Source organism: Aeromonas sp. 600282, assembly GCF_049175755.1.
GTDB classification, from domain to species: domain Bacteria; phylum Pseudomonadota; class Gammaproteobacteria; order Enterobacterales; family Aeromonadaceae; genus Aeromonas; species Aeromonas veronii_A.
In genome coordinates this window covers 345,896-461,238 of sequence record NZ_JAAKVR010000001.1, presented here as the reverse complement: position 1 = coordinate 461,238, position 115,343 = coordinate 345,896, and the positions used below count along the sequence as shown (strand labels likewise).

At 57.7% G+C, this 115,343-nt stretch carries 98 protein-coding genes and 1 other RNA gene (2 of these 99 running past the window's edge); 55 read left to right on the top strand and 44 right to left on the bottom strand.

Translation table 11 applies throughout. The annotated features are described in order from the left end of the window. The 11 genes from G5137_RS01965 to G5137_RS01915 form a co-directional block, all read left to right on the top strand. Positions 1–1,181, top strand: partial view of an HAD family hydrolase gene (locus G5137_RS01965; protein ID WP_421204702.1) — the 3' portion only. It extends 1,180 nt beyond the left edge of the window; 1,181 of the gene's 2,361 nt are visible here — the last part of the coding sequence; the start codon falls outside the window, past its left edge; it ends in the stop codon at positions 1,179–1,181. A 19-nt stretch (positions 1,182–1,200) separates the two neighbouring features. Continuing rightward, a complete protein-coding gene (locus G5137_RS01960; protein ID WP_421254830.1) occupies positions 1,201–2,823 on the top strand; it encodes a glycosyltransferase in 1,623 nt (540 codons plus the stop codon). Between the two features lie 14 nt (positions 2,824–2,837). Then, on the top strand, positions 2,838–4,001 hold the full coding sequence (locus G5137_RS01955) for a methyltransferase domain-containing protein (RefSeq protein WP_227340779.1): 1,164 nt from the start codon (positions 2,838–2,840) through the stop codon (positions 3,999–4,001). Between the two features lie 60 nt (positions 4,002–4,061). Next, positions 4,062–5,870 (top strand): asparagine synthase (glutamine-hydrolyzing), encoded by a 1,809-nt coding sequence (asnB, locus tag G5137_RS01950; RefSeq protein WP_323912150.1) that lies wholly within the window; start codon positions 4,062–4,064, stop codon positions 5,868–5,870. Between the two features lie 223 nt (positions 5,871–6,093). Further along, the gene (locus G5137_RS01945; RefSeq protein WP_216953979.1) at positions 6,094–7,089 is read left to right on the top strand and encodes a hypothetical protein; all 996 of its coding nucleotides are present in this window, start codon (positions 6,094–6,096) and stop codon (positions 7,087–7,089) included. A gap of 257 nt (positions 7,090–7,346) precedes the next feature. Beyond that, positions 7,347–8,936 carry a glycosyltransferase gene (locus G5137_RS01940; RefSeq protein WP_129503724.1) on the top strand — a complete coding sequence of 530 codons (1,590 nt, stop codon included), beginning with the start codon at positions 7,347–7,349 and terminating at the stop codon, positions 8,934–8,936. A 1-nt stretch (position 8,937) separates the two neighbouring features. Next, the gene (locus G5137_RS01935; protein WP_421204706.1) at positions 8,938–9,639 is read left to right on the top strand and encodes a WbqC family protein; all 702 of its coding nucleotides are present in this window, start codon (positions 8,938–8,940) and stop codon (positions 9,637–9,639) included. 11 nt (positions 9,640–9,650) lie between these two features. Further along, positions 9,651–10,604: a radical SAM/SPASM domain-containing protein gene (locus G5137_RS01930; RefSeq protein WP_421204707.1), complete on the top strand. Its 954-nt coding sequence runs from the start codon at positions 9,651–9,653 to the stop codon at positions 10,602–10,604. After that, on the top strand, positions 10,601–11,740 hold the full coding sequence (gene rffA, locus G5137_RS01925; RefSeq protein WP_421204708.1) for a dTDP-4-amino-4,6-dideoxygalactose transaminase: 1,140 nt from the start codon (positions 10,601–10,603) through the stop codon (positions 11,738–11,740). Before G5137_RS01930 ends, rffA begins: the two co-directional genes overlap by 4 nt. A 161-nt stretch (positions 11,741–11,901) precedes the next feature. Then, the gene (locus G5137_RS01920; RefSeq protein ID WP_216953972.1) at positions 11,902–12,927 is read left to right on the top strand and encodes an NAD-dependent epimerase; all 1,026 of its coding nucleotides are present in this window, start codon (positions 11,902–11,904) and stop codon (positions 12,925–12,927) included. Beyond that, positions 12,927–14,093 (top strand): nucleotide sugar dehydrogenase, encoded by a 1,167-nt coding sequence (locus G5137_RS01915; RefSeq protein ID WP_216953971.1) that lies wholly within the window; start codon positions 12,927–12,929, stop codon positions 14,091–14,093. The genes G5137_RS01920 and G5137_RS01915 overlap by 1 nt, the downstream gene beginning before the upstream one ends. Here G5137_RS01915 and pseC read toward each other — a convergent pair. The 7 genes from pseC to suhB form a co-directional block, all read right to left on the bottom strand. Then, positions 14,090–15,211, bottom strand: coding sequence for a UDP-4-amino-4,6-dideoxy-N-acetyl-beta-L-altrosamine transaminase (pseC, locus tag G5137_RS01910; protein ID WP_421254829.1), 1,122 nt, complete (start codon positions 15,209–15,211; stop codon positions 14,090–14,092). The two genes, G5137_RS01915 and pseC, sit on opposite strands and share 4 nt — an antisense overlap. Then, complete coding sequence (gene pseB, locus G5137_RS01905) at positions 15,208–16,212, bottom strand: UDP-N-acetylglucosamine 4,6-dehydratase (inverting) (protein WP_227340774.1); 1,005 nt, start codon at positions 16,210–16,212, stop codon at positions 15,208–15,210. Before pseB ends, pseC begins: the two co-directional genes overlap by 4 nt. Positions 16,213–16,368: 156 nt before the next feature. Continuing rightward, positions 16,369–17,214, bottom strand: a complete 846-nt coding sequence (locus tag G5137_RS01900; protein WP_421204711.1) for a cobalamin-binding protein — start codon at positions 17,212–17,214, stop codon at positions 16,369–16,371. Further along, positions 17,207–18,169, bottom strand: coding sequence for a cobalamin biosynthesis protein CobD/CbiB (locus tag G5137_RS01895; RefSeq protein WP_421204712.1), 963 nt, complete (start codon positions 18,167–18,169; stop codon positions 17,207–17,209). Before G5137_RS01895 ends, G5137_RS01900 begins: the two co-directional genes overlap by 8 nt. Next, positions 18,166–18,858 carry a 5'-methylthioadenosine/S-adenosylhomocysteine nucleosidase gene (gene mtnN, locus G5137_RS01890; RefSeq protein WP_021230869.1) on the bottom strand — a complete coding sequence of 231 codons (693 nt, stop codon included), beginning with the start codon at positions 18,856–18,858 and terminating at the stop codon, positions 18,166–18,168. Before mtnN ends, G5137_RS01895 begins: the two co-directional genes overlap by 4 nt. A 168-nt stretch (positions 18,859–19,026) precedes the next feature. Continuing rightward, entirely contained in the window at positions 19,027–19,959 is a 933-nt protein-coding gene (locus G5137_RS01885; protein WP_005361496.1) for a ZIP family metal transporter, read from the bottom strand. Between the two features lie 322 nt (positions 19,960–20,281). Continuing rightward, entirely contained in the window at positions 20,282–21,085 is an 804-nt protein-coding gene (gene suhB, locus G5137_RS01880; RefSeq protein ID WP_005352992.1) for an inositol-1-monophosphatase, read from the bottom strand. Positions 21,086–21,284: 199 nt separating this feature from the next. On the opposite strand from suhB, the gene G5137_RS01875 reads away from it, so the two are divergent. The 3 genes from G5137_RS01875 to emrD all read left to right on the top strand — a co-directional run bounded on the left by G5137_RS01875 (position 21,285) and on the right by emrD (position 24,031). After that, the gene (locus G5137_RS01875) at positions 21,285–21,740 is read left to right on the top strand and encodes a hypothetical protein (RefSeq protein WP_005352991.1); all 456 of its coding nucleotides are present in this window, start codon (positions 21,285–21,287) and stop codon (positions 21,738–21,740) included. Between the two features lie 168 nt (positions 21,741–21,908). Continuing rightward, positions 21,909–22,571: a glutathione S-transferase family protein gene (locus tag G5137_RS01870; protein WP_124929151.1), complete on the top strand. Its 663-nt coding sequence runs from the start codon at positions 21,909–21,911 to the stop codon at positions 22,569–22,571. A gap of 263 nt (positions 22,572–22,834) precedes the next feature. After that, positions 22,835–24,031 (top strand): multidrug efflux MFS transporter EmrD, encoded by a 1,197-nt coding sequence (gene emrD / locus G5137_RS01865; protein ID WP_076492248.1) that lies wholly within the window; start codon positions 22,835–22,837, stop codon positions 24,029–24,031. 165 nt (positions 24,032–24,196) lie between these two features. Here the strand turns inward: emrD and ssrS are convergent. Both ssrS and zapA read right to left on the bottom strand, forming a co-directional pair. Next, a non-coding RNA gene (gene ssrS / locus G5137_RS01860) (6S RNA) lies at positions 24,197–24,378 on the bottom strand. Positions 24,379–24,394: 16 nt separating this feature from the next. Next, entirely contained in the window at positions 24,395–24,727 is a 333-nt protein-coding gene (gene zapA / locus G5137_RS01855) for a cell division protein ZapA (protein WP_005333910.1), read from the bottom strand. A gap of 173 nt (positions 24,728–24,900) precedes the next feature. On the opposite strand from zapA, the gene G5137_RS01850 reads away from it, so the two are divergent. The 6 genes from G5137_RS01850 to gcvP all read left to right on the top strand — a co-directional run bounded on the left by G5137_RS01850 (position 24,901) and on the right by gcvP (position 33,439). Then, positions 24,901–25,470: a UPF0149 family protein gene (locus G5137_RS01850; protein WP_005346580.1), complete on the top strand. Its 570-nt coding sequence runs from the start codon at positions 24,901–24,903 to the stop codon at positions 25,468–25,470. Positions 25,471–25,647: 177 nt separating this feature from the next. After that, positions 25,648–26,871 (top strand): 2-octaprenyl-6-methoxyphenyl hydroxylase, encoded by a 1,224-nt coding sequence (gene ubiH / locus G5137_RS01845; RefSeq protein WP_216977464.1) that lies wholly within the window; start codon positions 25,648–25,650, stop codon positions 26,869–26,871. A gap of 136 nt (positions 26,872–27,007) precedes the next feature. Beyond that, on the top strand, positions 27,008–28,276 hold the full coding sequence (locus G5137_RS01840) for an FAD-dependent 2-octaprenylphenol hydroxylase (RefSeq protein WP_139405357.1): 1,269 nt from the start codon (positions 27,008–27,010) through the stop codon (positions 28,274–28,276). A gap of 416 nt (positions 28,277–28,692) precedes the next feature. Continuing rightward, the gene (gene gcvT / locus G5137_RS01835) at positions 28,693–29,790 is read left to right on the top strand and encodes a glycine cleavage system aminomethyltransferase GcvT (RefSeq protein WP_005352980.1); all 1,098 of its coding nucleotides are present in this window, start codon (positions 28,693–28,695) and stop codon (positions 29,788–29,790) included. 84 nt (positions 29,791–29,874) lie between these two features. Continuing rightward, complete coding sequence (gcvH, locus tag G5137_RS01830) at positions 29,875–30,264, top strand: glycine cleavage system protein GcvH (protein WP_005333898.1); 390 nt, start codon at positions 29,875–29,877, stop codon at positions 30,262–30,264. Positions 30,265–30,562: 298 nt separating this feature from the next. Next, the gene (gene gcvP / locus G5137_RS01825) at positions 30,563–33,439 is read left to right on the top strand and encodes an aminomethyl-transferring glycine dehydrogenase (protein ID WP_421254828.1); all 2,877 of its coding nucleotides are present in this window, start codon (positions 30,563–30,565) and stop codon (positions 33,437–33,439) included. Positions 33,440–33,530: 91 nt separating this feature from the next. Here the strand turns inward: gcvP and G5137_RS01820 are convergent, their stop codons facing one another. Beyond that, the gene (locus tag G5137_RS01820) at positions 33,531–35,084 is read right to left on the bottom strand and encodes a methyl-accepting chemotaxis protein (protein WP_421204715.1); all 1,554 of its coding nucleotides are present in this window, start codon (positions 35,082–35,084) and stop codon (positions 33,531–33,533) included. 204 nt (positions 35,085–35,288) lie between these two features. On the opposite strand from G5137_RS01820, the gene G5137_RS01815 reads away from it, so the two are divergent. Both G5137_RS01815 and G5137_RS01810 read left to right on the top strand, forming a co-directional pair. Next, positions 35,289–35,531, top strand: a complete 243-nt coding sequence (locus G5137_RS01815; RefSeq protein ID WP_421254827.1) for a hypothetical protein — start codon at positions 35,289–35,291, stop codon at positions 35,529–35,531. A gap of 291 nt (positions 35,532–35,822) precedes the next feature. Continuing rightward, positions 35,823–36,014 (top strand): hypothetical protein, encoded by a 192-nt coding sequence (locus G5137_RS01810; RefSeq protein WP_421204716.1) that lies wholly within the window; start codon positions 35,823–35,825, stop codon positions 36,012–36,014. A gap of 98 nt (positions 36,015–36,112) precedes the next feature. On the opposite strand, the gene G5137_RS01805 is transcribed toward G5137_RS01810, so the two are convergent. Then, entirely contained in the window at positions 36,113–37,183 is a 1,071-nt protein-coding gene (locus G5137_RS01805) for a permease (RefSeq protein WP_323905664.1), read from the bottom strand. Positions 37,184–37,289: 106 nt separating this feature from the next. Between G5137_RS01805 and G5137_RS01800 the strand changes: the two genes are divergently transcribed. Further along, positions 37,290–37,616, top strand: a complete 327-nt coding sequence (locus tag G5137_RS01800) for an ArsR/SmtB family transcription factor (RefSeq protein WP_128815807.1) — start codon at positions 37,290–37,292, stop codon at positions 37,614–37,616. 101 nt (positions 37,617–37,717) lie between these two features. Here the strand turns inward: G5137_RS01800 and G5137_RS01795 are convergent, their stop codons facing one another. Next, complete coding sequence (locus G5137_RS01795; RefSeq protein WP_005352966.1) at positions 37,718–39,100, bottom strand: amino acid permease; 1,383 nt, start codon at positions 39,098–39,100, stop codon at positions 37,718–37,720. Positions 39,101–39,510: 410 nt separating this feature from the next. On the opposite strand from G5137_RS01795, the gene G5137_RS01790 reads away from it, so the two are divergent. Then, positions 39,511–39,807, top strand: a complete 297-nt coding sequence (locus G5137_RS01790) for a hypothetical protein (protein ID WP_421254826.1) — start codon at positions 39,511–39,513, stop codon at positions 39,805–39,807. A gap of 239 nt (positions 39,808–40,046) precedes the next feature. On the opposite strand, the gene ppsR is transcribed toward G5137_RS01790, so the two are convergent. Then, positions 40,047–40,859, bottom strand: coding sequence for a posphoenolpyruvate synthetase regulatory kinase/phosphorylase PpsR (ppsR, locus tag G5137_RS01785; protein ID WP_005333888.1), 813 nt, complete (start codon positions 40,857–40,859; stop codon positions 40,047–40,049). Positions 40,860–41,206: 347 nt separating this feature from the next. On the opposite strand from ppsR, the gene ppsA reads away from it, so the two are divergent. Then, the gene (ppsA, locus tag G5137_RS01780) at positions 41,207–43,579 is read left to right on the top strand and encodes a phosphoenolpyruvate synthase (RefSeq protein WP_421254825.1); all 2,373 of its coding nucleotides are present in this window, start codon (positions 41,207–41,209) and stop codon (positions 43,577–43,579) included. A gap of 81 nt (positions 43,580–43,660) precedes the next feature. On the opposite strand, the gene G5137_RS01775 is transcribed toward ppsA, so the two are convergent. Together G5137_RS01775 and ubiU are read right to left on the bottom strand one after the other, a co-directional pair. Beyond that, positions 43,661–44,533, bottom strand: a complete 873-nt coding sequence (locus G5137_RS01775) for a U32 family peptidase (RefSeq protein WP_421254824.1) — start codon at positions 44,531–44,533, stop codon at positions 43,661–43,663. Between the two features lie 11 nt (positions 44,534–44,544). Further along, complete coding sequence (ubiU, locus tag G5137_RS01770; RefSeq protein ID WP_421254823.1) at positions 44,545–45,540, bottom strand: ubiquinone anaerobic biosynthesis protein UbiU; 996 nt, start codon at positions 45,538–45,540, stop codon at positions 44,545–44,547. 189 nt (positions 45,541–45,729) lie between these two features. On the opposite strand from ubiU, the gene ubiT reads away from it, so the two are divergent. Further along, positions 45,730–46,263: a ubiquinone anaerobic biosynthesis accessory factor UbiT gene (gene ubiT, locus G5137_RS01765; protein ID WP_101530750.1), complete on the top strand. Its 534-nt coding sequence runs from the start codon at positions 45,730–45,732 to the stop codon at positions 46,261–46,263. On the opposite strand, the gene G5137_RS01760 is transcribed toward ubiT, so the two are convergent. Further along, a complete protein-coding gene (locus G5137_RS01760) occupies positions 46,216–46,632 on the bottom strand; it encodes a hypothetical protein (RefSeq protein WP_139474391.1) in 417 nt (138 codons plus the stop codon). The genes ubiT and G5137_RS01760 overlap by 48 nt on opposite strands. 187 nt (positions 46,633–46,819) lie before the next feature. On the opposite strand from G5137_RS01760, the gene trmJ reads away from it, so the two are divergent. From trmJ to G5137_RS01660, 20 genes are all read left to right on the top strand, one after another. Continuing rightward, the gene (gene trmJ / locus G5137_RS01755) at positions 46,820–47,542 is read left to right on the top strand and encodes a tRNA (cytosine(32)/uridine(32)-2'-O)-methyltransferase TrmJ (protein ID WP_100645606.1); all 723 of its coding nucleotides are present in this window, start codon (positions 46,820–46,822) and stop codon (positions 47,540–47,542) included. A 92-nt stretch (positions 47,543–47,634) separates the two neighbouring features. Further along, positions 47,635–48,138, top strand: coding sequence for a Fe-S cluster assembly transcriptional regulator IscR (gene iscR / locus G5137_RS01750; protein WP_026035025.1), 504 nt, complete (start codon positions 47,635–47,637; stop codon positions 48,136–48,138). Between the two features lie 53 nt (positions 48,139–48,191). Continuing rightward, a complete protein-coding gene (locus G5137_RS01745) occupies positions 48,192–49,406 on the top strand; it encodes an IscS subfamily cysteine desulfurase (protein ID WP_013723838.1) in 1,215 nt (404 codons plus the stop codon). 41 nt (positions 49,407–49,447) lie between these two features. Beyond that, positions 49,448–49,831, top strand: a complete 384-nt coding sequence (iscU, locus tag G5137_RS01740) for a Fe-S cluster assembly scaffold IscU (protein ID WP_005333813.1) — start codon at positions 49,448–49,450, stop codon at positions 49,829–49,831. 15 nt (positions 49,832–49,846) lie between these two features. After that, a complete protein-coding gene (gene iscA / locus G5137_RS01735) occupies positions 49,847–50,170 on the top strand; it encodes an iron-sulfur cluster assembly protein IscA (protein WP_005333812.1) in 324 nt (107 codons plus the stop codon). A 236-nt stretch (positions 50,171–50,406) separates the two neighbouring features. Beyond that, complete coding sequence (gene hscB / locus G5137_RS01730) at positions 50,407–50,925, top strand: co-chaperone HscB (RefSeq protein WP_421254822.1); 519 nt, start codon at positions 50,407–50,409, stop codon at positions 50,923–50,925. 28 nt (positions 50,926–50,953) lie between these two features. Beyond that, entirely contained in the window at positions 50,954–52,801 is a 1,848-nt protein-coding gene (hscA, locus tag G5137_RS01725; RefSeq protein ID WP_005351033.1) for a Fe-S protein assembly chaperone HscA, read from the top strand. Between the two features lies 1 nt (position 52,802). Next, positions 52,803–53,141 carry an ISC system 2Fe-2S type ferredoxin gene (gene fdx / locus G5137_RS01720; protein WP_005333808.1) on the top strand — a complete coding sequence of 113 codons (339 nt, stop codon included), beginning with the start codon at positions 52,803–52,805 and terminating at the stop codon, positions 53,139–53,141. A gap of 173 nt (positions 53,142–53,314) precedes the next feature. Continuing rightward, positions 53,315–54,619 carry an aminopeptidase PepB gene (gene pepB / locus G5137_RS01715; RefSeq protein WP_216977894.1) on the top strand — a complete coding sequence of 435 codons (1,305 nt, stop codon included), beginning with the start codon at positions 53,315–53,317 and terminating at the stop codon, positions 54,617–54,619. After that, on the top strand, positions 54,616–55,899 hold the full coding sequence (gene pepB / locus G5137_RS01710) for an aminopeptidase PepB (RefSeq protein ID WP_005359802.1): 1,284 nt from the start codon (positions 54,616–54,618) through the stop codon (positions 55,897–55,899). The genes pepB (G5137_RS01715) and pepB (G5137_RS01710) overlap by 4 nt, the downstream gene beginning before the upstream one ends. A gap of 267 nt (positions 55,900–56,166) precedes the next feature. Continuing rightward, complete coding sequence (gene ndk, locus G5137_RS01705) at positions 56,167–56,595, top strand: nucleoside-diphosphate kinase (protein ID WP_005333805.1); 429 nt, start codon at positions 56,167–56,169, stop codon at positions 56,593–56,595. Between the two features lie 167 nt (positions 56,596–56,762). Continuing rightward, positions 56,763–57,866, top strand: a complete 1,104-nt coding sequence (locus tag G5137_RS01700) for a bifunctional tRNA (adenosine(37)-C2)-methyltransferase TrmG/ribosomal RNA large subunit methyltransferase RlmN (protein WP_005344856.1) — start codon at positions 56,763–56,765, stop codon at positions 57,864–57,866. Between the two features lie 11 nt (positions 57,867–57,877). Beyond that, entirely contained in the window at positions 57,878–58,669 is a 792-nt protein-coding gene (tapF, locus tag G5137_RS01695) for a type IV pilus biogenesis/stability protein PilW (protein ID WP_216953941.1), read from the top strand. Continuing rightward, entirely contained in the window at positions 58,659–59,630 is a 972-nt protein-coding gene (gene rodZ / locus G5137_RS01690) for a cytoskeleton protein RodZ (RefSeq protein WP_216978561.1), read from the top strand. Before tapF ends, rodZ begins: the two co-directional genes overlap by 11 nt. Positions 59,631–59,640: 10 nt before the next feature. Beyond that, positions 59,641–60,756 (top strand): flavodoxin-dependent (E)-4-hydroxy-3-methylbut-2-enyl-diphosphate synthase, encoded by a 1,116-nt coding sequence (gene ispG, locus G5137_RS01685; protein ID WP_005333801.1) that lies wholly within the window; start codon positions 59,641–59,643, stop codon positions 60,754–60,756. 138 nt (positions 60,757–60,894) lie between these two features. Further along, complete coding sequence (hisS, locus tag G5137_RS01680; protein ID WP_033136069.1) at positions 60,895–62,172, top strand: histidine--tRNA ligase; 1,278 nt, start codon at positions 60,895–60,897, stop codon at positions 62,170–62,172. 3 nt (positions 62,173–62,175) lie between these two features. Further along, positions 62,176–62,826 carry a YfgM family protein gene (locus G5137_RS01675; protein ID WP_421254821.1) on the top strand — a complete coding sequence of 217 codons (651 nt, stop codon included), beginning with the start codon at positions 62,176–62,178 and terminating at the stop codon, positions 62,824–62,826. Continuing rightward, on the top strand, positions 62,819–64,003 hold the full coding sequence (gene bamB / locus G5137_RS01670; protein WP_421254820.1) for an outer membrane protein assembly factor BamB: 1,185 nt from the start codon (positions 62,819–62,821) through the stop codon (positions 64,001–64,003). The genes G5137_RS01675 and bamB overlap by 8 nt, the downstream gene beginning before the upstream one ends. A gap of 74 nt (positions 64,004–64,077) precedes the next feature. Further along, a complete protein-coding gene (gene der, locus G5137_RS01665) occupies positions 64,078–65,574 on the top strand; it encodes a ribosome biogenesis GTPase Der (protein ID WP_043823902.1) in 1,497 nt (498 codons plus the stop codon). 124 nt (positions 65,575–65,698) lie between these two features. Next, positions 65,699–65,923 (top strand): zinc ribbon domain-containing protein, encoded by a 225-nt coding sequence (locus G5137_RS01660; protein ID WP_058057395.1) that lies wholly within the window; start codon positions 65,699–65,701, stop codon positions 65,921–65,923. 373 nt (positions 65,924–66,296) lie between these two features. On the opposite strand, the gene mltF is transcribed toward G5137_RS01660, so the two are convergent. Beyond that, a complete protein-coding gene (gene mltF, locus G5137_RS01655) occupies positions 66,297–67,781 on the bottom strand; it encodes a membrane-bound lytic murein transglycosylase MltF (protein WP_421208290.1) in 1,485 nt (494 codons plus the stop codon). Positions 67,782–67,930: 149 nt separating this feature from the next. On the opposite strand from mltF, the gene purL reads away from it, so the two are divergent. Beyond that, positions 67,931–71,854, top strand: a complete 3,924-nt coding sequence (purL, locus tag G5137_RS01650) for a phosphoribosylformylglycinamidine synthase (protein WP_421254819.1) — start codon at positions 67,931–67,933, stop codon at positions 71,852–71,854. A gap of 72 nt (positions 71,855–71,926) precedes the next feature. On the opposite strand, the gene G5137_RS01645 is transcribed toward purL, so the two are convergent. The 26 genes from G5137_RS01645 to G5137_RS01520 form a co-directional block, all read right to left on the bottom strand. Next, positions 71,927–73,468, bottom strand: a complete 1,542-nt coding sequence (locus G5137_RS01645) for an HD domain-containing phosphohydrolase (protein ID WP_254203392.1) — start codon at positions 73,466–73,468, stop codon at positions 71,927–71,929. Between the two features lie 16 nt (positions 73,469–73,484). Further along, positions 73,485–74,915, bottom strand: a complete 1,431-nt coding sequence (locus G5137_RS01640) for an HD domain-containing phosphohydrolase (protein ID WP_421254818.1) — start codon at positions 74,913–74,915, stop codon at positions 73,485–73,487. Positions 74,916–74,917: 2 nt separating this feature from the next. Next, positions 74,918–76,042, bottom strand: coding sequence for an FIST signal transduction protein (locus G5137_RS01635; protein WP_216962189.1), 1,125 nt, complete (start codon positions 76,040–76,042; stop codon positions 74,918–74,920). A gap of 181 nt (positions 76,043–76,223) precedes the next feature. Next, a complete protein-coding gene (nuoN, locus tag G5137_RS01630; RefSeq protein ID WP_227340747.1) occupies positions 76,224–77,687 on the bottom strand; it encodes an NADH-quinone oxidoreductase subunit NuoN in 1,464 nt (487 codons plus the stop codon). Beyond that, positions 77,684–79,228, bottom strand: a complete 1,545-nt coding sequence (gene nuoM / locus G5137_RS01625) for an NADH-quinone oxidoreductase subunit M (protein WP_139747386.1) — start codon at positions 79,226–79,228, stop codon at positions 77,684–77,686. Before nuoM ends, nuoN begins: the two co-directional genes overlap by 4 nt. Before the next feature lie 98 nt (positions 79,229–79,326). Further along, positions 79,327–81,174 (bottom strand): NADH-quinone oxidoreductase subunit L, encoded by a 1,848-nt coding sequence (gene nuoL, locus G5137_RS01620; RefSeq protein ID WP_421254817.1) that lies wholly within the window; start codon positions 81,172–81,174, stop codon positions 79,327–79,329. Next, entirely contained in the window at positions 81,171–81,479 is a 309-nt protein-coding gene (gene nuoK / locus G5137_RS01615) for an NADH-quinone oxidoreductase subunit NuoK (RefSeq protein WP_005337247.1), read from the bottom strand. The genes nuoL and nuoK overlap by 4 nt, the downstream gene beginning before the upstream one ends. Continuing rightward, the gene (gene nuoJ / locus G5137_RS01610) at positions 81,476–82,027 is read right to left on the bottom strand and encodes an NADH-quinone oxidoreductase subunit J (protein ID WP_005359828.1); all 552 of its coding nucleotides are present in this window, start codon (positions 82,025–82,027) and stop codon (positions 81,476–81,478) included. Before nuoJ ends, nuoK begins: the two co-directional genes overlap by 4 nt. 10 nt (positions 82,028–82,037) lie before the next feature. Continuing rightward, positions 82,038–82,580, bottom strand: coding sequence for an NADH-quinone oxidoreductase subunit NuoI (gene nuoI, locus G5137_RS01605; RefSeq protein WP_005337245.1), 543 nt, complete (start codon positions 82,578–82,580; stop codon positions 82,038–82,040). A 10-nt stretch (positions 82,581–82,590) separates the two neighbouring features. Next, entirely contained in the window at positions 82,591–83,559 is a 969-nt protein-coding gene (nuoH, locus tag G5137_RS01600; RefSeq protein ID WP_005337244.1) for an NADH-quinone oxidoreductase subunit NuoH, read from the bottom strand. Further along, complete coding sequence (gene nuoG / locus G5137_RS01595; protein WP_421254816.1) at positions 83,556–86,312, bottom strand: NADH-quinone oxidoreductase subunit NuoG; 2,757 nt, start codon at positions 86,310–86,312, stop codon at positions 83,556–83,558. Before nuoG ends, nuoH begins: the two co-directional genes overlap by 4 nt. 41 nt (positions 86,313–86,353) lie before the next feature. Then, the gene (gene nuoF / locus G5137_RS01590; RefSeq protein WP_421254815.1) at positions 86,354–87,739 is read right to left on the bottom strand and encodes an NADH-quinone oxidoreductase subunit NuoF; all 1,386 of its coding nucleotides are present in this window, start codon (positions 87,737–87,739) and stop codon (positions 86,354–86,356) included. After that, complete coding sequence (nuoE, locus tag G5137_RS01585; RefSeq protein ID WP_042658436.1) at positions 87,736–88,278, bottom strand: NADH-quinone oxidoreductase subunit NuoE; 543 nt, start codon at positions 88,276–88,278, stop codon at positions 87,736–87,738. The genes nuoF and nuoE overlap by 4 nt, the downstream gene beginning before the upstream one ends. Before the next feature lie 80 nt (positions 88,279–88,358). Then, a complete protein-coding gene (gene nuoC / locus G5137_RS01580) occupies positions 88,359–90,164 on the bottom strand; it encodes an NADH-quinone oxidoreductase subunit C/D (RefSeq protein ID WP_005337234.1) in 1,806 nt (601 codons plus the stop codon). A gap of 2 nt (positions 90,165–90,166) precedes the next feature. Next, a complete protein-coding gene (locus tag G5137_RS01575) occupies positions 90,167–90,841 on the bottom strand; it encodes a NuoB/complex I 20 kDa subunit family protein (RefSeq protein ID WP_005344917.1) in 675 nt (224 codons plus the stop codon). Positions 90,842–90,870: 29 nt separating this feature from the next. Further along, positions 90,871–91,275 (bottom strand): NADH-quinone oxidoreductase subunit A, encoded by a 405-nt coding sequence (locus tag G5137_RS01570; RefSeq protein ID WP_005344919.1) that lies wholly within the window; start codon positions 91,273–91,275, stop codon positions 90,871–90,873. 377 nt (positions 91,276–91,652) lie between these two features. Then, positions 91,653–92,222, bottom strand: coding sequence for a DUF1566 domain-containing protein (locus G5137_RS01565; RefSeq protein ID WP_005351118.1), 570 nt, complete (start codon positions 92,220–92,222; stop codon positions 91,653–91,655). A 13-nt stretch (positions 92,223–92,235) separates the two neighbouring features. Further along, entirely contained in the window at positions 92,236–93,675 is a 1,440-nt protein-coding gene (locus tag G5137_RS01560) for a DUF1566 domain-containing protein (RefSeq protein WP_421254814.1), read from the bottom strand. A gap of 59 nt (positions 93,676–93,734) precedes the next feature. Next, positions 93,735–96,182, bottom strand: a complete 2,448-nt coding sequence (locus G5137_RS01555; protein WP_421254813.1) for a proprotein convertase P-domain-containing protein — start codon at positions 96,180–96,182, stop codon at positions 93,735–93,737. Next, entirely contained in the window at positions 96,179–98,185 is a 2,007-nt protein-coding gene (locus G5137_RS01550; RefSeq protein ID WP_421254812.1) for a prolyl oligopeptidase family serine peptidase, read from the bottom strand. The genes G5137_RS01555 and G5137_RS01550 overlap by 4 nt, the downstream gene beginning before the upstream one ends. Beyond that, positions 98,185–100,323 (bottom strand): TonB-dependent hemoglobin/transferrin/lactoferrin family receptor, encoded by a 2,139-nt coding sequence (locus G5137_RS01545; RefSeq protein ID WP_421254811.1) that lies wholly within the window; start codon positions 100,321–100,323, stop codon positions 98,185–98,187. Before G5137_RS01545 ends, G5137_RS01550 begins: the two co-directional genes overlap by 1 nt. 162 nt (positions 100,324–100,485) lie before the next feature. Then, complete coding sequence (locus G5137_RS01540; protein WP_181363243.1) at positions 100,486–101,364, bottom strand: flagellar motor protein MotB; 879 nt, start codon at positions 101,362–101,364, stop codon at positions 100,486–100,488. After that, the gene (locus G5137_RS01535; RefSeq protein WP_040067282.1) at positions 101,339–102,097 is read right to left on the bottom strand and encodes a flagellar motor protein; all 759 of its coding nucleotides are present in this window, start codon (positions 102,095–102,097) and stop codon (positions 101,339–101,341) included. Before G5137_RS01535 ends, G5137_RS01540 begins: the two co-directional genes overlap by 26 nt. A 364-nt stretch (positions 102,098–102,461) precedes the next feature. Next, positions 102,462–103,784 carry a Na+/H+ antiporter family protein gene (locus tag G5137_RS01530; protein WP_005344933.1) on the bottom strand — a complete coding sequence of 441 codons (1,323 nt, stop codon included), beginning with the start codon at positions 103,782–103,784 and terminating at the stop codon, positions 102,462–102,464. A 273-nt stretch (positions 103,785–104,057) separates the two neighbouring features. Beyond that, positions 104,058–104,735 (bottom strand): ribonuclease T, encoded by a 678-nt coding sequence (gene rnt, locus G5137_RS01525; RefSeq protein WP_216953912.1) that lies wholly within the window; start codon positions 104,733–104,735, stop codon positions 104,058–104,060. 100 nt (positions 104,736–104,835) lie between these two features. Then, on the bottom strand, positions 104,836–105,579 hold the full coding sequence (locus tag G5137_RS01520; protein WP_421231462.1) for a phosphatase PAP2 family protein: 744 nt from the start codon (positions 105,577–105,579) through the stop codon (positions 104,836–104,838). Positions 105,580–105,827: 248 nt separating this feature from the next. Between G5137_RS01520 and G5137_RS01515 the strand changes: the two genes are divergently transcribed. The 8 genes from G5137_RS01515 (at position 105,828) to G5137_RS01480 (ending at position 115,218) form a co-directional block, all read left to right on the top strand. Beyond that, positions 105,828–106,949 carry a 4-phosphoerythronate dehydrogenase gene (locus tag G5137_RS01515; RefSeq protein ID WP_421254810.1) on the top strand — a complete coding sequence of 374 codons (1,122 nt, stop codon included), beginning with the start codon at positions 105,828–105,830 and terminating at the stop codon, positions 106,947–106,949. A 193-nt stretch (positions 106,950–107,142) separates the two neighbouring features. Then, the gene (locus tag G5137_RS01510) at positions 107,143–108,159 is read left to right on the top strand and encodes an aspartate-semialdehyde dehydrogenase (RefSeq protein WP_040066449.1); all 1,017 of its coding nucleotides are present in this window, start codon (positions 107,143–107,145) and stop codon (positions 108,157–108,159) included. Positions 108,160–108,430: 271 nt separating this feature from the next. Then, on the top strand, positions 108,431–110,623 hold the full coding sequence (locus G5137_RS01505; protein ID WP_421254809.1) for a FimV/HubP family polar landmark protein: 2,193 nt from the start codon (positions 108,431–108,433) through the stop codon (positions 110,621–110,623). Positions 110,624–110,811: 188 nt separating this feature from the next. Continuing rightward, positions 110,812–111,621 carry a tRNA pseudouridine(38-40) synthase TruA gene (gene truA, locus G5137_RS01500; RefSeq protein ID WP_421204755.1) on the top strand — a complete coding sequence of 270 codons (810 nt, stop codon included), beginning with the start codon at positions 110,812–110,814 and terminating at the stop codon, positions 111,619–111,621. A 119-nt stretch (positions 111,622–111,740) separates the two neighbouring features. Then, the gene (gene accD, locus G5137_RS01495; RefSeq protein ID WP_005344944.1) at positions 111,741–112,604 is read left to right on the top strand and encodes an acetyl-CoA carboxylase, carboxyltransferase subunit beta; all 864 of its coding nucleotides are present in this window, start codon (positions 111,741–111,743) and stop codon (positions 112,602–112,604) included. Positions 112,605–112,606: 2 nt separating this feature from the next. Next, positions 112,607–113,866, top strand: coding sequence for a bifunctional tetrahydrofolate synthase/dihydrofolate synthase (gene folC, locus G5137_RS01490; protein ID WP_421254808.1), 1,260 nt, complete (start codon positions 112,607–112,609; stop codon positions 113,864–113,866). A gap of 74 nt (positions 113,867–113,940) precedes the next feature. Beyond that, positions 113,941–114,729 carry a cell division protein DedD gene (gene dedD, locus G5137_RS01485; protein ID WP_421254807.1) on the top strand — a complete coding sequence of 263 codons (789 nt, stop codon included), beginning with the start codon at positions 113,941–113,943 and terminating at the stop codon, positions 114,727–114,729. Between the two features lie 171 nt (positions 114,730–114,900). Further along, positions 114,901–115,218, top strand: a complete 318-nt coding sequence (locus tag G5137_RS01480; protein ID WP_216953896.1) for a heavy metal-binding domain-containing protein — start codon at positions 114,901–114,903, stop codon at positions 115,216–115,218. Between the two features lie 116 nt (positions 115,219–115,334). Here the strand turns inward: G5137_RS01480 and cysG are convergent, their stop codons facing one another. Then, positions 115,335–115,343 carry the 3' portion of a siroheme synthase CysG gene (gene cysG / locus G5137_RS01475; protein ID WP_421254806.1) on the bottom strand. It continues 1,371 nt past the right edge of the window, so 9 of the gene's 1,380 nt are visible here — the last part of the coding sequence; its start codon lies off the right edge, out of view — the gene reads right to left on this strand; its stop codon occupies positions 115,335–115,337.

Here is a 115,343-nt window from a genome sequence, read left to right as displayed (position 1 = left end):
CACTGGCGCTTTTGGATCAAATTGCCATCGATGGGCAAGATGGTCTGCAACTGATGGCTGAAGTGTTTGAGCAAAATATCGAGCAGATCAAGAGCAGTATTCAGCAAAGCAGGCTGGACATGCGAGATTATTTTGTTGGCTTGACGGGAGATGCTCCCTATCTGCTAGTCGACTTGGGTGGCGGTGGGACGATTCCCTCTCAAATTAGCAAGGCCATGTTGCAACAGCCAATGAGCAGTCTGTTGCTCTACTGTAACCATAGAGGCAGCAAAAACTCCGTTATCACGCCGATCAGTGCCTTTATTCCGGTGCGTAACGATACCATAAAGGGGATCAAGAAGATTGCCCGTTCACCAGAGATTTTTGAAATTGTTCTCGTTGGTTTGGAAGGGAGCACACTGGGGTATCGGCGCACAGCGGAAGGGAAAGTTGTGCCGCGACAGGCAGAGGTTCGCTACAGTGTCCAGCATCAGCAAAATATCCGGAGTTTTGAGGCTGGAGTTAATGCCTATCAGTTATGGGACCAGTCGCTGGGCATCGCCGAATCCGATTTGAGTGAGCGCATCTCTTTTTTACGCATGATGGAGCGTCTGGTCGAGTGTCCGGTATCGAGCGAGGTGCACTATCTTGGTAATCTGGTTCATGAAGACAACTTTGGCTCGGAGCGTAGTTACAAGGTTATTAATTCCTCCGGGTTGGCGCGGATCCACTCAGAAGGAATAGAAACCTTCTATCGCAAGTTCAGTAAAAACATGTCTTATGGTGAGCGTTGGTTGGCTTGGCCACAAGGTTCCCTGAGTCGGCTGGATCCTGATTTGATGATGGATTTTGTCGGCTTACGCGATGCACGTTATAAGCATGCCCAAGCGATCGATAGACTTCTGGAATTGATGCAAAGTCAACATGCCACCGAAGTCATAGTGTATGGGGCGGGAGAATTCTTTGAGTGTCTGGCACCTGAACTGATTAAAAAAAGCATCCGTATCCGTACCGTGATCGATAAAAAAGCCAACTTTGGACACTACCAAGTGATGGGATATGACGTTATATCATTATCCGAGTGCTCAATTCCATCTGGTTCTGTACTGATTGTCGCGTCCGCCTCCTTTGTGGACGAAATAAAACGAGACATCTTTGCGACTATATCCAGCCAAGATGTGACCATATTGTCATTGAATTGAATTCCAAGGAAACCGACACATGCTGGATCTGTCGATGAAACATGCCCTGCCTTTTGATGCGTTATTGCATCAGGAACTGCTGTCCGGGAAACGCAAGGCGATTGCCTGGGGGGTGGCGGGAAATCTTTATTATCATGTGCTCCAATCCCCTTATCCATTCGTCGCCATCATCGATGGTCTTAACGGTCCTCAAGTCGGTCAGTTCGCCTGTGGCATTCCGATTGTAGGGCCAGAACTGCTTAATAATTACCCAGCAGAGGAGGTGGTCATTGTCATCTTTTCAGATTTACAGCAATTCGGTGGGCAGATTATCGAGCAACTAGGTCATTATGGCGACTATCCCTATATCACTCCCTATGTTGAGGCAACCTGCCAGCCATCGGCGATGTTGCAGCAAAAGCTTGAGCGGTTGATCCGCGAGCGTCGAGCACATCGGCTGCCCCAAGTAGTGCAGCGTGTCGTGCTATATATCCACTCCTTGGTCAAAGGCGGTGCTGAGCGGCAGATGGTATTGCTGGCCATCGGATTGCGCCAGCAGGGATGGGAAGTGCATTTGATCTCGGTGAAGAATAAGGGGTTGGAGGTTAATCACTGGGAGGCGCTTTTGCGTACTCATGGTGTAGAGCTCTACTTCGTGCCTTCTGCCCGTGAGTGCTGGCCGAACTTGGAGCAGGAGGAAAATAGCTACCAGTTGGCTAATCAATTGGCACCCTTCTTTGAGCCCGGACTGCTTCACGGCATTCTCACTGCCTATGACTATATGCAACGTGTTCAGCCCAAACTGGTTATCGCCTATCTAGAAGACGGTAATGTCATTGCTTCTATGGCCGCAATTTTCGCGGGAGTAGAACAGATCATTATCTCTGGAAGGAGTGTTGCACCCTCAGAGTTTCCTGAATACCTGGCCGTTTATGATGAGTCGAGGTTGGCAGCTTACTATCGTCTGATGACCGAGTTGCCAGGAATCGTTTTGAGTGTTAACTCCATGGCAGGGGCGCAGTCGTATGCTCGCTGGCTAAATTTGCCTGAATCGAGCATCCCCGTAGTGAAAAATGCGGTCATGGCCAAGCGGGTTGAGGGACAAGAGCCTTTACAGCAGTTAGATATTCATTTATCGGCCCCAATATTGATGGGGATAATGCGACTGTCTCCGGAAAAGTCCCCATGTCGCTTTATAGAGGTTGTCGCTTCTGTCATTGCCAAACTTCCTCAAACCCATGCAATTTTAATCGGTGATGGACCATTGCGCTCAGAGGTCCTTGCTTGCATTGCGCAGCAGCCGTGCCGCGATAACATTCATGTCGTGGGTGTGAAAGATAATATTTTTGAATGGTTAAGTTGTGCCAGCCTGCTCATTTCCACCTCCAGTCATGAGGGAATGTCTAATGTTATTTTGGAAGCACAGGCACTTGGTTGTCCTGTTGTAGCGACAGATATTCCAGGAAATAGAGAAACTGTACTGACAGAGTTTTCTTGTGACTTGATTCCCTATGGGGAATGGGGTTTGATGATTGAAAAGATAGTGTCATTATTAATGGGGAGTGGAGAGAAAACATCAGTTGGTTTGGTGGAAAAGATGAGTGAGCATTATTCACCACGTATACTTGCTGAAAAAACACTGGCACTGACTAATAAAAAATAAATCGGAGACGGAATATGGATGTTATCTTGTTCGGTGCTGGTGAAGTTTGTGATTCATTTATAAAAAGACTTCCTAAACGATTTTCAATATTGGCTATTGCTGATAATAACGAAAATTTACATGGTCAGTTTAAAGGTGAGCTTCCTATTATCTCTCCTGATGAAATTCATCTATATAAGCCAAATTTTATTATTCTCTCTTGTCTTCAGAGGCATGTCTCAGATATCTGTGCTCAACTCGTCAAATTGGGGCTGGATGATTTATATTTACCCTTTCCTTATGATGAGGAAAGTGAAATAAAAGATCGAGAGAAGCAGGAAGTGAAAGGGCTAATCGGACGTGAGCTCGTGGATGAGATAATAGGAAGTAAAAACACTAGCGGTAGTGTATTTTATCATATATCACTTGGTAATCATTTCGAGAAATGCCGTAAACAATATATTTCAAAGCCGGTAAATCGATTTTTACATATAGGTTCTGGTCATTCCCTTGGGGTGGAGATATATAGTCTATTACGATGGGGCGGGGAGTGGACCGCGATCGAACCATTCCCGGGACTAAGCGGGAAATATCCTTTCAATGAACATGTTTCAATGATTAAAGATTTAATGGGGCTTTTCAATGTCCCATGTAAGGTAAATGATGGTATTGTATTTAATGATGATGTTGAATCATTCCATCTTCATGATCATCATGGCACTAGACTAAATTACTTCCCTGAGATAAAGCTTGAAGATTTCAATGATGATGAAAAATATGATGTATGCTATTCGTGTGCCGTAATGGAGCATGTTGTAGATATTCATTCATTCGTAGCCAAGACATTTGAGCTATTAGCATCAGGTGGTTTTGCTTTTCACTGGATTGACCTCCGAGACCACCGGGATTTTTCACGACCACTTGATTTCCTGACAATAGGCAAGTCAGAGTGGCGTGACCATTATGGTGATGCTGGCCACTTTTTACATGGTAATCAGCTGCGTTATAGTGATTATCGACAGATATTTTTACAATGTGGCTTCAGGATTGTTGCTGAAGATAAATATATGAAGAATGATAGAGAGCATATTCAGGAAGTCTCTGTCGATTTCGCAGATGAGTATGCATCACTGGGATGGGAGGATTTGGAAGTCGCTGGTGTGCTATTCGTTCTGGAAAAGCCATCGCATGATAGTTGATTATTCTATGATGTCTCATGCGTGACATCATGTGTTGGCTTACCTTTAGGGAGTTATAAAATGTGCGGTATAGCCGGAATAATGAGTATTCATGGTCAACATGATCCTGCGTGGTTGAAACAGCAGGCTAATAGAATGGCGGAGGCGATGACCTATCGAGGTCCTGACGACCAGGGTCTTTGGGAGTCGGATGACGGACGCTGTGTTCTGGCACATTGTCGATTGAGTATTCTGGATGTATCGCCTGCCGGGCATCAACCAATGCATGATGCACAGCAGCGGGCCTGTATCGTATTTAATGGGGAGATCTACAACCATCTTCAGTTGGGGGGGCGTCTTAAAGACGCCGGCATATCATTTACTGGCCATTCTGATACCGAGGTATTGGTCAATGGCCTGGTACGGGAAGGTGCTGACTTTCTGACCCGGCTCGAGGGGATGTTTGCACTTGCCTACTATGATCGTGAGCGCAGGGAGTTGCTGCTGGCGCGTGATCCGTTTGGCGAGAAGCCACTCTATTATGCCGAGTTTGACGGTTTGTTGGTCTTTGCCTCCGAGCTGGCGGCTTTGACCCTGGTGCCAGGATTCCCTGCCCGCATTACGGTTGATACAGTCGCCCATTATCTGGCTTTCCAGCACCCCGTCGGGGAACGCACCCTGTATCAACACGCCAGAAAGTTGCTGCCGGGGCACTTGATGCGTGCCGTGACAGGGGCGGTCTCACAGGCAGAGCGTTACTTCCACTTTATCTGTGCCGGTGACCATATGCCGTCACGCCCGCTGGAGGAGCAGGTTGACCAGCTTGAGGATCTGTTACTGCGTTCGTTATCGCGCCGCTTGGTCGCCGATGTGCCGGTGGGGGCTTTTCTCTCCGGTGGTGTCGACTCCTCGACGGCGGTGGCCCTGATCACCCGTCGTTTGCAACGGCCGATCCGCACCTTCTCCATCGGTTTTGAACAGGCGCCGGAGAGCGAACATGAGGAGGCTCGGGCTTTTGCCGATTTCCTCGGAACCGAGCACACCGAACAGCTGCTTCGTCCAGAGGCTTTTGTTGAACAGGTAGGTGATCTGGCGCGGCGCATGGATGAGCCCAATGCTGATACTTCCTGTGTGCCAACTTATATGGTCTCGCAGCTTGCTCGTCAGCAGGTCACCGTCGCGATTACGGGTGACGGGGGGGATGAGCTGTTTGGCGGTTATGGCCGTTACCTGCAGACACTGGTCGCCGCCGAGGGCAGAGAGCAACAGATGCAGGCGCGTAGCTGGCATCTTGGGCGGGAGTACTACTCTGGTCGCATCTTGCTGTATGCCGATCGCCAGTTGGAACAGTTGTTCGGTCGCATTCCGTCCGGTACTGGTGATCACTTGATGGCGCTGCGCAGGCGTATCGATATGGATAGCCGCCCGTATCTTAATCGCCTTCGTGAGGCCGATATTGCCAATTATCTGCCGTTGGTATTGGCCAAGGTAGATCGAATGAGCATGCTGCACAGCCTTGAGTGCCGCACGCCCTACCTGTCGACCGAAGTAGCTCAGTTTGCCGCAGGTTTGGCACAGTCAGAGCTGATTGCACAAGGACAGGGTAAGTTCCTGTTGCGCCAGTTGGCCAAACGCTACTTGCCGGCGGAATGGATCGACAGGCCGAAAAAGGGTTTCAGCATAGATCCGTTCAATCAACAGGCCAAACAGAGTGCGATTACGCAACTGCGTCAGCAGGCCTCTTCAGGCCAGCTCTGTCTGCATCAGTTTATTGCTCCCGACCGGTTGCGGATGTTGCTGGATAACCAGTTTGACGGTATGACCTTCTATCATGTTTGGGGTTTATTGGTGCTTGAGATCTGGTTGCAGTCCCATGAGTTCAATTTGTGAGATAACGCTTTGGGCTAAAAGTTATTAAATAATATTAATTATAATGACCGAGCCCACTATTATGAATATATTTTATGGCTATATAATAAAGGCGAAGAATTTTTGAAGTTTATAACTGCGGTTGAAATTATAGCCTTGTTTACATTGTTTGTGAAATATAATTCATTCGTGAATTGATAAGTCTTTCTTATAACTTCATATTATATGTTACGGGAGTTCTGTGATGGGTATGACGCCAGCTATGTTTAATAAAATGAAGAATCACTTTCCTGAAAACTTTAATTCGATAATTGAGTTAGGGTGCCAGCAGTTTTATTCATTAAACTCGGCAGAGATAATTGATGAAGAATTAAAGAATTATCAGGATGGTGATTTTACAAAATCTATGTATGAAAACCTAGGTTTAAAATATGATTCTGTGGATGTTTATGATGGGACAATATTTTGCGATTTTAATAGTCAGATGCTCGAGTTATCTCATCAGTATGATGTGGTAACTAATCTTGGAACTAGTGAACATGTTTTTAATCAATATAATGTTTTTGCGTCAATACATAACATTACAAAGAAAAATGGATTAATGATTCATTGTTTGCCTATGAAGCATTCCCCACATGGACTTTTTACATATAATGTTGATTTTTTCATTTCACTTTGTTTTTCAAACAACTATGAAGTCGTTGAGTTAGTATTTGGTTGGAGAGGTACTGATGGTGAGTATACATTTGGCTCATTGTCAGACGTCGTTGAGCATCAGACAACTGAACAATATGCTTTCCTAGTGGCTAGAAAATGTCTGGAAGATAAATTTGTTTCTCCGCAGCAGATAATATATAACCCTTTGATTTCTATTGATAAAGTGATAGCGTTGTGCTCTGATGACATCTATTTGTTGAGCCAAGTTGTTCAATATCCTTTCACGGATAATGTTCTAAATCATACGCTCATCTTCGATGAGGTAAGCAATAGTTATTCTGAAGTACTTCTATATGGTGCTGGTCATATCGGACAGGCCATTTTAAAATTTTCCAAGCACAGAAAAAAAATTAATATTATTGTTGATGAACACTCGCATGCTATGAATGACTTCAAGGTTAACACGTTGGGGGATTTAGATGCTATTAATTCACCAGTCTATATAGCATCGGATTTCTATCGAGAGGAAATTAGACGTGCTTTATTGATGAAATTTGATGGGAGAGTTGTTTTTTTAAACTGATAAATAGCTATAGATATTATAAGTTATTTTATTACTTTCCTTTTGTTTTTAGTCTCCAATTTTTTATGAATTACTCTTTAAATTTATCCTTTGATTCTTCCTTGACGAACCAGTTCGAGCTAGTGTATTGATTTTTAGAGATTCCTATATGTTATAGATTGTTCATTTTTTGAAAAAAAAGTATTAATCGCATCAGTTATTATTTAAGGCTGGGAATTTTATTCGACGTATTGTTAACACAGGGTTGTGGGGGCGGCGTGAACATTGTTGTTTTTGATTTCAATAAGAGTGTCGGTGGTGCGGAGACATTTAACTGTAGATTTATTGACTATCTTGTTGGATTAGGTGATTCCGTTGCCGTAGTTGGATACGAGGACTCTGCACTTTTTGGGCTATTGGATAACAAGAGTGTAAAGATAAAAAAGTATATCATTCCAGAAATGGATGATTTCTTTGTTTCTATTTCAAATCAATCGTATCTGGGGGCACTTGGACAGAAAATTATTGATGATTTTTTTGGGGAAGATATATATGTTCTCGCTTCATATTTTGAAGTTTTGCATAGGGCTATGCATGTCTTCAATGGAAATAAAAGAGTTCATATATTGACTGGGATGTTGCATCCAGAAGCTTGGAGTATCTGGGAGCCAGGGATTGGATTTAACGCATCTCGTGCATTCAAACCAAAGTTAATTAATGAAACTTGGCACTACCAGCGCCAATTATTATTAAAGTTGGATCGAGCACATGCAATCTGGTATCCCAATGACATATATCGTAAATATAATTCTGAGTATTTTTCTGTTCCACTTAATCATCACTCATCTGCCACTGTTCCTGTTGAGCCCGTAACACAAAAGATACGGTACAATATTTCTGCTCCAGAAGAGTTTATGAAGGTGCTCTGGCTCGGGAGATTTGACTTTTTCAAGAATGAAAGCATCTTGAGTTTTATTGACAGCTTGAATGTTGTTCTTAACAATAAACCTCAGCTGCATATACTTTTTGATTTGATAGGATATGGATATGCTCTCTATGAGGATGAAGTTGAATCATATAAAAAGCTTGCGCATGAACGCCTTGAAATTCGTATCTTAGGAAAGAGAAATGAATCTGATATATACAGCCTAATTGAATCTGAAAAATATCATTTCGGTGTTGCAATGGGCTCCTCAGCATATCATCTTGCAATGATCGGATTACCTGTGATTGCCATAGACTCTTGTGTTAAAGGATACCGTCGTCTAGTGAAAGGGGTGTGGCTTGATGAAGCTTCAGACGAGTTTGATGAAGGCTCAAGTCTTTATCTCTCGCTAATTGGGGAGCCTTCCCCACAGCGAAATGATATTCATGTTATGCTTGAAGATGTATTCCAATATGGTTTTCTCGAAAATAAATCAAGAAGCTGCTGCAACTATGTTGAACAGTTTCATAATATTGACGTTATTTTGCCGAAAATCAGAGGTTTTTTACTTGAAAGTTCATTTTCAGAGAAATTCACGTATCGATTTAAACGAAATTTGCCAGATGAGTTTTACTATCGATTTGGAAGAAAAAGAAATATTAAAATAGCTATTTTTGGCACTGGCTCTGGCGCAAAAAAATTCTATGGAAAACTTCATTCTGATCTTGTTTTTTCTGACAGGGAAATAAAGGTGAAGTGTTTTTTTGATAATGACGATAGTAAATTTGGCGCTATATTTTGTAATGCCCCAATAGAAAAGTTTACACTGGAGGCCACCAATGAACTTGATGTGGTTATTATTGCTTCTGATTACTGGCCCGAGATTAAAGCACAGATGATTTCATGTGGTTTAACACGTTCAAAAATATTAAGAGCATACTAACTTGCATAAAAAGATAGCAATCATTCAATCTAATTATATTCCTTGGATAGGCTACTTTGATATTATAAACAGGGTGGACGAATTTATATTTCTTGATTCTGTCCAGTATACAACAAGAGATTGGCGTAACCGCAATAGGATTATGACCACACAGGGTGCTGTATGGTTAACAATACCCGTATGTCATGTTGATAGAAATCAGAAAATATCATCCACAAAAGTTGTCGATAATCTATGGTGTCAGAAGCATTTTGCTATAATTAAAGAGCGATACAAAAAGGCGCTTTTTTTTGATAGATATATAGATGAAATTAAATCATGGTATGAAGATGCACGTGAATTTGAGTATATCTCTGATATAAATATCATGTTTATTAAAAAAATCATGCATTTATTAGGGATCACCACCCCCATCTTTACGGATAGTCATTACTTGAATGGGGGGGGGGTTAGCGATGCAACGGAAAGACTGATCGTCATTGCTGAAAGAGCTGATGCAAGTATTTATTTTTCTGGGCCGGCGGCAAAAAATTATTTAGATATCGGGCGCTTTGAAGAAAGGGGTATCGGTGTTGCCTGGATGGAATATCCTGAATATGCTCGCTATCCCCAGAACGGACCTGGTTTTGATTGCCGCGTCAGTATTATCGATGCTTTATTATGTGCTGGCGGTGATTTTGTTCATAGCGAACTAAATTATTAGTAGGAGGACTCATGGCTAAATATGGTTTCTATGATCGACTGTCATCGGAGTTTCCATCACAGGTCATTGTAGATATTGCTGAAATTTGTAATTTAAGATGCATACATTGTCCACACCCTCAATTTAAAGAGTCTGAACATTATTCCGCAAGATTGTTAGACCCTGAACTAAACAAGAAGCTGATCGATGATATAAGAGACAATAGCGACGGACATTGCCAGTATATACGATATACCAGCAATGGTGAGCCACTTATGCATCCACATGCACATGAAATGATCCAGTATGCTGTCGAGCATAGTGGCACGTTTGTCACGTTAACCACTAATGGTACAGTTCTTAATGAGAAAAAACTAAAACAGTTATTAGAAAGTGGCCTTCATATGATTGATGTCAGCATTGATGCCTTTAAAGATGAGACTTATGCGAATATTCGTGGCGGGCGTCTTGAGCAAGTGCGACGTAATATAATTAGAATGATCGAACATATCAAGACAGGGCAATACAGAACTCGTATTGTTGTGAGTTTTATTCGTCAGGCAGGAAATGAAGATGAGGTAGATGATTTTTCTCTTTTTTGGAAAAATCAGGGAGCTGATGAAGTGCTGATCAGGAATTTACATTCGGCGGCAGGTATGTTGGCTCAAGGGGAAGCTCATTCCCATGAGTCAAGGCGCCCATGCTTATATCCATGGGAGCGTTTGACCCTGGATCCAAAAGGTGAGCTTTCTTTTTGCCCGACAGATTGGGCGTATGCATCCAGTTTCATTGATTACAGGAAGACAACGCTAAAAACTGCTTGGCAGGGAGCATTTTTAAACGAACTGCGAGAGGCTCATCTTAATAACGATTTCAAATGCCATACTTTTTGTGGGCAATGTCCTGATTGGAGGCTGACAACATGGCCTGATTCAGGAAGAAGTTATGCAAATCTTGTCAGTGACATTAAGGTTATTATGAAATGAAATCATATCACAATTGGATACCATATAATCGCCCCAATAATATTGGCCATATCACTGAAAGTGATGGAGAATGTTTAGGTATCGGTGTTAATAAAAAAAAATGTGAGGAACTATTACACGATATATATAATGCAAGGCGAGTTTTTTTAACGCCATCCTGTAGTGCATCTTTGGAGATGGCAGCTTTAGCTATGGATTTGCAGCCAGGGGATGAGGTAATACTGCCAAGCTTTACATTTGTTACCTCTGCAAGTGCTTTTGCCTTAAGGGGCGCAAAATTAGTATTTGTCGATATCAGGCCAGACACTTTGAATATAAATGAGCAGCTTATTGAAGAGGCTATTACAGTTAGAACGAAAGCCGTAGTGGTTGTTCACTATGCCGGTGTTGCATCAGAAATGTCTTCTATAGTCGATATATGCAATCGCTATAATCTTGTATTGGTTGAAGATGCTGCACAAAGTATCATGTCAACATATAAAGGACGGCCACTTGGTTCAATTGGTCAATTTGGCTGCGTCAGCTTTCATCATACTAAAAATATTCATGCCGGTGGTGAGGGCGGGGCTTTTTTAGTAAACGAAGATAAGTACCATGGTATATGTGAAATCATTCAGGAGAAAGGAACTGATCGTTCAATGTTTTTGCGTGGAGAGGTTGATAGATATACATGGCAAATTTTATCATCTAGTTATGTAATGTCAGAGGTTCAAGCTGTAGTCTTGTTGCAGCAATTACAAAACGCGAGAGAAATTACGAATGCTAGATTAAAAAAATGGCTTTTTTATCATACATGTTTATCTGAGTTGGCTAATACTGGAGTGCTCACACTTCCTGCCGTTCCGGCACATGTTGAGCATAATGCTCATATATATCATATAAGAACAAGATCCCCTGACGAACAACAGGGATTATTTAAATTCATGCGCAATCTTAATGTGGAAGTTACCTCACACTTTGTACCTCTGCATTCTAGTCCGGCTGGTATTCGATATGGTAGATTTCATGGCGATGATATAAATACCACAGCGGTTTCTAGAATGCTGTTACGTTTACCTTTACATGCAAGCCTGACTGAGTCGGAGCAAGTATTCATTATTGATGCGGTCAGACACTTTTTTGTAGTCAATAATTAAAGCTAATCATAAATTTAAATGAATTAGATGCATTTTATTAATGATCTTATAAATATTCATAAGCTATAATATTTGTAATATACATATGGATATTGGCACTCAGTAAGATAATGATTTCACCTTAGCGTATAACCAAAAGCAATTTTTAACAGGTATGTCGTATGAAATATTTTGTAACTGGTGCAGCGGGATTTATCGGTGCGAAGGTGTGCGAACTACTGTGCTTGAAAGGGTATCAGGTTATAGGTATTGATAACCTAAATGATTACTATGAGGTATCTCTTAAATTAAGTAGACTTGAACAGTTAACTCCATTTTCTAACTTCAAGTTTGTAAAAATGGATGTCTCTGATAGAAAATCTATCCTGACTCTTTTTTCCAAAGAGAAGTTTGACAGAGTAATTCATCTTGCCGCTCAAGCCGGTGTTCGCCATTCAATGGAATCTCCCTTTTCTTATATTGATAGCAACGTAGACGGATTTTTGACAATTCTGGAAGGTTGTCGTCATCATCATATTGAGCATCTTGTTTATGCATCTTCTAGCTCCGTATATGGAATGAATGAGGAAATGCCATTTAGAGTGAGTGAACCCACTGACCATCCTATTTCGTTATATGCAGCGACAAAAAAAATGAATGAGCTGATGGCGCACACATATTCTCATTTGTATGGTATCCCAACCACAGGATTGCGTTTTTTCACAGTTTATGGCCCGTGGGGACGGCCGGATATGGCATTATTTAAATTTACTAAATGTATGCTGTCTGGACAGCCAATAGATGTATATAACAATGGTCTGTTAAGCCGAGATTTCACATATATAGATGACATTGCTGAAGGTGTGATCCGGGTAGCGGACGTGATACCGGTTGAAAATTCTGCCTGGCGTTGCGCAACTGGTTCTCCAGCTGATAGCAGTGCCCCTTATCGTGTATTTAACATTGGTAATGGTAGGCCGATTAAAATAGTTGATTTTATTCAATCTCTCGAGCAAGCGCTGGGGGTTAAAGCTATAAAAAATATGATGCCCATGCAGTCGGGTGATGTTTATGCGACATGGGCGGATACTGAGGATTTATTTGCTACTATTTCATATCGCCCATCAATGAAGATAGAACAGGGCATACAGAATTTTGTTGAATGGTATCGCTCTTATTATCAATTTTTGGATGTGAAGGTTCAATAATGAAAATTGCCGTTGTCGGTATAGGTTACGTAGGTTTGTCTAATGCAATATTGTTAGCTCAGAACCATCATGTTGTTGCATTTGATGTTAATCCAGAAAAAGTGTCCATGATTAACAGGCGACAATCTCCAATTATTGATTCTGATATCGATCTGTTCTTTAAACAACGGACTTTGGATCTTACCGCAACCTTGAATAAATCAACCGCTTACCAACATGCTGACTATATTATAATTGCGACGCCCACTAATTATGATCCTGATACAAATTGCTTTGATACTGCGTCGGTAGAGTCAGTTATTTTTGATATTATGGAAATTAATCCTGAGGCAGTAATTGTAATCAAGTCTACTGTTCCTGTTGGTTTTACCTCTAAAATGCGGATGACTCATAATTACGAGAATATTTTCTTTTCCCCCGAGTTTTTACGTGAAGGGAGAGCATTATATGATAACCTTTATCCATCACGTGTTATAGTCGGGGCAACAAGTGAATATGCACGAACATTTTCTAGACTTATGATTGATGGGGCAATAGAAAAAAATGTGCCAGTCATTTTTACTGAAAGTACGGAAGCAGAGGCTGTAAAATTATTTGCTAACACATATCTGGCGATGCGAATCGCATTTTTTAATGAGTTGGATACATATGCCCAAAAAAATAATCTAGAAACAAAGGATATTATTGATGGTGTTTGCCTGGACCCTCGTATTGGCCACTATTACAACAATCCATCTTTTGGTTATGGAGGTTATTGTCTGCCAAAAGACACCAAGCAGCTTCTGGCAAATTTCAACCAAGTGCCCAGCAACCTGATTAGAGCTATTGTTGATGCTAATACAACGAGAAAAGATTTTATTGCCGATACAGTTATCGCGACTAATCCTAAACGAGTAGGTATTTATCGACTAGTTATGAAGGCTGGTTCGGATAATTTTAGAGCATCGGCAATACAGGGAGTCATGAAAAGAATCAAGGCGAAGGGTATTGAGGTTGTTGTTTATGAGCCATCCTTAATGGAACCTTATTTCTTTAGGTCAAAAGTCATCACTGAAGTATCCGTATTTAAAGGTATGTGTGACATTATACTTGCCAACCGAATGAGTCCTGATTTAGCCGATGTGATTGATAAGGTCTATACACGAGACATTTTTGGCTACGACTAAAGCAGACTGCATATTTTCAATTGCTGTGCTTTTGTCAAACCAGGAAAGAGTGGCAAGGTCATTGCGCCTGCGTAAAATTGCTCAGTAGAGGGCAGGGTAGTATGAGTCCACTTTTGATGCCAAGGTTGTTTGTAAATAGGTATATAGTGCACGTTGGCGCCGATATCCTGTGCACGTACTTTTTGGAAGAGCGCACTGCGTTGTTCAGGGGCTACATGGTGAACATAGAGATGGAAGGCACTACGCCGCTCGGTGTTGAAATGACGAGGTAGCTGGTGTGGTGCCAGTCTTTCGAAGTAGTACTGGGCAATCTCGTTACGCGTGTGAATCCATGTCTCCAGATTGGCCATCTGGCTCAACCCCAGCGCAGCCTGAATGTCGGTCATGCGGTAGTTGAAGCCGAGCATCTGCTGCTCATAGTACCAAGGGCCGTCCGGCTCATTGATAAAGTCTTCCGGTTCACGGGTGATGCCATGGCTGCGGAGCACGCGCATCGTCTTGGCAAGCGCAGGGTCGTTGGTCATGGCCATGCCACCCTCGCCAGTGGTGATGATCTTCACCGGGTGGAAGCTGAATACTGTGATGTCGCTATAGCGGCCATTGCCGGTAGGCTCACCATGATAACGGGCACCAAGGGCGTGGCAGGCATCTTCGATGATCTTGAAACCGTACTTTTGTCCCAGGCGGTGGATCTCCTGCATGTCGCAGGGGAGGCCGGCAAAGTGCACCGGTATGACTACTTTGGGTAGCTTTCCTTCCGCCTTGGCTGCAATCAGCTTCCTCTCCAGCTCCAAAGCGCACATGTTACCGGTATCTGGTTCAATATCGACAAAATCGACTTGTGCACCGCAGTAGAGAGCACAGTTGGCGGATGCAACAAAGCTGATGGGGGATGTCCAGACCCAGTCGCCGGGGCCAACGCCAAGTGCCAGACAGGCTACATGGAGTGCTGCGGTACCTGAATTGACTGCCACCCCGAATTTGGCTCCACAGTAATCGGCTACTGCTTGCTCGAAGCGGGGGACTACGGGTCCCTGGGTCAGGAAGTCGGACTTGAGAACGTCCACAACAGCATCGATATCTGCCTGGCTGATGGATTGGCGGCCATAAGGGATCATTCAGTTCTCCCCTTTTGGTTCATTTTCAAAAGCTGTTCAATGGTAAAAAAGTGAGGGTTGCTGCGAGAGTTATATTCGAAGCCCTGTTCTACCATTTTTCCTTTTTCGCCCGCCGCTGTTTTGGAGAAATCGTTGTTGCGATTATTGAAGTTGATGGTTGGGCCAATCACGAAGAAGTCATCAAACTCGAAGGTGTGATAAGAGTCATCGGCAGGACACATCACTTCATGGAGCTTTTCTCCCGGGCGAATGCCGATGATCTTGTGTGGCAGGTGAGGGGCCATGGCGCTGGCGAGCTCGGTAATTCGGACGGATGGCAACTTGGGAACAAATATTTCCCCCCCCTTCATCCGCCCAAAATTGTCCAGGACAAAATCAACCCCTTGCTGCAAGGTGATCCAGAAACGCGTCATCTCCTCATGGGTGATGGGTAACGCATCCGCCCCCTGGTCAATCAGCTTTTGGAAGAAGGGGACGACAGAGCCGCGAGAACCCACCACGTTACCGTAACGAACCACTGCAAAACGGGTGGGATCCTGCCCCGCGATGTTGTTTGCTGCCACGAAGAGCTTGTCTGATGCCAGTTTGGTGGCACCGTAGAGATTGATTGGATTGGCAGCTTTGTCAGTGGAGAGGGCAATAACTTTTTTGACTTGATTGAGCAAAGCGGCCTGGATCACGTTCTCTGCACCATGGATATTGGTTTTAATACACTCCATGGGGTTGTATTCAGCGGCTGGAACCTGTTTCAGTGCTGCTGCATGAACCACGTAATCGACGCCACGCATTGCCATGGTAAGCCGGTTGGCGTCTCGGACATCACCGATAAAATAGCGCATGCAGGGGTCGTTAAACTCCTGCTGCATCTCGAACTGTTTCAGTTCGTCACGAGAATAGATGATGAGCCGTTTCGGCTTATAACGTTCCAGTACTGTCTTGACCAATCGTTGGCCAAACGAGCCGGTGCCACCTGTGATCAGTAGCGTTTTATCGTTGAACATTGTGGGCATCTCGTCATAAAAACAGTAGATGAATCATATGCTAGCAAATAAAGTACCAGCTTTTTTGGCAAAGAGTGTGATCCATTCACAAAAACAGTTTTAAAGATTTGGGCGCACCCAGACCACCTCGGATTGGCTCGCATCAGTAGAGCTTTATCAAGATGTGCTGGAGCTCTGCGCGCTTAGCTGAATAGCCTGGCAAACCTCTTCAACCCCATTGAGGGCTCTCGGGGTGAAGCGGTGTAGTTCATCCGAGTTGATCAAATCGAGTCGCTGGTGCTGCACCGCATCGAGATTGGGCCACTTTTGCCAGTGATTCAGGGCGTCAGGATCTTGACTCCCCGCCAGGATCAGCGCGGGGTTCGCTTTGATCACCTGTTCCATGTCCACTTGAGGGTAGGGGGTCTTGGCATTTGCCATGACGTTGACCCCGCCGCAGAGTTCGATGGCCTGAGCCGGCCAGGCATTGCCACTGACGCTGGTGAGCGGTGGGTACCAGAGCTGGTAGAACACCTTGACGCCGGTTGATTGTCCATAACGCTGTTGCAGCTCATGCAGGCGCGCCAGATAGCGATCGGCGGCTTCGTTGGCACTTTTCTCAACACCCAGCAATTTGCCCAGCGCCCGCATCTCGGTCGCCAGCGAGGCAAAATCGGTGGGTTCAGAGTAGAACACCGAGATACCCAGCTGTTCCAGCGGTGCCAGCATTCGTGACTGGGCCGAGCGCCAGCCCAGGATCAGGTCCGGTTTTTGTGCCAGCAGGGCCTCGACATTGATGCTGCGATAATTGGCCACCTTGGGTTTGTTTTTCACCTCGGCGGGATAGTCTGAGGCATCATCAACGGCCACCAGTTTGTCACCGGCACCGATGTCGTAAAGCAGTTCGGTAAGATGGGGTACCACGCTCACCACCCGGCTCGGAGTCGCGGCAAACAGTACGCCGGGCAACCAGGCCAGCAGCGCGCAGGGCAGCCAAGTCGGCAATCGCAGCCATCTATCCATGAAATAACCCCGCTATCGTGACAACCAGCGCCAGTATCAACCAGCCCCAGCCGCATCCTTGCAGAATGTTGAGCACCTTGCGCGGAGTCTCGCTATCTGGCTCAGCACCTGTGCCGATGACTGGCCAGCGCTGGAGAGCCCCCTGATAGTAGCGAGGGCCACCAAGGCGGATCCGGCACTTGTCTACCAGCAGGGTGAGCAGCATCCCCATGACTGGATAGGGCCAGAGCGCGCCACTTCGCACCAGCTGTGCGGCCTGTTTGAGCCGCGGTAGCAGGAGCGGTAGCCCCAGTAGCAGGATGGTGGGAGCATTGAGCCCCTTATAGAGGGTACTGGAGGCTCGGCCAAAATAGCCAAACGCGGGATCCTTCATGCTCCAGCCCTGGCTCATCAGCTGCACCAGCCGCCAGAGCAAGGCGCCCTGTACGCCAGCCAAGGCAAATCCCAGCAGCGGGCCAGCCCATTGGCCGACCAGACGCAGGGCGCAGCTCTCCGTCACTGCTTTGGCGAGCCCCATGGTCGAGAGTTTGCCGGTCTCCCGCTTAAGCCAGGGGGCAGACTGCAATCTCGCCAGCGGCAGGGTCTCCTGGGTGGCGAGCGAGCGGGTGGCATGGGAGAGTTCGCGCAGCGGACGGGATTCGAGCATCAGCAGCAAGAACAGCAGGTCGAAGAGCGGCTCGCTCAGGGCCAGATTGCGAAGCGACCAGAGCCCGGTTGCGCAGGGGAGCCAGACTACCAGCATTGCCAGCAGGCCGGCCTGCATTTGCTGGCCGGGTGAACCATCGGGTCTGTGTACCTTGTGCCCCAGCCGGGTCAGCAGGGGCGTGACGGCCGAAAGACGCAGATGGGATGGCCACGGGATCACCGCCTCCAGCAGGGCAGCACCTACCAGAATGGCCGCCGTCGTCGAGAGGAGGGCGTCGGCCATCAAATCAAGCGAGCCGGTCTCGATCACAGCTTGCCGAGCATCTTGATGATCACTTCGGCGGAGTGCTTGCCGGCCACTTCGATAAAGGCATCGAAGGATTCAACCTGTTCCTTGCCAGCGATATCGGACATGGCGCGCACCACCAGATAGGGCACTTTGAACATGTGGCACACCTGACCGATGGCGGCACCTTCCATCTCGACCGCCAGCATCTGCGGGAAGTCGGCGCGAGCCTTGGCGATGGCGTCCGGTTTGCACATGAACTGATCGCCGGTGCAGATTAGGCCGACCTTGGTCTGGTGCTTGCCCTGCTCGGCGATGCAATCCTGAGCGACCGCGATGAGCTTCTCGTCGCAGGGGAAGGCGGCGGGTTGTTGCGCCATCTGGCCCATCTCGTAACCAAAGGCGGTCACGTCGACATCGTGGAAACGCATCTCGCTGGCGATCACCACATCACCGATATGCAGGTCCTGGGCAAAGCCGCCCGCAGAGCCGGTATTGATGACGCAGTCGGGGGCAAACTTTTCCAGCAGCAGGCTGGTGGCCACGCTGGCGGCGACCTTACCGATACCGGAGCGGGTCAGGATCACCTCTTTGCCTGCCAGCTCCCCTTGATAGAACTCGCAGCCGCCCAGTTGCAGGGTGGTGGGGTTGCTCATCTGGCTGCGCAGCAGGGCCACTTCTTGCTCCATGGCGCCGATAATACCTACTTTCATTGCTGACCTCGTCTTGATAGCCGTGTGGCTGAATTTAAGTTGCTGTAGATCATAACAAAAGATGGCGTCGGCGCCGAGAGGCACAAGCGAAAGGAGAGATGAAGCGCGGCGCTCCATATGGGAGCGCCGCAGGTGACAAAAAGCATTGATGAGGAGGGGAGAGTGCCTTTAGCCGAGCGCAGTATCGAGGGTCATCATCAGGGCAAAGCCTGCCATCAGACCGAGGGTGGCATAGGTCTGGTGACCGTTGCGGTGAGTCTCCGGGATCACCTCGTGCGAGACCACAAACAGCATGGCGCCGGCGGCGAGCCCAAGTCCGATGGGGTAGGCGATGGCAAGGCCACTGGAGAGCCCCACTCCGAGCAGGGCGCCAACCGGTTCGAGCAGGCCGCTGGCGATGGCAACCAGCACCGCGACAGAGGGGCGAAAACCGGCGGCGCACATGGCCAGCGCCACCGCCAATCCTTCCGGAATATCCTGTAGTGCGATGGCAGTGGTAAGCGGCAGCCCCACCGACATATCCCCCTGCGAGAAGCTCACCCCGATGGCCATCCCCTCCGGCAGGTTGTGCAGGGCGATGGCAAAGACGAACAGCCAGACCCGGGAGCAGCTCTCGTGGCCGGGGCCGCAGGGGCCGGTTTTGTCATGCTCGTGCGGGGTGAACTGATCCAGCCCCAGCATCAACAGCACCCCGAGGGTCATGCCGACAACCACCACGGCGGCGGCGCTAAAGCCGTTGCCGGTGATCCCCTCGGCAGCCTCTAGCCCCGGCAGCAGCAGGGAGAAGGCGCTGGCCGCCAGCATCATGCCTGCGGCAAAGCCGAGCATGGTGTCCTCCACTTTTTGCGGTACCGAGCGTAGAAACAGAGCGGGCAGGGCGCCGATGGCGGTGGCGGCAAACCCGGCGGCACCACCTATCAGGCCATAGCGCACGCCGCTGGTCACCTCGCCGGTAGCGAGCATGATGAGACTCTGCAACAGCAGCAACAAGACGGCAGCCAGCGCGATAAAGAGGCCGAGAGCAGTGAGCGGGCGGCTTTGCATCTGGCTGCGCAGTTGCTGTGACCAGGATAACGGAGGAAGAGCTGAGAGATGGTCCATGGCATGACCTCAAGGTGTGCAAAGTGGATGGTGGCATTACATCGATTCGGCCGCCCCTTGTCCATGTCTGCAGGGCGATTGCCGCTATCTGAAAATCTGGAAAGAGTTTATCCAGGCAACCACATGGGAACTCTTATCGGTAGCCAAAGGCGGGGGGCAAGAGGGGTTGTCTGCAAATGGCTGAAGTGGATGTTGAGAGGCAAGTGGGGATGCATCGCGAACTCTTTTAAATCAGCTGTAGATGTCTGCCTTGGTGTTCGGATAACAGATACAAGAAAACCGGCTTGCGCCGGTTTTGTTATCTGTCTGCTCGAAGGCTGGCTTATTTCGCCAGGGACTCCGGCAGCTCTTCACGGATCTTGCCGAGCATCTCTTTCAGGACACGCGGGTTGGCAACCACGATGTTGCCGGAGTTTTCGTAGTTGTGACCACCTACGAAGTCGGTGACGATGGCGCCAGCTTCTTTGGCCAGCAGTTCACCGGCAGCGGTGTCCCAGGGCTTGAGGCCGATTTCCCAGAAACCGTCGACGCGACCGGCAGCCACGTAGGCCAGATCCAGTGCGGCAGAGCCGGAGCGACGGATGTCGGCACATTCGATGAACATGCTCTGGAACATCTTCAGGTAGGACTCGATGTGGTGCTTTTGCTTGTAGGGGAAACCGGTCGCCAGCACGGTGCCAGCCAGCTCTTTGGCTTTGCCGACACGAATGCGGTAGCCGTTCAGCTGGGCGCCGCTACCACGGGTAGCAGTAAACAGCTCGTCACGGATGGGATCGTAAACAACGGCTTGTTCAGTCTTGCCCTTGACACGCAGGGCGATGGAGACGGCAAAGTGCGGAATGCCTTTGACCAGGTTGGTCGTGCCATCCAGTGGGTCAATGATCCATTGATAGTCCGGATTGGTACCGGCAATCTCACCAGACTCTTCAGCAACAATGCTGTGCTCCGGGTAAGATTTTTTGATGGTGTGAATGATGGCCGCTTCGGCTTCACGGTCAACGTTGGTCACGAAGTCATTGCTGCCTTTTTGGATAGCCTCAATGTTCTCGGGCTGGGAGAAGGCTTTTACTACAACTTGACCGGCGTTGCGCGCAGCGCGCACGGCGATATTCAGCATCGGATGCATAGGTTCACCACTGGATGTTAAAGAACGGGGGATAACAGGACGCGGTATGATACCAGTATTTTGTGCGATGGCAACTGTTATCCCCCTACGACTAATTGATTGCGACTGCCAGATCTGACGGCTCCAATATAGACCAGATCTGCGCTAGTCTTATCCCAGCAGCCGGATACAGGCTGTCATGAGCATAGGGATATGAGCCATGAATTTGTCATTAGTGAGTCAGAACGTGTCAGCAGCCAGCGAGGGACTGTTGGCCATCTTGCGGTCATCACCCGAGTATGGTGATCACTTTGCCCACATCACCGTGACCCCCCTGGCCCAGTGGCAACCGGCCAAGACGGAGGCGGCGATCCTGCTGATCGACGGCGATGCGCCCTGGCAGGATGCCGGATTTGCCCGGGGAGAGGATGAGACGATCGGTTTGCCGGTCTTGCCGCTGCTGATCCGTAAGGGAGACAAGGAGCTGACGGTCTGCGGGCCGGATGTGCGTGACCCCCGTTTCTATTTTGTCTCAAACGGCATCGTGCTGGATGAGTCGGAGCTGGCCGAGCCTGCCTGCAGCCGGGTGCTGTTGCGCAAGCTGGAGTCCTACTTCCCGCTGCTTTCCCGCCTGATCATGCTGCGCCAGCGCAAGCCGGTCGCCGTGATTAACTAATATCTACTATTGCCAGAGCGCACCAGCGGCGCACCGTGGCCTTGTTTGGCCTACGGTGCGCCGCTTTTTAATGGTCTGGAGCCGGTCACTTGTTGCAAGATGAGGCGGCTATGGTGTTGCACCCTGTTCCAACCGTGCAATCTGGCTATGACCAACAAGGAGTGAATCATGATCGACTTTTACACCGCCGCGACCCCCAATGGTTTCAAAGTGGCGATCGCCCTCGAAGAGCTGGGTTTGCCCTATCGGGTCATTCCTCTCGATTTGTCTGCACTGGATCAGAAGAAGCCCGAGTTTCTCGCCATCAACCCAAATGGCCGTATTCCGGCTATCGTCGATCGGGATAACGACGATTTCGCCGTATTCGAGTCGGGCGCCATCCTCATTTATCTGGCGGAGAAAGCGGGCAAGTTGCTGCCCGTTGATCCCAAACGCCGCTCTCAGGCCATCCAGTGGCTGATGTTCCAGATGGGCGGGGTAGGACCCATGATGGGGCAGGCCAATGTCTTCTACCGCTATTTCCCCGAGAAGATCCCCGCCGCCATCGAACGCTACCAGAAGGAGGGGCGCCGCCTGTTCGAGGTACTCGACAGCCATCTGGCCCATCACGAATATCTGGCGGACGAGTACAGCATCGCCGACATTGCCACCTGGCCCTGGGTGCGTATTTATGACTGGAGCGGCATCTCCATCGAGGGATTGCCCCATCTGCAAGCCTGGATGGATCGCATGGCAGAGAAACCTGCCTGCCAGAAGGGGATCACCATACCGCCACGCAAGGAGCAGCCCGATGAGCTGATCAAGCAGGCGCAGCAGATGGTAACACGTTGATTTTTAACTGCTGACGGGGCGTGTTGCCCCGTAATATTAGAAAAACTAAGGCAAGCCGATTATAAAGATTCGTTCGTTTTTTGTGAGCTGAATCACTATGATGCCCCCATACCACCAAGCGTCCTGTGCGGTGGCTTGGCGGGCTCCCCGCCTACTGTTTCCAACACTGTTTTTGATTGCATCACAGCCTCTGTGATCAGATTCCTCTGGGCCATTTTGTGCCAGAGGTGCGGCAGCATTTTTTCGATTTTTTTGGGACTGATATGGATCGGCACAGTTTTTATCCGTTGTTTTTATTGACCATTCTGATGGTCGCTGTGGGCCAGATGACCCAGACCCTTTATGTTCCCTCCATTCCCATGATGGCGGGGGACTTCAATGTGGCCTCGGGCCAGTTACAGGCGGTGATGGCCTGTTACCTGATCCCCTATGGCCTCTCCCAGTTTGTCTACGGGCCGTTGTCGGATCGCATCGGCCGTCGCCCGGTGCTGATCGTCGGCATGATGGTGTTTCTGGTAGGCACCCTGATCATTCAGGTCATCCCCCATTTTGCCGCCCTGCTGGTGGGCAGCTTTATTCAGGGGCTGGGTACCGGTGCCGGTGGCGCCATGAGCCGTACCGTGATGCGCGATCGCTACAACGGCGCCGAGCTCAACCGCGCCAACAGTCTGGTGAGCATGGGGGTGATCTTCTCCCCGCTGCTGGCACCGGTGCTGGGGGGATGGCTGACCGAGCTGTTCAACTGGCGCGCCGGTTACTGGTTCCTGTTCGGTTTTGGTGCCGTAGCCACCCTGGCGATCATGGCCTGGTTTGGCGAGACCCTGCCTGCTGCTGCCCGTCAGCCACTGCGCGTCGGTGCTGCCTATCGCCATGTGCTGGGCAACCCCAAGTTTCAGGGCAACCTGCTCTGCCTGATGGCGACCTTTGCCGGTTTGGCAGTGTTCGAGGCTGCGGCCGGTGTGCTGCTCGGCGATGTGCTGAAACTGAGCGCCCGCACCGTGAGCGTGCTGTTCGTGCTGCCGCTGCCCGGCTATCTGTTCGGGGCCTGGCTTTCTGCCAAGCTGAGCTTTCGCCTGAGCCAGGGCAAGCTGATGCGCCTTGGCATCGCCTTTCTGGCGCTCGGCTCCCTCATCATTCTGGTGCCGGGGCTGTTCGGGGTGGTGAGTGCCGCCTCGCTGGTCGGTGGTGCGGCTGTCTACTTCATCGGTAGCGGTATTCTCTACCCGACCGCCACTTCCTGTGCCATCGAGCCCTTCCCGGGTCAGGCCGGCACCGCGGGGGCCATTCTCGGCGGGATGCAGAATCTGGGTGCCGGTGTGGTGACCCTGCTGGCGGCCGGTTTCCCGATGACCGGTCAGGTGACTCTGGGTGCCATCATGACCCTGATGGTGCTGATCGTGGCGCTGAGTTTTGTCTGGTTACGCCACCATGGCTCCCCCCACGAGCAGATGGCAATTTGATCTGCCGCTCTCTTTGCATCTGGAGCAAGCCCACCCTCAGCGGTGGGCTTTGTTTTATCCGGAGAACGGGCTAGGAGATCGCATTAGCTTGATGTAGTGATCGATGTTGTGAGGTTAATTCCGGAAAAGAAAAAACCCGTCACGCTGGTGACGGGCTTTTGCTGTTGGTACCCCGAGATGCCGTTGCCGGTTTGGGCCCTTGAACCGTCGGTTCAAGGCGGGGATCGGATCTGACCGCAGGCTTCTCGGTCGTGCCGAGCATGCGCAATAGCCAGAAGGCAGATCCCCTGTTTGGTATGAATATCGGCTCGGGGACTTGAACCGGCTGACAAACATCCCAGGGAATTTTAAAACGGTTTGCGATTAGGGCTGCTGCCCCTCTTCGCTGGAATCACCATATTGTCCGTGCTCGATCAGGGCCGCTTCGATGGTGCGCTGCAGCATCTTGATCCGCTTGTCCATGGTCTCAGAGTATTGGTGGTTCTTCTCTTTTTCAAGGCAGAGCTCATGACAGAAATTGAGCGCTGCCATGATAGCCAATTGCTCGTTGCTGGAGACTTTGGAGCGTTGACGCAGGTCGATCAACTTGTCGGTCAGCTGCTCGGCGGCCTGGCGCAGGGCATCCTGCTGTCCCAAGGGACAGGATACCTTGTAGGGACGTCCCAAAATGACGATTTCTACGGCCTCTGTGCTCATGCCTTCCTCAATACGGCGGAGCTGATTTCCGCCTTTATCCACGTGGACAACTGGGCGGGACTATATAGCGCAGATGCATAAGTTTCAAGGCCTTGCTGGCTCTGCAAGAGGGAGAATGCTAGGATCCTGACCATTAATTCTGCAAATTTGACTGAACTTTGAGCGGATCCTCGATGAGCAAAACGAACCCCCTTAAATATGCGGCAGTGGCCGACATCATGGAACAACATGAGCTGATGGCCAGCGCAGTAGAGGCCCATGGTGTGATCTGCGGTCTGGTGTGCGGCGGTGTGGCACTGGACGACAAGAGTTGGGTGCCCCATTTCAACGATCTGGTGAACGACGGTTTCGGCCTGCCGGCCCCGGTGCGCCAGGTGATGACCGATCTTTATCACAATGTAGTCGAGAGCTTGATGGCCCAGAAAGGCGTCGAGCTGCTGCTGCCAAGTGATGATGCCCCCCTCGACGAGCGCATCGATTCGCTGGTGGACTGGTCACAGGCGTTTCTGGCCGGTTTCGGCGTGGTGCAGCAGGAGCTCTCCCGCGCGTCGGAAGAGCTGCAGGAGATGATCCAGGATATCGCCAGCATCACTCAGGTCTCTGCCGAGTTCGATCAGGAAGATGACGAGAACGAAGCCTCCTTCCTGGTGCTCTACGAACACGTCAAGCTGGGGGTCATGATGGCCTTCGAAGAGTTTGGCAAGCGCCCCGATACCCCGAGCGCGCCGCCGACCCTTCATTGAGGTGCGGGTCAACGCGACCCTTACTGAATCTGCAAGAGCGCCTGATGGCGCTCTTTTTTATGGCGCTGTTGTGGCTAACCCTGTGAGGCACAACCGGTTTTTTGCCGGTGACCTCGCATTCGGCCTGCGGCTTTGTGATAGCATGAGGCCACCTTTTTCACTTCTTCCTCTCTGCTTATGTCTCAATCTGATGTGCGACAGGTCGATGTCACCCTGGTCGGCGGTGGAATGAGCGGTGCCGTGCTGGCCCTCTCGCTGGCAGCCCTGCTTCGATCCGATGGCTCCCCCCTCGAGATCCTGCTGCTGGAGGCAAGCGTCCCCGAACAGCACACCCATTCAGGGTTCGACGCCCGCGCCATTGCGCTCTCGGCCGGTACCTGTGATGCGCTGTTGCGACGCGGACTCTGGCCGCTATTTGCCCCCCATTGCGCTCCCATTACCCAGATTCATGTCTCGGATCGGGGCCACTTCGGTCAGGCTCGCCTGTCGGCCGCTGAATACGGCCTGCCCGCGCTGGGCCAGGTGATCGAGCTTGCAGCTGCCGGTCATGAGCTGCAACGGGCGATGGCGGCCTCTCCCAATATCCGGGTCTGTTGTCCGGCACGGGTGAGCGAGATTGTGCCCGATGAGGAGAAGGTGACCCTCACCCTTGAGGACGGTGAACAGATTGAGACCCGCCTGCTGGTGGCGGCAGACGGCGGCAACTCCTTTGTGCGTCAGCACTTCAAGTTGCCGGTGACCCGCCACGACTTTGAGCAGCACGCCATCATCGCCACGGTCAAAACGGCGCAAGACCCTGAGGGACGCGCCTTCGAGCGTTTTACCGAAGGGGGGCCGCTGGCCCTGCTGCCGATGCAGGATGGGCTCTCCTCGCTGGTATGGAGCGTCGGGCAGCATGAGGTGGATGAGCTGATGGCCCTCGATGAGGTGGCGTTTCTTGCTCGTCTGCAGCAGGCCTTTGGCTGGCGGCTCGGCCGCTTCGAGCGATGTGGCGTGCGTCACGTCTATCCGCTCATTCTGACCGCCTGCGACTACCCGCTGGCCCAGCGTACAGTGCTGGTCGGTAATGCCGCCCACGCCCTGCACCCCATTGCCGGACAGGGCTTCAACCTCGGGATGCGGGATCTCGACCTGCTTACCGGCGCCGTAGCCAAGGCGTTGGCAGAGGGGGAGGATATCGGCAGCTTCAAGGTACTGAGTGGCTACTGGCAGCAGCGTCAGCGCGATCAGGAGCAGACCGTCTGGCTCACCTCTTCGCTGGCCCAGCTCTTCTCCAATGGTCACGATCCGCTGGTGGCGGGGCGCAATCTGGCGCTCACCCTGATGGGGCGATTCCCGTGCCTCAAGGCGCCGCTTGCCTCGCGCACCCTGGGCTTTGTCGCCGATGTGTGCGGCAACTAGCCAGCACTTGTTGAGTGGAACCTGTTGACCGGAAGATGGTGACCGCCATTCGTTGATCAAAACCTATTGAATAAAGAGGTGATGCTTGCGGGCGTCCCCTCGCTGGCCAGCCGGTCAGCCCTGAAAGGATGAGATGATGCAGATGCAAAATGTGGATGTGGTGATTGTCGGTGGCGGCATGGTGGGGCTGGGGCTCGCTGCGGCCTTGAAACATAGCGCCCTCAAGGTGCTGGTGGTGGAGGGGCAACTGCCCGACCCGCAGCTGGGGGAGGTGGCCGATAACCGGGTCAGCGCCCTGAGTCTGGCCAGCCAGCAGATCCTGCGCCATGTCGACGCCTGGGACGGCATTGAAGCGCGCCGCCTGCAGGCCTACGACAAGATGGCGGTGTGGGAGCAGGACAGTTTCGGCCATATCGACTTCGATGCCGCCAGCTTGCGTCAGGCCAACCTCGGCCACATCGTCGAGAATCGGGTGATCCAGCTGGCACTGCTTGAGGCGATTGAAGGTGCCAGCAATATCCAGTTGCTGACCCCCGCCAGAGCCAAGAGCCTGCAGAGCGGCCCGGCGGGCGCCCTGCTGCTCCTTGAAGATGGTCAGGCTATCTCGGCCAAACTGGTGGTAGCCGCCGATGGCGCCCACTCCTGGGTGCGCCGTCAGGCCGATATCCCGCTCACCAGCTGGGATTACGGTCACCACGCGCTGGTGGCGACGGTGCGCTGCGCCGAACCCCATGAAGCTGTTGCTCGCCAGATCTTTACCCCGGATGGCCCGCTCGCCTTTTTGCCGCTGTGGCAAGAGAACCTCTGCTCCATCGTCTGGTCGCTGCCTGCGGCCCGCGCCGAGGCGCTCTGCGCCTGCGACGACGAGCAGTTCAATCGCCAGCTTACCGCCGCCTTCGATGCCCGGCTCGGTCTGTGCAAGGTGGAGGGGCCGCGCAGCGCCATTCCCCTCACCGCCCGCTATGCCCGCGACTTTGCTCGCGAGCGGTTGGTGCTGGTGGGAGATGCCGCTCATACCATCCACCCCCTGGCGGGGCAGGGGGTCAACCTTGGCCTGCTGGATGCTGCCGCGCTGGCGGAGCAGATCTTGCAAAATCATGCTGCGGGCGAGGATATCGGCCTGCTCGCCAACCTGCGCAGCTACGAGCGCTGGCGCAAGAGCGAAGCGGCTCGCATGCTCGCTGCGATGGAGGGGCTCAAGCGGCTGTTCAGCGGGGCCAACCCGCTCAAGAAGCTGGTGCGGGGCGTGGGGTTGCGTGCGGCCAATCTGCTGACGCCCTTCAAGGAGGGGGTGATCCGCGCCGCCATGGGGCTGGAGGGAGAGTTGCCCGCATTGGCCCGTCCTGACTGGGCTGTTGCTGCGACCAAAGGCAGTGCCATGCAGGCCAAGGGTGAAAAAAACTAATATTACTCGCCGTTTTTGACAACAAAAGTAATCCGACAAGGCTGACGACCCGTTTTGGGTGTCAGCCTTTAATTTTGCTCTGGAGCGAAACGTTTTTCTGCAAATTGTGACGAAACGGTGAAAATCAAAATTTAATCTCGCCTGAGTCGGCTTATGGCTGTTTTTATCACTGCATTTATCTTAGTGTCTGGAGTCAGTTTTACGGGAGGGGATTAGTTTTTTTTGAGCGGCACGCTCGCCTGCTTGTCATATAATCCGCTCCGTTCAAGGAATCCCTCTTGCCTGGCAAGGGCAGGAGCGAGCACACACTTTTGGATCCGGTCGCTTTTTGTTGCACGCAATGCAGTCAGAGCGGTGGCGCGGGTCGCAAGAGTGGTCGCCAAAGCGAAAAGGCTTTTTGCTAAGGAAAGAATGCGATGATCCAGACTACTGTACTGCATCCCAAACACTTGGAAGCCGGCGCCAAGATGGTGGACTTCCACGGTTGGGAAATGCCCATCAACTACGGCTCCCAGCTGGAAGAGCACCACGCGGTGCGCAGCGATGCCGGTATGTTCGATGTTTCCCACATGACCATCGTCGATTTGACCGGCGAACGGGTCAAAGCCTTTCTGCAACACCTGCTGGCCAACGACGTGGCCAAACTCACTGCCCCCGGCAAGGCCCTCTACAGCGGCATGCTCAATCCGGAAGGCGGGGTTATCGATGACCTCATCACCTATTATCTTGGCGATACGTTTTACCGGCTGGTGGTCAACTCCGCTACCCGCGAGAAGGATCTGGCCTGGATCCGCCATCACGCCATCGATTTCGATATCACAGTAACCGAGCGTCCTGAGCTGGCGATGATTGCGGTGCAGGGCCCCAACGCCAAGGTCAAGGCTGCTGCTGTGCTGAGCGCCGCTCAGCGTACCGCCGTGGTGGGGATGAAACCCTTCTTCGGCGTGCAGGCTGGCGATCTCTTTATCGCCACTACCGGCTACACCGGCGAAGATGGTTATGAAATCGTGGTGCCGCAAGAGAAAGCCTGCGAGCTGTGGCAAGCGCTGCTGGATAACGGCGTGGCCCCCTGCGGCCTCGGTGCCCGCGATACCCTGCGCCTCGAAGCGGGGATGAACCTCTATGGTCAGGATATGGACGAGTCAATCTCTCCACTCGCCGCCAACATGGCCTGGACCATCGCCTGGGAGCCGAGCGATCGCAATTTCATCGGCCGTGACGTGCTGGAAGCGCAGAAAGCGGCGGGCAACCAGCCCAAGCTGGTGGGTCTGGTGATGGAGGAGAAAGGGGTGCTGCGTGCCGGTATGCCCGTTACCTTCACTGCGGCAAACGGTGAGAAGCGGGAAGGTGTGATCACCTCCGGCTCTTTCTCCCCCACCCTGGGCTACAGTATTGCCCTGGCACGGGTGCCCCGCGATATCGGTGAATTGGCCGAGGTGGAGATCCGCAAAAAGCTGGTCACCGTGAAGGTCACCAAGCCCGCTTTCGTCCGTAACGGCCAGAAGCTGGTTTAATACCGTTTTGGGGGAGGGCAGTGCCTCCCCCATCCCTTTTCATATTCGTTTTTAAACGCGACTCAAAGATCAAAGGAAGCACAAATGAGCCATATCCCGAGCGAACTGAAATATGCCACTTCCCACGAGTGGATCCGTGTTGAAGCCAACGGCGAGGCCGTGGTCGGTATCACCGAGCACGCCCAGGAGCTGCTGGGTGACATGGTGTTTGTCGAGCTGCCGGAAGTGGGCAAGCAGGTCAGTGCCGGTGACGACTGCGCCGTGGCCGAGTCGGTCAAGGCGGCCTCCGATATCTACAGCCCGGTGAGCGGCGAGATCATCGCCGTCAACGAAGAGCTGGAAGGGAGCCCCGAGCTGGTCAACTCCGACCCCTACAGCGCTGGCTGGCTGTTCCGCATCAAGCTCGATGACGAGAGCGAGCTGGCCAACCTGCTGGATGCCGAAGGCTACCAGAACGTGGTGGACGAAGAGTAATGCCCCCGGGCCCTGCCAACACAGCAGGGCCCCTTTGTATGACCGCCAGCCGGGCAAGCACCGGCCGGTGGAAGGGTGAAGTCGCCCGCGTCTGTCGTTTACCAGCCTGCTCTTGCCAGGGTAAACGGGCCGGTCCGCAACAAGGCGATCCCCTCTTGATGCTGCCGCAGCATCCGGTGCCGCACCTTGTCTGCGGGACCCAGAACATGAGTGGAGTCGGTATCAGCCGACGATCAGGAACATCAGGTCTTGGTTATCAGGATGTCATGCCAGGACTTATTTATCAGGAAATAGGGAAATGACCCAGTCACTGTTTGAACTCGAGCAAAAAACCGATTTTGTCCGCCGCCATATCGGCCCGGGCGAGGAAGAGCTGCGCCAGCTGTTGGCGACCGTCGGGGCCGAAAGCCTGGACGATTTGATTGAACAGACCGTGCCTGCCGCCATTCGCCTGCCGGGCCCGCTCGGCATCGGTGCCGGCATGACCGAGGTGGAGGCGCTGGCCAAGCTCAAGGGCTATGCCGCTCAGAACAAGATTGCCAAGAGCTATATCGGCATGGGTTATCACGATACCCATGTGCCCCACGTCATTTTGCGCAATGTGCTGGAAAATCCGGGTTGGTATACCGCCTACACCCCCTATCAGCCCGAGCTGGCACAGGGCCGTCTCGAAGCCCTGCTCAACTTCCAGCAGCTGACGCTGGATCTCACCGGCATGGATCTGGCCAGTGCCTCCCTGCTGGATGAAGCGACCGCCGCCGCCGAGGCGATGGCGCTGGCCAAGCGGATGGCCAAGTCCAAATCCAACCTCTTCTTCGTGGCCGATGACGTGCATCCGCAGGTGATCGACGTGGTCAAGGAGCGTGCGGTTCACTTCGGTTTCGACGTGGCGGTTGGCGCCGCCAGCGATGCAGTGAGCGAAGAGGTGTTCGGTGCCCTGTTCCAGTACCCCACCACCACAGGTGAGGTGAAAGATCTGCGCGCCCTGATTGCCGCGGTACAGGCCCAGAAAGGGCTGGCCTGCGTCAGCGCCGACCTGCTCTCCCTGCTGCTGCTCAAATCCCCGGGCGAGCTGGGCGCCGATGTGGTGTTGGGCTCCGCCCAGCGCTTTGGTGTGCCCATGGGTTACGGTGGCCCACATGCCGCCTTCTTCGCCACCCGTGATGCCTACAAGCGCTCCATGCCGGGCCGCATCATTGGTGTCTCCAAGGATGCCCGTGGCAAGGCCGCGCTGCGCATGGCGATGCAGACCCGCGAGCAGCATATCCGCCGCGAGAAGGCCAACTCCAACATCTGTACTGCTCAGGTGCTGCTGGCCAACATGGCAAGCTTCTACGCCGTCTATCACGGCCCGGTGGGGCTGAAAACCATCGCCTCCCGTGTGCACCGTCTCACCACCATTCTGGCGCTCGGCCTCAAGGCCAAGGGCGTGGCCCTCAAGCATGCCAGCTGGTTCGATACCCTGACCGTGCTGACGGCAGATAAAGAAGCACTCATTGCCAAGGCCGAGGGGCTCGGCATCAACCTGCGCGCCGATCTCGACGGTGCGGTAGGGGTGTCCCTCTCTGAAACCACCACCCGCGGCGATGTGGCCGAGCTGTTCGATCTCTTCCTCGGTCAAGGTCACGGACTGGAGCTCGAGGCTCTCGACAAGGCGGCGCAGGCCCATCACGCCATCCCGCAGGATCTGCTGCGCACCGACGCCGTGCTGACCCACGAGGTGTTCAACAAGTACCACTCCGAAACCGAGATGTTGCGTTATATCCACCGTCTCGAAGCCAAGGATCTGGCGCTCAACTACGCCATGATCTCCTTGGGCTCCTGCACCATGAAGCTCAACGCCACCGCCGAGATGATCCCGGTGACCTGGCCCGAGTTCGGCAAGTTGCACCCGTTCGCCCCGCTGGCACAGGCCAAGGGCTACCAACTGCTGCTGGCCGACCTCGAAAACTGGCTGGTGAAGGTGACCGGTTACGATGCGGTCTGCATGCAGCCCAACTCAGGTGCCCAGGGCGAGTACGCGGGTCTGCTCGCCATCAAGAAGTACCACGAGTCCCGTGGCGAGGGGCATCGCGACATCTGCCTGATCCCAGCTTCTGCCCACGGTACCAACCCCGCCTCTGCCCAGATGGCGGGGCTCAAGGTGATCGTCACCGCCTGTGACAAGTCCGGCAACGTGGATCTCGACGACCTGCGCGCCAAGGCGGCCGAGGCGGGGGATCAGCTCTCCTGTCTGATGGTGACCTATCCCTCCACCCACGGGGTGTACGAGGAGACCATCAAGGAGGTGTGCGACATCGTTCACCAGCACGGTGGTCAGGTCTATCTGGACGGCGCCAACATGAATGCGCAAGTCGGGCTGACGGCGCCGGGCTTTATCGGGGCGGATGTGTCGCACCTCAACCTGCACAAGACCTTCGCCATTCCTCACGGCGGTGGCGGCCCGGGCATGGGCCCCATCGGCGTGAAGAAACACCTGGCACCGTTCGTAGCCGGTCACGCCGTGGTCAAGACCGACAAGGAGAGCCGCAACAACGGCGCCGTGTCGGCGGCACCGTTTGGCTCGGCCAGCATCCTGCCCATCAGCTGGATGTATATCGCCATGCTGGGCGACGAGGGGCTGAAGAAATCCACCCAGGTGGCCATCCTCAACGCCAACTACCTGGCCAAGAAGCTGGGTGAATCCTTCCCCGTGCTCTACTCCGGGCGCAACGGTCGGGTGGCCCACGAGTGCATCCTGGATATCCGCCCGCTCAAAGAAGCTTCCGGCATCAGCGAGATGGACGTAGCCAAGCGGCTGATGGACTACGGCTTCCACGCGCCGACCATGAGCTTCCCGGTAGCGGGTACCCTGATGGTCGAGCCGACCGAATCGGAATCCAAGCGCGAGCTGGACCGCTTCGTGGAGGCGATGACCGCCATCCGTGCCGAGATCGCCAAGGTGCAGGACGGCCACTGGAGCCTCACCGACAACCCGCTGGTCCATGCGCCGCACACTCAGGACGACGTGATGGATGCAGAGTGGTCCCGTGGCTACAGCCGCGCCGAGGCGGTCTTCCCGTCCGACGCCGTGCGCGCCAGCAAGCTGTGGCCCTCTGTGAACCGCATCGACGATGTCTACGGGGATCGCAACCTGTTCTGCTCCTGTATCCCGACTGAGGATTACGCCAAGTAAGTGGCGTCCAGGAGCAACAGTTAAGCCGTATAAACAACAGGGCCACCCAGACGGGTGGCCCTTCGTTTACATGGACTTTATCTGCATGCTGCTATCCGAATGTCCGGCTTAGGTCCTTGAGCTGGCTCGCTTTGCTCTGCAAGTTGGCACTGGTTTTACTGACCTGATCGATTTTGAGGCTGTTATCGTGAGAAAGTGAGGATATCTGATTGATATTACGACAGATCTCCTCGATCACCGCTTGCTGCTGGGTCGCTGCAGCGGAAACTTGATTGGAAAAATCAGAGACCTTGTCTATTTCGATCACGACCTGATTCAGGTTGCCGGTGCTTGCCCGAGTGGTTGCGAGGCAATCATTGGTTCTGGTCACATTGAGATGCATCATCTCTTTCCATCCCCCGAGGGTTTGCTGGATATGACCAATGCTGCTCTGGATCTGCTCTGTTGCTCTATGGGTTCTGGTCGACAGGCTGCGTACCTCGTCAGCCACCACTGCAAAGCCGCGTCCCTGATCGCCCGCCCGCGCTGCTTCAATGGAGGCATTGAGTGCCAGCAGGTTGGTTTGATCCGCAATCCCGCGAATTTCACTCATGATGCTGCCGATCCGTTCGGACTCGCTTGCCAGCTCGACGGCTGACTGGAAGGCCTGCTCTGCCTGGGTAGCCAGTGCCGACATCTCTTCTCCCGCATCGGAAAGCTGATTGCTGGTGGTGATGCAATGGTTGCGCGCCTCTTCGATCTGCTGGTTGCTGTCCTGAATATTGCGGCTGATCTCTTCGGCAGCTGATGCCATCTGGGTAACTGCGGTGGCGACTTGCTGAATTTGCATATCCTGTGAGGAGATATCCCTGCTGGCCAGTGCGGCCGAACCACTCAAATTGTTGGCCATGGCATTGAGCGAGAGTGTGGTGTCATCGACTCTTCCCAGCACGGTACGGATTCTGGCTTGCCAGAGCTTGATATGGAAATCGGCAATGCTGTGGGGGGCATCCCCCGAGAAGATCAGGCGGCTGATGCTGTCGTAGTCCTGCTCAAGCTGTTGCAAGAATCGCGGTGTGAGGAAGAGCGCATTACGGTTGAACCAGAGGGTGGCCAATAGGGGAATGATGATCCAGAGCGCCTGCAGTGGTGTGAGCAGCCAGAGCGCGCTGATCACGCTGAGCAGCAGCAGGGGTATGGTCATGATGGCCGGAGTGAGCAGGCGCTGCCCCATGTGAATGGCGGAGCCGGTTTCGCGTGCCTTAAGGGTTTTGTACATCTTGTTGGCACGCGCTTTGTGCTCTGCGGAGGGTCGGCAACGAACGGATTGGTAACCCACCATCTTGCCATCTTCATAGATCGGGGTGACATAGGCATCAACCCAGTAATAGCTACCATCCTTGCAGCGGTTTTTGACTATGCCCCGCCACGGCTTGCCCGCTTTTAGATGGGCCCAGAGATCGGCGAATGCCGCCTTGGGCATGTCTGGGTGGCGTACCAGGTTGTGATGTTGTCCCAGCATCTCTTCCAGGCGATAGCCTGCCACCTGACAAAACGCCGGATTGGCGTAGGTGATGTCCCCTTTGAGATCGGTGGTCGATACCAACTGGACGTTGTCGGTAAATTCAACTTCGGTATCTGTAGTGTGAGGTGTGTTGGTTACCATGATCAGGCTCCGGTTTTACCATAACGGAATGCATCGTCTGAGTATGGCAGAGGCTGCTCATTTTATTGTGTTGTTGCTCATTAACTGTTCTGCGCCTAGCAGGGGCATCTACACATCTTCCATCGCAACGGTTTGGCGGGGGACGCAAGCCAAGTAACATCGCATGACTTATAGCCACGCAGCGATACAGGTAAGGCAATTAAGTTGGGGGCGATTTTATGGAATTATGACAGCACCCTGGTCAATTCGGTGCCGCAGAATATCGATATCGCCAAGCAGATCCTGGCTGATGTCGCCCCCCATCTGACCGGCGATCAGTTACCTCGTTATCTGCGCAGCGAAGCGGAGTATCACCATGCCAATCACGCCGCCAAGAACTGGCAGGATCTCTATAGGGATTACTACGGTTTGTCGCGGGACGAGATGGTGCAGGCTGGCAGTCTGTGAGCCAAACATCAGGAGAGACAGGGACTTAGGTGCATTTTTTAGGAGCTGGAGGTGGTGATTGACCATTTCTCTGCCATTTCCCATGGCATTTGTTCGAAAAACGCCTAAAAACCCTTCTCCGTGTGCTTGAACTGCATGGTGTGAAAAGCCAGTTCAAGGCCGTGGCTGGCTACGATGACGTGCCCGCACAGTAGCAAAAAACACCCTTTCGGCGGCCTCAAATGTCTGGAGTCTATCTTCGGCCCAGCCAGGTGTCCGTCGCTCATCTATATCGGTGATCATGAAGCGGATGTGCAGTTTGCTCGTCATTTGCAAGGGGCGCTTGGCGAGCAGAGCCGTGTGATCTCGGTGGCTGTCGCCTATAGCCGCGCGACCCCGGAGCGCTGGGAACACCAACCCGACCATATCGCCCGTGACGTCGAGGATCTGCTCCATCGTCGGGCAATATCTGTAACGCCGGTTGCAGATTGCCGTACGGAATAGACAAAACGCCGATCAGTTGATCGGCGTTTTGTCTATGGGAAGCCTGATGGTTTCACACTCAGCTGGCTTAACACCCTGTCTGTTTAATGATGGGCGACTTAAAACAGCAGTTGCGTCAGGTAGCCCATCAGGATCGCCATGCCGAGGATCACGGTAAGGAAGGCCGCAATCATCGGGGTTTTGAACATCGATTTGAGCAGGATCACCTCGGTCAGGCTGGCACCGGCACTGCCGATGATCAGCGCCATGACGGCGCCCATTCCCATCCCTTTGCCCAGCAGTACCGATGCCAGCGGGATCACGGCCTCGGCACGGATGTAGAGCGGGATCCCGACGATGGCGCTGAAGGGGATGGCCAGCGGGTTGTCGGCGCCAGCATGGGCGGCGATCCACTCGGCCGGAATAAAACCGTAAATAAACGAGCCGATGAGCACCCCCAGCAGCAGGAAGGGCAATACCGCTTTGAACTGCTGCCAGGCATCAATGCGAGCTTTGCCCCAGGCGGTGGGGAGCTGTGGTGCTCTGGTCAGGACTGCCGTGCCATCGCCGCAGCAGGAGAGGGTGGCCTGTTCTGCCATCTCTGGTTGAGGTGCCGGGCAGCACGCTGCCCCGTTGAGGGGTTTGATTGCGCGAATGACGCCGCGTTGGTTGTCACTGCAATGTGCTTGAGTGGTGGTGCGGGTCGCCGGGCCACAGCCGCTACCGCAAGAGGGGGTGGCCTCTTTGGGGTCGATGACATGGCGCTCGAACCCCAATCTGTCGAGCAGCATGCTCGCCATGACGGAGACGCTGGCGGCGATCACGGCGTAGAGCAGGGTCACTTTCCAGCCGAAGGTGGCCCACATCAAGCCGACGATGATGGGGTTCAGCAGGGGCGAAATAAACAGGAAGGTGAGGGTGGGGCCAAAGCCAGCCTTGGCCGAGAGTAGTCCTCTCAGCATCGGGATGGTGGAGCAGCTGCAAAAGGGGGTGACGGCGCCGAGCAGGGCTGAGAGTAGATAGCCCTTGCCATGTCTCGCCCCCAGCATCCGCTGGATCTTCTCGTCGGGGATCTTCTGACGGATCAGGCTGACCCCGGCGCTAATGACCAGAAACAGCACCGACAGCTCGACAGCCAGAAACAGGAACATCTGGGCTGCATCGGTCAGCATGGTTAACCACTCATTCATTGTCGTATCCTCACTTGGTTTCTATATTTCCAAAATAATCGAAATGAATGGTCGGTCAAGATATTTCTGGTATTATCGAAATATCAAATTCGTGGAGGGCGCAGAGATGCAACTAGAAGAGGTCGCCAAGGCATTGAAAGAGCTGGGTCATCCGACCCGGCTGTTTATCTTCAAGCATCTGGTCAAGGCGGGAGAGCAGGGGCTGCCGGTGGGGGAGCTGCAAAAGCAGCTGGTGATCCCCGCTTCCACCCTCAGCCACCATATCGCGGCGCTGGTCTCGGTGGGGCTGGTGAAGCAAAACCGGGAGAGTCGCACCCTGCTTTGCGTCTCTCAATACGCGGTGTTGGAGGAGATCATCGCCTTTTTCCGCGATGAGTGTTGCGTCAACAGCCCGGAGCATCGGCAAGATCAAAGGCAAGAGCTGCCTTCCTGAGGGCTATGGCTGCTAGTAGTGCGGTCAGTTGCGCTGCGCGCAATAAAAAAAACGCCGATCATCCGATCGGCGTTTTGCATTGTTTTTCTCAGCTACGGGCATTAACCCAGATTGGCTGCGACCTTGCTTTGAGCTTGTCCTTTGCGCTTGATGACAAAGCCAATGCCCAGTACCACCAGCCAGGCGGGGATCAGCTCGACCGAGATGCGGAAATCGGGGGTCATATACATGATCACCAGAATACCGGCCATGAACGCGAGGCAGAGGTAGTTGCCGAAGGGATACCAGAACGCCTTGAACTTGGGCTGGACGCCTTCCGCGACCTTGGCCTTGCGGAACTTGAGGTGCGCGAGGCTGATCATCGCCCAGTTGATCACCAGTGCGGAGACCACCAGCGCCATCAGCAGGCCGAACGCCTTGCCCGGCATCAGGTAGTTGATCAGCACGCAGAGCAGGGTGGCGATGGCCGAGACCGAGAGGGCAACCAGCGGTACGCCGCTCTTGTTGGTCTTGAGCAGGGCTTTCGGGCCGTTGCCCTGTTTGGCCAGACCGAACAGCATCCGGCTGTTGCAGTAGACGCAGCTGTTGTAGACCGACAGTGCTGCCGTCAGTACAACGATGTTGAGCACGGTCGCGACCAGATTGCTGTCCAGTGCGTGGAAAATCATCACAAACGGGCTGCCGCCTTCCACCACTTTACCCCAGGGGTAGAGGGACATCAGGATAGCCAGAGCACCGATGTAGAAGATGAGGATGCGGTAGATCACCTGATTGGTGGCCTTGGGAATGCTCTTCTCGGGATTGTCCGCTTCGGCGGCGGTAATACCGACCAGCTCCAGACCGCCAAAGGAGAACATGATCACCGCCATCGCCATCACCAGACCGCTGATGCCGTTGGGGAAGAAACCGCCCTGAGCCCACAGGTTGGTGACGCTCGCCTCGGGGCCGCCGGCACCGGAGAGGAGCAGATAGCCGCCAAAGCCAATCATGCCGATGATGGCGACCACCTTGATGATGGCGAACCAGAACTCCATTTCGCCAAACGCTTTGACGTTGGAGAGGTTGATGGCGTTGATCAGCACGAAGAAGAAGGCTGCCGACATCCAGGTCGGGATCTCGGGCCACCAGTACTGGACATAGATGCCCACCGCGGTCAGCTCGGCCATGCTCACCAGCACGTAGAGCACCCAGTAGTTCCAGCCGGACGCAAAACCGGCAAACTCACCCCAGTATTTGTAGGCAAAGTGGCTGAAGGAGCCGGCTACCGGCTCTTCCACCACCATTTCACCGAGCTGGCGCATGATCAGGAAGGCGATAAAGCCGCCGATGGCATACCCCAGCAGGACTGAGGGGCCTGCCATCTTGATGGTTTGGGCAATGCCCAGAAAGAGGCCGGTGCCGATGGCGCCGCCCAAAGCAATCAACTGAATGTGGCGGTTTTTAAGGCCGCGCTTCAGCTCCTCACCGTCTTGTTTCAAATCCATGGGTCTGTCCTTACGTCTCTGTTGTCTCTGGTCGGTGTTGGGCTCATCCTGAGCAGGCCGCAGTGCGTAGCCAAAACCTGACGAAAGCTGTATTTATTTCGTTACGCCATGCCATTTTCAATTTTTAGTGTTGGCTGGCAACCGAAGCAGAATAGTGATAATCCGCCATGAATGCACCTGTTTTCCATCTCTAATGGCCGTGTTTTGTACCAAATGCAGCTTTTTCATGATCTGAAGTGGCTTCTTGGTAGTTTTTGGTTGATGTTTGTTCAATCGAGTTCTGTTTTATTGACATTTTGTCTTGTTGGTGTGCTTTTGTGGTGCCAAGCCACAAATGGATGCAAATGATGCCAAACAAGCGAGAGTGCAGGGAAAAATGCAAGGAAGAATGCAAGGAAGAGTGCAGGGAGTTGGATCACAGGGAACGCGAAAGCGTGCTGCAACAAGGGGTTGCCCGGAGTGTGCTGGTGGCGATCTGGTTAGGGATTGCCGCCAGTCCGCTGTTGTTGCTGGTGGCCGCGATTATGTTGCTGGGTTGGCTGTTACTCGGTGATCAGGAGTTGCTGCACTACTGGCAGTCGCTGTTGCTGGTGGGTGGGGTAACGGGGGCGCTCGTTGGCGGCTGGCTGGCGGAGCGGGTTCGCCTGCGCCACGGTTTGCTGGCCTTCTATGCCCGGTTGATGAACAACCCTGAGCTCAATCGTTAGTTAACGCTGGCTGTTTGCCGAGCGCAGCAGAACGGAATCGAATAGCGGCTAACTGGCAGCAGGTGACAAGGGCACAACGCCAAGGTCGACAAGAAGAGGGATAAGCATTTGTGGTGCTTATCCCTTTTTTATCCACGCTTTTCACTGTCATCTATGTGAATTGCAGTTCGCCACAGCTGACTTTCGCCGCGACACTGTAATTTTTATCTTTTGTTGATGCCGATAGCTGTCAAGCTGGCTTAACAGAGCTGGCGGCGCAGACCGGTTGCCTCGAGGACCTTGGCGCTGATCTCCTCCACCGAGTGGGAGCTGGTATCGAGGAAGCGGATCGCCTCCTGGCGAAACAGTCGCTCCACGCAGGCCAGCTCCTGCTCGCACTGTTCGATGGAGGAGTAGCGGCTGTTGGCACGGCGCTGGTTACGGATCTCGTGCAGCCGCTGCGGCGCTATAGTGAGGCCAAACAGCTTGTGACGGTTGGCCTTGAGGGGGGCGGGCAGCTCCAGCATGCCCATGTCCTGCTCGATAAAGGGGTAGTTGGCGGCACGAATGCCGAACTGCAGCGCCAGATAGAGGCTGGTGGGGGTCTTGCCGCAGCGGGAGACCCCGATCAGGATGATGTCCGCCTCATCGTACTCCCTGGTGGTGATGCCATCGTCGTTGGCAAGTGCGAAGTTGACCGCCTCGATGCGATCGTCATAGAGCTTGCGGTTCTCCATGCCGTGGGTGCGGTGGAGGCGGGGCTCGGCTTTGACCCCCAGCTCCTGCTCCAGCGGGCTGACGAAGGTATTGAGAAAGTCGTGGCCGCACGCCTCCGATTTCAGTACCTCTTCCCGTACCAGCGGGTCGACGATGGTGTGAAACAGAATGGGGCGTACCCCGGTCTGGCGAAACTGCTCGTCGATCCGCATCCGTACCTGACGGGCTTTCTCCAGTGTCTCCACAAAGGGGATAGTGATCTGCTCGAAGGCCAGCGGAAACTGGCTCAGTACCGCGTGGCCGAACACTTCGGCGGTGATGGCGGTGCCGTCTGAAACATAAAATACGGTGTGCACGTAGGGCTCCTGTGATACCGCGGGTGGGGTCGCATGGGGTAAGGGGTGAGAAGTATCTCCCGAAACCATACCAGTTTTGTCAACCGGTCTGCTGTGCCCAAGTTGTGAAGTGGCTTGCAAACCTGAATCGTTATCTTTTTGTGTCGCCATTGTAGAATGTTCCGGTCATTCGACCATCCCCAACTCTTGCTCGGGGATTTTTTTGAAAACCAATAGAAAACGTTTTCATGGTCGTTAGCAACAAAAGAAACCGACAATAACGCACCTGACTTACCCATAACCTCATCGATTAAATCGGGCGCACGAGGTGCTATGGCATCGGTGCCCACCAACCTGGAGACATCCAAGTGCAACAGTACGTGCTCTGGTACGAACAACTCGGAATGCAGGACGTAGAACGAGTTGGCGGCAAGAACGCATCCCTTGGCGAGATGATCAGCAACCTCTCTGGCGCCGGCGTATCCGTGCCGGGGGGCTTTGCCACCACCGCCTTTGCGTTTAACGAGTTTCTGGAGTCAAGCGGCCTCAACGGCAAGATCCACCATCTGCTCGACAATCTGGACGTGGACGATATCGCCGCCCTCAACCGGGCCGGTCAGCAGATCCGCGACTGGGTGATCGAAGCCCCGTTCCAGCCCGAACTGGAGCAGGCTATCCGGGTTGCCTATGAAAAGTTGAGTGCCGGTGTCGAGGCCTCGTTTGCGGTGCGCTCCTCCGCCACCGCCGAGGATATGCCAGACGCCTCCTTTGCCGGTCAGCAGGAGACCTTCCTCAACGTACGTGGCATCGATGCCGTCATGACGGCGGTCAAGCATGTGTTTGCTTCCCTGTTCAACGATCGCGCCATCTCCTATCGGGTGCATCAGGGCTACGACCACAAGGGCGTTGCCCTCTCGGCCGGGGTACAGCGGATGGTGCGCTCGGATCTCGCCGCCTCCGGCGTCATGTTTACCCTGGATACCGAGTCCGGTTTCAACGACGTGGTCTTTATCACCGGTGCCCATGGTCTTGGCGAGATGGTGGTGCAGGGCGCGGTCAACCCGGATGAATTCTATGTGCACAAGCCGACCCTCAAGGGGGGCCGCCCGGCGGTGGTGCGCAAGACCCTCGGCTCCAAGCTTATCAAGATGACCTACTCGGACGATGCCGGTCACGGCCGTCAGGTGAAGATTGTCGACACCAATGAGGCCGAGCGTAGCCGCTTCTGCATCAGCGATGAGGAGGTGATGGCGCTGGCGAAACAGGCCCTCATCATTGAGCAGCACTATGGCCGCCCGATGGATATCGAGTGGGCCAAGGATGGTCAGGATGGCCAGCTCTATATCGTGCAGGCCCGCCCGGAAACCGTGCGCAGCCGTCAGGAGGCCAACACCCTCGAGCGTTTTGCCCTCAAGCAAGCGGGCAAGGTGTTGATCGAGGGGCGTGCTATCGGTCACAAGATTGGCGCGGGCCCGGCGCGGGTCATCTCCTCCATCAGCCAGATGGACGAAGTGCAGCCCGGCGATGTGCTGGTCACCGACATGACCGACCCGGACTGGGAGCCCATCATGAAGCGGGCTTCCGCCATCGTCACCAACCGGGGTGGCCGCACCTGTCACGCCGCCATTATCGCCCGCGAGCTGGGCATTCCGGCAGTGGTAGGCTGTGGCAACGCTACCGATCATATTCAGCCGGGCCAGCGGATCACCGTCTCCTGTGCGGAAGGGGATACCGGTTTTATCTATGACGGCGAGCTGGACTTCGACGTGGCGGTGACCGAGGTGGGCAATATGCCGCGCCTGCCCATCAAGATCATGATGAACGTCGGCAACCCGGACCGCGCTTTCGACTTTGCCCAGTTGCCCAATGCCGGGGTAGGGCTGGCGCGCCTTGAATTCATCATCAACCGGATGATCGGCGTGCACCCCAAGGCCTTGCTGGAGTTTGACCTGCAAACCCCAGAGCTGCAGGCCACCATCGGCAAGATGATCGCCGGTTACGACAGCCCGCGGGAGTTCTATGTGGCCAAGCTGACCGAGGGGATCGCCACTCTGGGGGCCGCCTTCTGGCCGGAGCGGGTGATCGTGCGGATGTCGGACTTCAAGTCCAACGAGTACGCCAATCTGGTGGGCGGTCGTGGCTACGAGCCCCACGAGGAGAACCCGATGATCGGTTTTCGTGGCGCATCCCGCTACATCGCCGACAGCTTCCGCCCCTGCTTTGCCCTCGAGTGCGAGGCGATCAAGCGGGTGCGCGATGTGATGGGGTTGACCAACGTCGAGGTGATGATCCCCTTCGTGCGCACCGTGGGCGAGGCGGAGCAGGTGATCGACATCCTGGCCGAGAACGGTCTGCGCCGCGGCGAGCGGGGGCTAAAGGTGATCATGATGTGCGAGATCCCGAGCAATGCCCTCTTGGCAGACAAGTTTTTGGAGCACGTGGACGGCTTCTCCATCGGTTCCAACGACATGACCCAGCTCACTCTTGGGCTGGATCGGGATTCCGGGCTCATCGCCCATCTGTTCGACGAGCGTAACGAGGCGGTCAAGGCTCTGCTGGCGATGGCTATTCAGGCCGCGCGCAAGGCGGGCAAGTACGTGGGGATCTGCGGTCAGGGCCCCTCCGATCATCCGGACTTCGCCGCCTGGCTGGTGGAGCAGGGGATCGACTCGGTGTCGCTCAACCCCGATACAGTTGTCGATACCTGGCTCTATCTGGCGGAGCAGCATGGCGCCAAGTAAGTCACTATGACATGAGTGATTAGAAAGGGGGGCCTAATGGCCCCCTTTTGATCGCTATTATCTTATGTTTTGCCCTTGGGCTTATTCCACCAGGCTCATGCCGGGGATCTGGCGCCAGTAGCCGTTGCAGTCGCTTCCTTGCTGCAAGGAGAGGGGAGCCTGGCCCTGCCGGTTGGCTTTGAAGCGGGCCAGCATCTCCAACGTATTCATCCCTTGCGGCGAAAGCCTGACCACATCTACCAGACCTTCCATACCAGCCAGCTCGTTACCCAGGTTATAGCAGTAACCGGACTGGGTCTGGATCCCGTTGAGATTGAACACCCGCTGCCCCTCGCGGCTGTTGGCCAGTCGTCCGGTGGGGTAGTTGATGCAGGCGAGCTCGCAGTTGTCTTTCGGTTTGTCGAGGGAGCGGGCGGTGAAGCAGCGCGCCGAGTAGGCGAGCGGCAGATGGCCGTAGGCAAACACCTCCACCTCAAATTGGTCGCGCAGGGGGCCCAGATCCTGATTGAGCTGGATCAGCCAGTCACGGGAGAGCTCCACCGGCATGACCCAGCGTTTCATCCCCTGTTTGAGCAGCATGCGCAGCACATCGGCGTTATAGGCGTTGATGGCGGGGCCACAGACGAAGGGGATCCCAGCCTCCCAGGCGAGTTGTACCGTACCGAGATCGTTGGCTTCGACCATAAGATCGCCATTGTCGACCAGCCGCTTCACCTCCTTGAGCTCGGAAGGGGCGGAGATAAGGGCGAGGGTCGAGAGCACCACCTGCTTGCCGGAGCTGGCCACCTGACGGGCCAGCGCAATCCAGTCATCGACTTTGAGTTCGCGCCGCTTGCTGCAAACGGTCTCTCCCAGATAGATGATGTCGGCCTGACTGTTGGCGGCGGCATGGTAAAAGGCTTCGGTATCGGCTTTGGGCCAGTAGAAGAGCAGAGGCCCGAGAGAAAATTGCATGGGTGGACTCCTTATTGCCACTGACGATGGTAGGCGCCGAGGGTAGTCTGGCTACCTTCGGAGACGCGGGCGAGCTGGGCATCCCACTCAGCTTTGACCTGATAGGCCTCGGGATTGGCCTGATAGGCATCGATGGCCGCACGCCAGACCCGGGTCACTTGCTCCACATAAGCTGGGCTGCGTTGGCGTCCTTCAATCTTGACCGACTGGATCCCTGTCTTGAACAGCTCGGGCAGGAGACCCAGGGTATTGAGACTGGTGGGCTCTTCCAGCGCGTGGTAGGTCTGGCCATCCACGTCGAAACGCCCCTTGCACAGGGTCGGGTAACCGGCATTTTCGCCCGGGCCATAGCGGTCGATCAGCACCTCGTTGAGCCGCGACTCGAGGCCGCTCGGGGTTTCTTCCCAATGGACGAACTTGGCCGGTGAGCAGGCGCCGACGGTGTTGGGACTCTCGCCAGTCATGTAGGAGGAGAGATAGCAGCGCCCCTCGGCCATGATGCAGAGGCTGCCAAAAGCGAATACCTCAAGGCCAACATCGGTCTCGCGGGCCAGCTGCTTGACCTGATGCATGGAGAGCACCCGGGGCAGCACTACCCGTGTGACATTGAATTGCTGCTGATAGAAGCGAATGGCGGCGGCATTGGTGGCGCTGGCCTGCACCGAGACATGGAGTTCCATCTCGGGGTAGTGGCGGCTGGCATATTCCAGCACGGCGAGATCGGCGATGATTAACGCATCGGCGCCGAGGGCCACCCCGCGATCAACCGCCTGTTTCCATCGAGTATGGGCCCCGGGATGGGCAAAGGTATTGATGGCAATATGCAGCTTGCGACCATGTTGATGCACATAATCCACCGCCTTCTCCAGTTTGCTGTCGGTAAAGTTGAGACCGGCAAAGTGGCGGGCATTGGTGTCATCCTTGAAACCGATATAAACGGCATCAGCCCCGTTATCCACGGCGGTTTTCAGTGCCGGCAAACTGCCTGCCGGACAGAGTAATTCCATTGGTACGCTCCGAGAGTGCATATGAAGGGCAAACGAGCCCTGATTGTATGCAGCCATGCACTCCCGCTTTTTGACCTGAGGCAGCTTTGTGTGGCTTTACCCTTCTTGAGGTAACCCTGCACAAGTTTGATTTCCAACAGGATCTTGCCACTCTCCCTGTGTTTGAATGCGCAAAAAAGGGAGTCTATCGTGTTTCAACAACTGCAACGCCGCCTGGTCGAACAGGCTCCGCGCTTCTTGCGCCATCCCCTCAAGCTGGTTCCCTTCAATCTGCAAAAGCAGCTAATGGAGAGTTTGCTGGCCCGGGTTTTCAAAGAGGCTATCGAAGATGGCGATTTCGAGTTTCTGGCAGACAAGTGGCTGAAAGTCGAAGTCTCTGATCTGGAGCTGTGCTGGTTTATCAGTGAGCAGAATGGCCAGCTGGTGGTGGCTCGCGAGTGTGACAAGGCCGATGTCTGCTTCAGCGGTACCGCCAACGACCTGATCCTCATCGCTGGTCGCAAAGAGGATCCGGATTCGCTCTTTTTCCAGCGCAAACTGAAGATAGAAGGGGATACCGAACTGGGTCTTGAGGTGAAAAATCTGATGGACAGTCTGGATCTCGATGGCTTGCCAAGCCTGATGAAGTATCCCCTGATGGATCTGGCGACGTTTATCGAACGCGCCCGTACCGCGTCAGCGCAGGCTCCGGTGCAGACGGCGCCGGGCGGGATCCCGTCTTAAGTGGGCAATCACCCCATGGGCATGGCGACGATAATGGTGCCGTGCCCAGAGGCAACGACAGGCCCACAGACAGGGCACCAAGGCGATGAGTGCCGCAGGGGCGGGCAGCTGTGACATGGCCAGCCCCGCAGCCAGCCAGATAAAGGGTTGCGCTTCATACAGCCACTCCGGCTGTAGCCAGCGTTTGCTCGGAAAGATAATCAGATCGGTACGCCGGTAGCTGGAGCGCATCATCCAGGTCACCGCTCCGGCGATAAACAGCAAGGCGCCTGCAAACCAGAGCAGGGGCTGTTCACTCAACGTAATAATGGCAATGGCTGCCAGCAGGTAGAGGCTGGGCAATCTCTCATAGATAAAGGGAGGAAGCATGGCGTGGTGTCTCCTGTGCCGTTTATCGGATATCCATCAAGTTTAGTCCCCCCCTCTCACTTCCCTCATGCTGGTTTGTTATACAAACGGGTAGTTTTGTTCTGAAATGGCTCGGCTTTTACGGTGCCAACATTGTGTTCTCTTATGTTACAATTGCGCGCCATTTTTGACTGAAGATTGACTGGGCATGTTGGATCAGATTCGTATCGTTTTGGTAAACACCTCTCATACCGGCAACATGGGGTCTGCGGCACGTGCCATGAAGACCATGGGTTTGACTCAGCTGGTATTGGTTGATCCGCAAGCCTTGCCGGACGACAATGCCTTCGCTCTGGCGGCTGGTGCCAGCGATGTGCTTGCCAATGCCCGTATCGTCCCGACACTGGACGACGCGATCGCCGATTGTGGTCTGGTGATTGGCACCAGCGCCCGCTCTCGAACCCTGAGCTGGCCCATGCTCGATCCCCGTGAGGCCGGCGAAAAGTCGGTGGTTGAGGGGATGCAGCACCCGGTTGCGTTGGTGTTTGGTCGTGAGCGCACCGGTCTCACCAACGACGAATTGCAAAAGTGCCACTACCACGTGGCCATTCCGGCCAATCCTGATTACAGCTCTCTCAATCTGGCCATGGCGGTGCAGACCCTCTGTTACGAAGTGCGGATGCGCTGGCTGCTGGGGCAGGCCGCCGAGCCTGAAGAGGAGATGGCCTATCCGAGTACCGCCCAGCTGGAAGGGTTTTATCAGCACTTGGAACAAACCCTGATGAAGACCGGTTTTATTGCCGATGACCATCCGGGTCATGTGATGAGCAAGCTGCGTCGCCTGTTCAATCGGGCTCGGCCGGAAGCGGCTGAGCTCAACATTCTGCGCGGTATTCTGACCTCGGTGCAGAAAGCGCGCGTACCGGATTAATCCGACTGATTTACTCAACCATATACTTGACTGATTTGGTCGGGTATGTGACCATGTGCCCCATTAAATTGCTTCGCAAGACGGTAAGGCACATGAGACTGACTTCAAAAGGACGTTACGCTGTAACCGCCATGCTCGACGTGGCGCTGCATGCAGAGCAGGGGCCCGTCCCCCTTGCCGATATTTCCGAGCGCCAGGGCATCTCGTTGTCCTATCTCGAGCAGCTCTTTGCCCGCCTGCGCAAACATGGTCTGGTGAGCAGCGTGCGTGGCCCGGGTGGTGGTTATCGCCTCGGGTTGGCCCCAGGCGAGATTTCGGTTGGTCAGGTGATCACCGCGGTCGATGAGTCGGTCGATGCCACCAAGTGTCTCGGCAAGGGCGGTTGCCACGGCGGTACCCAGTGCCTGACTCACTCCCTGTGGCGTGATTTGAGTGAGCGGATCTCCAGCTTCCTCGGGGATATCACGCTGGCTGAGCTGGTACGCCAGGCCGATGTGCGCCGGATTGCCGGCAAGCAAGATGAACAAATGAAGACCGTGTTGTCCCTGGTTGATCGGGCAGAACACGGCGATGTGAGCTTGAAAGTCCAACTATAAACGTGCTTTCCACAGCGGGACTCTGTATGACCCGGACTGTGACGGAGAAAAACATGAAACTGCCTATTTACCTTGATTATTCGGCAACCTGTCCGGTGGACCCGCGTGTCGCAGAAAAAATGATGCAGTGTCTCACCATGGATGGCCTGTTCGGCAATCCGGCTTCCCGTTCTCACCGCTTTGGCTGGCAAGCTGAAGAGGCGGTGGATCTGGCCCGTAATCAAGTGGCAGATCTGATCGGTGCCGATCCCCGCGAGATCGTCTTCACTTCCGGTGCTACCGAATCCAATAACCTGGCCATCAAGGGTGTTGCCCACTTCTATGCCAGCAAGGGCAAGCACATCATCACCTCCAAGACCGAACACAAGGCGGTGCTCGATACCTGTCGCCAGCTGGAGCGTGAAGGGTTCGAGGTGACCTATCTTGAGCCGATGCCCAACGGCCTGTTCACTATCGAGATGATCGAGAATGCCATGCGTGATGACACCATCCTGGTCAGCATCATGCATGTGAACAACGAAATCGGCGTGGTTCAGAACATTGCCGCCATCGGCGAGTTGTGCCGTTCCCGCAAGATCCTGCTGCACGTGGATGCCGTTCAGAGTGTGGGCAAGATCCCGGTAGATGTGGAAGCACTGAAAGTGGACCTGCTCTCCGTCTCAGCGCACAAGGTGTACGGTCCGAAAGGGATCGGTGCACTGTTTGTTCGCCGCAAACCCCGCGTTCGTCTGGAAGCCCAGATGCACGGTGGCGGCCACGAGCGCGGCATGCGTTCCGGTACTCTGCCGACCCACCAGATCGTCGGGATGGGCGAAGCTTTCCGCATCGCCAAAGAAGAGATGGTGAGTGAAGGCGAGCGTATCTTGGCACTGCGCCAGCGTCTGTGGAATGGCATCAAGGACATTGAAGCCGTCTACATCAATGGCGATCTGGAGCAACGTGTTCCGGGCAACCTCAACGTCAGCTTTGCCTATGTGGAAGGGGAATCCCTCATCATGGCGCTGAAAGATTTGGCAGTCTCTTCCGGTTCGGCCTGTACCTCCGCCAGCCTGGAACCTTCCTATGTGCTGCGCGCACTGGGTCTGAACGACGAGCTGGCACACAGCTCCATCCGTTTCAGCATGGGTCGCTTCACCACCGAGGAAGAGATTGACTACGCGGTCAAGCTTATTCGTGACTCCATCGGTCGTCTGCGTGAGATGTCCCCTCTGTGGGAGATGTACAAAGACGGCGTCGATCTGAACACGGTCGAATGGGCTCATCACTGATCTATTTGGTTAGTGAGCAACAGAATTAGCAGGAGTGAGATATGGCTTACAGTGAAAAAGTAATCGACCACTACGAGAATCCTCGCAACGTCGGTGGTTTCGACAAGAATGATCCCAGCGTTGCAACCGGCATGGTCGGTGCGCCCGCCTGTGGCGACGTGATGAAGCTGCAACTGAAGATCAGCGACGAAGGCATCATCGAAGATGCCAAGTTCAAGACCTACGGCTGCGGTTCCGCCATCGCCTCCAGCTCCCTGGTAACCGAATGGGTCAAGGGCAAGACCCTGGACGAAGCGGCTGGCATCAAGAACACAGATATCGCTGAAGAGTTGGCCCTGCCACCGGTGAAGATCCACTGCTCCATTCTGGCTGAGGACGCCATCAAGGCCGCCATCGCCGATTACAAGCAGAAGAAAGGTCTCTAAGCGCCGGAGAGCAGTATGGCTATTACCATGACAGATGCCGCCGCGGCACGGGTTTCCTCTTTTCTGGCTAACCGGGGCAAGGGCATTGGCCTGCGCCTCGGCGTCAAAACCACAGGCTGCTCCGGTCTTGCCTACGTGCTTGAGTTCGTTGATGAACTGACCGATGAGGATCAGGTGTTCGAGCAGCAGGGCGTCAAGATTATTGTTGATGCCAAGAGCCTGATCCATCTGGATGGCACCGAGCTGGATTTCGTCAAGGAGGGCCTCAACGAGGGCTTCCAGTTCAACAATCCCAATGCCAAAGGCGAGTGTGGTTGTGGCGAAAGCTTCAGTGTCTGAGATGTTTGACGTGAATGATCTTTCGTCTGTTGTTGAACGGGTCAGATATGCGTAGTTCAACAATACCTTCTCATGCGCCAAAGGCGAGTGTGGTTGCGGCGAAAGCTTCAGTGTCTGAGATGTTTGACGTCAATGATCCTTCGTCTGTGGTTGAGCGGGTCGCCCATGACCCGTTCAACCACATCTCATTTGCCAGGGGCGAGTGAGGTTGTGGCGAACGTTTCCAAGAGGTTTGCATGAATCATTTCGAGCTGTTTGGGCTGGTTGAAGGCTTCGAGCTCGATACCCGTCAGTTGGCTGATACCTACCGCCAGCTGCAAACCCAATTCCATCCTGATCGTTTTGCCACCGCCCCCGAACGGGAGCAGCTGGCTGCGGTGCAACGTGCCGCCCAGATCAACGAAGCATTCACCACCCTCAAGGCGCCGCTGCGCCGTGCAGAATATCTGCTCTCCCTGCGTGGCACCGATATCCGTGGTGAACAGCAGACTCTGCAAGATACCGCGTTTCTGATGCAGCAGCTGGAGTGGCGCGAGCGTCTGGCCGATCTGAAAGATGACGCAGACCCTGAGCGCGCCATCAAGGATTTTCGCAGCGAGATCAGGCATGATCACCAGATGTTGATGCAGCAGCTGACCGAGTCTCTTGCCGCCGGCATAGATCTCGTTGCCGCTGATTGCGTTCGCAAACTCAAGTTTGTCGACAAGCTCCTCGAAGAGCTGGAACGATTCGAAGACTCGTTTCTCGAGTCTTGATCCTTTAACGCTGGAAGTTTCATTACCCATGGCATTACTGCAAATCGCCGAACCCGGCCAGAGCGCTGTTCCTCATCAGCACAAACGTGCCGTCGGGATCGATCTCGGCACCACCAACTCTCTCGTCGCTGCGGTTCGCAGTGGTCACGCCGATACCCTTTGCGATGAGCAAGGGCGCGACCTGCTCCCGTCAGTGGTGCACTATCAAAGCGACGCCATTCGAGTCGGGATTGATGCCAAGCGCGAAGCGGCGCTCGATCCTCACAACACCATCGTCTCGGTCAAACGGATGATGGGCAAGGCGCTGGCCGATATCGATACCCGCCAGCAGCCTTACCAGTTTGTTGCCGCCGACAATGGCATGCCGCAACTGCAAACCCGTCAGGGGCTGGTCAATCCGGTGCAGGTCTCGGCCGAAATCCTCAAAAAGCTGGCCGAGCGTGGCGCCCAGACTCTCGGGGGCGATCTCGATGGCGTGGTCATTACCGTGCCCGCCTATTTCGATGATGCCCAGCGTCAGGGGACCAAGGATGCGGCCCGTCTGGCCGGTCTGCACGTACTGCGTCTGCTCAACGAGCCGACCGCGGCCGCGATTGCCTATGGCCTTGACTCCGGTCAGGAAGGGGTGATCGCGGTTTACGATCTGGGGGGCGGCACCTTCGATATCTCCATCCTGCGTCTGCACCGCGGTGTGTTTGAAGTGATGGCGACCGGCGGCGATTCCGCCCTCGGCGGTGATGATTTTGATCACCTGCTGGCGGACTGGATCAAGGAGCAAGCGGGCCTCTCCGGTGAGCTGGATGCCCATCTGCAGCGCGAGCTGCTGGATGTGGCCGCTGCCGTCAAACACGGCCTGACCGATGCCGAGCAGGTGGCGTGCACCTTTGCTGGCTGGCAGGGTTCAGTGAGCCGTAGCCAGTTTGATGAACTCATCACCCCGCTGGTGAAACGGACCTTGCTGGCTTGTCGCCGCGCCCTGCGCGATGCCGGTCTCGAGCAGGTGGAAGTGCTGGAAGTGGTGATGGTCGGTGGCTCCACCCGGGTGCCGCTGGTGCGTGAACTGGTGGGCGAGTTCTTCCAGCGTACGCCGCTGACCAGCATCGATCCGGACAAGGTTGTCGCCATCGGCGCCGCCATCCAGGCCGATATTCTGGTGGGCAACAAGCCCGATGCCGAGATGCTGCTGCTGGACGTTATCCCGCTATCGCTGGGTCTGGAGACCATGGGTGGCCTCGCCGAGAAAGTGATCCCGCGCAACACTACCATTCCGGTTGCCCGCGCCCAAGAGTTCACCACCTTCAAGGATGGTCAGACCGCCATGGCGATACATGTGGTACAGGGCGAGCGCGAGCTGGTGGCCGATTGCCGCTCCCTGGCCCGCTTTACCCTGACCGGTATTCCGCCGATGGCTGCCGGCGCCGCCCATATTCGCGTCACCTTCCAGGTGGATGCGGATGGGCTGCTCTCGGTCAGCGCCATGGAGAAATCCTCCGGCGTGCAGGCCGAGATCCAGGTCAAGCCCTCTTACGGGTTGGCGGAGCAGGATATCCTCAACATGCTGAGTGCCTCCATCGAGAACGCCCAGCAGGATATGGATGCCCGCATGCTGGCCGAGCAGCAGGTTGAAGCCGACCGGGTGGTCGAGAGTCTCAATGCGGCGCTGGCCGCCGATGGCGATGCCCTGCTCAATGCTGCCGAGCGTGCCGAGATTGATGCCGCCATCGCCCATCTGCTGACCATGCGCAACAGCGGTGCAACCCATCAAATCAAAGAAGCCATTGAGGCAGCCGATGCTGTCAGTGGCGAGTTTGCAGCCCGCCGGATGGACGCCTCCATCCGCAAGGTGCTGACCGGACAAAACGTCAACAAGGTGTAATATGCCAAAACTGATCATTCTTCCTCATCCCGTACTCTGTCCGGATGGCGCCGCCCTCGAGGGGCAAAGCGGCGAGACTATTCTGGATGTGGCGCTGCGCAACGGTATCGAAATCGAGCACGCCTGCGAGAAATCCTGTGCCTGCACTACCTGCCACTGCGTGGTGCGCGAGGGCTTTGACTCGCTCGAGCCAAGTGACGAGCTGGAAGACGACATGCTGGACAAGGCGTGGGGGCTGGAGCCGGAATCTCGTCTCAGTTGCCAGGCAAAACTGGCGGACGAGGATCTGGTGGTGGAACTGCCCAAGTACACCCTGAACCTTGCCTCTGAACGCCATTAATTACACATGAGTGAATTGCACGTGCAGCATCCTGTGGTGCTTCAGTGATATGGTGGAAGGCCGTGACCCTCGGGGGCACGGCCTTTTTTGTATTCGTTATTCTCTCTTTGCCAATAAGCTCTTTCCCATAAAGAGTGCTTATACATAGTGCCAGTAAAAAGGAAGCAAACACGATGGCTGACATGATGAAGGTAGCGTTATCCACCCAGGCTGCGGCCGCCTATTGGGGCGAGGGCGCCCAGCTCAGTTTCAATGGCGACGAGGCACTGATCCATCTTGGTGCCGCCGGTCAGGAGAAGGATGTTCTGCGCACCGTTCAGCGCGCCGCCCGTCGCCTCGAATCGAGCGGGATCAAGCGGGTGACGCTGGTCGGTGAAGGCTGGGATCTGGAGCGTCGCTACGCGTTCGCCCAGGGGTTCTACGCCGCCAAGGGAGCCCGTGAACTGGATTTCGGCCAGCAGAGCGACGCGGAAGCACGTGAACTGGAGGCGCTGCTCAAGGCGGCTCGCTGGGTACGTGACATCACCAATGGCTGTCCGGAAGAGATCTACCCCATGAGTCTGGCGGAATCGGCCCTGTTGCTCATTCGTGGTCTGGCCGGGGATCAGGTTACAGCTCGCATCACCGCCGGTGAAGCGCTGCGCGAGTCCGGCCATATCGGGATCTGGTCGGTTGGCCGTGGCAGCGAGCGCGAGCCTGTGCTGCTGGAGCTTGACTACAACCCGACCGGTGATCGCAATGCGCCCGTGGTGGCGGCGCTGGTGGGCAAGGGGATCACTTTTGATTCCGGTGGCTACTCCATGAAGTCCTCTGACAACATGCTGCCGATGAAGTCCGACATGGGCGGCGCGGCCATGGTGACCGGTGCGCTGGCGCTGGCTATCAGCCGCGGTCTGAACCAGCGGGTGAAGCTCATTCTCTGCTGCGCCGAGAACCTGGTCTCCGGCCACGCCTTCAAGCTGGGCGACATCCTTACCTACAAAAACGGCATTTCGGTCGAGATCCAGAACACCGATGCGGAAGGGCGTCTGGTGCTAGCCGATGGCCTGATGGCGGCCTCCGACAGCGGTGCAGCTTATATCCTTGACGCAGCCACCCTGACCGGTGCCGCCAAGATGGCGCTGGGGCGCGACTACAATGCGGTGTTTGCCCTCGATGAGACCGAACAGCTGCGTGCGCTGGCCGCCGCCAAGGTGGAAAACGAACAGGCGTGGGCGCTGCCGCTGGAACCCTGGCATGCCAGCCAGCTCACCTCGGCCTTTGCCGATCTGGGCAACGTCGCCTCGGCAGAGGGTACGGCCGGTGCCACCACGGCTGCTGCGTTCCTTTCCCGCTTCGTGCGTGATGAGGGCAAGGGTTGGGTGCATCTGGATCTGGCAGCCTCCTATCAGAAATCGGGCAACGATCTCTGGGCGACCGGCGCCAAGGGGCACGGTCTGCGTACCATCGCCCGCTGGCTGCAGGAGGTGACCGCATGAATGTCTGGTTAAGTCGTGAATTTGCACCGGCCGAGTGGGGGGAGGGGGCGCTGCTCTCTCACCGTGCCGACGGCATGGTGATCCATCTGGTGACGGCCAATCCGCTGCTCGATATCCAGCAAGCGGCCCGTCGCCTCTGCCAGCAGGGGATCCAGAAAGTGACCCTGGCTGGTCATTGGGAGCGTGAACAGCAGTGGGCTTTTGCCCAAGGGCTGCAAACCCCCAAGGCGGAGGTGCAACTGCAGTGGGCCATGTCCTCGGAAGAGGACAGAGAGGAGCTGGAAGCGCGTTGGCTCTGCGGCCGCTGGGTGCGCGAGATGACCAATGCCACCCCGGAGCAGTTGGGCCCGCTGGAGCTGGCGGTGGAAGCTGCCTCTTTTATTACCGAGCTGGCGCCGGACAAGGTGAGTCATCGCATTTTGAAAGGCGAAGCGCTGCAACAGGCGGGCTGGGTCGGCCTCTATCAGGTGGGCCGCGGCAGTGCGCGCGAACCGGTATTGCTGGAGCTCGACTTCAACCCGGGGCGTGACCCCAAGGCGCCGGTGGCAGCAGCGCTGGTGGGCAAGGGGATCACCTTTGACTCCGGCGGCTACTCCATGAAGAGCTCCGAGGGGATGCTCACCATGAAGTGCGACATGGGGGGCGCGGCGATTGTCACCGGTGCGCTGGCGCTGGCCATGCTGCGCGGGCTCGACAAGCGGGTGAAGCTGATCCTCTGCTGCGCCGAGAACCTGGTCTCCGGCCACGCCTACAAGCTGGGCGACATCCTCACCTACAAGAACGGTACCACAGTCGAGATTGTGAATACCGATGCCGAAGGGCGGCTGGTGCTGGCCGATGGCTTGCAACTGGCGAGCGAGTCCGGCGCACCGCTGATCATCGATGCCGCGACCCTGACCGGCGCAGCCGTGATGGCGCTGGGTGGGCGCTACAATGCTCTGTTCGGCCTCGACAAAGGGTTGGTAAGTCGGGCCATGACCTATGCCGATGCCGAGCATGAGCCAGCCTGGCCGTTGCCGCTGGAGCCCTGGCACCGCCAGCAGTGCCCTTCCCATTACGCCGACACGGCCAACAGCCGTCCGGTGAAGGGGGGCGGGCCGGGTGGCGCCTCCAACGCGGCGGGTTTCCTCTCCCGTTTCGTTGCCAACGAAGGGATGGGCTGGCTGCATATCGATCTGGCCGCCTGCTTCAGTGACAACGGCGATGCCCTCTGGGCGCCGGGAGCTAATACTCTGGGGATGCGCACCATAGCGCGGGCCTTGCTGGCGGAAGCCAAATAGGCGAGACAAGGCACCTTCGGGTGCCTTTTTCATGCTGTTCGAATTGTGAACAAAAGATGGGGTTTTGGCGGCTTAAGGTAACTATCGTGCGCAAGCGCACATATTTTCCGGCTCTGCTCGGTCAAGATGAGTGTGGATGTTGATTGCAAGGGAGTGATGTTTAATAAAAAGTTGCTTGTTTGTGTGTTTTTCCGGTTTTTGTTTACGTATAATCGCCAGCGAACATGGATTCTAACAATAAAACTCTGTAGTTAAGGAAAGATATCAATGGCCATCGAACGTACCTTCTCTATCGTTAAACCGGATGCTGTCAGCAAGAACCTGATCGGTGCCATCTATAGCCGTTTCGAAAGCGCAGGCTTGAAAGTGGTGGCATCCAAAATGCTGCACATGAGCAGTGAACAGGCTGCCGGTTTCTATGCCGAGCATCAGGGCAAGCCTTTTTATGACAATCTGGTCAGCTTCATGACCTCTGGCCCTGTCATGGTACAGGTGCTGGAAGGGGAAGACGCCATCCGTCGCAATCGCGAGATCATGGGTGCTACCAACCCGAAAGAGGCGCTGGCTGGTACCTTGCGTGCCTGTTATGCCGAGAGCATCGATCGCAACGCAGTACATGGCTCCGATGCACCGGCATCCGCTGCCCGCGAAATTGCCTACTTCTTCTCTGACAACGAGATCTGCCCGCGCGGCTGATTTTTGTGGATGATGACCCAAGGGAGCCTCGGCTCCCTTTGTTGTTTTCGCCGTTTACGCAATATCCCTCTATTCTCCAGGTGGAAAGCCAGACCCATTATTTGTACAATGCCGCCCCCTGACGTCGTCAGCCAATAATTGATGAAGTGTTTGAACTGAGGCCATTGATGAGCGAAACAAAAATCAACCTGCTGGATCTTGATCGGGATGCCATGCGTGCCTTTTTCGTCGAACTGGGCGAGAAGCCATTCCGGGCAGATCAGGTCATGAAGTGGATCTATCACTTTGGGTGTGATGATTTCGATCAGATGACCAACGTCAACAAGGTGCTCAAAGAGCGCCTCAAGGCGATCGCCGAGATCAAGGCGCCCGAGATCAGCCGCGAGCAGCGCTCCGCGGATGGCACCATCAAGTGGGCCTTGCAGGTGGGCGATCAGGAGGTCGAGACCGTCTACATCCCGGAAGATGACCGCGCGACCCTCTGCGTCTCCTCTCAAGTTGGCTGTGCGCTGGAGTGCAAGTTCTGCTCCACGGCTCAACAAGGCTTCAACCGCAATCTGAAAGTCTCCGAGATCATCGGTCAGGTGTGGCGTGCTGCCCGTGTGGTCGGTGGCAAGCGTCCCATCACCAACGTGGTGATGATGGGGATGGGCGAGCCGCTGCTCAACCTCGCCAACGTGGTGCCCGCCATGCGTCTGATGATGGATGACTACGGCTTTGGCATCTCCAAGCGCCGGGTGACCATCTCCACCTCTGGCGTGGTACCTGCGCTGGACAAGCTGGGCGACCAGATCGACGTGGCGCTGGCTATCTCCCTGCACGCCCCGAACGACAAGCTGCGTTCAGAGATCATGCCGATCAACGACAAATACAACATCGAGGAGTTCCTCGCCGGTGTCCGTCGCTACCTGGCCAAATCCAATGCCAACGGTGGTCGGGTAACCGTCGAGTATGTGCTGCTCGATCATATCAATGACGATATGCAGCATGCGCACGAGCTGGCCAAGGTGCTCAAGGACACTCCGAGCAAGATCAACCTGATCCCGTTCAACCCCTTCCCGGGCAACCCTTACGGCAAGCCGAGCAACAGCCGTATCGATCGCTTCTCCAAGGTGCTGATGGAGTACGGTTTCACCGTGATTGTCCGTAAGACCCGTGGTGATGACATCGATGCCGCCTGTGGTCAGCTGGTGGGTGACGTGATTGACCGTACCAAGCGAACTATCAAAAATCGGATGCAACAGGATGGGATTTCCGTCAAAATGGTTTAAATGCTAAGCCATTGTATAGACAGGGAATGGATACACGTACATTGATCGTAGTGGCAGCGCTCTGCGCGCTGCCAGGCTGTGTGACCGAGACCACTTACGCTGGCCAGAACTCGACCCAGCGTGAAGTGGGTCCTGACCTCAAGGCGGCTGCCCAAACCCGCCTCGACCTGGGTATCCAGTACCTGCGTCAGGGCAATGCCGAGCAGGCCAAGTTCAATCTTGATCGCGCCCTCCAGTATGACCCCTCCAATCCTCAAGTGCAGATCGGTTTTGCCTACTTCTACCAGAGGGTGGGGGATTTCAAGGCGGCTGAAGAGCATTACAAGAACGCCCTTGCCATGGATCCGTCCAATGCTGACGCAATGAACAACTATGGCGCCTTCCTCTGTGATCGTGGCCGTTATGATGAGGCAGACAAGGCATTCAACCAGGCTGTTATTCAACCAGGCTATGTGAAGATTGCCGATACCTATGAAAATGCGGCACTTTGTGCCCTGCAAAATCGCAGAAATGATAAAGCAACCGAGTACTATCTCCTGGCCTTGGGGTATAATCCGGGCAATCCAAGGTTATTGCTGGACTTGGCCGAGCTTTCCATGAAAGATGGCAAGCTGCCTGATGTGCAGTCCTACCTCGCCCGTTTTGCCGATGTGTCAGACGAGAATGAGGAGAGTCTCTGGTTGAGACTCAGATTGGCACAGGCAATGGACAAGCCGGCATTACTTCACCAATTCGGGACTGAGCTGGTAAGGCAATATCCCACTTCGCAACAAGCCAAGCGTTATTTAGCCAATGACTATTGAACAGCCACACGATTTCCAACAAGACGATTCCCAGGCAGCAGGTCCAGGCCAGCTGCTGCGCAATGCCCGTGAACAGCTTGGCTGGACACGAGAACAGGTTGCGTCCCGCATTCACCTTCGTCTGACCCTGATCGCCGCCATCGAATCGGATACCTACGACAAACATACGTCCCATACCTTTATTCGGGGCTATCTGCGTACCTATGCCAAGTTGGTCGGGATCCCGGAAGAGACCATTCTGGCCGCTTACGACAAGCTGGGTCTGACTCCTCCCGACAATATCGACATGCAGAGCTTCTCCCGTCGCTCTCGCCAGCAAGCCAACGACAATCGGCTCAAGGTGGTGACCTGGCTGGTTATTCTGGTGTTGATTGCGCTCTCGGTCGCCTGGTGGTGGCAGAGTACTTCACGCCGCTCCGCCGGTGATGAAGCCCTGGCAGCCACCGAGATGAGTGCAACCGGTTCGACTCCGGCTGAACCGGCTATCACGCAGCCCGATGCGATCAACACCGCCCCGGTGGAAGGCGCTGCCATCGCACCTGCCGCCACTGACGTGACTGCCCCCGCGGTGGTCTCCGATGCGACTGCTACCCTGGCGCCTGCTTCTGCGGCTGTTGCCCCGACCGATGTCAGCGCGGCTGTCGGCACTGCGACCGATGCTGCGGTATCCGGCGCCAATGGCACCGAATCTGAAGAGGCTGTCGTTGATCCGGCGACTGCGCCGCAACTGAAGATGAGCTTCACCGCCGATTGCTGGCTGGATGTGAAGGATGCCAACGGCAAGACCCTGTTCAGTGGTCTGAAGAAGGCCAACGACGAGCTGGTGCTGGAAGGCGCCGAGCCCCTGAAGTTCATCATTGGCGCGCCCATGGCCGTCAAGCTTGACTACAAGGGTCAGTCGTTTGATATGAGCCGTTACAACAACGGTCGTACAGCCCGCTTCTCACTGCCGCAGGAGTAATCTGTTTCCCATGTCTTCTCACGAATCACCCATCATTCGTCGTAAATCCAGACAGATCATGGTTGGTAATGTACCGGTTGGGGGCGATGCCCCCATTACCGTGCAGACCATGACCAACACCAAGACCACAGATGTCGCCGCCACCATCGAGCAGATCCAGCGGATCGAGCGGGTCGGCGCCGATATCGTCCGTGTCTCCGTGCCCACCATGGAAGCGGCGGAAGCCTTCCGGCTGATCAAGCAGCAGACCCGCATCCCCATCGTTGCCGATATCCACTTCGACTATCGCATCGCCCTGAAAGTGGCCGAGTACGGTGCCGACTGCCTGCGTATCAACCCGGGCAACATCGGCAATGAGCAGCGGGTGCGCTCGGTGGTCGATTGCGCGCGCGACCTCAATATCCCGATCCGTATCGGGGTCAATGGCGGGTCGCTGGAGAAAGATATCCAGGAGAAGTACGGCGAGCCGACCCCAGAAGCGCTGGTAGAGTCCGCCATGCGTCACGTGGACTATCTCGATCGCCTCGATTTCCAGGATTTCAAGGTGAGCGTCAAGGCTTCCGATGTGTTCCTGGCAGTCGGTGCCTATCGCCTGCTGGCCAAGCAGATTGAACAGCCGCTGCACCTTGGCATCACCGAAGCGGGCGGTTTCCGTGCCGGTGCGGTGAAGTCTGCCATCGGTCTGGGTATGCTGCTTACCGACGGCATCGGCGATACCCTGCGTATCTCGCTGGCGGCGGATCCTGTGGAGGAGGTGAAGGTCGGTTTCGATATCCTCAAATCCCTCCGTATTCGCTCCCGTGGCATCAACTTTATCGCTTGCCCATCCTGCTCACGGCAGGAGTTCGATGTGATCGCTACCGTCAATGCACTGGAAGAGCGGCTCGAAGACATCATCACACCGATGGATGTTTCCATCATCGGCTGTGTGGTGAACGGCCCGGGTGAAGCGCTGGTCTCCGACCTTGGTCTGGCGGGTGCCGCCAACAAGAGTGCCTTCTATGAGGGGGGCCAGCGGGTCGATCGGCTCGACAACAAGGATCTCATTCCAACTCTGGAGCGCCGCATTCGCGCCCGCGCCGCCATGCTGGATCCCGCCAACCGGATCCCGATGGACAAGGAGTGAGCGAAACAGGGCCACATTGGGTGGCCCTTTTTCCAGGTGACTGATTTTAAATCCCGCATCCGGATTCCCTGATTTTACCTTGGGGGGGAAAATCCCTATAATGCGGCCAAATTTTACCTCTTTTTCTCGAGTATCAACGTGGCAAAACAGATCCAAGCTATTCGCGGTATGAATGATTGCCTGCCGGAGCAGAGCCCGGTATGGCAGAAGGTTGAACAGATCCTGCGCCAGGTCGTTGCCAGCTATGGCTACAGCGAAGTGCGCATGCCGATTGTCGAGCAGACTCATCTGTTCAAGCGCGCCATCGGTGAAGTGACCGACGTGGTCGAAAAAGAGATGTACACCTTTGAAGACCGTAACGGCGACAGCCTGAGTCTGCGTCCGGAAGGGACCGCCAGCTGCGTCCGTGCCGGTATCGAGCACGGTCTGCTCTATAACCAGGAACGCCGGATGTGGTACATGGGCCCCATGTTCCGTCACGAGCGTCCCCAGAAGGGCCGTTACCGCCAGTTCCATCAGTTCGGTGTCGAGCTGTTTGGCATCAACGGGCCGGACATTGACGCCGAGCTGATCATGCTGACCCACCGCCTGTGGCGTCTGTTTGGCATCAGCGAGCATGTCACCCTGCAGCTCAACACCCTGGGCCAGAGCGCCGAGCGTGCCGCTTACCGCGATGCGCTGGTGGCCTATCTGGAGCAGTACAAGGATCAGCTGGACGAAGAGAGCCAGCGCCGCATGTACAGCAACCCGCTGCGGGTACTCGACTCCAAGGATGAAAAGGTGCAGGCCATTTTGGTGGGTGCCCCGCGTCTGTTCGACCATCTGGGCGAAGAGAGCCTGGCCCACTTCGAGGGGCTCAAGCGCCTGCTCGAGTCTGCCGGTATCAAATACGAAGTGAACGAGCGTCTGGTGCGTGGTCTTGACTACTACAACCTGACCGTGTTCGAGTGGGTCACCAGCAGTCTGGGTGCCCAGGGCACCGTCTGTGCCGGTGGCCGCTACGATGGTCTGGTAGAGCAGCTGGGCGGTCAACCGACCCCGGCCGTGGGCTTTGCCATGGGCATGGAGCGTCTGGTGCTGATGCTGGAAACCCTCGAGCTCAACGCCGATATCCGCCCGGCGGTGGATGTTTATCTGGCGATGGTGGGCGAGGGGACCGAACAGGCTGGCTTCCAGCTGGCCGAGCGTCTGCGCGATGCCCTGCCGGACCTGCGCCTGATGAGCCACTGCGGTGGTGGCAACTTCAAGAAACAACTCAAACGCGCCGACAAGAGCGGCGCGGCAATCGCCCTGATCCTTGGTGAGACCGAGGTGCAAAACGGGGAGATCACTATCAAATATCTGCGTGGTCAGGCCGAGCAACAGACCGTCAAGGTTGACGCCGCCATTGCCCTGCTGGCAGCCAAAGGAGAGTAAGCTGTGGAAGTCTATACCACCGAAGAACAACAGGTTGAGGTTATCAAGGAGTGGTGGAAAGAGAACGGAACCTCGGTGATTGCCGGGACCGTGATCGGTCTGGTCGGTCTGTTTGGCTGGCGCTATTACAACCAGCACCAGCAAGAGACCATGGAGGCCTCCTCCCACTCTTACAACCAGGTGATTGAGCAGCTGGCCAAGGGCGATGCCGCCGGTTTCGAGCAGGCACTGCAGTTTGTCACCGCCAACAAGGGTGACTCCTACGGTGAACTGGCCGCGTTGCAACTGGCTGCCGCTGCCGTCAAGGCGGGCAAGCTGGATCTGGCTGCCGAGCAGCTGGAGCTGGTGGCGACCACGGGTGACGAGAGCATTCGTCCCATCGCGGCGCTGCGTCTGGCCCGTGTGCTGAATGATCAGGGCAAGGCAGATGAAGCACTGGCCAAGCTGGCGACCATCCAGAATGAGGCCTTCAAGGCGCAGGTAGCCGAAGCCCGTGGTGATGTGCTGCAAAAGCAGGGCAAGACCGAAGAGGCTCGTGATGCCTATCAGGCGGCGGCGGATGCCGGCGGCCTGCAGGGTAGCGCCGAGCTCAAGCTGAAAATGGACGATCTGGCCCTGCCGGCCATGACCACGGGTGAGGCACCGGATGCGTAATCTATTCAAGATGGTGGCGCTGGGGGCTGCGGTCTCCTTCGCTCTGCAGGGGTGCTCCCTGTTCAGTTCCGAAGAGGATCTCAACCCGATGGCGCCGCTGCCCAAGGTTGAATCTGCCTTCACAGCCGACACCGCATGGTCATCTAATGTGGGTGATGGCATCGGTGACTTCTACTCCCAGCTCAAGCCGGTGGTGGAAGAGGATCGCATCTACGCGGCGGCCCGCGACGGCGATGTCAGCGCCTTTGACCGTGCCAGTGGTGATCGCCTCTGGACCGTCGATCTGGCCGACCTGCCGGTCAACGCCGACAAGCGCAGCGCCCGCCTCTCCGGCGGCCTGGTTTCCCGTTACGGCAAGCTGTTCCTCGGCTCCGAGAACGGGGTGGTCTACGCCCTGAACGAAGAGAATGGCGAAGTGCTGTGGCAGACCAATGTGCCCGGCGAAGTGGTGGCAAGCCCCGCAGTGGAAGATGGCCGCGTGGTGGTGTTGACCACCTCCGGTCGCCTGATCGCCCTCGACACTGATGAAGGCAAGATGCAGTGGTCGCTCTCCGAAGAGCAGCCGCCGCTGACCCTGCGCAGTGCCGGTGCACCGGTGATCACCAACGGCGCCGTGATTTACGGTCGTGCCGATGGCAAGGTGGGCATCGCCCTGCTGAGCAACGGCCAGCCGGTGCGCCAGTCCAAGGTGGCTGATCCGCGCGGTGCCACCGAGCTGGACCGCATGGTTGACGTCGATGCCAGCCCGCTGATTGCCGGTGATGAGCTCTATGCCATCGCCTACAACGGTCAGCTGATGGCGCGCAAACTGATGACCGGCGATGAAGTGTGGAAGCGCAAGTATTCCGGCTATCGCGATCTGGCGATGACCGGTAATGCCATTGTGCTGACCGACAGCCGCAGCCACCTGTTTGCCGTGGACCGCCGCAACGGTCTGGAGCTGTGGTCCAATACCCAGCTGGAAAACCGCACCGTCACCGCACCTGTCATCTTCGGTGACTATGTGGTGGTAGGCGATGTGGAAGGATACCTGTATTGGCTTGATCGTACCGACGGTACCATCAAGGCGATGCAGCAGCTCGATAGCAGTGGTCTCTACGCCGCCCCGCTGGTGGATGGCGAGACCCTGTATGTGCAGAGCCGTGACGGCAAGTTGTACGCCCTCAAGCGTCCTTGATCGTCCGATAATGTGAATATCCGGCTCCTGGTCTTCGGACCCGGAGCCTTTGTCGTCTTGAGAATGAGGCTTTTATGACTCCTGTAGTAGCCCTGGTGGGCCGCCCCAACGTGGGGAAATCCACCCTGTTTAACCGCTTGACCCGTACTCGGGATGCCCTGGTTGCCGATTTTCCCGGTCTGACCCGGGACCGTAAATACGGTCAGGCGAAGTTGGGCGAGCTGGAATTTATCGTGGTCGATACCGGCGGTATCGATGGCACCGAAGAGGGGATCGAGCTGAAGATGGCCGAGCAATCCCTGCTGGCCATCGAAGAAGCGGACGTCGTGCTGTTCATGGTGGATGCCCGTGCCGGTCTGACCGCGGCGGATCAAGCCATCGCCGAGCACTTGCGCAAGGCCCACAAGAAGGTATTTCTGGTGGCCAACAAGACCGACGGTATCGACGGTGATTCCGCGGTCTCCGAGTTCTACGGTCTGGCGCTGGGCGAGGTCTACCAGATCGCGGCCGCCCACGGTCGTGGCGTGCTGAGCCTGCTGGAACTGGCCCTGGCTCCCCATCTGGAGACCCTGGTCGACGCCGCTACCGATGAAGATGCGCAGGATGAGGAAGAGGAGGACTTCGACGAAGAAGCCCTGCTGCGCATGGTGGCTGCCGGTGAACTCGATACCAAAGAGGACACCAAGGAGACCCCGTTTGCCGACCTGCCCATCAAGTTCGCCATCGTTGGTCGTCCCAACGTCGGTAAATCTACCCTGACCAACCGTATGCTGGGTGAAGATCGGGTCATCGTCTATGACATGCCCGGCACCACCCGTGACTCCGTTTACATTCCGATGGAGCGTGACGAGCAGAAGTATGTGGTTATCGACACCGCCGGTGTGCGTCGTCGTGGCAAGGTGCACGAGACGGTGGAGAAGTTCTCCGTCATCAAGACCCTGAAAGCTATCGAAGATGCCAACGTCTGCCTGCTGGTGATCGACGCCCAGGAGACCATCACCGATCAGGACTTGAGCATCCTTGGCTATGTGCTCCACGCCGGTCGCTCCGTGGTGCTGGTGGTGAACAAGTGGGATGGTCTGGATCAGAAGGTGAAAGAGGATGTGAAGAACGAGCTGGATCGTCGCTTGGGCTTCATCGACTTCGCTCGCGTCCACTTCATCTCCGCCCTGCACGGCAGCGGTGTCGGCCATCTGTTTGAATCCATTCAGGAGGCTTACCAGTCCGCCACCCGTCGTACCAGCACGGCCATGCTGACCCGCATCATGCAGATGGCGCAGGAAGATCACCAGCCGCCGATGGTCAATGGTCGCCGCGTCAAGCTCAAGTATGCTCACGCCGGTGGCTACAACCCGCCGCGCATCGTGATCCACGGCAACCAGCTGAACGACTTGCCGGACTCCTACAAGCGGTATCTGATCAACTACTTCCGCAAGTCCCTCAAGATCATGGGCTCGCCGATCCGGGTCGAGTTCCAGGAGTCGGTCAACCCGTTTGAAGGGAAGAAGAACACCATGACCCTGAGTCAGGAACGTCAGCGCAAACGCCTGCTGAAGATGAAGAAGAAATAAGCCCTTGCGGCTGCCCTCACCGGCAGCCGCTTTGTTATCCTCGCCATGTTAAGGTGAGGAATAAGGGGAGGGGGATCTGCCATGGAACAAGACCATGGCAGATCCACTTTTCGAGGAGTTGATTATGGAAGTCCTGCTTTGTCCATCATGCCAGGCTGAACTGGATACCCGCAGCAAGGAGCAAACCTGTGGCCAGTGTCAGGTCAATGTCCGCGTCACGGCCATCTGCCCCACCTGCCAGCAGGAGCTGGAGCGTCTCAAGGCGTGCGGCGCGGTGGATTACTTCTGCAACCACTGCAACTCGCTGATCTCCAAGCGGTCGGTACAGTTCAAGGCGGCACTGGTGTAAGACAGTATTCAGGTGAGAAAGAAGATAAAAAAACCCGGCGAATGCCGGGTTTATGCTGTGTGCTCTGCAATAAGCAGGGTATAGGATCGATTTCTGCGCCACAGGTTGCGCTTGATGTCATTAAGCTTGAGTTTGCGTCTGGGGCTCCAGCTGCACTTCGCTTTTCTGACCAGACTGATTTTTCTACGTTTTTGCATCTTGGTCTCCTCCCAACTCAGGTGGCCATCCCGGCCTTGGGTCATTGATGGAGCCCATCCGAAATTGCTGTTATTTAATCTCTCAACATAATGAAAACAATGCGATTTCGGATAGGCTCCGATGTGAATCGATGGTAACAGAGAAGTTTGCGTGAAAACAGCCGAATAATGGCTGGTTAGCGCATGGTGATCTGATTGACCACTTCGGCGATGGCGGTGGGGCGCTCGGCCAGCTCGGGCTCGCTGTCGTTGTCGAGACTCTCCCGCTGATGTGCCTTCTGCTGCTCGTTGTCGAGCCAGAGCAGACTCTGGTAATACTGCCGCACGTTGTTGACATAGTTGCGCGCCTCGCTGCCACGGGCATAGCCGTAACGTACCTTGCGGTGCCAGCGCGCCTGTTGCAGCAGCGGCAGCACCTCTTTCACGTCGCTCCAGGCGTCGGGATTCTTGCCGAGCTCTTTAGTCAGGCGGCGGGCGTCCATCATGTGGCCGTAACCTATGTTGTAGGCGGTGAGGGCAAACCACACCTTCTCGTCATCGGGCACCGAATCCGGCACCTTCTCCATCATCTGTTGCAGATAGAGGGAGCCACCTTTGATGCTCTCTTCCGGATGAAGCCGGTCGTTGACTCCCATCGCCTTGGCGGTGGGCTCGGTCAGCATCATCATGCCGCGCACGCCGGTGTAGGAGCGGGCCTGCGGGTCCCAGTGGGACTCCTGATAGCTGATGGCGGCGAGCAGACGCCAGTCGATATTCTTGGCGTGAGTCTGGAACAGCGGCTGGTACTTGGGCAGCAGACTCTTGGCGCGCTTGAGGAAGGTGCGGGTATCGACAAAGTCGAAGTTCTGCACGTGGCCGAAGTACTTCTCGTCCAGCTTTGCGATGGCACCATCCATAAATCGCTGACCGAAAAAGTCGATGACGCTGGCGTAGAGGCTGTCATCGGGCAGCTTGCTCATGGCCCAGGCAACAGTCTGCTTCTGGGCCAGGGTCAGCCCCTCGGTGAGCTCGGGGTAGTAGCGCTGACTGCGTGCCAGTACGGTATCCTGCACCACCGTGTAGTCAATCTTGCCATCCACCACCTGCTTGAGCAGCTCCTCCACATCGGCGTTGTGGCTGGTGCTCCAGGCTAGTTTCGGATTCTCTTTGCTCATCTCTTTGAGTAGGTCTTCCCCGGTGGAGCCTGCGGCCACCATCAGCTTGCCTTTTATGTCGTTCAACGAGGCCGGCTTGGGCTTGCCGTTACGGTAGACCAGCTTGGGGGAGACCTGGTAGAAGCCCGGACCGAAGCGAAACAGCTCGCGACGTTCCGGTGTGACCATGATGGCGGCTGCCGCCAGATCGACTTTGCCCTTTTTCAGCAGTGTAACCAGTTCGTCAGTGGTGTTGACCGGGATGATGGTGAGTGTCACCCCCAGCCAGTCGGCATAATTTTGTGCCAGCTCGTAATCGAACCCCTGGGCGAGGTCGTCACGCTGGTAATAAGAGGTGGGACCATAGATGGTGCCAACCCGGATCTCGCCTCGCTGGCGGATCTGCTCCAGCTGGCTGGAGGGGCTATAGAAGTCGCAGCCAACCAGCGTCAGCGTCAACAACAGCCCGATAAACAGTCGAAAAATGCAGCGCAAGTAGGTGAGTACCTTTGTTGAAAAAATCGGCATTTGTCAAAAAAGAGGCACCTTTATACCAGAGAGTGTGCGCAGAGTCACACTGCTCGAAGTGAGAAAAACGTTTGTCCGCTGTGAGCCAGATCCCTATAATACGCGCGTCTCAATTCCCCCCCACTTTAAAACTTGGTGAGAAAGGTCATATGGATATCTTGCGTGGTGCCCCAGCACTGTCTGATTTTCGTGTCCAAAAACTGCTGCAACGCTTCGCACAGATGAGAAACGAGAGTGGAGTAGAGAGCGGAGTAGAGATAGAGGATGTCTATGCCGAGTATGTGCACTTTGCCGAGCTGACAAGCCCCCTCTCTCCCCCCGAGCGAGCGACCTTGGGCCAGCTCTTGCGCTACGGCCCGACCATCCCCGAACACACCCCCAGCGGTCAGCTGTTTCTTGTTACCCCCCGCCCCGGCACTATTTCCCCCTGGTCTTCCAAAGCAACCGACATCGCCCACAACTGCGGCCTGAAACAGGTCAAGCGGCTGGAGCGTGGTATTGCCTATTACCTGACCATCAAGGGGCAGGGTGAGCTGAGTGCCGCCCAGCGTAGCGCCATTGCCGCTGTGCTCCATGATCGGATGATGGAAGTGGTGTTTGCCGAGATGAGCGAAGCTGCCGCCCTGTTTGCTCACCACGAGCCGCGCCCCTTCACCCAGGTGGATGTGCTGGGCGGTGGTCGCGCAGCCCTGGCCGAAGCCAACGTGGCGCTCGGTCTGGCGCTGGCCGACGACGAAATCGACTATCTGGTGGAGAACTTCACCAAGTTGGGTCGCAACCCCAACGACATCGAGCTCTACATGTTCGCCCAGGCGAACTCCGAGCACTGCCGTCACAAGATCTTCAATGCCGACTGGACCATCGATGGCGAGCAGCAGCCCAAGTCGCTATTCAAAATGATCAAGAACACCTTCGAGCAGACGCCGGATCATGTCCTCTCTGCCTATAAAGACAACGCCGCCGTGATGGAAGGGAGCCAGGGTGGCCGCTTCTTCCCGAGCCCGGCCAACGGCGAATACCAGTATCACCAGGAACAGGTTGACATCCTGATGAAGGTGGAGACCCACAACCACCCGACCGCCATCTCCCCGTTCCCGGGCGCAGCTACCGGCTCCGGCGGCGAGATCCGCGACGAGGGTGCAACCGGTCGCGGTGCCAAGCCCAAGGCGGGTCTGGTCGGTTTCTCCGTCTCCAACCTGCGCATTCCCGGCTTCGAGCAGCCCTGGGAGCAGGATTTCGGCAAGCCGAGCCGCATCGTCAGCGCCTTCGACATCATGCAGGAGGGGCCGCTCGGCGGCGCCGCGTTTAACAACGAGTTCGGCCGTCCGGCCATTCTCGGCTACTTCCGTACCTTCGAAGAGGAGGTGCCGAGCCACAACGGCGTCGAGGTGCGTGGCTACCACAAGCCCATCATGCTGGCAGGCGGCATCGGCAACATCCGCACCGAACATGTCCAGAAAGGGGAGATCCCGGTCGGCGCGGCGCTGATCGTGCTGGGCGGCCCGGCGATGAACATCGGTCTGGGCGGTGGTGCCGCATCCTCCATGGCCTCCGGCCAGTCGGCCGAAGATCTCGACTTTGCCTCGGTGCAGCGTGATAACCCAGAGATGGAGCGCCGTTGCCAGGAGGTGATCGATCGCTGCTGGCAGCTGGGTGACGACAACCCTATCGTCTTTATCCACGACGTGGGCGCCGGTGGTCTCTCCAACGCCATGCCGGAGCTGGTCAACGACGGTGAGCGCGGTGGTCGTTTCGATTTGCGCGCCATCCAGAGCGACGAGCCGGGCATGAGCCCGCTAGAGATCTGGTGCAACGAATCCCAGGAGCGTTACGTGCTGGCGGTAGCGCAGGACAAGCTGCCGCTGTTCAAGGTGCTGTGCGAGCGCGAGCGCGCCCCCTATGCCGTGATCGGCACCGCGACCGAAGAGAAGCATCTGACCCTCTCTGATAGCCACTTTGACAACCAGCCCATCGATCTGCCGCTGGACGTGCTGCTCGGCAAGGCGCCCAAGATGCACCGCGACGTGGTGACCCTGCCTGCACAGGGTAAAGCGCTCCAGCTCGATGGCATCACTTTGAGTGACGCGGCCGAGCGGGTTCTGCGTCTGCCGACCGTGGCGGAGAAGTCCTTCCTTATCACCATCGGCGATCGCAGCGTGACTGGCTTGGTCAATCGCGACCAGATGGTTGGCCCCTGGCAGATCCCGGTGGCCGATTGCGCCGTCACCGCTGCCACCTATGACAGCTATCACGGCGAAGCCATGTCCATGGGCGAGCGCACTCCGGTGGCGCTGCTCTCCCACGCCGCCTCCGCTCGCATGGCGGTGGCGGAAGCGCTCACCAACCTGGCGCCGGCTCATATCGGGTCGCTGAAGCGGGTCAAGCTCTCCGCCAACTGGATGGCCGCCGCTGGTCACCCGGGTGAAGATGCCGGTCTCTATGAGGCGGTCAAAGCGGTAGGTGAGGAGCTCTGTCCGGCCCTTGGCATCACCATTCCGGTGGGCAAGGACTCCATGTCCATGAAGACCCGCTGGCAGCAGGATGGCAAGGAGCACAGCGTCACCTCGCCGCTCTCCCTGCTCATCTCCGCCTTTGCCCGGGTCGAGGATGTGCGCAACACCGTCACGCCACAGCTGCGTACCGATCTCGGTGAAACCGACCTTATCCTCGTCGACCTTGGCAATGGCAAGCAGCGCCTCGGCGCCTCGGCACTGGCGCAGGTCTATCGCCAGCTGGGTGACAAGGCGCCGGATCTCGACAATCCGGTCCAGCTCAAAGGCTTCTTCAACGCCATTCAGGCACTGGTGGCTGATCGCAAACTGATCGCCTATCACGACCGCTCCGACGGCGGCCTGTTCGTCACCCTGACCGAGATGGCGTTTGCCGGTCACTGCGGCCTCGACATCCAGCTTGATCGCATCGGTGGCGAGCTGCTGCAGGCGCTGTTCAATGAAGAGCTGGGCGCCGTCATCCAGGTGCGTCGTGAAGACAAAGAGACTGTGATGACCCTGCTGGCCGGTCACGGCCTGGCGGCTTGCTCCCATGTGCTCGGTACCGTGCGCGAAGGGGATCTCATCACCCTGCAGCGGAGCGGTCAGGAGGTCTATCGCGCCAGCCGCACCGCCCTTCGCACCATCTGGGGCGAGACCAGCTGGCAGATGCAGCGCCTGCGCGACAACCCCGAGTGCGCAGATCAGGAGCACGCGGCCCGTCAGGACGCCACCGATCCGGGCTTGCAGGCCAAGCTCAGCTTCAACCCGGCCGAAGATGTGGCCGCACCTTACATTGCCCGTGGGGTCTCCCCCCGTCTGGCCGTGCTGCGCGAGCAGGGTGTCAACTCCCATGTGGAGATGGCGGCGGCGTTCGATCGTGCCGGTTTCGCGGCGGTCGATGTCCATATGAGCGACATTCTTTCCGGTCGCATCAAGCTGGAGGAGTTCCAGACCCTGGTGGCCTGTGGCGGCTTCTCCTACGGTGACGTGCTGGGGGCGGGCGAAGGCTGGGCCAAGTCCATCCTGTTCAACGACAACGCCCGCGAGCAGTTCCAGCGCTTCTTCGAACGCGGCGATACCTTGTCGCTGGGCGTCTGCAACGGTTGCCAGATGATGTCCAACCTGCGGGATCTCATCCCGGGTGCCAATCTCTGGCCGCGCTTTGTGCGCAACCGCTCCGAGCGCTTCGAGGCGCGCTTCAGCCTGGTGGAAGTGCAGGAGTCCCCGTCCGCCTTCTTCGCCGGCATGGCAGGCTCGGTGATGCCCATTGCCGTCTCCCACGGGGAAGGGCGTGTCGAGGTGCGCGATGCCGCTCACCTGAGCGCACTGCAGCAGAGCGGTCTGGTAGGGCTGCGTTTTGTCGACAACCGTGGTAGCGTGACCGAGCAGTACCCGGCCAACCCGAATGGCTCGCCGGATGGTATCACCGCCGTGACCACCACCGATGGACGCGCCACCATCATGATGCCGCACCCGGAGCGGGTGTTCCGCACCGTGGCCAACTCCTGGCACCCCGACAACTGGGGCGAGGACGGCGCCTGGATGCGGATGTTCCGCAACGCCCGGGTTCGTCTGGGTTAATCGCGACTGCGCCAGCGCATAAAAACAGAAACCGGCCAAATTTGGCCGGTTTTTCAATATGGGCTCTGTCGATCAGGTTTGGCCGTGGCCAAGTTCATGAGGGGTAAACTCTCCCCGATCCAGAATACGCAGACAGGCATCGACCACGGCTTCATCCAGCTGGACTCCCCGCATGGCCATGATATGGGTTCGGGCCTGCGCAATCCCCAGGGCAGCACGGTAGGGACGATCCGATGACATGGACTCCACTATATCGGCGACCGTGAGAATGCGCGCTTCCAGCAGGATCTGCTCGCCTTTTAACCCTGATGGATAGCCGGAACCGTCGAGATACTCGTGGTGCTGGTGGATCATCCGGGCTATGGGCCAGGGCAGGGCGATATCCTTGAGCACCAGATAACCCGCTGTCGGATGCTCCTTGACCAGATTGAACTCCTGGGGGGTCAGTTTGCCCGGTTTGGTGAGGATCTCGACAGGGACCTGGATTTTGCCGATATCGTGCACCATGGCGCCCAGATAGAGACCGCGTAGCGGTTTATCACCCAACCCCAGTTCTCGGCCGATGGCCAGCGCCAGGGTAGCGACATGCTTCTGGTGTCCGGCGGTGTAGGGATCGCGTTGTTCCAGCACGGCAGCGATGGCTCCCAGCGCATCCTCTAGGGCCAGCTCCAGTTGGCGGGCATGCATGGCTTTTTCACGCTGGGCGGCAAGATAGGCCTGCTGGGTTCGACGTGCCTGCAGGCCATAGGTCAGGTAGTCGGCCAGTCCGTTGAAGAGATGCACCTCCTCATCGGTGAAGGCTCTGGCCTGCGTGCTGTGAATAAGCAGTCCGCCTGGCACAGTGGCTTGCCACTGCAATGGCAGCAGCAGCCGTCCCCTCAAGGTGGCGGAGTGGTGGACCAGTTCGGTGCCAAGTGCTTCGTTGCGCATCTCTCCTGAACTGATTGCACTGATCAGGGCTGCGTCCCGGGTGAGCCAGTTATCGCTGGCAAACCAGACGGCCTGACCTGCCTGCGCCAGGATCTGTACTCTGTTCTGATCAGCGGTCTGCAGTACGGTCACCAGGGGAAAACGGCCATCGAAAGTGATGGCATCACAGATCTCCTGCAGTAGTGTCTGTTCATCCCCCTGCTTGAGCATGGCATGGTGGGCGCGGGTTATTGCTTCCAGCGTCCAGGTATATTGCTGGAGACGCTCCTGCTGCTGTTTCTGGTCGGTGATATCTTCGAAAAAGACAGCGACACCGATCACCTTGCCCAGCTCATCGTACAGGGGAAACTTGGTGGTACTGAGCCAGCGGTCTTCACCCCCTTTCAGATAGGGTTCTTCGTGATGCCGGGTTGTGCCGCTGGCCATGACCTGGAGATCGTCATCCCGGTAGCGTTGGGCCAGCTCGGCCGGGAAAAAATCGGCATCGCACTTGCCAACCAGTTCGGCCGGGGTGAGGGCCAGATCGTCGGCCAGCAGTCGGTTGCAGGCGATGAAGTGTGAACGGGTATCTTTCAACAGGACGCGATAGGGCAGCTGTTCCATCACCTGATGGAGCAGGGCTGCGGTGGGGTGAGAGCTGACGCCCGGTGGCTGAATGGATGGCGGTAGATCTTTTAACATCATCTTGGTGCAACCAGAGTCAGGTGGTAGTAAAGCGGTAGCCCGCTTGCCAGACGGCGAAACAGGCATCGACCACCTGTTCGTCGTAATGCACACCGGCATAGCGCGTCAGCTCGGCGAACGCATCGGTGAGAGAGAGGGCGCGCCGGAACGGACGGTGGGCCGTCATGGCGGCCAGGGAGTCGGCGACCCGTATAATCCTCGCCTCCAGCGAGATCGCATCCCCCTGTAGCCCTTGTGGGTAGCCGCTACCATCGAGATTTTCATGGTGCTGCATCACTATGGTGGTGATGGGCCAGGGGAAGTCAATCTGTTGCAGGATCTCGCGGCCAGTGTCCGGATGCTGTTTGATCAGTTCGAACTCAACCGGCCTCAGTTCCCGCGGGCGTGTGAGGATCTCCGCCGGGATCTGCAGCAGGCCGATGTTATGCACCATGGCCGCAAGACCCAATCCATCCAGCTGCTCTTGCGGCAGTTGCAGCTGTTGACCTATAGCCAGCGCGAGATCATGCACGCGCCGTTCGTGTCCTGCCGTGACCGGATCTTTGTGGGCAATCGCGGAGGAGAGGGCCGCGATGGTCTGAAACAGCAGGGTGCGCTGGCGCTGCTCGCTTTCCTTGATATGGGTGATGTCGACCAGTGCCCCTATGATTCCGGCCACCTCGCCCTGATGGTCATAGAAGAGATCCTTGAAGTTGAACACCTGGTAGCGGTGGCCGCTGCGATCAAACAGCGTGTGTTCAAAATATTGCGGCTGCCTGCTGCGCAGCACCTCCATGTCCCTTTGGGTATATTCGTCCGCCATCTCCGGGGGCAGGATTTCGTCCACCCGCTTCCCCTGCAGCTCGGCCTTGCTGATCCCGGTGACCTGGGTAAAGGCCGGGTTGCAGCTGAGAAAGCGCCCTTCGACATCCTTGTAGAACACCGGGATGGGAATGGCCTTGAGCAGGGATTCGTTGAGGCGCTGCATGTCGACCAGCTCGGCCTGCTGGCGCCTGGCGAGCTGTTCGCTGTCCTTGCACAACTGGATGGCGCGCGCCAGATTACCGAGCACCGGGCTGAACAGATGGCAGACCGGCACTGTGTGCTGCTGGGGTTGGGGGGCCAGCAGCAAGATGAGATATCCCCCGTCAACCCTAAGCCGATAGGCAAAGTGGTACGGTCGGCCACCGGGGAGAGGCAAGGTCGTTTGCAGCGCACATTGGTCACCTTCAACAATCCAGGCAGGCAAGGAGAGCAGCGAGCCACTGTGCCGGGATAGCTGATCATCACCAATGACCTTGAGCAGCTCATATCCTTCCCGTTGCTGCTGCAATACCACACCAACCGGTGTGGCACAGTGAAACATAAAGCGCTGCAACACTTTGGTGAGCAGGGCATCGAGTGTGACCTCCCGACCGATGCAGAGGGCGAGATCGCAGACAATGGCCATGGCGTGATCGTTATTCATTGCTAACCCTCGCTGAGACAGAGGATGGCACCGTTGTGAAAGAGCGGGTAATCCCCCGGCCTTACACTTCCTATCTCGCCAAGAGAGAGGGCCCCGACCAGCTCGTGGGCTCCGCTGTGGCTAAAGAGGGTCTCCAGCTCCAGGGTGCTCTGTTCGCCGAAGTGCTGCTGACGGCCGGCGCAGTAATAGATCTCGAGGCGCTCGGGTGTACCGTGCCGGCCGAGCTTTTCGGCCAGTTCGACAGCGTGCTCTGTGGGGCTTTCCGGGGCTTTCAGCAGTGTGAGAATACTGTGGTCAGGCACCTCTCCGACGCAGAGCAGGGCACCGTCGTCGGTAACGGCGACCGGGATCCGCACGATCACATCGCCATTGGCTCGCAGCAACCCCAAGGGCAAATGTACACCGTACCGATAGAACTGCTCTGGTGTGAGGTTTTGCTGGAACTGTTGCCGGATCAGGGATTGATAGCGGCTAAAAGCCGGCTCCCAGTCGATAAAGGAGATCTTGTTGCCTTCACTGCTGGTGGCGAGCATGGGCTGGGCAGTGAGTTGATAGCCGTGCTCCAGCAAGGGGGGACTGTGGGGGGAGAGCAGTGCACAGCTGACCCCATGCCCCAGCAATCTCTGGGTGTCAAACAGGCAGGGCATGGCTGTGAACTGGCCGCTACCTGCATTGACACCCGCATAGTTGACCCTGTCCGCCAGCCTTAGATAGATCCCCTCGAGCAGGGTTGCAATATTGGGGAGCATGGCGTCAAAGGTGAGAAAGAGGGTGGGAACCTTCTCGGTGTCCGGCCATTCTGCCAGTCGGGACGCCAACTGCTCGCAGATGATATCGGCCAGTGTATCGGCACTGGCTGTAGGGGAGAGCGAGAGCAGCAGAGGATTGTGGGATGCTGGTCGGGGCAACAGCCAAGCCCCCCTTTCGTGGAAACCGTGCCGACTGACAAGGCGTGGAAAGATGGCGCCGCAGAGTTGAATGTTGAGGCGCTGACACTGCTGCTGCAGATCGGCAACGCGTGCGGCATCCCGCTCGGCTAGCAACACATCGAGTCGTTGCCCCTCATAGGGAAGCAATGCATCGGCCAGTGGATGCGCATCAAATTGATGAAAAGTAGGCTGCATCATCGCTCGGAACTCCATTCCTGCCAGTCATCAATATATCAGCAAGGGGGTTGGATGAATACCGGACGAGACCAACGGCTGCACGGGGTGTGAGATGCCAACACAAAAGGGTCTCTGCCAGCAGGCAATCCACATAAAAAAGAAACCGGCCACATGGGCCGGTTTTGAAGGGAAATGAGCCGGGTTACTGCAACACCACCTGCTGGAACCCTTGTACCAGACTGATGACCGGCTGGGGATAGAGCCCCAGCAACACCACCAGCGCTGCAGAGAGCAGCACCACCACACCACCGGAGGAGAGCGCCCAGTCGGCGCTGGCATCGCGCTGCTGCATGCCCGGTTCGCGCAGATAGAGGGTCACCATCACCTTGAGGTAGTAGTAGAGACCCAGTGCGCTGCCGAGCACGATGGCACCGGAGAGCCACCAGAGCTGCGCCTCGACGGTGACGCCGATGAGGTAGAACTTGCCGATAAAGCCGAGGGTCATCGGGATGCCCGCGAGTGACAACATCATCACCGTCAGCACTGCTGTGAGGTAAGGACGCTTCCAGAACAGACCGCGATAGCTGTGCAGGGAGTCGGCATCCTTGCCGCGATAGGGGCTCGACATCATGCTGACGACGCCAAAGGCGCCGAGGCTGGTGAACAGATACATCAGCAGGTAGACCCCGGCTGCTTCCACCGGCATCTGGCCGAATCGGCTCGCCACGATTACCGCCAGCAGGTAACCGAAGTGGGAGATGGAGGAGTAACCCAGCATCCGTTTGACGTTGGTCTGCACCAGGGCCAGCAGGTTGCCGACCAGGATGGAGATGACCGCCATGGCTGCCAGCAGCCAGTGGATCATGGGATCGCTCGCCGCCGGTACCGCCAGATAGAAGCGCAGCAGCACGGCAAAGACCGCCACCTTGCTGACGGTGGCGAGGAAGGTGGCGACCGGTGCCGGGGCACCTTCGTAGACATCCGGGGTCCAGAGGTGGAAGGGGGCCAGGGAGAGTTTAAAGGCAAAGCCGACCAGCATTAACCCCAAACCGCCCATCAGCAGCGGGTGGTGAGCCGGGCTCTCGGCCAGGGTCTGCCCCAGGGCGGCAAAGCTCAGGCTGCCAGCCTGCGCGTAGAGCAGCGCCATGCCAAACAACAGGAAGGCGGTGGCGGCGGCAGAGAGCACCATGTATTTCACCGCGGCTTCCAGCGAGTGGCGCTCGCGGTAGGCGTAACCCACCAGACCGAACATCGGCAGGGTCAGCATCTCGATCCCGATAAAGAGAGAGGCGAGGTGACGGGAGCAGGCCAGCACCAGACCACCGGCAGTGGCGATCAGCAGCAGCAGGAAGAACTCCTCCCGGTTGTCCGGGTAGGCTTTCAGCCACGATTGACCGAAGGTGCAGGTGGCCAGGGCGCCGATGAGCACCAGTCCCATGTAGAAGACGGCGTAACTGTCCACTTGCAGCAGCGGGGTGACCCCCTGATCCCCTTGCGCCATCACGATGGGCAGCGAGAACAGAGCAAGGTTGAGGCCAACAATGGTCACGGTAAAGGCGGTGGTGACACAGCGGCGCCAGGCGATGGCCAGCATCAGGGCCGCCATGGCCCCGGTGGTCAACAGCAGGGGAAGCAGTGCCAGCAGTTGGGAAGCGGAGAAAGTCATTGCAGGGCTCCAGCAGTCGGCAGCAGATACCAGTGCAGCACGTTGATAAGGCTGCTGCTGGCGGTGTCAATCACGGGTTGGGGATAGAGGCCAAGCAGAACCAGCAGGCCCGCGATCACCATCATCATGGTCAGCTCGCGGCGATCCAGCCCCTTGAGCATGCTCTCATCCTTGGCGGGGCCAAAGCAGGCGCGCTGCAACATGATGAGGGAGTAGACCGAGGCCAGTACCAGACCGAAGGTGGCGACCGCCGTGATGACAGGGGCAACCTGGAAGCTGCCGACCAGGATCAGGAACTCGCCGACAAAGTTGCCGGTGCCCGGCATGCCGAGCGACGCTACCGAGAAGAAGAGCATCACACCGGGCAGATAGCGCAGACGCCCCCACAGGCCGCCCATCTGGCGCAGATCCCGGGTGTGCAACCGCTCGTAGAGCTGACCGCAGAGGATAAAGAGGCCGGCAGCGGAGAGACCGTGGGCGATCATCTGCACCACCGCACCCTGCAGGGCCAGCTCGCTACCCGAGTAGATAGCGATCATCACAAAGCCCATGTGGGAGATGCTGGTGTAGGCTACCAGCCGTTTGATGTCGGTCTGGGCAAAGGCCACGATGGCACCGTAGACGATCCCGATCAGGCCAAGCACCATGGCGTAGGGAGCAAATTCTGCGGACGCTTCGGGGAAGAGCGGCAAGGCAAAGCGCAGCAGACCGTAGGCGGCGGTTTTGAGCAAAATACCGGCGAGATCCACCGAACCTGCGGTCGGCGCCTGACTGTGGGCATCCGGCAGCCAGCCGTGCAGCGGTACCAGCGGCATCTTGACCGCGAAGGCGATAAAGAATCCCAGCATCAGCAGCCACTGAACGCCCTTGCTCATCGGGGTATTGAGCAGCTCCAGATAGTTGAAGGTGAAGACTCCGGTGGCATGCTGGTGGGTCAGCACCAGCCCGATGATGGCCACCAGCATGATAAGGCCGCTCACCTGGGTGTAGATGAAGAACTTGGTTGCTGCGTTGATCCGTGATTTGCCGTCAGTGACCGAATGGCCCCAGAGCGCAATCAGGAAGTACATGGGGACCAGCATCATCTCCCAGAAGAAGAAGAAGAGGAACAGGTCCAGCGCCATAAAGACCCCGAGCACGCCGCCCAGGATCCAGAGCAGGTTGAGGTGGAAGAAGCCGATGCGTTGCACGATCTCTTTCCACGAACAGAGGATGGCCAGCACCCCGATAAAGCAGGTGAGGATCACCATCAAGAGCGACAGGCCATCCACCGCCAGATGCAAAGAGATGCCAAAGCGGGGGATCCACGGCAGGCGCCACTCGGCGGCCCAGGCGGAGGCAGCACCGGTGACGCCCGCGCTGTCGAGACCCGTGGTGGCAAGGGAGAAGTCACCACTTAGCCAGATGGCACAGGAGAGCAGCAGGCTGGCGCTCATGGAGAGCAGGGCTACCCAGCGGACAAACTGCCCGCCGAGACGCTCCATCTGCCAGCAGAGCAAGCCACCGATAAAAGGAATTAGCAAGATCCAGAGTAAAGTCACGGTATCAGCTCTCGTTCAAGTTCATATGAGATTGCGCTCCCTGTTCCATCAGGGAGAGCAAACAGCCTGGCTGTATGATTGTCCGGTTGTTCATCGCGTTACCCCAGCAGCAACAGCGCCAGCACCAGCACGGCGCTGATCCCCATGGAGGCGGCATACCAGCGCAACTTGCCGGTCACGGTCCAGGCCAGCAGCTGGTTGCCACGCAGGGCAAGCCAGGCGGGCAGGCCCATCATCCAGTCCAGCGGATCCTGCCCGACCAGACGGGTCGCCAGCAGATAGGGCTTGACCCACAGCTGGTCATAGAGCCAGTCAAAGCCCCAGGCGTTGAACCAGAGGGTGCTGAGCAGGCGGCCCGGCGCGCTGTTGGCAATGGAGGTGGCCAGACGGCGCTCACCGAGGAACAGAAACGCGGCCAGTGCAATGCCTGCGATGGCGATGATGCCAGAGGCTACCTCCAGTGCATGGCGACCCTCTTCGATATGGTCTCCCGGGCCTGCGGGCAGTACACCTGCCAGTGGCGGGGTGATCAGCGCGCCTATGCCGGTGGAGAGCACCAGCAATACCAGCAGCGGCAGATGGTGAGCCAGACCGTGGCCCGCATGGGCTTTGGTCTGCTCTTTGCCATGGAAGGCGATAAAGATCAGCCGGAAGGTATAAAGCGACGTGAGGAATGCCCCCGCCAGACCTGCCCACAGCAGCGTGCTTTGGCCAGAGGCTTCTACTTGCCACAGGATAGCGTCCTTACTGTAGAAACCGGAAGTGACCAGCGGCAACGCCGCCAGCGCCGAGCCCCCCACCAGGAAGCAGGCGTAGACCAGCGGCAAACTCTTGCGCAGGCCACCCATCTTGAAGATGTTCTGCTCATGGTGGCAGGCAACGATCACGGCACCGGCGGAGAGGAACAGCAGCGCCTTGAAGAAGGCGTGGGTCATCAGGTGGAAGATGGCCCCTTCCCATGCGCCGACCCCCAGTGCCAGAAACATGTAGCCAATCTGGCTCATGGTGGAGTAGGCGAGGATCCGCTTGATATCGGTCTGAACCAGTGCGGCAAAGCCTGCCAGCACTAGGGTGATGGCGCCAACCAGCCCGACCAGATGCAGCACCTCAGGCGCCAGCAGGAACAGGCCGTGGGTACGGGCAATCAGGTAGACACCGGCGGTCACCATGGTGGCGGCGTGGATCAGTGCGGAGACAGGGGTCGGGCCTGCCATCGCATCCGCCAGCCAGGTTTGCAGCGGCAGCTGGGCTGATTTGCCGACCGCGCCGCCCAGGAGCATCAGGCAGGCCAGCGACAGGGCAGGGGAGCCCTCGGCAAACAGGGTCGGGGCACGAACCAGCAGCTCGTGGATATTGAGGGTGCCTAGTTCCCGATAGAGGATAAACAGGCCGATGGCGAGGAAGACATCACCCACCCGGGTCACGACAAATGCCTTGAGGGCCGCCGCTCCGTTCTTGCGATCCTTGTAGTAGAAGCCGATCAGCAGATAGCTGCACAGCCCTACCCCTTCCCAGCCGAGGTAGACAAACAGCAGGTCATCGGCCAGCACCAGAAACAGCATGCTGGCGATAAAGAGGTTGGTGTAGGTGAAGAAGCGGGAGTAACCCTCTTCCCCACGCATATACCAGGAGGCGAACAGGTGGATAAAGAAACCCACACCGGTCACCACCCCCAGCATGGTCAGCGACAGGCCATCCAGTGCCAGCGAGAAGCTCGGGGTAAAGTTGCCCACCGCCATCCATTGCCACAGGCGCTGGATATAGACGCCCCCCTCGGGCGGGTTGCCCAGAAAGTCGATGCCGACCCACAGGGTAGTGAGGGCCGACAGGCCAATGGAGCCCACCCCGATCAGCGCCGAGGTACGCTCGCCAAACCGGCCGAGGGAGAAGGCCAGCACCAGCCATCCCAGCAGCGGAAATAGAAAAGTCAGATATAAGAGGCTCATCCGCGCATCTCGCTCACAGTGTCCACGTTCAGGGTGTGGTAACGACGATAGAGCAGCAGTAACAGGGCAAGGCCGATACTTGCCTCCGCTGCCGCCAGAGAAATCACCAGGATATACATGATCTGGCCATCGGCCTGGGCCCAGCGGCTACCCGCCACCACAAACGCCAGTGCCGAGGCATTCATCATGATTTCGATACTCATCAGGATATAGAGCAGGTTGCGGCGGATCAGCAGACCGCACAAGCCGATGCAGAAGAGCACCGCGGCCAGCAGGAGGCCGTGCTCCATAGGGATTCCATTCATTGCTGACCTCCTTCTTGTGCAGAGCGGGATGCTGTGCGGGGGACCGAGAGCACTTCACCGCTCTTCTCTTCCCGACCCAGGTGATAGGCGGTTACCAGACCCGCCAGCAGCAGGATGGAGGCAAGCTCCACCGCCAGCACATAGGGGCCAAAGAGCTCGACACCCACCTGCTTGGCGGTCACCTCGGTCACTCCGATCAGGCCGCCGGTCACCCCGAGAATGCCGTGGGCCAGAAAGCCCAGCAGGATCAGCGAGAGCAGGGCTGGGCCCCCCCAGGTCATGGGGGTGAGCCACTTTTTCTCCTGCGCCTGGGCACTCCCCAGGTTCAGCATCATCACCACGAACACGAACAGCACCATGATGGCGCCGGCGTAGACGATCACCTGCAGGGCACCCGCAAAGGCGGCACCCAGGCAGAAGAAGATCATGGCCACGGCGATGAGGGAGATGATGAGATTGAGCAGCGCATGCATGGGATTGCTGGTGCTGATCACCCGCAGCGTGCTGTAAATGGCCACCAGGGCCGAGGCATAAAATGCCAGTTCCATGATTGACTCCTCAGGGCAGCAGGCTCTTGACATCGATGGGCTTGGCTTCGTTTTCGGCATCCCCTTTCGGCTTGCCGTCGATGGCCATCCCGCTCATGCGGTAGAAGTTGTAGTCCGGGTATTTGCCGGGCCCGCTGATCAGCAGATCTTCCTTCTCGTACACCAGATCCTGGCGGCGATACTCACCCATCTCGAAATCCGGTGTCAGCTGGATGGCAGTGGTGGGGCAAGCCTCTTCACACAGGCCGCAGAAGATGCAGCGAGAGAAGTTGATGCGAAAGAACTCCGGATACCAGCGACCATCTTCCCGCTCGGATTTTTGCAGCGAGATGCAGCCGACCGGGCAGGCAACTGCGCAGAGGTTGCAGGCCACGCAGCGCTCGTCCCCGTCGGGGTCGCGGGTCAGCACGATACGGCCGCGGTAGCGGGGGGCGGCATAGACTGCCTGCTCCGGATAGTTGAGGGTCTCACGGGGCCGCCAGGCATGGGAGAAGACCATGGCCAGGCTGCGTAACTGGGTGCCGACACCCTGAATAATGCTAACAATTTTCATATTGAGTGCCTCACTGCGTACTTATCAGTACAACTGCCGCGGTGACCAGCATATTGATCAGGGTCAGCGGCAAGCAGACTTTCCAGCCAAACGACATCACCTGGTCAAAGCGCGGGCGAGGCAGGGAGGCCCGCAGCAGGATGAAGAACACCATGAAACAGGCGGTCTTCAGGGCAAACCAGATGAAGGGGGGCAGCCAGGGGCCGTGCCAGCCACCGAAGAAGAGGGTCACGATGAGCGAGGAGATCAGCACGATGCCGATATATTCGCCCACGAAGAAGAGACCCCACTTCATCCCCGCATACTCGATGTGATAGCCGTCGGCGAGCTCCTGCTCGGCTTCTGGCTGATCGAACGGGTGACGGTGGGTGACGGCGACACCGGCAAACAGGAAGGTGACAAAGCCCAGGATCTGGGGCACCACGTTCCACAAGTCTGCCTGTGCCTCGACGATATCCCGCAGGTTGAAACTGCCGGTCTGGATCACAATCCCCATCAGCGACAAGCCCAGGAACACCTCGTAGGAGAGGGTCTGAGCCGAGGCGCGCAAGCTGCCGAGCAATGAGTATTTGTTGTTGCTCGACCAGCCGGCGAACAGCACCGCATAGACCGCCAGCCCTGCGATGGCCAGGATGTAGAGCAGCCCCACATTGAGATCAGCCACGCCCCAGGTGGGGGTGATGGGCACCACCGCAAACGCCAGAATAAAGGCAGTGAAGGCGATGATGGGGGCCAGGATAAAGATCCGCCGATCAGCGAACGGCGGGATCCAGTCCTCCTTGAAGAACATCTTGATCATGTCGGCGGCCAGCTGGAGCAGACCAAACGGCCCCACCCGGTTGGGGCCGTAGCGATCCTGCCACAGGGCCAGCAGACGGCGCTCGATGAAGCTCATGAAGGCGCCAGCCCCCACGATCCCCACCAGCACGATCAGTGCCTTGCCCACCTCCAGCAACAGATCGATCAGCGACTCGCTCATGCGATCACCTCCTGCAGGTTAGTGATTGAGGCTTGTTGCAGGGCCGTTGGCAGGCCGTTCACCCCAAGGGGGAGTCCCACCAGACCGGCGCTCAGCTGATCGCTAAGCCGCAGACGCAGTTGCCAGTGGCTACCGCCCCAGGAGAAGGAAACCTGACTGCCCCCGTGGAGGGCCAGACGCTGCGCATCAAGGGGATTGAGCACCAGCTCGGGTTCGTTCATCCGGGCCTGAATGACCGGGCTGCGAGCGGAGAGCTCCTCGCCGCCAAACAGCTGGGCGTAATTGACCACTTGCAGCGCCTCTGCGGCCTTGAAGGGGGCGGGGATGGTGGTGAACCAGCCGAGCAGCTCCTTGCCTTCTGCCTGCGGGTCTGTTGCTTCCAGCAGACGGCGACCCGGATCGCCAGCACGCAGTTTGCCACCCACTTCATCCTGGAACTTGTTCCAGGCGGAGGGAGAGTTCCAGCCCGGTGCCCAGGCGAACGGTACTTGCGGCAGCGGCTGACGGGCTCCGGCATACCCTTCCATGGAGAAGTTGAAGGGGGAGTCGGGATCTTGCGCTACCCGCGGCTCGCTGACGTTCTGATCCGCCAGCATGGAGGTGCGACCACTGTAGCGGTGTGGCTCACGGGCTAGCCGCATGCCACGGATCCGCAAGCCTGCGTTGGGCGCCGCTTCCAGCATGGTAGCCAGCAGCGGATTGCTGGTGGCACAGTCATGGTTGACCTGGTCGAAGTTCTGCCAGCGCAGCGGCTTGCGTTCGATCGCCCCTTGCAGCGCCGCCAGCCAGCGCCACCCTTCACGCACCTGAATATCGGCGTTGTAAAAGGCGGGGGCATAGACCTGGAAGAAGCGCTGGGCGCGCCCTTCCATGTTCACCAGGGTGCCATCGGCTTCGGCAAAACTGGCCGCTGGCAGCACCAGATCAGCCTTGTTGGCGGTCGGGGTCGCCTGATGGTCGATGACCAGCAGGTGCTGCAGCCGTGCCAGCGCCGCATCCACCCGGTTGCGCGGCGCGCGGCGGTAGAGATCGTTCTCCAGAGTGACCAGCGCCAACCCCTCCTCGGCCTCGATACGTGCAAGGGCGGCTTCGAGCGACTTGTCTGACAAGGTTTGAGCGCCCAGCATGGCCAGACCCAGCGAATTGGCCTCCTGGCCAACCAGTGCGATGTTGGCTTCCTGTCCACGGCCTTTCAGGGCGCGGGCAATGTTGCTGGCCGCCTCAAGCAGCGCCACATCGCGGGCAGTGGAGCCAGCAATGATGAGCGGCTTCCTGGCGTTGCCGAGCAGCTCGGCCCAGCGAGTCGCTTGTGCCTGCTGCTCGGGGCAGAGGTCGGCCACGGCCGGTGCTGCCGGGTCGAGCAGGTTGGCGATGGCAAAGCCAAGGCGCGCCTGATCGGCATAGGGGGCGTGCAGCTTGTCGGCCGCCACATCGTCCAGACGGGTGGTGTCGAGGCTGGTGATGAGCAGTGGGTAGCGCTCGTTCTGACCCAGGGTCTGAACGGCGGCGACTTGCCACAGATCCACCTTCATCTTGCGGGCCAGCTCGCGAGCCTTGCCCTTGACCGACTGACGCAGCGCCAACGCGATACGGGCTGCGCTCATGGTGACATCTTCGCCGAGCACCAGAATGGCGTCTGCCTCTTCCATGTCCCGCAGGCTCGGAGTCGGCACGCCGCCCTGTTGCAGGATCTGCAGCATCTTCAGCTGACAGGCCCACTCGGCCTGCTCGACGCCTGCGTAGAAGTTGTCTTCACCCACCAGCTCGCGCAGGGCAAAGTTGCTCTCCAGCGAGGCGCGGGGCGAGCCGATGCCGATGAGGTCGCGGGCCGTGCGCAGGGCATCGGCGGCTCGGTTGAGGGCGCCATCGACTGTGATGGTCAGCTGGTCGTTGCCATCTTTGAGCAGCGGCTGGCGCGGGCGATCAGCCAGGTTGACATAGCCATAGCCAAAGCGGCCACGGTCACAGAGGAAGTAGTGGTTGACGCTGCCGTGGAAGCGGTTTTCGATGCGGCGCAGCTCGCCGTAACGCTCGCCCGGACTGATGTTGCAGCCCACGGAGCATTGCTGGCAGATGCTGGGGGCAAATTGCATGTCCCACTTGCGGTTGTAACGTTCGGAGTGGGTCTTGTCGGTGAAGACGCCGGTGGGGCAGACCTCCACCAGGTTGCCGGAAAATTCACTCTCCAGGGTGCCATCCTCGACCCGTCCGAAATAGACGTTGTCGTGGGCACCATAGACCCCGAGATCCTCGCCACCGGCATAATCCTTGTAGTAGCGGACGCAGCGGTAGCAGGCGATGCAGCGGTTCATCTCGTGACCGATGAAGGGGCCCAGCTCCTGATTCTGGTGGGTGCGTTTGGTGAAACGGTAGCGACGGCTGTTGTGGCCGGTCATCACCGTCATGTCCTGCAGGTGGCAGGCGCCGCCCTCTTCACACACCGGGCAGTCGTGGGGGTGGTTGGTCATCAGCCACTCCACCACGCTCTTGCGAAATTCTTTAGCCTCTTCATCCTCGATGGCGATGTAGCTGCCATCGGTGGCCGGGGTCATGCAGGACATGACCAGACGACCGCGTTTGTCATCGGCATTCTGATACTGTTTGACCGCACACTGGCGGCAGGCGCCAACGCTACCCAGCGCCGGATGCCAGCAGAAATAGGGGACGTCCAGACCCAGCGACAGACAGGCTTGCAGCAGGTTATCTGCTCCGTCTACCTCGTACTCTTTGCCGTCTACATAAATGGTTGCCATACAACTTCCCTGAAACCTGTTTTGTGAAATCTGTGGTGTCGTTACCAGCGCTCGCCCAGCAGATTGGGCTGGATCCCTTTGACCGGCTTGCGGTTGTCGCCGCTGCCTTTGATCCCGGCCTCGAATTCGGAGCGGAAATATTTGATGGCGCTGGCGAGCGGCTCGACGGCGCCCGGTGCGTGGGCGCAGAATGTCTTGCCCGGGCCAAGGAAACCGCAGAGTTGCTCCAGGGTCGCCAGATCGCCGGATTGTCCTTCGCCACGTTCCAGTGCCCGCAGCAGCTTGACGCTCCAGGGCAGGCCGTCGCGGCAGGGCGTGCACCAGCCGCACGACTCGCGGGCGAAGAACTCCTCCATGTTGCGCAGCAGACTCACCATGCTGATGGAGTCATCCACCGCCATGGCGAGGCCGGTCCCCATCCGGGTGCCGACCTTGCCGATACCGGCGGTATACATCTGGGCATCGAGGTGCTCCGGCAGCAGGAAACCGGTGCCCGCGCCGCCCGGTTGCCAGGCTTTCAGGCGATAGCCGCTCTTCATGCCGCCGGCGTAATGTTCAAACAGCTCGCGGGCGGTGATGCCAAACGGCAGCTCCCAGACCCCGGGGTTGTTCACCTTGCCGGAGAAGCCCATCAGCTTGGTGCCGTGATCTTCCGAGCCCGGCAGCGCCAGCCCGTGATACCAGGCGACCCCGTTGCCAATAATGGCGGGGACGTTGCAGAGGGTTTCGACGTTGTTGACGCAGGTGGGTTTGCCCCAGACGCCGGAGACGGCGGGGAAGGGGGGTTTGGCGCGCGGGTTGGCACGGCGCCCTTCCAGCGAATTGATCAACGCCGTCTCTTCACCACAGATGTAGCGGCCGGCGCCGGTGTGGACGAACAGCTCGAAGTCAAAACCGGATCCCAGAATGTTCTTGCCCAGTAGACCGGCGGCCTTGGCCTCTTCCACCGCACGGCGCAGGTGGATGGCAGCATCTACATACTCGCCGCGCAGGAAGATGTAGCCGCGATAGGCTTTGAGCGCCCGGGCACTGATGATCATCCCCTCGATCAGCAGGTGGGGCAGTTGCTCCATCAGCAGCCGATCTTTCCAGGTGTTAGGCTCCATCTCGTCGGCGTTGCAGAGCAGGTAGCGGATGTTCATGCTCTCGTCTTTGGGCATCAGCCCCCACTTCACGCCAGTGGGGAAGCCCGCGCCGCCACGCCCCTTGAGACCGGCATCCTTGACGGTGCTGACGATCTCGTCCGGACTCATCTGGCCGAGCGCCTTGCGCACCGCTTCATAGCCCTGTTTTGCCTGATACTCCTCCAGCCACACCGGCTGGCCGTCATCCCGCAGCCGCCAGGTGAGCGGGTGGGTCTCGGGGGCTCGCGGGGTGCGATTGGCGGTGCCAAGAGAGGCGAGGATCTTGTTCTGCGGCAGGCTCATGGGTAAGCCTCCAGGGTTTTCAGCAAGGTCACCGGATCGAGGCCGCCATAGGTGTCGTCATCGATCATGATGGCTGGCCCCTTGTCGCAGTTGCCAAGACAGCAGACCGGCAGCAGGGTGAAGCGGCCATCCGGGGTGGTTTGACCGGGGCCGAGGTTCATCACCTCCTTGAGACCGGCCATCAGATCTTCATGGCCATTGATGTAGCAGACCATGCTGTCGCAGACGCGGATAATGTGGCGCCCCACCGGCTGGCGGAAGATCTGGCTATAGAAGGTGGCGACCCCCTCCACGTCGCTGGCGGGAATGCCGAGCTCGGCCGCGATGGCGTGAATGGCGCCGTCGGGTACCCAGCCTCTGGCCTGCTGCACGATCTTGAGCGCTTCGATGCTGGCGGCGCGGGGATCTTCGTAGTGGTGTTTCTCGTGTTCGATGGCATCGCGTTCAGCCTGGCTCAGAACGAAGTCGTCCTGTTTGCTGCTGCATGCCCCTTGCCCCTGTGGGGTCTGATTATTGTGACACTGACATTGCTGGCTCATGACTTGACCTTTGGTGGCTTGTCCTTTTACTGCTCGTCCGGCGATCCCGATTCCCGGCCATGGCCGGGATGGCGGATCACTTAACGGTCCACATCCGACATAACAAAATCGATACTGCCCAGATAGACGATGAGGTCCGACACCATGCTGCCCTTGATCACCGAGGGGATCTGCTGCAGGTGAGCAAAGCTCGGGGTGCGGATCCGGGTCCGGTAGCTCATGGTGGAGCCGTCACTGGTCAGGTAGTAACTGTTGACCCCCTTGGTCGCCTCAATCATCTGGAACGACTCGGCAGCGGGCATCACCGGGCCCCAAGACACTTGCAGGAAGTGGTTGATCAGGGTCTCGATGTGCTGCAGGGTGCGCTCTTTGGGCGGCGGGGTGGTGAGGGGGTGATCCGCCTTGAAGGGGCCCTCCGGCATGTTCTTCATGCACTGTTCGATGATCGACATGCTCTGGCGGATCTCTTCGATCCGCACGGTGGCTCTGTCGTAGGCATCGCCATTGCTGCCGACCGGCACTTCAAAGTCGAACTGATCGTAACCGGAGTAGGGGCGCCACTTGCGTATGTCGAAGTTGAGGCCGGTGGCGCGCAATCCGGCCCCCGTGGTGCCCCAGGACAACGCCTGCTCGGTGGTGTAGGCAGAGACGCCTATGGTGCGACCGCGCAGAATGCTGTTGCGCATCGCCGCTTTTTCGTAATCCATCAGCCGCTTGGGCAGCCAGCTCAGCAGGTTGTCCTGCACCAGCCGTTGCCATCCCTTCGGCAGGTCGTGGGCCACACCGCCGATACGGAACCAGGCCGGGTGCATGCGGGCACCGGTGATCGCTTCGATGATGGTGTAGATCTTCTGCCGGTCGGTGAAGGTGAAGAAGACCGGGGTCATGGCCCCCACGTCCTGGATATAGGTTCCGAGGAACAAGAGGTGGCTCTGGATGCGAAACAGCTCCGCCATCATCACCCGGATCATGTCGACCCGCTGCGGCACCTTGATGCCGGCCAGCTTCTCGACCGCCAGCACATAGGGGAGGTTGTTCATCACCCCGCCCAGATACTCGACCCGGTCGGTATAGGGGATGTAGCTGTGCCAGGACTGGCGCTCACCCATCTTCTCGGCACCGCGATGGTGATAGCCGATGTCGGGCACGCAGTTGCGGATCTCCTCGCCATCGAGCTGCAACACCAACCGGAAGGCGCCGTGAGCAGAGGGGTGGTTGGGGCCGAGGTTCAAGAACATGTAGTCCTCGTTCTCGTTGCCGCGGGCCAGCCCCCACTCTTCCGGTTTGAACAGCAGGTTCTCCTGCTCCATGTCCTGTTTGGCGGCATCGAGCATGAAGGGATCGAATTCGGTGGCGCGCGCCGGGTAATCCTTGCGCAGCGGGTGACCCTGCCAGCTCTTGGGCATCATGATGCGGGTCAGATGGGGGTGGCCATCGAAGGTGATGCCCATCAGATCCCACACTTCCCGCTCGTACCAATTGGCATTGGGGAAGTGGTTGGTGATGGTGGGAAGATGCAGGTCACTTTCGGCCAGCGCCACTTTCAACATCACATCGGCGTTACGGTCGATGGAGATGAGGTGATAGAAGACGGTGAAATCGCTCTGGGGCAGACCGTCGCGATGGCTGCGCAGCCGCTCATCGGTGGCGCTGAGATCAAACAGCATCACAAACGGGGAGGGCACCTTGCGCAAAAAGCCCATCACATCCTGCAGCAGTTCGCGGGGGAGCCAGACCACCGGCACGCCGGTGCGTGTGGTCTGCACGGTGAAGTGCTCGGCCCCGAAGTGGGCAAACAGTTCGCCAATGACTTTGGCATCCTTGTGGTCGCTGGGCTGCCACTGGGCCATGGCGTAATTGCTGGGAAAATCACGAGTCAGTTTCATGGTCAGATCTCATCCGGCGTGCGCAGGTTGGTCACATTGATCCGTTCGCCGCGCTTGCGCTCTTTTTCGGCCTGCATCTGGGGACGGTAGATCCCCTGATCGCCCACCACCCAGGAGAGGGGGCGGCGCTCTTTGCCGATGGAGTCCTGCAGCAGCATCAGGGCTTGCAAAAAGGCTTCGGGACGGGGCGGGCAACCCGGAATGTAGACGTCTACCGGCAGGAACTTGTCTACCCCCTGCACCACGGAATAGATGTCATACATGCCGCCGGAGTTGGCACAGGCCCCCATGGAGATCACCCACTTGGGTTCGAGCAACTGTTCATACAGGCGCTGGATGACTGGCGCCATCTTGATGAAGGGGGTCCCTGCAATCACCATGAAATCGGCCTGACGGGGCGAAGCGCGGATAACTTCGGCGCCGAAGCGGGCCACATCGTGGGGGGAGGTGAAGGCGGTACACATCTCCACGTAGCAGCAGGAGATGCCGAAGTTGTAAGGCCAGAGGGAGTTTTTGCGGCCCCAGTTGACTGTGTCTTGCAGCACCTCCTCGAGGCGGCCCATCATGATGCCGCGCGTCGCTTCTTGCGCCAGTGGGTCATCGACGGTCTGGCGCTGCTCCTGGGGGTAGCGCTCAACGGGTGCATCCGGGTCAATCCGGGTCAGGGTGTACTTCATGGTGCAACCTCAAGGAAAGGGTCTGTGGTTCAATCACTGTTTTTGTTGTTCAGCTGCGGTTTGCGCGGTGACCAGTCCAGTGCGCCGATGCGCCAGAGGTAGATCAGGCCGATAAGCAGCAGTCCGATGAAAATGGTGGCTTCAATAAAGCCGACCCAGCCGCTCTCCCGCACGGAGACAGACCAGGCAAACAGGTAGAGCGCCTCGACGTCGAAGATGACGAAGAACATGGCGACCAGATAGAACTTGGCGGAAAAACGCAGGCGGGCACTGCCGACCGAGTCGACACCAGATTCAAATGGCTTGTTCTTGGTGCGGCCGTAGGCGCGACCTCCCAGCAGGGCGGCGAGGCCTATCATCACCAGGCAGATGGTGATGGCACCGATGACATAAATGGCAAAAGCCCAATGTTGAGCAGAAATATCAGCAAACATAGAGGTTTTTCCTAACCAAATTAATCAAGTGACTTAACAATAGTGTTACGCATTATGACACTTTCGCACTGATTTACATGTCATTTTTACGGGTTAATTATTAATCGGTTAACCGGTAATTAAATTTTGTTAAGAAGCGCACTTTTTTGTTGGTTATGGCGGGCGGGAAAGGCCTGTAAAGCGCAGAGAGCTGCTCCTCGTTATCACCTGAAAGGGGTATGTCGCGGGCGAAGCCGGATCAGGTCGGTATCGCGGGCAGGGGGCACAGGCGGGAGAAGAGCGTGATGGCGGGTGAGGTAGGGGGGCGGCAAGAGCAATAAAAAGAGAGGCTTTCAAGCCTCTCCTGTCATCGCGTTCCGGTTTCGAGCGTGGGGCGGTCAGGGTTTATTGGCGACCAGCAAGACCTGATCCGGGTAGGCGCCAATGGAGCGAAGACCGATATCTCCCGAGGTAATATCCAGATACGCCCGCTGACCATTGGCGGAGGTTACCGTGCTGCTCATCAGATAGACATAACCCTCATTGACCTCTTTACCGCCCCCCGCCATGGCGCGCGGGAAAATGGCTTCATTGAGAGAGGGCTTGTAGCAGGCATGCTCGACCAGGGTCGCCAGCTCCTTGATGTCGGGCAGACGCCACTGGCTGATACCGCCGAAGTGATAGAGAGCATGGCTGCTGTCACTGCGGATCCGCTCCGCCACTTGCAGCCCCTGCTGCCAGTAGTAAACGGTCGGTTCCCCCAGGCAACTGCTGCCACTCCATGTCTGCCCCAGTTTGCAGCGCATCCAGGTGAGGCCGGTGTGTTGATCCGTGACGGTGCCGTTGCCATGGTCAAGAAAACGGGCAGAGGGGGCGGTGCGATCCATGGTGTCATCACAAATGGCAGCACCGTGGGCCAGGGGGGCCAGCAGTGCCAGCATGGCGAACGAAAAGCGATAAAGGCTCATGATATTCCTCGGATTATTGGGGAGTGGCGACCAGTCGTACCTGCATCAGCTCGATATAGGTATCTTGCTGCACCAGCGCGGGATAGGTGGTGCCTGCATCTTCTCCCAAGAGCAGGACTGTGCGTTTGCTGATGGGGCCACCGGAGAAGCGCTGGGCGGTGTTGCTGGTGGCGCTCCAGTAGTAGCCATGGTAGGTGTCATCTTCCGAGGAGGCGATATCCGGGAAGTAGCGGGTATCCACGATGATGCGCTGACCCAGCGGGTCCTTGGCCAGGCTACCGTAGTGCATCAGTGACATCAGCTCACCCATGGTGGGCAGCCGCCACTGGCTGATGCCGCAGCGCTGCTCGCCATTGAGCCACTGCTGATACGCGCGGGTGGTCAGCATGGTGGTCAGCGCCTGTGCCCGGGCGAGGGCCGCCAGATCTCCTTCGGCGGTGAGCTGTTCGATCCTCTTATGAATATGCTGGTAGGCCGCTTGCTGCTCGCCTGCGGTTGCGGTGAGTTGCTCATCCTCATAGGCAAAGGGTCTGCTTTTCCAGGCCGGACTCAAGGGATCATCCGATTTGACCTCCCACACCAGACCGGTATTGAGATCCTTGACGCACTGCCAGCTCGGCGCGTTGTCGGGGAGAACCTGACCGCGATCATCGAGTTTACGATAGGCAAGTTGGGGACGGGTGCGATTCCAGCTGGCATCTTGTCCCGGATAATCGGCAGGTTCCCGTTCCAGCAGCGGATCGTTGCCATCACTGAAGGTGGTGACGCCGCTGACGGTCAGCAGGTTGCGTGGCTGTTGTTGCGCCAGCAGGGTAAGCAGTTCGCTTTGGGTCTCTTCGGTAAATTGGCCGTGGCGCTGCCACTCCTGAGCCAATTGCCCCAGCATCAGGCTGATGGCGCGATAGCTGGTGGTAAGCAACTGGGTCTCTTTGGCGTTGGCAAGGCGGGTTCTGGCCTGTTGCTGCAAGCTGATCGCTATCTGCTGCAGCCCCTGATCAAACTGGCCGAGACTTGCGAGGGCGGCGCGGTCGCTGCCCGGTTGCAGCGGCGCGAGATCGGTCAGCAGCTGGGTCAGTGCGCGATCGGCGGCCATCCCTTCGGCAATACGGCTCTGCCACAGGGTGCTGAGCAGGGTCGGTTGCAGCCGTTGTGGATCCCCTTTGGCGGCCGGATGCGCCAGCAGCAGGCCTCCGCTCCTCGGTACGAACAGCAGGGGCGAGTTGACGATGTTGGCCGAACCGCTGATAAGGGCCACAGCGCCTTCGCCGCTGACGGCTGGGTCGGCGGGATCACATTGCCAGTTCTGATCCAGATCGGCGCACAGGGTGCCGGCTGCAGGTAGGGCGACATCGACCCGGTAGTCCGGGATCGCCAGTGGTGCGCTATCTTCCCCGCCGCCACAGGCGCTAAGCAGAGCTGAGAGGGTTGCAATAACCAGTACGGATGATTTCACTTCACATTCCTTGATTCGGTCACAGGTTCACGGGGGCGGTGACCCCCGTGGTACAGGGTTCAACGGCGCAGGGGGATCCGGCGCCAGAGGCGGGGCCACAAGGCCAGCAACAGCAGCAGAGGAGAAGTGCTGCCGCCGCCCCCCTCATCTTGCTCAAGGGGGATGATGCCGGTGTTGGGCAAGGCTTCATCCTTGCTGCAGCGAGCCCCTACCTGCTGGGCGACCCGCCAGCTGCGCAGTTGGCCGCTCTCCTCTGGTTTGGTGTCGTTGATTTCCAAGAGCCAGCGGCCGGCGAGTGGTTCGCCGTGCAGCTTATCCAGCGATTCGAACGGTACTAATTCATGGGGGTACTCACCTTTCAGCCGGGTATGGTTGGCAAAGCCCTTGTTCCACAGGCTGATCCGGGTGCCGTAAGGGGAGGTGAGCCAGATCTCCAGCTGCTCCAGCTTGCTGTGCTCCAGATCGAGGGCGACCACGAATCCGCTGTCGATGCGGGCCTTGCTCTCGGGCAGGGTGAGAGTGAAGCGGGACAGGCCGTGCCGTTCATCGCTCACCGCATCCTTGATCTGGCCACCCTGGCCGATGGCCCGCTGCCAGAGCGGTTCACCGATCGGCAGTTGCAGGTCAAGGCGGGTCTGGCGCTCGGTGGGGCTGGGCAGGGTGAGCTGGAACTGCAGCGGCAAGGTGACTGCCTCGCCACAGGTCAGGTTGCTCGCTGCTTCCAGCGGCAGGGTCCAGCGGGCGGTGCCATCGGCGTTGAGCTCTCCTTGCCAGTGACCATCACCCATGAGCCCCTTGCTCGGGAGCAGGTTGGCGTCAGCCACGGTCAGGGGGCGGCCGCTCTGGTTGGTCAATTCGATGGCGAGGCTCTTTTTCTCCCCGAGCAACAGGTAGCTGTCATCGGCAAGGCGGGCCGCGATGGGCGTGGGCAGCAGGGCGTGGTGGCGGAAGGCCTGCTCCAGCAGCTTGCCATAACTGCGATCCGGATAGAGGCGGTTGGCGGTATCCACGGTGACCCGCGCCAGCTGGGGCATCCGCACCTGCGGGCCGAGGCCGAAGTGGGATTCAATCAGCAGGGTATCGAACTCGTCACGGGCTACCTCGCCATACTGTTCAACGGCCTGGCGCAGCGCGGTGAAGAGCGGGGTGCCCCACAGCTGGTCGCCGTTGCTGCCGTTGATGGTGAGGTGAGCCGGATAGAGGAAGCCCGGATGATAGCGCGCCCGCAGATCATCGAGCTGACGGGGCGTCCGGCCGCTGATCCTGGCATCCCAGTTGAAGACCATGAAAGGCTCGAACTGGCGGGCTTCGGGACTGCGCTGGCGCCAGCTGGCGGCCAGATAGTCGCTAAAGCCCTCGCCGATGGCGCCCCAGTCACCCTCTTCTCCCATGTCGGGCAGGATATGGTGCTGCACCGCATGGCCAAACTCGTGCCAGATCACCATGGGATCTTCCGCATCGGGTACCCCTATCCGGCCAATTTCCAACCGGCGCAGGAAGGGGTCATAGAGGGAGTTGTCCTGCTCCCCGGCATCGGTATCGATGGCCAGGGGGCCGCCCATCAGCGTCGGGTAGCCAAGGGATTCCACATGGCGCTGTGCCAGATCCAGATGGTAGTAGCCATTGATATCGAGGAAGGCGGGCTGCTGGTGATCCAGCTGGAAGCCATCGGCATCAGGGCTGCTAAAGGGGGCAGTTTCCGGTTCCGTGCCATCCACGACCCGGGCGCGTGGGCCACTTAGCTGGTAGGTGTCATCCACCTTTTGTACCCTGAGCGGGACGGTGCGATAGGCCCGGTTGTCCAGCACCAGATCGTGGCGCCACAGCAGGTTGCCATCTTGCAGTTGGGTGCGTGGGTCTAGGGCAAAGATGCGGGCCTGCACCGTGGCCGCTTCCCCTGCCAGCGGGGCCGCTTCGGCACGGGTGCTGGCCTCTTGCAGCGTGCGCCCCAGCAGGGCGCTGCCATCGCAGGTGACAAACAGTTGCCAGTGGCTGCTCTTGCTGTTGCCCGGCTGGCTTTCCACCGCCAGCAGACGCCAGGCCGCAGTCAGGGTGTCGCCATCCTGCCAGTACCAGGGCTGGGCTTCGTCACTGCCAGCGAATTGCCACACAGTACCATCCAGCGTGGCGGTATAGGCATCCACCCCGGCGCGGCTTGCTTCATCACATGGAGCCGCCTGTGCCTGCATCAGCCGGGTATTGTGATAAAGGCGCCACGGGCGACCCTGCTCATCGAGACTGACGGCGGCCATCAGGCCGGCGATCGGTGCGCCATTGAGCTGCTGGCGATAATGCAGATAGTGGCCCAGCTTGCCTTGGCGCTGATAGGCCGGGGCATCACTCAGGGTGACGCCGAGCTGCTGTTCGAGCCAGAGGCGGGGATCGGCCGGGGCGTCCTGTTCGACAAAACGCAGTTCGGCGGCCTCGGTGGCAAAGCCAGCCAGCCCCAGCAAGAGGGCGGGCAACAGGGGTTTCATAGTGGTACTCCCAATCAGCGGCAGGGTCATTGATTGATCCCCGCCAGATGCAACAAGAAGGCAAATTCACGAGCCCGATCGCCGCCACCAGCGCGGTGGCCACCCTCCAGTTCGGTCAGCAGCAGGTAGGGTCCGGAGCCCGTGCTGTGCTCCCGCAGGCGAGCCAGCCACTTGACCGGCTCCCAGTAGGGGACCTGGCTATCGTGCAGGGCGGTAGTGACCAGCAGGGGCGGGTAGGGGGCGCGGTGCAGGTTGTCGTAGGGGCTGATGCGGCGCATCGCCTGATACTCTGTGGGCTTGGCCGGGTTGCCCCACTCCTGATACTCCTGACGGGTCAAGGGGAGGGCAGGATCGCTCATGGTGCCGAGCAGATCGACGAAGGGAACCTGCAACACGGCGCCGCTAAAGAGTGTCGGTTGCTGGTTGAGGGCCGCAGCAACCAGCGTGCCCCCCGCGCTGCCCCCCATGGCAAACAGGGGCAGAGGAGCAGAGTCGGGCGACCAGTGGCGCAGGGCGTGACCGGCTGCGATAAAGTCGCTGATGCCGTTCTGCTTGTGGATGCTCCGTCCGTCGCGGGTCCACTGCTCCCCCAGCATGCCGCCGCCGCGCACATGGGCGATGGCGTAGACAAAACCCCGATCCAGCAGGCTCAACAGCTCTTTCTGGTAGTAGGGGCGCATCGGCGTGCCATAGGCGCCATAGCCGTAGAGCAGTACGGCGCGAGGGGCCAGATCCTTGCGCCACACCAGAGAGACAGGTACCCGGGTGCCATCGGCAGAGGTGATCCAGCGCCGCTCGCTCTGATAGGGCAATGCCTTGTCGTCACCGATGTGCCGGTCGTTGATCCACTGGCCGCTGGTCAAATCCAGCCAGCGCTGGCCGGGGGGCTGGCTCAAGCCCTGACTGCGCACCAGAATGCGGTCGCTGGCCGGGTCATGTTCTCCTTGCAGCCAGCCGGTTCCTGCGCCACTGGCCAGCGGCAGGCGCTGGCGTTCATGGCCGTTGCGATCGAGGAGGGCGAGCCAATCCTCCCCCTGCTGGCGAAACTGCACCACCAGATGGCGATCAAACAGCCGCCACTTCTCGGGATCGCCGAGATCCTCCCCTTTGGCGGGCCACAGGCGCTGCCACTCACCGAGCGGCGTGCTGGCTGAGTAGAGGGCAAACGCCCCCTCCCGGTTGCTCTTGATCACCCAGCCGGATTGACTGTCCAGATAGTATTCCACCCCGCGCTGGCGGGGTTTGACCTGCTGCGGCTTGCCCGAGTCGAGCAGGTATTGCTCCGAGCTGTCGTGGTTGTTGCCCTGCAACACCAGATGCTGGCCATCCGTGGTGCGATAGAGGCTGAGCAGCCAGGCGGGATCCTGCTCCTCATAGAGAGTCTGCTCCTGGCCATCCTGCCAGCCGCGCAGCTGCCAGGGGCGCAGGGTGTAGCGCTCGTTGGCGATGGTGTAGAGGGTGCGACCATCTTGTGACCAGGCGAGATCAGCGCTGCGCTGCGCCAAACTGGACAGCGCCTTGCCGCTCTGGAGATCGAGCAGGGTGACCTGATAGTCGAGATCGCCGCGCCTGTCTTCGGCGATGGCCAGCGTGCGGTTATCCGGGCTCAGGGCCCAGCCGCCCGCGTCGTAATAGCCCTCACCCGCTCTGGCGGGAAGCCGTTGCTGCACCTTGCCCCCGTGGCGTTGCCAGAGTGAGCCATCCGGGCGCAGCAGCCATGCCTGATCGCCGCGGACAAGCCAGTTCTCTGGCACAGATTCCCCCGCCGGATGACGGGCAAACTCGGCGCGCAAGGTTGCCTCCAGCGGCTGCTGCGCGGCGAGTTGCTGCTCGCTCCAGCGATTTTGCTGCTTGAGCAGGGCGAGAATGGCCGGGTTGCGACGGCTCTCGTCCCGCAACCAGAAGTAGGGATCCTGGCGTACGGGATTGCCTGAAATCAGGTGCGATTGGGACGGGATCGGCGGTGGCAGGGCCTCTTGCGCCCACGCCAACGGGGCGGCCAACAGGGCCGCCATGATTGCATGATGCTTCATCACATCCCCACGAAACGGTAGCTGAGGCTGGCTGACAGGTAGCGGCCGCTCTGGCTGTAGAGGGAGGTATCGCTGCCAGCCGGAAGTCCGGCCACATCCTGATAGCGGACGTAGCGGGTATCGAGCAGGTTGCCGATGGTGGCATTGACCTTGAGCGCCTCGGTGATCTGCCAGTCGCCGGTGAGATCCAGACTGAACCAGCCTGCGCTGCTCTGGCAGGCACCGTTGTAGCCAGTCTGCGCATTGGCGCACTGGGGCACCTTGGTCATGGCGGCGGCATAGTTGCCACTGAGCTCAACCCCCCAGTCGAGCTGTTGCCAGCGCAGGGTGGTGTTGCCTTCCAGCGGTGTCTGGGTGCGCAGCGGCTCGCCGCGGTGATCCTTGCCATCCATCCAGGCCAGATTGGTCGAAAGCTCCCACTCGTCGCTCAGCCAGAGGCTGGCGGCCAGCTCGGCGCCCCAGGTTTCTGCTTTGGCAACGTTGCGATATTGGCGCAGGAAGACACCGTCATCGAGGCGAAAACCGGTCTGGCGCCAGTCGATGAAGTTGTAGTAGCGGTTGTAGAAAACGGCCGGTTTGACGCTCCAGTTGTCGCTTTGCCCATTCACTCCCCACTCCAGACTGTGGCTGGTCTCCTCCTTGAGGTTGGGGTTGGCAATGATCTCGAACGGCGGCATGGCAAAGTAGTGAGGAATGTTGCCGTAAACCTGATCGTAAGCGGGGGCGCGGAAGCCGTTGGCATAGCTGAGCCAGCTGCGCCATGTCTCGTTGAAGCGGTAACTGGCCGCCACACTGGGGGAGATGTGGTCGCTGTGGTTCTCGGCCAGATTGCTGTCCGGTGCGCGCAGGCGCTGGCGGTCAAAGCGCAGGGTCGGGGTAAACTGCCAGTTGCCCAGATCGATCACATCGCTCAGCCAGATGCCATCGCGGCGGGTTTCGGCCTTGCTGAAGGGGGCTTTCTGTCCCTGGGTGGTGACGCCATCTTCCAGGGTCAGATTGCTGACCGGCCGCTCGTGGTTGGCCTGCTCCACTTCCACACCGTAGCTGAAGGTGTGATCCAGCGAGCCGGTGCCCAGCTTGCTCTGCAGCTCCAGCTCACTGCCAAGGCGCAGCTCCTCGAAGGTGGAGAGGGTGCGCTGGCTGCGATATCTGGGATAGCCGCTCAGGGCATCGTTGCGCAGCAACTGGCGCTGGTTGGCTTCGTTGCGTGACTGGTTGCCAAACAGGCTCCAGTTGAGGGTATCGATCATGCCCAGATCGTTGGCCTCCCAGCTGAACTTGCCGCCCTGGGTGTGCTGATCGCCATCTTCCTGAAAACCGACCACGTCCCAGCTGCCATCGGGTTGGGGCACCGCTTTGGGCCCCATCTGGCGTTTGGCGTGATCCTCGTAGTAGTCCAGCTCCAGCCGCAGAGCGTGATGGGCATTGAGGGGGAGGCGGCTGCTGGTGGAGGCACTCATGCCATCCAAATCAGCCGGAATGCGCTTCTCCTCAAAGTTGGCGGTTTCGTTGCCACGCCAGCCGGAGAGGCGCAACAGATGTTCGCTCTCCAGTGCCCGTACCGCGCCGGTCATGCTGAGCTTCTTCTTGTTGCTGTCGCCACCGTAGAGGGTTTTGGCCGCCAGATAGCTATCTTGCTGTTGCAGATAATCTTCCGGCTGCTTGGTATTCATCACCACGGTGCCGCCGATGGCATCGGAGCCATGCAGGGAGGAGCCGGCCCCCTTGGCCACCTCAATCTGCTTGATGTCATCAAGGTCGAAGTTGAAGCGACCCACCTTGTCATTGATGTTGTCGGCGCCAAAGCCGTCGCTGACGCGCCCCCCATCCTTGATCAGCAGGATACGGTTGCCCCCGATGCCGCGCACGCTGATGTTTTGCGGTCGCCCGGCAGAGCCGGTGACCGAGACACCGGGGATCTTGCGAAACACATGAGTCAGCTCGCTGGCGACCTGACGGTCCAGCTCTTCCTGGGTGATGACGGTGATGGAGCCGGAAACATCGGAGAGTTTCTGTTGTACCCGTTGCCCGGTGACAATGATGGTGTCGTCGCTGCGAGCCTTCTCCACAGGGGGGAGATCGGCCGCGCCAGCGGAGGCACACAGGAGTGCCGGCCATGCCTGAAGCAGTTTGTTCATAATGATAATTGTTTTTATTTAAGCCTGAGGGGCGGCATTATTGCAGAGGCCTGACCACTTGACAATAAATGGCAATCATTATCATTAAGATCTTATGGTGTTGATATTATTGAGCTATTTGTTTTTAAAAAGAGGCTCCCACGCGAGGCAGGAGCGGGGGGATCAGGGCTTGAGCAGTTGCAGCGACTCTTCTGCGGCCTTGCCTTGAGAGAGGGTGATATCGACCCGGCGATTCGCCTGGCGATGTTCAGGGGTGTCATTGGCAAAGCGGGGTTGAGTGTCGGCAACCCCCTGAGCGATGACTCGTCTGGCATCCAGCTGGGGGTTGGTCAGCATGGTCTGCACGATGGAAGAGGCCCGCAGCACCGAGAGCTCCCAGTTATTGCGATAAAGCTCCACCGGCGCCTGGGAGTTGTCGGTATGACCGGTGACCACTACTTGCCCCGGGATATTGGCCAGAATGCCTGCGATCTTGTTGACCAGCGGGATGAACTGGGGCTGCAGGAACGCCGAATCGGAGGGGAATAGCGCCTTCTCGCCGATGCGGATCACCAGTTGACTGCCGAGTTGCTCGACCTCGAGATCCTTCGATTCAATCTGGGCCTTGAGTTGCTGCTCAAGCTTCTGCTTGGTCACCTGCACCCACTCCTGCTCCTTGGTCTTGTGGGGCCAGGCTTCGGTGGCGCTCGGTTTTTCCGAGGCACCTATGGTCTCGTTGAAGGGGTCCGATGCCGCCATGGGGGCATCTTTTTCCAGTACAGTCTCTTCTTTCGGGCTGCTCGGCGTGGTCTTCGATTCCGGCTCGAGAATCCCTGTGCCCCCCTGCATCAAGGGTGAGCCGGCAGGCGGGGAGATGAGGCCGATTTTACCCAGCGACTCGATAAAGCCCTGGATAAGCACCCGGGTTTCGGACTGCTTGGCCATGGCAAAGGAGTAGAGCACCACAAACAGGGCGAACAGCAATGTCATGAAGTCGGCATAGGAGACCAGCCAGCGTTCGTGGTTCTCCGGCGCTTCAGCCTTTTTCTTTTTCGCCACCATGGCCTCCCAGATAAGGTTCGAGGGTAACTTGCAGGCGTGCCTGGGACTCGCCATCCACGATGCAGAGAATGCCGGTCAGGGTCATCTCCTTGTAGTGGCGGATCTGGTGGGCAAACCCTTTGTAACGGTTGCCGAACGGCAAGAAGATCAGGTTGGCGGCGGATACCCCGTAGATAGTGGCGATAAAGGCCACGGCGATGGCGCCGCCCAGCTTGTCGGGGGCATCCAGCAGACCCATGGCGTGGATCAGGCCAAACACCGCGCCGACGATCCCCATGGTCGGGCAGTAGCCGCCCATGGCTTCGTAGAATTTGACCGTCTGTTCGAGATCTTCCTGCTCGAACTCGATCTCGTTCTCCAGCACCTCGTGTATCTTGGTCTTTTCGTAACCATCAACCATCATCTGCACCCCTTTCTTCAGGAAAGGATCCTTGATCTCGTCGATCATCCCTTCCAGCGCCAGCATGCCGCTGCGGCGGGCGTTGCCTGCCAGGGTCTCCAGCAACTGGGCCTGTTCATGCATATCGAGCTTGAGGGGGGAGAGCAGCCATTTGAAACGCTTCATGGTGCTGCCGACGACGGAGAAAGGGAACTGGGTCAGCGCAGCACCTATGGTGCCACCGATCACAATGAGGAATGCGGGCAGATCGAGCAGTGCACTGGGGTGCCCCCCCTCGATCATGTTGCCGCCAAGGATGGCGATCAACGCCAGCACCAAGCCAATCAAGCTCATTTTTTACACGTCCCTGTATGGTGATAATCGCTAGTGTAGCTAGTTAAGTATCAGTTTTTCAAAATGATATCCAATCGCTGAGCAATTAATCGGCGTGGTATGTGGCAACGGGTGTGGCGCACAACGCTGGGGGGGCTGAGTGCTGTTATGGCATCTGTGGCTAGAGACTGATCCCATAAGAGCAAGGAGCGAAACAAGCAGTGCGCAATCATCCAGATCCGGGAATCCATGTCGCCCAATAAAGAGCTTCTCCTCTCGGGACCATGTCCTGGTGATTAGGTGAACGTGCTTATAAAGAAGGCGACCATAAGGTCGCCTTCTTGTTTCGTATTTTGCAGAGCATGGTTCGATGCCAGAGTGGCTATCAGAGCACCATGGCGGCAATCCAGCCGAAGATCACCAGCGGGATGTTGTAGTGAATAAAGGTGGGCACCACGCTGTCCCAGATATGGTCATGCTGGCCATCGGCGTTGAGGCCGGAGGTGGGGCCCAGAGTTGAATCAGATGCAGGTGAACCCGCATCCCCCAGCGCGCCTGCGGTACCGACCAGGGCGATGATCGCCATCGGTGAGAAGCCGAGCTGCAGACAGAGCGGCACATAGATGGTGGCGATGATGGGCACGGTGGAGAAGGAGGAGCCGATCCCCATGGTGATGAGCAGGCCAACCAGCAGCATCAGGAAGGCGGCGATCCCCTTGTGCTGACCGATGCCGGAGGCGACCACCTGAACCAGAGAGTCGACCCCGTGGGTCGCCTTCATCACGGCGGCAAAACCGGCGGCGGAGATCATGATGAAGCCGATCAGCGACATCATCCGCACCCCCTGGGTGAAGGCATCCTGGCTTTCGCGAAACTTGATGACGCCGCCGCAGGTGAAGATGACAAAACCGGCTAGCGCACCCAGTACGATGCTGTTGGTCATCAGTTGCAGCCCCAGCGCTACGCCAATGGCCAGCAGGGCCACCCAGATGTGGGTGAGGTTGAGCTCGACCGCTTCGGGCTCGGCATCCAGGATCTTGGCCAGATCGTACTGGCGCGGTTTGCGATAGCTGATGAATACCGCAATCAGCAGGCCCAGTACCATACCGGCAACCGGAATGGCCATCGCCAGCGGGATCTGGCTGGTGGTGATGGGCACGCCGTTATCGATCAGGTTCTTGGCCAGAATGTTATTCAGGAAGATGCCACCAAAGCCGACCGGCAGCACCATATAGGTAGCTGTCAGGCCAAAGGTGATGACACAGGCCACCTGACGACGGTCGATCTGCATCTGCGCCATCACATGCAGCAGCGGCGGGATCAGGATGGGAATAAAAGCGATGTGAACCGGGATCAGGTTCTGGGACGAGATAGCCACGGCCAGCACGGAAGAGAGCAGCAGGGTTTTGACCCACATGATGCGGGTCGAGCTGGCATCCTTGCCCAACTGGCTGATCACCTTGCGGGCCAGCAGGTCGGTGATCCCGGAGCGGGAGATGGCAACTGCAAAGGCGCCCAGCATGGCGTAGGAGAGGGCAATCTCGGCGCCACCGCCCAGGCCACCGCTGAAGGTGGTGAGGGTATCTGTCAACGACAACCCGCCCACCAGACCGCCCGCAATGGCACCCAGCGCCAGCGAGACCACCACATTGATCCGCAGCAGACTGAGCACCAGCATCAGCCCGACTGCGATAACAACTGGATTCATTTGATTTCCTTATAGTTTGTTATTGCTGTCTGTCATGTGAAGGGGAGTTAGTTTGCGAAAAATGTGACAAATGTCGAGAAAAAAATCAGTCAAACCCCTCATATTGCAGCAGCATGTGGCACAAGGTTGCTCAACCTGAGGGTTTGTGACCTGTTTGTCTCCGTGCATCCCGCGCTCAGCGGTGGATAGTGACCTTGATAGCGATTTCCGGTGCGCTGTGCAATCAATCACTTCCCCAAAAAGCGAAGGCTGCCAGTGGCAGCCTTCATCCGTTTATTCTTGTCCCTCATCATCGGTAGGGGCATCGGTTGTGTCATCATCCGGATGCGCAGGCGGCCAACCCCCCATGCTCTTCCAGCGGTTAACGATATGACAGAACAGCTCTGTGGTGCGTTCGGTGTCATAGAGGGCAGAGTGCGCCTCTTTATTGTCAAACGGGATGCGGGCGCTCTGGCACGCTTTGGCCAGCACGGTCTGCCCCAGCGCCAATCCGGAGAGAGCAGCGGTGTCGAAGGTGGCAAACGGGTGGAACGGATTGCGCTTGAGGCCAGCGCGCTCGGCGGCAGCCATCACGAAGCCGTGATCAAAGGTGGCGTTGTGGGCCACTATGATGGCGCGGCCGCAATCCTGCTCCTTCATCCCCTTGCGGATCCCCTTGAAGATCTCGGTCAGCGCCTCTTTTTCCGAGACAGCGCCACGCAACGGGTTGTAGGGGTCGATGCCGGTGAACTCCAGCGCGGCCTTTTCCAGGTTGGCCCCTTCGAAGGGCTCGACATGAAAGTGGAATATGTGATCGGGAACGAGCCAGCCCTGCTCATCCATTTTCAGGGTGTAAGCCGCGATTTCGAGCAGGGCATCGGTCTTGGCGTTGAACCCGGCTGTTTCAACATCGATGACGACGGGGTAAAAACCACGAAAACGGCCCTTGAGGGTATGAACTGCGTCGGTCATGGGATCTCGGTCGGGATAAAATGAGGCGGCATTATGGCAAAAAAGCACAGGCTTGTCCTCCCATCCCATTACAGGAAGCCGCTGCAGGATGGCGCAGGCTTCAGTATCTGTGCAGCCACCAGCGAGCGGCAATCAGCGCTGTGACAGTGCCAAGCAGGGCACTGGCCAGCACATCCACCGGCCAGTGCATGCCGAGTACCATGCGCGACAGGCCAACCCCCAAGGCCCACAGTGGTAGCAGCCAGACGCCAGCCGGGGCGCGGGCCAGCCAGATCAGGCCGAAGAACTGGGCCAGACTGATGGCGGCGATGCTGTGGCCGGAGGGGAAGGCGTAATTGACCTCCTTTTGCCAGTGGTGGCCGAGCCATTCTGGAAGGGCCAGCAACTGGCTGGCGGCATGAACCTGTTCACTGCGCACATTGATGCTACTGGCGTAGAAGTGCTTGATGGCCGGGATCAGCGACTGACTCTCAAGCCAGAGCAGATAGGGTCTGGGCTCTTCGGTCAGGTGTTTGATCAGGCTCTTGAGCACCCAGTCGCTGGCGAGCAGGGCTGCCAGCGCACACCCCAGTGCAATGAAGGGGGACAGCTCCAGTTTGAGTTTGTAGCGGGTCAGCAACAGCAAGAGGGCGCCACTGACCCCGATCCCGGGAATATCGACCATGCGGGTGAGGGCGTATGACCACCATAGCCAGCCTGATTGAAGTGAACCGGTCAGAAAAGGCTGCCAGGGCAATGTGGCGAGTAGTAACAGGGGCAGGATTAACAGGGCTGTGAAGCCAAGCACCTGACTGCGGGTGAGTGAGGCGGTTGACATTGGGAGCGGCGGAGCGTGTGGCGGCATGGTGGGTATGGGCGATCGCGAAAAAAGAGGGGCATTGTGCCACCGTGACATGCCCGGACAAAGCCGAGCAGCACGTTTGTTACCTCTGCTTACACATTTGTGGCGATATCCTCTGTTTGAGCGGGCGGATGGAGCGGCTGCCGCGCAATGTGGTCCCGTTTCGCGCCGGATTGCATCACAGGCTGAAATCTCAGGCGGCTTTGCGCTAGAATGGCGCCCCCGTGGCGGTTGTGACCAAAGAGAGCCCGATGAAGATAGTCGTTGATGAGAATATGCCCCATGCCGTGGAGCTGTTTGCCGAATTTGGCGAGGTGATCCCCTTGCCCGGACGGCAGATGCAGGCCCGCGATCTGCTGGATGCCGATGTGCTGCTGGTGCGTTCGGTCACCCGCGTCAATGGCGATTTGCTGGCGACCAGCCCCAAACTCGGGTTTGTCGGCACCGCCACCATAGGCACCGACCATGTGGACAAGGCGTTGCTGGCAAGCCGCAATATTCCCTTCTTCAGCGCCCCCGGTTGCAACAAGTATTCGGTGGGGGATTATGTGCTCTCAGCCCTGCTGGTGCTGGCGGAGCGTTACGAACTCGAGCTCTCGGCCATGACTTTGGCGGTGATTGGCGCGGGCAATACCGGCGAGTGTGTGGCTGGCAAGGCCGAAGCGCTCGGCATGCGGGTACTGCGCTGCGATCCACCCAAGGCGCGTAATACCCCCGATGCGGGCTTTGTCGATTATCAGACCGCTCTTGGCGCCGATATCGTCAGCTTCCATGTGCCCATTACCCGTGAAGGGCAGGATGCCACCTACCATCTGCTGGATGCCGAACAGATTGCCGCGCGCCCTGCCGGGCAGATCCTGATCAACGCATCCCGTGGCGAGGTGTGGGATAACCGGGCCCTGCTGGCGCGTCAGTTGGGCGATGCGCCTTTGCGACTGGTGATGGATGTGTGGGAGAACGAGCCCGAGCCACTGGCAGCGCTGGTGCCCCATACCGAGATTGCCACCCCCCATATCGCCGGTTACAGCCTGGAGGGGAAGGCTCGCGGTACCTGGATGCTCTATCAGGCGCTCTGCCAGCAGCTGGGGCGCCAGCCTCGTCAGGATTTGAGTCGGCTGTTGCCTGCCCCCGATGTGCAGGTGGTGGTGCCGGGCCGCGCACCGGATCAGGCGCTGATCAAGCAGCTGGTGCATCTGGTTTACGACGTGCGTCGCGATGATGCCCGTTTCCGGGCCCGACTCGGCTTGCCCGGCAGCTTTGACGAGCAGCGCAAACACTATCCAGAGCGCCGTGAACTATCCTCCCTGCAGGTTGAGGGGGCGTTTGCCGACCTGGCGCTGGGCGAGCTGGGATTTGCGCTGTCACGCCCCTGAGTTGGGGACTAGGAGTTGGAAGATAACCGGAAGGGGTGAGCCGTACTGGCTACCTCGAACCCATTTTTTACTGAGCTGGCGCAGATGCTACTGCGCCAGCTCAGCCATATCAGGCAGCGTCATCTCGCCGTGCGGGAGCCTGCCGACCATGGTGCCACCCGGCGCCATTGCAGCATTATCAGAGGAGAACAGAATGAGCCAGCAGTTTAACGTAGCGGTATTGGGTGCCAGCGGCGCCGTGGGTCAGGCGATGATCGAGATCCTGGAAGAGCGCGAATTTCCGGTAGCGACCCTCTATCCGCTGGCTTCCAGCCGCAGCGCCGGTGATACCGTGCGCTTTGGCGGCAAGAACCTCGAGATCCTCGATGTGGAGGAGTTTGACTGGAGCCAGGTGCAGATCGCACTCTTCTCCGCCGGTGCCGAGGTATCTGCCAAGTGGGCGCCGATTGCTGCCGAGCACGGTTGTATCGTCATCGACAACACCTCCTGCTTCCGTTACGACGAAGATATCCCGCTGGTGATCCCGGAAGTGAACCCGGATGCGCTGGCCGATTTTCGCAATCGCAACATCATCGCCAATCCCAACTGCTCCACCATCCAGATGCTGGTGGCCCTGAAGCCGCTGCACGACGAAGTGGGCATTGCCCGCATCAATGTGGCCACCTATCAATCCGTGTCAGGCTCCGGCAAAGAGGGGGTCAGCGAGCTGGCGGGTCAGACCGCTCATCTGCTCAACGGTCGTCCGGTGGAACCGACCCTCTATCCGCAACAGATCGCCTTTAACCTGATCCCGCAGATCGACAGCTTCACCGACAACGGCTACACCCGTGAAGAGATGAAGATGGTGTGGGAAACCCAGAAGATCCTGGGGGATGCCAGCATAGCCGTGAACCCGACTTGCGTGCGGGTGCCGGTTTTCTACGGTCACGCCGAGGCGGTACACGTCGAACTGCACCAGCCGCTCGATGCCGAACAGGTCAAGGATCTGCTGCGCAGTGCGCCGGGCGTGACCCTGTTTGATGACGAAGGGGATTATCCGACTCCGGTGCGCGACGCAACCGGCAAGGATGAGGTGCTGGTGGGGCGGGTGCGCCAGGATATTTCTCATCCGAGTGGTATCAATATGTGGATCGTGGCCGATAACGTTCGTAAGGGCGCGGCAACCAACAGTGTACAGATTGCCGAGCTGCTGGTTCGCGACTATCTGTAAGGCTGGATATCTGCCACAGATGCGCAGCAGGGAGTGCTGCCCATCCGGACTGTGATAAATCGGGGGTGTGACCCATGCCGCACTCCGCTACATCAAGATTCTGTTGCGATATCAACTGATTAAGTTTTTTCCTACACTCAGAGTCAAGTCGGGTGCTAAATGTGTCGGACTACTGGCTTGCGACGCGAGCCTGATTTATATTGAACCGACTGTTTTGGGGTAACTATCCAGATTTTTCAATGTGATAGGGCCGTCATACGAAGGAACGAATATGGGACATTCCCGCATAACATTGGCAACGCTACTCGCATTGGGTCTGCTGGGCTCCGTCCAGGCTGAAGACGCTGCGCGGGAGCCTTTTTTTGTCGAGCTAAAAGGCCCTGACGAGCCCGCACCTCCAGCCGTCAATTCCCAGCCGCTGGCGCAACCGGTCGCCAGACCCGTGGCGCAACCGGTACGTGCAACCGCCCAGCCGGTGGTACGTCAGGTCACGGCCAATGCCGGTAGTTATGGCCCTGTTCGTCCAACCGATACTCTCTGGAGTCTGGCGAGCAAATACCGTCCCTCCAGTAGTGTCAGCGTCTACCAGACCATGGTGGCGATCTACGAGAAAAACCCCCGCAGTTTTGCCGATGGCAATATCAACCACATTCTGGTGGGGTCACGCATCCTGCTGCCGACCGTGGCCGAGGCGAGCGTCATCACCGATGCCCAGGCTCGTGCTAAGTTCCGCAGCGACAACGCCAGCTGGAAGGGGTTAAGCCCCAAGTATCTCGCCGAGAAGCAGGCCCATGGCGCCAAACCGGCGGCCAAGCCCGTGAAGGTTGAGACTGCCAAAGCCGAACCGGTGAAAACCGCGCAAGCTCCCTTGCCTGCGGCAAAAGCGGCACCCATTCCTGCTCCTGTCGTAGCACCGCAACCGTCTGCTGAAACCAAAGATGTTGTCAAGGCGAGCGAGCCTGCGCCAAAAGAGGCGGTGGCCCCAGTCCCGGCGACGAGCGCCGCAGCAAGCACCACACCGGCGCCTCTGCCTTCCGATCTGGAAAAACCGGTGGGCAAACCGGCCACCGAGATGGCGCTGGCGCTGGAAGATGCCAATGCCCAGCTCGGTCAGGTGACCGAGATGAACCACAGGCTCAAACTGCGCTTGCAATCTCTCACCGAAGAGGTCGAGACCCTCAAGGCCCAGTTGCAGGATCAGACCGCGCTGCAAAAAGAGCTCGCCGAGCTGAAGGCCAGACCTGTCCCCCCCGTGGTGGCAGAGCCTGAACCCAAGCAGCACTGGCTGATGGAGCTGCTCTCCTCACCGCTCAACCTTGCCATGATCATCCTGCTGCCGGTGCTGCTGGTATTGGCGCTGGTGACTCTGTGGCTGCGGGCCCGTGCCCGTCGCGAGCTGGAGGAGCAGGAGAAGAGCCTCTCCGAGTCCACCGCCATGATGATGGATCAGGAGCAGAGCGAGTTTGACGATCTGCTGAGTGTCGATGTGACCGACAACGAGCCGGTACGCCCGGTGCCGGATCTCAATACCCCTGATGGCTTTATGCCGGTCGAGCCAGATGAATCGGCTAAAAAGCCGGATGTTGATCTGGTTTTCAGCGACGATGGCGAGATCGATCTGCAAGGTTTCGAGCCGGAGCGAATGGCTGCCCAGTCAGCCAGTCGTGACCCGGATCTGGTGCCGGATCTCGATCTCTCGCTGGATGAGCCTGTCGCGTTGGCCAATGAACCCGACATGGATCTGGCCAGCGAGTTCAATCCCAAGTCCAGGGATGCTGATGAGCTCATGAGCGAAGAGGAGCTGCAGGCAGCCCTGTTTGCCGAACTGGATGCGGATCTTTCGGCTGATCTGGAACCGGAGTTGAGTGCAAGCAGCAAGAGTACGGCTGCTGATGATCTGGCCAGTTTTGATCTGGGTGATTTTGAAAATGAGCTGGATAAACCGGCTGCGGGCGAGGGCAATAATGCCATCGACTTGAGCGTGGATGGTTCGGCTGATGATATGTTGGCCGAGTTGGGGCTTGAGCCAACCAAAGGCAAGGAGACCGAGCTCGATCTTGAGTGGGATCCCAACGAACTGGCGCTCTCCGATTTCGAGGATGCCTTTACCGAAGTGGAGTCTCATCCGGCAGAATTGCAGCCGAGGGAACAGGCCCAGGCAAGCGGTTACGTCGAGATCGACAAGCTGCTGGCCGAAGCAGATGCCACCGCGCCAGAGCAGGAGCCTTATCAGGGCTTCTCGCTGGATGTGGGGCTCGATGGCTTCCCCGAGGTGTTGCCTGAATCCACCGGCTTTGATGTGGATGCCGATGACGGCGGTGTGGGGGCCAAGCTGGATCTGGCCCGCGCTTACCTCGAGATCGACGACAAGGATAGCGCCCGCGAGCTGCTGCAAGAAGCGGCAGAGCAGGGCACTGAGCATCAGCGTGCCGAGGCAGAAAAACTGCTCAAGCGGTTGGGGTAAAATTGTCCCTGTCGCGGGATCAGCAAGAAGGGGGCAGCCATTGGCTGCCCCCTTCTTCATGGCAATTTGCACAGGGTGAATTCTCCGCCCATGCAAGCCAATCAGGCGGTTTGTGGGACTTTTCGAGTTGAGCGCGTATAATCCGCCCCGTTTCTTTCACTGCGTTTCACAACAAGACAAGTTTATCCATGCGAATTGCCCTAGGTATTGAATATGACGGCAGCCGGTATTTCGGTTGGCAGCGTCAGCGTGAAGTGATCAGCGTGCAGGAGGAGTTGGAGAAGGCCATCAGCCGGATCGCCAACCACCCTGTCTCCATCCAGTGTGCCGGGCGCACCGATGCCGGCGTCCATGCGACCGGCCAGGTGATCCACTTCGATACCGAGGCGAACCGTGCCGAAGGGGCCTGGACCCTGGGTCTCAACTCCAACCTGCCGCCGGATATCGCCGTGCGCTGGGTCAAGGAGGTGGACGAAACGTTCCACGCCCGCTTCAGCGCCACCGCCCGTCGCTACCGCTACGTCATCTACAACCACAACTTCCGTCCGGCGATCCTCGGCAGTGGCGTCAGTCACTACCACGAGACCATCGATGCCGAGTTGATGCACCAGGCGGGCCAGAGCCTGCTGGGGGAGCACGACTTCAGCACCTTCCGTGCCGTTGCCTGCCAATCCAACACCCCGTGGCGCAATGTGACCCATCTGTGCGTCAGTCGTCAGGGGCCCTACATCGTGCTCGACATCAAGGCCAACGCCTTCCTGCACCACATGGTGCGCAATATCACCGGCTCCCTGCTGCTGGTGGGCCAGGGGCTCAAACCGGTGGAGTGGATTGCCGAGGTGCTGGCGGCCAAGGATCGCAATCTGGCCGGGCCGACCGCCAAGGCCGGTGGCCTCTATCTGGTCGACGTGGATTACCCGGCCGAGTTTGCTCTGCCGCAGTTGCCGCTCGGCCCGCTGTGGCTGCCGGACTCGGCACCGGGTACGACCAGTTTTTAGTAACTGCGCCCGAAAAATTGTGGTTTAATGACCCGTCATTTGTTGCCATCGAGCTATTAAGTCATTGAACAATCTAGGCTCGATGCGTTTTGTCAGGCACAAAAGCATTAAGGAATTCCATGAGCTGGCTTGAGAAGATTCTTCCCAAGAGCAAGATCACTGCACCCCGTCGTCACAACATTCCGGAAGGGGTGTGGACCAAGTGCAGTGCTTGTGAACAGGTGCTCTACCGGGCAGAGTTGGAGCGCAACCTCGAAGTGTGCCCCAAGTGTGATCATCATATGCGCATCAGCGCTCGCGCCCGTCTCGAGAGTTTCCTCGACGAGCAGGGTCGTACCGAGATCGGTGCCGAGCTGGAGCCGCAGGATGTACTGAAATTCAAGGATTCCAAGCGCTACAAGGATCGTTTGTCTGCCGCCCAGAAAGCGACAGGAGAAAAAGATGCGCTGGTGGTCATGAAAGGGACCCTCAAAGGGGTGCCGGTTGTCGCCTGTTCCTTTGAGTTCTCCTTTATTGGTGGCTCCATGTCCTCCGTGGTCGGTGCCCGCTTCGTGCGCGCCGTCGAGGAGTGCATCAAGGAGGGCCGCGGTCTGGTCTGTTTCTCCACTTCTGGTGGTGCCCGCATGCAGGAGGCCCTCTTCTCCCTGATGCAGATGGCCAAGACCAGCGCGGCGCTAGACCGACTCTCCAAGGCTGGCCTGCCCTTTATCTCTGTGCTGACCGACCCCACCATGGGGGGCGTTTCCGCCAGTCTGGCGATGCTGGGTGACATCAACGTGGGCGAGCCCAAGGCGCTGATCGGTTTTGCCGGCCCGCGCGTTATCGAGCAGACCGTACGCGAGAAACTGCCGGAAGGCTTCCAGCGCTCCGAATTCCTGCTGGAGAAGGGGGCCATCGACCTGATTATCGATCGTCGCGACATGCGTAACCGTCTGGCCAGCCTGCTCGCCAAAATGCTGAATACTCACGTCATCGAAGAGTGAAGATGAGTTCAAACATGCAACAATCCCAAAGCCGGTCGCTTGTCGACTGGCTTTCTTATTTGGAGCAGATCCATCCGGTCAATATCGACATGGGTCTGGATCGGGTCGGTGCCGTTGCCCGGCGTATGGGGCTGACCCAACTGCCGTTCAAGGTGGTCACGGTGGCGGGCACCAACGGCAAGGGCTCCAGCTGTGCCATGGCGGCCAGCATTCTGATGGCCGCAGGCTATAAGGTCGGCGTTTACTCCTCGCCCCATCTGCTGCGCTTTACCGAGCGGGTGCGGATCAACGGGGCCGAACTGGCCGACAGCGATCACTGCGCCGCTTTTGCCGAGGTGGAAGCGGCTCGCGGCGAGATTGCCCTCACTTTCTTCGAGTTCGCGACACTGGCTGGGCTGTGGCTGTTTCGCCGCGCCGCGCCCGATGTGCTGCTGCTGGAGGTGGGGCTGGGTGGTCGGCTCGACGCCACCAATGTGGTGGAGTCCGATGTGGCGATGATCACCTCCATTGCCCTCGATCACTGCGACTGGCTGGGTGATACCCGTGAAGCCGTGGCGGTGGAGAAGGCTGGGGTCTATCGCGCCGGCAAACCCGCCATCAGCGGTGAGCCCAATCCACCTGCGACTATCGCGAGCGAAGCACAGCGTCTTGGCGCCAACCTGCGTCAGGTCGGTCTCGATTTTCGTGGCGATGAGCACGAGAGCGGTTGGGATTATCACGGCCTCAACCAGTGGCGGGATCTGCCAAAACCGGCGCTGCCGCTGATGAACGCGGTGACCGTGCTGGCGGCGCTGGAATCCCTCGGCTTGCCGCTGCCGGAGTCCGCCATTCGTGACGGGCTTGCCAATGCCCGGCTGGCTGGCCGGATGCAGCAGTTGCAAAGTGCGCCGCTGGTGATCGTCGATGTGGCCCATAACCCCCATTCGGCAGCCTATCTGGCCGCGCAATTGCGCAAGATGCCCTGCACGGGTGTGCGCCGTGCCGTGGTCGGCATGCTCAAAGACAAGGACATGACGGGGTCACTTGCTGAGCTCGACGGTCTGATCGGCGAGTGGTATCTGGCCAGCCTCACCGGCCCGCGCGCCGCCACCGCTGCGCAACTGGCTGCGGCGTTGGGAGAGGGCAAGGGGCCTGCCAGGGAGTTTGATAATGTCAGCGCCGCTTATCAGGCAGCGTTGGCCGCATCGAGTCCGGACGATATGGTCATTGTGTTTGGTTCGTTTTACACTGTCGCCGACATTCTGGCGGGTGTCGCCGTCTAGGCCACACCCCGGCTCCCCAGCCCTTTGGCGGGGAGCCAAATCGCATATTGAGTTACGTAAAGGTAGGATTCAACTTGGCCTCGAAGTTTCAAAACCGTCTGGTGGGCACCGTCATCCTGGTGGCCCTGGTTGTTATTTTCCTGCCGGACTTGCTGGATGGTCACAAGCTGGCACAAAAGGAGGAGGCCTTTGCCAAGATCCCGCTGCGCCCCGAGCTGGAGCCTGCCAAGCCTGCGCTGCAGGTCTCGGCAGCCAGCAGCCTGCCCGCCGATCATCTGGCCAGCCAGCAACAGGCCTCTGCGGCCCAGCAGTGGCAAGTGGAAGAGGTGGCTGACCCCATGACCCTCGCCGGTCAGGGCAACGGCGCGCAGCTGGCGACACCCCCTGCCGCACCGGTCCAGTCGCAACAGAATGCCCAACCCAAGCCACAGCCCAAGCCAGAAGTGGTGGCCAAAAAACCGGTCGAACCGCCCAAGCCAGCACCCAAGCCGACGCCAGTCAAACCGGTTGAAGTGGCCAAGGCACCTGCGCCAGCCAAACCACAGGCGGGTCAGATCAAGTCCCTCGATGATCTGATTGAAAGCAAGATGAATCAGTCGACCACACCTGCACCCGCGGCCGCGCAGGGTAGCTGGATCCTCCAGCTTGGTGCCTTCAAGAACGTCGACAGCGTCAACGCGCTGGTGAGCAAGCTGCGGGCGGCGGGCTACTCTGCCCACACCTCGCCGCGCACACCGGTGCAGGGTCAGCTCAACCGTGTCTTTATCGGGCCGGATGTCTCCAAGGCCAAACTGCAGGGGATGCAGGGACGGATCTCCCAGATGACCGGCCTCAGTGGCTCGGTGGTCTCCTACAACCCGTAATGGCGTTGCCGTTTGCAATGGCCCTCTGAAACAAACACCGCGCCCCGTGCGCGGTGTTTTTTATCTGACCGTCGTGATTTTTAATGACGGCGTCGTACAGGCCACCACCCGGTTGGGATTTGCTGTCAGTTGGGGTAGTCTGGGGCCTTCTGCTACTCACAGGAGTTCAAGATGATCCTCTCGACGACCCCCACGCTGGAAGGCAAAACCATTCGTGAATACCGCGGCATCGTGGTTGGCGAAGCCATTCTCGGCGCCAACATTTTCAAGGATCTCTTTGCCGGGATCCGCGACATCATCGGCGGCCGCTCCGGCGCCTATGAAAAAGAGCTGGCCCGTGCCCGCGACATCGCTTTCGATGAGCTGAAAGAGCGCGCTGCCGCCCTTGGCGCCAATGCGGTGGTCGGTATCGATATCGACTACGAAGTGGTGGGGCAAAACGGCAGCATGCTGATGGTCAGCATCAGTGGTACTGCCGTGCTGGTGTGATGCGCCACGCAAGGGTTGCCGACAACTGCCGTCGCAGGCAGGGTCACGGATAAAGTGGATAACTGCTGGCTGCCCAAGGGCCGACAACCCGGTTGTCGGCCCTTCTCGTTTATTGATCAATTTCT

Excerpts from the sequence above, each read along its gene's own strand:
- G5137_RS01545 (WP_421254811.1), bottom strand. The coding sequence starts at position 100,323 with ATGAACAAACTGCTTCAGGCATGGCCGGCACTCCTGTGTGCCTCCGCT.
- G5137_RS01915 (WP_216953971.1), top strand. The coding sequence starts at position 12,927 with ATGAAAATTGCCGTTGTCGGTATAGGTTACGTAGGTTTGTCTAATGCA.
- G5137_RS01510 (WP_040066449.1), top strand. The coding sequence starts at position 107,143 with ATGAGCCAGCAGTTTAACGTAGCGGTATTGGGTGCCAGCGGCGCCGTG.
- nuoE (WP_042658436.1), bottom strand. The coding sequence starts at position 88,278 with ATGAGCCAGCAATGTCAGTGTCACAATAATCAGACCCCACAGGGGCAA.
- G5137_RS01570 (WP_005344919.1), bottom strand. The coding sequence starts at position 91,275 with ATGTTTGCTGATATTTCTGCTCAACATTGGGCTTTTGCCATTTATGTC.
- iscR (WP_026035025.1), top strand. The coding sequence starts at position 47,635 with ATGAGACTGACTTCAAAAGGACGTTACGCTGTAACCGCCATGCTCGAC.
- nuoK (WP_005337247.1), bottom strand. The coding sequence starts at position 81,479 with ATGAATGGAATCCCTATGGAGCACGGCCTCCTGCTGGCCGCGGTGCTC.
- G5137_RS01635 (WP_216962189.1), bottom strand. The coding sequence starts at position 76,042 with ATGATGCAGCCTACTTTTCATCAATTTGATGCGCATCCACTGGCCGAT.
- G5137_RS01930 (WP_421204707.1), top strand. The coding sequence starts at position 9,651 with ATGGCTAAATATGGTTTCTATGATCGACTGTCATCGGAGTTTCCATCA.
- fdx (WP_005333808.1), top strand. The coding sequence starts at position 52,803 with ATGCCAAAACTGATCATTCTTCCTCATCCCGTACTCTGTCCGGATGGC.
- zapA (WP_005333910.1), bottom strand. The coding sequence starts at position 24,727 with ATGAGCACAGAGGCCGTAGAAATCGTCATTTTGGGACGTCCCTACAAG.
- der (WP_043823902.1), top strand. The coding sequence starts at position 64,078 with ATGACTCCTGTAGTAGCCCTGGTGGGCCGCCCCAACGTGGGGAAATCC.
- gcvT (WP_005352980.1), top strand. The coding sequence starts at position 28,693 with ATGATCCAGACTACTGTACTGCATCCCAAACACTTGGAAGCCGGCGCC.
- nuoI (WP_005337245.1), bottom strand. The coding sequence starts at position 82,580 with ATGAAAATTGTTAGCATTATTCAGGGTGTCGGCACCCAGTTACGCAGC.
- G5137_RS01900 (WP_421204711.1), bottom strand. The coding sequence starts at position 17,214 with ATGGATAGATGGCTGCGATTGCCGACTTGGCTGCCCTGCGCGCTGCTG.
- nuoC (WP_005337234.1), bottom strand. The coding sequence starts at position 90,164 with ATGAAACTGACTCGTGATTTTCCCAGCAATTACGCCATGGCCCAGTGG.
- nuoG (WP_421254816.1), bottom strand. The coding sequence starts at position 86,312 with ATGGCAACCATTTATGTAGACGGCAAAGAGTACGAGGTAGACGGAGCA.
- G5137_RS01885 (WP_005361496.1), bottom strand. The coding sequence starts at position 19,959 with ATGGACCATCTCTCAGCTCTTCCTCCGTTATCCTGGTCACAGCAACTG.
- G5137_RS01795 (WP_005352966.1), bottom strand. The coding sequence starts at position 39,100 with ATGGATTTGAAACAAGACGGTGAGGAGCTGAAGCGCGGCCTTAAAAAC.
- asnB (WP_323912150.1), top strand. The coding sequence starts at position 4,062 with ATGTGCGGTATAGCCGGAATAATGAGTATTCATGGTCAACATGATCCT.
- truA (WP_421204755.1), top strand. The coding sequence starts at position 110,812 with ATGCGAATTGCCCTAGGTATTGAATATGACGGCAGCCGGTATTTCGGT.
- G5137_RS01840 (WP_139405357.1), top strand. The coding sequence starts at position 27,008 with ATGCAGATGCAAAATGTGGATGTGGTGATTGTCGGTGGCGGCATGGTG.
- G5137_RS01760 (WP_139474391.1), bottom strand. The coding sequence starts at position 46,632 with ATGCTTCCTCCCTTTATCTATGAGAGATTGCCCAGCCTCTACCTGCTG.
- G5137_RS01640 (WP_421254818.1), bottom strand. The coding sequence starts at position 74,915 with ATGAATAACGATCACGCCATGGCCATTGTCTGCGATCTCGCCCTCTGC.
- nuoJ (WP_005359828.1), bottom strand. The coding sequence starts at position 82,027 with ATGGAACTGGCATTTTATGCCTCGGCCCTGGTGGCCATTTACAGCACG.
- G5137_RS01480 (WP_216953896.1), top strand. The coding sequence starts at position 114,901 with ATGATCCTCTCGACGACCCCCACGCTGGAAGGCAAAACCATTCGTGAA.
- G5137_RS01870 (WP_124929151.1), top strand. The coding sequence starts at position 21,909 with ATGATCGACTTTTACACCGCCGCGACCCCCAATGGTTTCAAAGTGGCG.
- G5137_RS01540 (WP_181363243.1), bottom strand. The coding sequence starts at position 101,364 with ATGGTGGCGAAAAAGAAAAAGGCTGAAGCGCCGGAGAACCACGAACGC.
- nuoN (WP_227340747.1), bottom strand. The coding sequence starts at position 77,687 with ATGACTTTCTCCGCTTCCCAACTGCTGGCACTGCTTCCCCTGCTGTTG.
- G5137_RS01555 (WP_421254813.1), bottom strand. The coding sequence starts at position 96,182 with ATGACCCTGCCGCTGATTGGGAGTACCACTATGAAACCCCTGTTGCCC.
- G5137_RS01550 (WP_421254812.1), bottom strand. The coding sequence starts at position 98,185 with ATGAAGCATCATGCAATCATGGCGGCCCTGTTGGCCGCCCCGTTGGCG.
- G5137_RS01515 (WP_421254810.1), top strand. The coding sequence starts at position 105,828 with ATGAAGATAGTCGTTGATGAGAATATGCCCCATGCCGTGGAGCTGTTT.
- gcvP (WP_421254828.1), top strand. The coding sequence starts at position 30,563 with ATGACCCAGTCACTGTTTGAACTCGAGCAAAAAACCGATTTTGTCCGC.
- trmJ (WP_100645606.1), top strand. The coding sequence starts at position 46,820 with ATGTTGGATCAGATTCGTATCGTTTTGGTAAACACCTCTCATACCGGC.
- G5137_RS01645 (WP_254203392.1), bottom strand. The coding sequence starts at position 73,468 with ATGATGTTAAAAGATCTACCGCCATCCATTCAGCCACCGGGCGTCAGC.
- G5137_RS01875 (WP_005352991.1), top strand. The coding sequence starts at position 21,285 with ATGAATTTGTCATTAGTGAGTCAGAACGTGTCAGCAGCCAGCGAGGGA.
- pseB (WP_227340774.1), bottom strand. The coding sequence starts at position 16,212 with ATGTTCAACGATAAAACGCTACTGATCACAGGTGGCACCGGCTCGTTT.
- G5137_RS01820 (WP_421204715.1), bottom strand. The coding sequence starts at position 35,084 with ATGGTAACCAACACACCTCACACTACAGATACCGAAGTTGAATTTACC.
- G5137_RS01745 (WP_013723838.1), top strand. The coding sequence starts at position 48,192 with ATGAAACTGCCTATTTACCTTGATTATTCGGCAACCTGTCCGGTGGAC.
- G5137_RS01945 (WP_216953979.1), top strand. The coding sequence starts at position 6,094 with ATGGGTATGACGCCAGCTATGTTTAATAAAATGAAGAATCACTTTCCT.
- G5137_RS01805 (WP_323905664.1), bottom strand. The coding sequence starts at position 37,183 with ATGAATGAGTGGTTAACCATGCTGACCGATGCAGCCCAGATGTTCCTG.
- G5137_RS01960 (WP_421254830.1), top strand. The coding sequence starts at position 1,201 with ATGCTGGATCTGTCGATGAAACATGCCCTGCCTTTTGATGCGTTATTG.
- rffA (WP_421204708.1), top strand. The coding sequence starts at position 10,601 with ATGAAATCATATCACAATTGGATACCATATAATCGCCCCAATAATATT.
- G5137_RS01775 (WP_421254824.1), bottom strand. The coding sequence starts at position 44,533 with ATGCAATTTTCTCTCGGGCCTCTGCTCTTCTACTGGCCCAAAGCCGAT.
- rodZ (WP_216978561.1), top strand. The coding sequence starts at position 58,659 with ATGACTATTGAACAGCCACACGATTTCCAACAAGACGATTCCCAGGCA.
- G5137_RS01700 (WP_005344856.1), top strand. The coding sequence starts at position 56,763 with ATGAGCGAAACAAAAATCAACCTGCTGGATCTTGATCGGGATGCCATG.
- iscA (WP_005333812.1), top strand. The coding sequence starts at position 49,847 with ATGGCTATTACCATGACAGATGCCGCCGCGGCACGGGTTTCCTCTTTT.
- ispG (WP_005333801.1), top strand. The coding sequence starts at position 59,641 with ATGTCTTCTCACGAATCACCCATCATTCGTCGTAAATCCAGACAGATC.
- G5137_RS01530 (WP_005344933.1), bottom strand. The coding sequence starts at position 103,784 with ATGAATCCAGTTGTTATCGCAGTCGGGCTGATGCTGGTGCTCAGTCTG.
- ubiH (WP_216977464.1), top strand. The coding sequence starts at position 25,648 with ATGTCTCAATCTGATGTGCGACAGGTCGATGTCACCCTGGTCGGCGGT.
- G5137_RS01575 (WP_005344917.1), bottom strand. The coding sequence starts at position 90,841 with ATGAAGTACACCCTGACCCGGATTGACCCGGATGCACCCGTTGAGCGC.
- G5137_RS01850 (WP_005346580.1), top strand. The coding sequence starts at position 24,901 with ATGAGCAAAACGAACCCCCTTAAATATGCGGCAGTGGCCGACATCATG.
- pseC (WP_421254829.1), bottom strand. The coding sequence starts at position 15,211 with ATGATCCCTTATGGCCGCCAATCCATCAGCCAGGCAGATATCGATGCT.
- hscB (WP_421254822.1), top strand. The coding sequence starts at position 50,407 with ATGAATCATTTCGAGCTGTTTGGGCTGGTTGAAGGCTTCGAGCTCGAT.
- emrD (WP_076492248.1), top strand. The coding sequence starts at position 22,835 with ATGGATCGGCACAGTTTTTATCCGTTGTTTTTATTGACCATTCTGATG.
- pepB (WP_216977894.1), top strand. The coding sequence starts at position 53,315 with ATGGCTGACATGATGAAGGTAGCGTTATCCACCCAGGCTGCGGCCGCC.
- iscU (WP_005333813.1), top strand. The coding sequence starts at position 49,448 with ATGGCTTACAGTGAAAAAGTAATCGACCACTACGAGAATCCTCGCAAC.
- G5137_RS01800 (WP_128815807.1), top strand. The coding sequence starts at position 37,290 with ATGCAACTAGAAGAGGTCGCCAAGGCATTGAAAGAGCTGGGTCATCCG.
- G5137_RS01955 (WP_227340779.1), top strand. The coding sequence starts at position 2,838 with ATGGATGTTATCTTGTTCGGTGCTGGTGAAGTTTGTGATTCATTTATA.
- rnt (WP_216953912.1), bottom strand. The coding sequence starts at position 104,735 with ATGACCGACGCAGTTCATACCCTCAAGGGCCGTTTTCGTGGTTTTTAC.
- G5137_RS01920 (WP_216953972.1), top strand. The coding sequence starts at position 11,902 with ATGAAATATTTTGTAACTGGTGCAGCGGGATTTATCGGTGCGAAGGTG.
- ndk (WP_005333805.1), top strand. The coding sequence starts at position 56,167 with ATGGCCATCGAACGTACCTTCTCTATCGTTAAACCGGATGCTGTCAGC.
- purL (WP_421254819.1), top strand. The coding sequence starts at position 67,931 with ATGGATATCTTGCGTGGTGCCCCAGCACTGTCTGATTTTCGTGTCCAA.
- ubiU (WP_421254823.1), bottom strand. The coding sequence starts at position 45,540 with ATGGAATTACTCTGTCCGGCAGGCAGTTTGCCGGCACTGAAAACCGCC.
- hscA (WP_005351033.1), top strand. The coding sequence starts at position 50,954 with ATGGCATTACTGCAAATCGCCGAACCCGGCCAGAGCGCTGTTCCTCAT.
- G5137_RS01505 (WP_421254809.1), top strand. The coding sequence starts at position 108,431 with ATGGGACATTCCCGCATAACATTGGCAACGCTACTCGCATTGGGTCTG.
- mltF (WP_421208290.1), bottom strand. The coding sequence starts at position 67,781 with ATGCCGATTTTTTCAACAAAGGTACTCACCTACTTGCGCTGCATTTTT.
- nuoF (WP_421254815.1), bottom strand. The coding sequence starts at position 87,739 with ATGAGCCTGCCGCAGAACAAGATCCTCGCCTCTCTTGGCACCGCCAAT.
- nuoL (WP_421254817.1), bottom strand. The coding sequence starts at position 81,174 with ATGAGCCTCTTATATCTGACTTTTCTATTTCCGCTGCTGGGATGGCTG.
- accD (WP_005344944.1), top strand. The coding sequence starts at position 111,741 with ATGAGCTGGCTTGAGAAGATTCTTCCCAAGAGCAAGATCACTGCACCC.
- G5137_RS01535 (WP_040067282.1), bottom strand. The coding sequence starts at position 102,097 with ATGAGCTTGATTGGCTTGGTGCTGGCGTTGATCGCCATCCTTGGCGGC.
- gcvH (WP_005333898.1), top strand. The coding sequence starts at position 29,875 with ATGAGCCATATCCCGAGCGAACTGAAATATGCCACTTCCCACGAGTGG.
- G5137_RS01660 (WP_058057395.1), top strand. The coding sequence starts at position 65,699 with ATGGAAGTCCTGCTTTGTCCATCATGCCAGGCTGAACTGGATACCCGC.
- folC (WP_421254808.1), top strand. The coding sequence starts at position 112,607 with ATGAGTTCAAACATGCAACAATCCCAAAGCCGGTCGCTTGTCGACTGG.
- nuoH (WP_005337244.1), bottom strand. The coding sequence starts at position 83,559 with ATGAGCGAGTCGCTGATCGATCTGTTGCTGGAGGTGGGCAAGGCACTG.
- bamB (WP_421254820.1), top strand. The coding sequence starts at position 62,819 with ATGCGTAATCTATTCAAGATGGTGGCGCTGGGGGCTGCGGTCTCCTTC.
- G5137_RS01520 (WP_421231462.1), bottom strand. The coding sequence starts at position 105,579 with ATGCCGCCACACGCTCCGCCGCTCCCAATGTCAACCGCCTCACTCACC.
- suhB (WP_005352992.1), bottom strand. The coding sequence starts at position 21,085 with ATGCATCCGATGCTGAATATCGCCGTGCGCGCTGCGCGCAACGCCGGT.
- mtnN (WP_021230869.1), bottom strand. The coding sequence starts at position 18,858 with ATGAAAGTAGGTATTATCGGCGCCATGGAGCAAGAAGTGGCCCTGCTG.
- G5137_RS01565 (WP_005351118.1), bottom strand. The coding sequence starts at position 92,222 with ATGAGCCTTTATCGCTTTTCGTTCGCCATGCTGGCACTGCTGGCCCCC.
- pepB (WP_005359802.1), top strand. The coding sequence starts at position 54,616 with ATGAATGTCTGGTTAAGTCGTGAATTTGCACCGGCCGAGTGGGGGGAG.